A 94735-nucleotide genomic window follows, 5' to 3' on the forward strand; every position below is an offset into this window, starting at 1 on the left:
TGGATCGCGCAGAACGTACGCGCCTGCTGGATCGTGTAGCACGCGATGGCTACATCGATGACTACACGGGTGTTCGTATTGCTGCCGATGGCCGCCGGTTTCTGATACGCCATGCAACCGTCTGGAACCTGCTGGATGAGAGCGATTGCTTTTATGGGCAGGCTGCGATGATTCCAGAGTGGGAAGTATTACAAACGGTGTTTACCGCAGACTGAAATTCTGGGTGCCGGGTTCAGCACGATGAGGATATCGTCAGCGTAAGCGCCGGAATGGACGAATTGGTTCAACCCTCATGCCAGTTTATCCATTGCAAACCTGGTACACGGGAAAATTCACGCACGTCGCGTGTGATCAGTGCTGCGCCGTGACGCAAGGCAGTGGCGGCAATCAGAGTATCGTGCGGTCCAGTAAGGTTTCCTGCTGCTTCCAGCGTTGCCCGAATGCGGGCAGCATGGTCGGCACATTCGCTGTCGAAAGGCAGTTTCTGCATGGGTAGCAGCAAGGTAGTCAGGGCAGCCAGACGTGGCGCAGCCATTTCGGGCGGCAAACGCAGCAGATCGTAGCGCAGTTCATATTCCACAATGGCGGGTACAGCCACATCATGCGGGCGTTGTGCCTGCAAACGCGGCACCACTTGCGGATCACCGCGAAAGTAATAACTGATGTTATTGCTATCCAGAATCAGCATGTTCAGCATTCCAGGCGCGGCGTATCAGCAGGTGGCGGGGCAGCTTCTTCACGCAGCGGAAAATCGGCAAAACGCCCCGCCAGTTCCAGACAGTCCTGCGGCCATTCCTGTGTGGCATATTTGGTAATGAATTCGGATACCCAACGGCTTTTGGATAGCCCGCTGGCCTTGGCGCGTTGCTCGATCAACGCCTGGATGTCATCATCGAGATAAAGCGTGATTTGCGACATGATGCACCTCAAACAAATAAAATATATTAGAAAATATAAGTGTGATGTAAGAAACTATCAATGAGGGTGATTGGATACGAGCATGCAGATCACTCATCCCTTCTTCTTTCTGTCAGCCTTACCCGATTCTTGCGTCGCGTTCTTCCGGCAAAAGTATTTTGCAATCTGTACAGGTTGTATACGCCATGTAGGATGTTCACATTCTGCATAGTCTCTTATTTTATAGAAAACACCTGCCAACCATTTCCACTTTTGCCAGCTCGCGGAACCACGCTACGCTTGTTTTTCCAACAACTTCCCATACGATTCATACTTCACGATCAGGCCTTGCGTCTCAGTCGCTCAACTTCGTTGCGGAAGGCCGGCGTCAACTCTTCGATCAGGGTTTCGATGTCGCGCACTTGGTGCTGAACTGTCAGCACCGCAATACCTTGCGGCACGACGTCGTAGACCACGAAGTGCTGCTGCGCCGGAATCATCAGAAACGGAGCCGAACGGTATTGCCGGAGATGGCCCGTTTCCGGATTGATCGCAGCCACGCCCATCGCTGCGTATAGGTCGGCGACGTAACGATCAGCGACATCGTCACCCCATTCGCGGCACGACCGCGCGTGGATGCGGTGCAGGTCTAGTGCTGCGTTGCGAGTCAGCAAGAATGCGGGGGGCGGCGGATGATCATTGCCAGCCATCGGTTTCCTTGCGGTCGAGCATCGCCATGTCGGCATTGAAGTCGCCGCTGGATGCAAAGACGCGGCCTGCTGCCAGGTCGCGGTAGCCACTCAGAATGGCGTCTTGCACGATCTGGCCTTCGCGTCGCTCCATGTCGCGGCGGATCAGGTCGCGCACGTACTCGCTGGGGGTTTCGTAAAGGCCATCCTCGCCGACCATGCGCTCCACGAATTCGGCCAGAGGCCGGGACAGGCGGGCATTGATGCGTTCGGACATGGAAATCTCCTGAATTGACTTGATGGGCACATTGTCGCATAAGGAAGCTCGTTTGTCGTAACCATTGCCCAATATTGCGCCATAGTGCTATGAGAAGTTGTGATTTCACCCACTCCGCGAAGTTCAGCCTTCACCTCGATTCGACACTCCATCGCCCGGCAGCTGCGACTTCTGTTCTGTCTTGATTATTGGTGAAATGTCGAAAAATATCCTGAGCCTGCTTCAATTATGAGACGATCGCTTGCGTTCAAGGTCCCGATTCTGATGTGGCAAAAGCGCACTTCTGAAAGCATTCGGCGGCCTGTGCCACCTATTCTCTGTATACCTTGCGACAACAGGGAAATATTGGATGATTCATAATTTGAAAACAGTTTGATCCGGAAATGTCTTGTTATAATCGTCAGATTGTGTAATTCAGATGATGAAAGCACAGTTTTGCAAATATCCTCTCCCGAAACAAACAGGCGGGTGTAGTTCAATGGTAGAACGGTAGCTTCCCAAGCTGCATACGAGGGTTCGATTCCCTTCACCCGCTCCATGCGACTTTTCCAGGGGCATTTCAACGACACAGCCCATCTGCAGAACCAGGCGAGTTGTCGGGAATGACCATGTTGCCCACCCCTTTTACCGCTTGAGCAATGCAGCAGTCGTGCCTATCTGCTCATGCTCGAACGCGACCGCAAAATCGTCCAGTTCGTGCGCGCGCAGTCCAACTCCTGCACCAAGAGCGATTTGTCGCCAATTCGTTACTGCTGCATGGACTTCTGCCAATATATTCAGAGCTTGCTCCTTATCCAGAGCGAAGTAGGGCGCACGAGCCAGCAGCATATGCACATCGGTGATCGGCCCGTCTTCCTCGGATAGCCAGATCTTGGACTCCCGCTCCTTGTCCGGAAACGGGTTGATGTCGAATGCAGGCGCAAGGCGCCACAAGCCATGTTCCACATGCAGGAAACCATGATTCTGCAGGTGATCATCCACATTGGTAATCAGCAGGTTGAACACAAGGCGGCGCCAGAGTTGGTACAAATCTCGAGTAGGCGAGTGGCCGTGGGAACGGATAGCGTCCGCGATTTCCGTGTAGCTGCGCTCCTCCTCACGCGAGACCTGCAATAGCGATGCCGCCGACTGATAAGGAATGCGGCCATCATTACCATCACGATCAAACCGTCGGATGACGGCTATGGGTACATCTTCCAGGGAGGCGATGCGAGCAGGCGCGGCATCGATGCCAGCCAATTGCGCCAGCTTCAACGCCAGCACCTCGCCGCGGGTGACACTACGCGTGTCGTTCACGCTGGGGAACTTGCCGATGGCAAGCCAGCCGTCTTCATCCACGATCGTGCATTTGGGACGCATGCCACCCAGCGAAGTGCCTTTACCTTGCAGGTAGCGTAAGTCTTCCGCCGTCTCCTGCCCGCGCTCGATGGCGCGACTGGCCCGATAGATATGTTCCAGCTCGATCATCGGCGGGGTAGCGCGTCGACCTTCTGGCACCGTTCTATGCCAGATTCCTTTAGGATCACGTAGACGTAGTGCGCCAACGCGGCTGAAGTCATCGACCGCCAGCAGATAGTCCAACTCGGTCAGGAGCGGCAGTTTCGGGTCGCTGCGGCGGCGCCTGGCATGGTCGCGGGCGATGACGCGGCGGCCCCAGGCGTCGGGGGCGGTATCGGCAATTGCGCCGTGGAATACGGAGCCATGTGGCGAGGCTGCCTTGTGTGGCTGGTAGCCTGGCATCAGTTGCAGGTCAGCAGATACGCTGAACCGTTCAGGGTTGGCCAGCCAGGTCTCGTCATAGGTGAAGGTGCAATGCTGGCGCTGGCCTTGCTGCACGTACACGAGTGAGCCGAGCGGCAGGCCAGCTTTGCCGATGTATACCTGGACTTGTTGGCGGGTGGGCGTGGCGACTGCCATCACAGCGCTCCAGAAGAAGAGCTGCCGGACTTGCTGCGCACGCGCTTGGGCAAGTGCTCATCCATCAGCATCAGTCCGATTTCGTCGTTCGGCGTGTCCAGCAGGCGCCCAAGTGCCTGGATTTCGCCAAAGACGTGCAGAGCTCGGGCGAAGAAGTGGATGGGCACCTTGACGTCGCCTTTCTCCATCCGGCGCACGGTAGACAGGGACGCACCCATGCGCTTGGCAAGCGAGGACTGGGAGATGCGGCGTCGCCTGCGAGCCAGGGAGATATCGTTGCCGAGCTTCCGGATCGCACGCTCCACGGGCAAAGGAATAGGGTTTTCCATAGTTAAAGTTCTCATAAGACTATTAATTATATATTTATGTTCCAATTGGAGCAATTATGGTTTATGAGCTGCGGCGGCTCCACAGTGTAGACAGCAGTCATAAAACGGGTGCAAAATACGGTACATCTTCGCTTCTCGAACTGAGATTGCTCTCTATTAATCAGAGGGTTGAATGCCAGATTCGATTCCCTTCACCCGCTCCACTGCAAATTTCTGATTTGTTGACTTCCAGCGAAAGTTGCTGACAATCGATCGCGAGGTTCCTCGGGTGCGTTCGGCTGCGGTTTCTATGTTGGAATGAGAATTATTGCTATCATATGCGGTTTGCTACGTCTGTTTACTTTTCCATTCGCTATGTCTCGTCCACCTGCGCCCAAGAAAGGCTGGCTCGCTTACTACAGCGGGCTGATCGGGACATGGGCGAAGAGAAGTTCCTTGCCGCACGATGCGGAAGATGCAGCCCAGGATTCCATCGAAGGATTGCTGCGTGGTGAACACGCGGCTGCAATCGATCAGAAAGCGTACTTGTACCGGGCGGCTCAGAATCGTCTGATCAGTGAAATTCGCCGGCAGTCACGCCATGAAGTACTGCCCCTGCATGAGCTGAGCGACGATGAACATCCCCTGCAGCATGATCCGGACGTGGCACTTCGAACTGCGGAACTGACGCAAGCGCTTCGAGCGGCCTTACTGGAGCTTCCATTGAAGTGCCAACAGGTCTTTTTGTGGAATAAGATCGAAGGCTATACCCAGGAAGAAATCGCGCACAAATTACAATTGACGCCCAGTTCGGTCGAAAAGTATATGAAGCGGGCACTGCGGCATCTTCAGGAAAGGTTACAAAACCATGCGCCGCACTGATTCCGGATTTTCGTATGCCCAGACGTCTTATCATTGAAGGGTTATTTTTCATGCCCTGTGTCCTTCGCGACGCGCGCAATGACTCCAACTGACCATTCGACCGACCGAACTACGCCGCGCGAACAGGCCCTGCACTGGTTCTCGAAGGTTCAGCTCGGTACCCTGACGCCTGATGAGCGACGAGAGCTCGACGACTGGCTTGCACGTGACCCCGCGCATGAGCGGGAATACCGATCTTTGCAGGATGTCTGGAAGGTCGCTGATTACCTGCCAATGGACGAGATGCGTGCCATCATGGACAAAACCGATGACGATCAGCCACACCCCGGGCGTCGACGAATGCTGATCGGTGCCGGCGTGACATGCGTGGCCGTGGTTACCGCAAGCTGGTTGACGCGCGATATCTGGGCGCCGTCTCCCACATTCACCCAGCGGCTGGCTACGTCGAAAGGAGAGCGTCGGCAAATCGGGCTGCCGGATGGTTCACATATCGATCTGAATACCGACACAGATATCTCCATTGCCTTTTATGATGCTCGCCGCACTGTCGAACTGCATCGTGGCGAGGCTTTGTTTTCCATCAACCACGATACCGCCAGGCCGTTTCTGGTCGAAGCGGGCGATGCACGCGTGCTGGTCACCGGCACGCAATTCGACGTGCGGCGTGACCAAGGTCGTGTCATGGTCGCAGTGCAGGAAGGATCGGTCGAGTTTTCCGCCGGCCCCTGGTGGCGACGCAAACATGCACTTCTGACGGCGGGCCAGGTTTCTGTGGCATCGCCGCAAGACGGTCTGATATCTCCGTACCCTGATCATATCGAGACTATCACGGCATGGCAGCGGGGACGTCTGGTCTTTCGCGATGTTCCACTATCTGATGTGGTGGCCGAGCTGAGCCGCTACCTGACCCACCCGCTGCGTATCGCCGATGCCCGATTGGGCCAGCTGCGTATCTCCGGCACGCTGAGCATCGAGACACCGGAAGCGGCTCTGGACATCCTGCCCGACATCGCGCCAGTGGCCGTCATACGCCACGCCGACGGCGACGTTATACTTGTGATGAGCCGCTGAGCTTTCCCCGGGTAATCTGCTGATTTCCCTGCTTTACCGCCGACGCTGGCGGTGTCCTCGTTCCATCTCTTAAAAGATACATTCAGTATCAATTTCGTGTTGAGAATCATTCCGGAAAATTCTTCGCTACGGCGTCTTACCTGTAAGGGGTGTGTTTTTCAATATCAGGCTCCCCTCCAAAACCCTGGCCAAATCAGGGGTATCTGCGCCGTGTGCGCGTATTTATTTTCTGGAATTCATTCATGGACAAGCAAGCTACACCAACAGCCTTGCAGCGCCGGGGTACGACGCTGATTGGTATTAACGCCCTGGTACTTTCGATCGTTCTTGCCTTAAGTATGGCCCCGCAGGGTGTTCAGGCGCAAGAAATACCTGTCTCGATCAGCATCCCGGCGCAATCGCTGGATGCGGCTCTGGAACAATTGGGCGAACAGACAGGGCTTCAGATTTTCTATTTGCCGGAAATGGTACGGGGGCTGAATGTGCCGAACGTTTCCGGCAGCCTGACGGCAGATCAGGCGTTGCGGCGTGTGTTGGCCGGTACCGGCATCGAGTTTCGTCGAACGGGAAAGAATGTATCGCTTTCGCGGCCAACATCAGGAGAGATGACGCAACTGACGCCGGTAACCGTTACAGGGACGAGTCTTACTGATGGCGTTACCGAAGGCACAGGCTCCTACACGACCAGCCAATCCTCCTACGGCAAAGGGCAGATGCTCAAGGAATTGCCACAGACAGTTACAGTGATGACGCGCCAGCGTATTGATGATCAGGAGCTAAAGACACTGGACGATCTGATGATTCGCACACCTGGCGTCACGGTCCAGCAGGATAATACTACTAATTCATCCTTTTATTCTCGAGGTTTTAAGATCACAAATTTCCAGATCGACGGCAATAGCCCGATGTATGGAGAAGGTGGTCTAAGTGGTGGCCTCAATACGGCTCAACTGGATCTTGCCATGTTCGATAGTGTTGAGGTTTTGCGTGGCTCCGATGCGCTCTATGGCACTTCAGGCGAACCGGGTGGTGCGATCAATCTTGTGCGCAAGAAACCAACGAAGCAGTTTCAGGTGAAGGCACTCGCCCATGCGGGTAGCTGGAATAACTACCGAGGTGAACTCGATGTCGGCGGCTCAATTATAGGTGGACGTATCCGTGGGCGCCTCGTCGGTGTCTATGAAGACCGGAAATATTTCTACGATTTCGGCAAAAGCGATAAACAATTATTCTATGGTATCGTCGAAGTGGATATCACCGACAGCACAATGTTCACTGTTGGCGGTTATATTATGCGTCAGGATTTCGGTGCGTTTAGTGCCTTTGGCCTGCCTCGATATTCAAACGGAGAAGATATCGGCCTGCGGCGGAGTTTATATCTGGGAGGACCTGATGATCGCTGGCTTAGAAAAAATAATAAGCAATTCATCCGCATTGATCAGGAAATTGGAACAGATTGGGCCTTGGGTATCGAAGCATCACGAGCCGAAAGCAGAAATTATCGCCGAGATATAGCGTGGGATGGAGCGATCGACCCGATTACCTTTACAGGTCTAAACGGTATAGGTAGGGATCGTCAATTCTATTATGACGAAACACAAAGAACACTCGATGCTGTGTTGAAGGGTGCATTCCATCTGCTTGGTAGAAAACATAAGGTAATTTTGGGTGCAAATATCAACGAACGTGAGCTTTCTGCAGAACTTGACATTCGTAGGAATACTTACTGGAGCTCTCCAAATATTTTTGAGTTTGACCCAAACAATTATATTTCAAATGAACCTTATTTTATTTTCAACAAGGGGAAGTATAAAACCATACAAAAGGGCGTGTATGGATCACTCGTAGCCCAAATCACAGAGCCTCTGAAATTGATTGTTGGCGGACGATTGAGCTGGTATAAATACGACAATACTTGGGATTACTTTGACGAGAATACTAGCATCGTTAATCGTACCACTTTAACAAGATACGAAGATAGCACGGTTTTTACGCCTTATTTAGGCCTAGTTTACGATTTAACAAAACAGTGGTCGACCTATGCGAGCATCTCTGAAACCTATAAATCTCAAGCTAGCAATCACAAGGGACCTTTGCCTGGCACGCCTCTTAACCCTATCACTGGGCGTAGCTATGAGGTTGGTATGAAGGGCAGTCTGTTCAATGAACGAATGAATACAGCACTTGCTTTTTTTTCTATCAAGCGTAATGGTCAGGCAGTACGGGACCCAGCCTATCCCCCTTTTTCTGGCGATCTAGGCAATAACTGCTGTTATCTTGATGATGGCCGCGTCACCAGCAGAGGTGTAGACATTGAAGTTAGCGGTGAAATTATTTCAGGTTGGCAGATTCAGGCTGGCTATACGTTTAACAACAATGAGGACAAAGCGGGCAATGGCCGATACAGTACTGTCACCCCAAAACACCTATTCAAATTATGGTCGAGTTATGAGTTGAGAAATATATTGAGTGGCCTAAAACTAGGCGGTGGTGTCACCGCACAAAGTTCGACCTATCAAAAAGGATCGGCGAGAACGTTCAATCTGGCTACTGGCCTATATGATGGTCCCTCGGTCGATTATGAATTTACCGCACCAGGACGCATAGTAGTTGATTTGTTTGCCCAATACTACATCAACAAACATTGGTCTACGACTCTCAATGTTAACAATGTCTTCGACAAGAAATACTACCAAACCGTGGGATATTCAGACTATGGTAATTTTTATGCTGAACCTCGTAATTTCCTGGTGAGTATGCGATATAGTTATTGAAATACGCCAGTAATTCTATTTCTAATTCATTAATGTAATTAATAGTGCGGTAATGATCCACGGCCAGGGCACAATCGATGCAATTATTGTGTAGTCTTGCTCGCAGGCTCTGAGTGCTTTGCTCAAAGGGTCTTCAAGAGCGTTCAGGCTCTTGAAGATCCGTTTTGCCGCCCGTCCACCCGCTTTGGGTGCATCGGCAGCACCCTGCCTGTGCCTGGCGCAACTGCTCTACCGTCGTTGCTGAGGCAATGCTTTGTCTGGCCTTGAACAATACATCTGTGTCTTCCACTGGCTGGGCGTGACATAGCTTATCTCCATCAGTATAGATAGCGATAATTATTCTACTAATGAATTGTAAATAGAATTATTCGTCGTCGAGGCGCAACGTAGCCAGGTAACGCGCCAGGTGCACACTTGGGCACGTCCAGCTGCGGTTTCTATGTTGGAATGAGAATTATTGCTATCATATGCGGTTTGCTACGTCTGTTTACTTTTCCATTCGCTATGTCTCGTCCACCTGCGCCCAAGAAAGGCTGGCTCGCTTACTACAGCGGGCTGATCGGGACATGGGCGAAGAGAAGTTCCTTGCCGCACGATGCGGAAGATGCAGCCCAGGATTCCATCGAAGGATTGCTGCGTGGTGAACACGCGGCCGCGATTGATCAGAAAGCGTACTTGTACCGAGCGGCTCAGAATCGTCTGATCAGTGAAATTCGTCGGCAGTCACGCCCTGAGGTACTGCCTCCTGCATGAGCTGACCGACGATGAACATCCTTTGCGGCATGATCCGGGTATGGTGCTTCAAACTGTGGAACTGCCGCCAAGCGCTTCGCGCCACCTTGCTGGAGCTTCTGTTGAAGTGCAAACAGGTCTTTCTATGGAACAAGACCGAATGGCTATACCTCGGAAGAAATCGTGCACAGTATGAGGTGCTCTGGTGGGTTTTATCACCGGAACAGGGTGGCTAACAATGATGGATTGATCAAATTCGAGCATCTGGAGATGAAATAATGAACAAACTCAAGCTTTTTTTTCTGTCGAATCTGCTGGTTCAGTGGCTGGTAATGCTCATATTTATGGCCAGCTTGCATGGCACAGCCATCGCCGCGCCAGCTGATGACGAGAAGGCGCAGACCATCGTGCACATGCTCGATTATGTGGGGGTGGATTATCCGGAGTTCGTGCAGGACGGCAAGGTGCTCAATGCTGAGGAGTACGAGGAGCAGCGTGAATTTGCCACGCAGGCCATCACACTGTTGGAGCAGTTGCCAGCGGTGCCGGAGCAGCCGGCGCTACTGGAGCGGGCTCGTACGCTGCTGGCGAACATTGATGCCAAGGCGCCGGGCAGCGAGGTTTCCTCGCTGGCCGGCCAACTGCGCTCGGGCGTAATTCAGGCGTGGAAGCTCAACGTAGCACCGCGTCTGGCGCCAGATCTGGCACTGGGCGCCAGATTATTTGCTCAGCACTGCGCCACCTGCCATGGTGCGCAGGGTCGCGGTGATGGGCCGTTATCCAAAGACATGGAGCCGGCCCCCAGCGATTTCCACGATGAGGAGCGCATGCGCCAGCGTAGTCTTTATGGCCTTTATAACACCATTTCCCTTGGAGTGGGCGGCACGCCGATGCGTGCATTTACCGAATTCTCTGAAGCTGACCGCTGGGCACTCGCTTTCTTTACAGGTAATCTGCGCGCCGACCCGGAGGCCATTGCGCATGGCGAGGCCGCATGGCGCGAAGGGCAGGGAAAGCCTGTGTTCGACAGTTTACGCTCCCTGGTTGCCAAGGCACCGGGCGAGCAGGCTGAGGCTGGCACGGCGCTGGATGCAGTGCGTGCTTATCTGACGCAGCAGCCGCAGGCACTGCAGGCGTCCGCACCGGCGCCACTGGCATTCTCGCGCACCAAGCTCGATGAGGCAGTGCAGTCCTATGCTCGTGGCGATCGTGAGGGCGCACGTCGGTTGGCGATTGCGGCCTACCTGGAAGGCTTCGAGCTGGTTGAATCTGCTCTGGATAACGTGGATGCGCCATTGCGTACTGAGATCGAGCGCGAAATGATGGCGTTGCGTGCGACTATTGGTGACGGCCAGCCTGCCGAAGCTGTGTCAGCCCAGGTCACTAAGGTCAAGGCACTGCTTGATCGCGCCGACGATGCGCTGTCGAGCGGGAGTTTGTCGCCGATGGCGGCTTTCGTGAGTTCGCTGCTGATCTTGCTGCGCGAAGGGTTGGAGGCGATCCTGGTCCTGTCGGCCATCATTGCCTTTGTCATCAAGACTGGGCGGCGCGATGCCTTGCCCTACATCCATGCTGGCTGGATAGGTGCGATGGTGTTGGGGATTATCACCTGGGTGGTGGCAAGCTATGTGATCAATATCTCAGGTGCAAACCGTGAACTCACCGAGGGTATCACAGCGCTGCTGGCAGCGGCGATGCTGCTGTACGTGGGCTGGTGGCTGCACAGTCGCGCGAATGCGCAGGCCTGGAGCCGCTTTATCCGCGAGCAGGTAAATGTAGCACTTGGCAAGCGTACGCTGTGGGCGATGGCTGGTATCTCGTTCCTCGCAGTGTACCGTGAACTGTTCGAAGTAATCCTGTTCTACGAGGCACTGTGGGTGCAGGCGGGCGTGGAAGGTCATACTGCCATACTGTGGGGCATTGCAGCTGCAGCAGTGCTGCTGGTGCTGATCGGTGGCGCCATCCTGCGCTATAGCGTGCGGTTGCCGATCGGACCGTTTTTCGCGGTTATGTCGGCACTGCTGGCGTTCATGGCCGTCGTGTTCGTCGGTAACGGTGTCGCAGCCCTGCAGGAGGCAGGCGTGCTCGACGCGACGGCGGTGCGCTTCGTTTCGCTGCCGCTGCTGGGCATCTATCCGACCACGCAAGGCCTTGTGCTGCAGGCGTTGACGCTGTTACTGATCGTAGGTGGATTCTGGTTCAACCGCAGAAAGGTGGCGTAAGCACGTGATGATATTGTTGCCCGCACCAGGGAATTTCTAATCAAGTCCTTCATGGCCGCCCGAGCGGGAGGCGGCCATGGAATTCGGATTGTTGCGTTACTTCATTACTGTAGTTGAAAAACTGTACGGTACTCGCGCAAAAGAGCGCCTGAGGATAAAGTAATCACCGATTTGCAGGTATGCCGATGCTGGCCACTTATCTGCTTCTGTTGCACCGGAACTGTCGTATACAGTACCTTCTATTTTAGAAAGGTACGATTTCTGCTGGTATCCCCATGTATAATTGGACCGTTTGCGGGTTGTAAGTGATCTCTTTATCTGGTCTGTGAGAGAAGATCCAGCTTCTTGGGCCCGTTTATCATGTGGCTGTTAAACCAGTCTTATCTTTGTCCGATGACTGCTCGTACTGAGAGTGGTTCTTTAACTACTACAAAAAATTTCCGAAAGAAACTGATGACTATTCGTTCAATCAGATCGCTGTTGCACAGCCTGTTCGCCGTTTTATTGTTATTGACATCTTTTGGCGTGATTGCAGCGGAAAAAACCACAACGACCCCGGAATCTCTGAAAATCCTTGGCTGGGTAGAATTTATCCGTCTGGAGCCCTGGGGGATCAAGACACCTGCCCGAATCGATACTGGCGCTAATACTGCTTCCATGAGTGCTCGGGATATTAATGTGTTCAAGAGAAATGGCAAGACCTGGGTCAGGTTTACTTTTGACTTCAAGAAAGGTACGGGGGAGCGTACCGTCGAGATCGAGCGTCCACTAGTGCGCATGGTTAAAATCAAGCAGCATGATGGCCCTCCGCAGGAACGTCCGGTAATCTCCATGGAAATTTGTTTGGCTGATGAAATCCGGGAAGCCGAGTTCGATCTGATCGATCGTCGTGCTTTGAATTACCCGGTGTTGCTCGGGCGCAAGGCGCTGGCCGGATATGTGGTAGTCGATCCTGCACGTGCCTATCTCACCAAGGCAGTGTGTGGCCATATCAAAAAGAAAAAGAAGGACGATGAATCAGGGCAACCAGAATGAGGAAACTGCATCTGTATCTGCTGGTGTTCATACTGTGTCTCACGGGATTGGCGCTGGCTTATTACAAGGCTGCCGTAATCGGTCTGCCTTTGACTGCGTCAGAACAGGCACAGGTATGGAATATCGAAGCTCGTATCAGTTTTCGTGCCAAGCCGGACAGTGCAATTAAGGTAACCCTGCCGCTGCCTTTCAATCCTGCCGGTTATTCCATTCTCGATGAAGATTTTGTCAGCGCTGATTATGGGCTGGCAATCGAACAGGATAACACCAGCCGTGTTGCGCGATGGGCCAAGCGAAGAGCGCAAGGTAAGCAGTTGCTGTTTTACCGGGCCATATTGTTCGAAAACGAAGAAATTATTCCTAGAACGGATGAAGTACCGGTTTATCCAAAGCCGCCCGAGTATCCCGAGAATCTGGTACCTGTGATTCAGGGAGTATTGGACAAGGCGCGTCAGCAGTCAGCTGATACCGTTTCCTTTGCACAGCGGGTGATTGAACAATTGAATGCAGCTGCATCAATACCGGAGCTGAAATTGCTGGTGAAGCATGTCAGCCGTACACGTAATTTGGCAAAAACCCTAAGTTGGGTTTTGGCCGGTGCCCGTATTCCTTCTCGTGTCATTCGCGGATTACGCTTGCAGGATGATAAGGAATATGCGGATCTGGAACATTTTCTGCAGGTTTATGATGGTGAGCAGTGGCGTACCCTGAATATTAAGAATGGCCAGGAGGGCCTGCCGTCGAGTTTCATTATCTGGCAGATCGATGATGATCGTTCTTTCTCGATTGAAGGCGCTTCCGAATCCGGGATCCAGTATTCAGTTGCCAGAACATTGCAGGAAACCGTCAACATTGCCGGCTTCCGTTCGGCGGAAAAAGGCTCTCACATGATGGATTTTTCGTTGTATTCCTTACCGGTACATACTCAGAATGTGTACAAGGTGCTGCTGATGGTGCCGCTGGGAGCACTGGTCGTCGTATTTATGCGCAACATCATCGGGATTCGCACGTTTGGTACATTCATGCCTATCCTGATCGCTCTGGCTTTCCGTGAAACAGAATTGTTCTGGGGGCTGATCCTGTTCAGCCTGATCGTGGGACTCGGGTTGCTGTTGCGCGCCTATGTCGAGCAGTTGAAGCTGCTACTGGTTCCCCGTCTGGCAGCGGTGCTGACCATGGTTGTCCTGCTGATGGCAGGTCTCAGCGTCATCATGCACAAGCTCGGATTTGAAATGGGATTGTCCGTGGCCTTGTTCCCGATGGTAATCATGACGATGACGATTGAACGTATGTCGCTGACCTGGGAAGAGGCCGGGCCGGCTGAAGCATTCAAGCAGGTGTCAGGCAGTATGCTGGTGGCGGTAATAGGGTACTTGGCTATGAATATCGGCGAATTTCAATACATGTTCTTCGTATTTCCGGAGTTGCTGCTGGTAGTACTGGCTGTGATCTTGCTGCTGGGTCGCTACTCCGGTTACCGGCTGATGGAGCTTTGGCGTTTCCGTGCGTTCGCACGGAACAAGCCGTAACGCCATGCTCCAGTTCCTGAAGAAACTCAGGCAGAGCGGGGTTGTCGGCATGAATCAGCGTAATGCTGATTTCATTCTGCGTTATAACGAGCGCTCGCTTTATCCGCTGGTGGACGACAAATTGCGGACCAAATATCTGGCGATTACATCCGGTATTGCGGTACCCGAATTGTATGGTGTCATTGAAATTCAGCATGATGTTGCCAGTTTTCCTGATATCGTCAAGGATCACGAGGATTTCGTGATAAAGCCGGCACATGGTTCGGGAGGAAACGGTATCTGTGTCGTTACCGGCCGTCTCAACGGCCGTTATCGGCAGAATAATGGCGATCTGTTGACTGAAGAAGATATCGAATATCACGTCTCGAATGTACTTAGCGGCCTCTACAGTCTGGGTGGACAGCCAGACCAGGCGCTGATCGAATACCGGGTCAAATTCGATCCCCTGTTCGAAACAGTTTCTTACCGCGGTGTACCGGATATTCGGACCATCGTGTTCAGAGGAATTCCGGTGGCCTGTATGGTGCGCTTGCCAACCCGCATGTCGGATGGTAAAGCCAATCTTCATCAGGGTGCCGTAGGAGCGGGGATCGATCTGATGACCGGTCGCACTACCCACGCTATCTGGCAGAATTATCCGATCGAGCAGCATCCAGATACCGGTGCTACCATCAATGGGCTTGCAATTCCTCACTGGCATAAACTGCTGACGCTGGCGGCACAATGCCACGGTCTGGTCGGATTGGGATATCTGGGAGTGGATGTCGTGCTCGACCGGGAGCTGGGTCCGCTGGTGCTGGAGCTCAACGCACGCCCCGGTCTTTCCATTCAGATAGCCAACCGCAGGGGTATGAGCCGTTTGCTGGAGAAAATAGCCAAGCTGGAAGAAATCCCTGCTTCGGCAGCAGATCGTGCCACATTGGGACAGGAATTATTTCTGGAAAATCAGACCTGATTTTCTGTATTTACGGCTATGGTCGCAGGTAATGTTCTTATCCTTACCCTTCGCGCAAGATCAGAGGTTCTTATTCCATTCCCAAATCAAAAATGACACGAAGGTGAGCCGCAGACAGTATAAATAATACGGCCAGGCGAAGCCGACAAAGTTAGTTTTGATTTAGAAATGGAATTAGCGTTGACTGGCCGCCTGTACAGCAGTCAAGGCAATGGTATAAACAATATCTTCCACCGATGCACCGCGTGACAGATCATTCACGGGCTTACGCAAGCCTTGCAACATAGGGCCGATACTGACTACGTTGGCGCTGCGCTGCACGGCTTTGTAAGTGGTATTGCCGGTGTTGAGATCCGGAAAGATAAACACGGTAGCGCGCCCGGCTACCGGGCTGCCAGGTGCTTTTTGCTGCCCCACGCTGGCAATCGCAGCGGCATCGTATTGCAGAGGGCCGTCGATCAGCAGATCGGGGCGTGCCAAACGGGCCAGTCGGGTGGCTTCGCGTACTTTTTCCACTTCTTGCCCACTACCGGAATCACCGGTGGAATAACTCAGCATGGCTACACGTGGCTCAATATCCAGTGCCTGCGCTGACGCGGCACTTTGCAGCGCGATATCAGCCAGTTCTTCAGCCGTAGGGTTAGGATTGACCGCACAATCTCCATACACTACGACTTGTTCTGGCAACAGCATAAAGAAAACAGAGGAGACAAGTTTAAAACCCGGTGCTGTTTTGATCAGTTGCAAAGCGGGGCGAATGGTATTGGCGGTGGTATTGATTGCGCCGGAGACGAGGCCATCGACTTCACCGGTTGCCAGCATCATGGTGCCCAACACGACGTTGTCCTCCAATTGTGCTAGCGCCATGGGTTCATTTAGTCCTTTATGCTTGCGTAACTCCACCATAGCCATCACATAATTTCGGCGCACTTTTTCCGGATCAATCATTTCAAGCCTTTCGGGCAGGGTAATGCCATGTGCACTGGCTACCGCTTTTACTGCATCGGGTTTTGCCAGCAACACGCAACGGGCAATGCCACGTTCCTGGCAAATGGTGGCTGCTTGTATAGTGCGTGGTTCACACCCTTCTGGTAACACAATACGGCAGTTAGCATCTTGTGCCCGCTTGACCAGGCGATAGCGGAAGGCGGGAGGAGAAAGGCGTTTCTCCTGTGGTTCACCACAGCGCTTAACCAATAATTCCTGGCGAATATGATTCGCCACAAAGTTGGCGACACGCTCAGCACGCTCGTGGTCATCCAGCGGAATCTCCCGATTCATGCGATGGAGGTTAGCGGCGGTATCGTATGAATTGGTCGTGACGGTATAAATCGGTAATCCTTTAGCCAGTGCGCCTTTGCACAACTTCAGCACGCGTGGATCCGGCGGAAAATCACTGCACAGTAGCAGCCCTGCCAGCGGTACACCATTCAGTACGGCAAGGCTGGTGGCCATGATAATATCATCCCGATCGCCTGGCGTAACCACTAGCACCCCTGGACGTAACGATGCCACTGAATTGGGGACGGCACTGGCAAACAGCACGATATCTTGTACACGACGTTTTTCACTATCACCCGCGTTCACGGTCTGAGCTTGTAGCTGTGTAACAACATCTGTCATGCGAGGAGCATTCAAGGAATCTTCCCATGGAATACAACCCAAAATCTGAAAGCTGGATTGACGGAATAGGGTGGAATGGCTTTTTAGCTGTTCAAAAAAATTATCAGAATGATCGGTACGAATTTTATTGAGGATCACGCCTAATAGACGGGGATTCTGAGTACCACCAAAAAATTGAGCCTGAATTTCAATACGATCTGTAATCGCTTGCAGTGCATCATCTTTGGCAGATGAAACCAGAATGATATCGGCATCAAGGCTGCTGGCCAGTTTGGTATTCACGCGTGAGGCATAGCTGACATAGCGTGTAGGAACCATGCCTTCTACCACCATCACATCATAACCTTCAGCGGCTTGCTGAAATCGTCGGACGATATCTTCCATCAGATCGTCAATCTGGCCTTCACCCAGCAAATGCTCAACTGTCGCTAATGGAAGCGGAGGGAGTGGCGCCAGGCCCAATGTTCGCGAGAGTAATTCAGTGGAATATTCAAGTTTGGAATTACCGGGATGTTGCTGAGCGACAGGTTTATAAAAACCCGCTTTAAGGCCACCATATTCGAGCGCCCGCACTAAACCTAAACTGGTTGAAGTGAGTCCGACACCAAAGCTGGTAGAGGTAACAAAGAAAGTATGCATGTTTTTTATTCTTTTCGCGTAAAGTAAAGGTTGATGAAAAACGCTAAGTGTTATGGAGCCATTGTTGTCGGCGTTTTAATACAATCCCTGTATCTCGTGCAATTTGTCGTTCTTTATCGGCAGGCACAACTAATGTGTGTTGCCTTTGGCCTGAACGGCGCCCGTCGGCTTTGTTCTCCCTGCATCATGGATGAGTGTAATATCTTCTGCCAGCCATAGGCGCTGGTATTTCACCAATCGTAGAGGCATGAATTGCTTACTGGAAAAAATCGCCAAACTGAAAGACATTCCTGCTGCAGAAATTCATCTGTCTGAAATATAACCTTCATAACTACTTAACTTTTATTGTCTACGGTGGCAGCTCCTTGATCAATAATCAGAGAGAAGGCCATGAATAATAAAAAAGCATGTCAGGTTGAAACGAATAACGGCGACGGGCCGATGAGCAATCATTCGGATAATGCTCATTTTTCCTCCATTCTGGAAAGAAGGTTATCCCGTCGTGAAGTCCTGGCCGGCGGTCTCGGACTGGCAGTTACCGGTATGTTTGGTTTACCTGGACTGGTGGAAAGAGCGGAAGCCAGGAAATATCCTTCCACTACAGGATTGACAGTACCTCCTAAATCTTCTATCCCCCTGAATCCGGAATTCAATTTCAGCGCGGTTCCGGTTACCCGTTCAGATACCGTTACCATTCCGCATGGCTATAAAGCTCAGGTTCTGATCCCCTGGGGTACGCCGATCACTGGCAATTATCCTGAGTTCAATCCGGATGGTAATACCGGAGAAGACCAGGAACAGCAGATTGGTTCGAATCACGACGGCATGCATTACTTCCCGTTCCGTGATGATCCGAACGGCCATGGTTTGTTATGCGTCAACCATGAATACATAGATGAAAATATATTCCATCCTGAGGGATTGACTTCGATAAACGATCAGCGGCCAGATGATGAAGTCAGAAAGGAAATTGCCGCACACGGTGTCAGTATTACTGAAATCAGGAAAGAGCCGGTCAGTGGTCAATGGGAGGTAGTAAGAGGACCCTATAACCGTCGCGTCACAGCCGGCACACCGGTAGAAATTCGCGGACCTGTCCGGGGAAGCAACCTGGTCAAAACCAAATACAGCCCGGCTGGTACCGCGACACGCGGCACTCTCAACAATTGTGCGCATGGTTACACGCCGTGGGGAACCTATTTGACCTGTGAAGAAAACTGGGCAGGCTATTTTGTCAACCGTACCGGTCTTCCGAGAGAACACAACCGTTATGGCGTGAGCCAGAGTGGTGGGCGCTATCGCTGGGAAGCTGCGCAAGGGGAAGCGGATGAATATATTCGTTTCGATGCATCAGCAACAGGCAGGAGTGCAGTCGAAGATTATCGTAATGAGCCCAACACATATGGCTGGATCGTGGAAATCGATCCGTTCGATCCGAACAGCAAACCGGTCAAGCGTACCGCTATGGGACGATTTGCCCATGAGGGCTGCTGGCTGGCTCCCCCGCAATATGGCAAACCTCTTGTTTTCTACTCCGGTGATGATTCACAGAATGAATACATTTATAAATTTGTCACCAAAGCGCGCTACAACAATCATGTCAGCGGCGATATTCTGGATGAAGGTACGCTATATGTAGCCTGTTTCAATGACGATGGCACGGGAGAATGGCTAGCACTGGATATTAATGATCGTTTTTTCCGTGTCATGGCAATCAGTAAAGGCATCTTTTTTGTTGATCAGGCTGATGTGCTGGTTAATACGCGTCTGGCGGCGGATGTGGTCGGTGCGACCAAAATGGATCGGCCGGAATGGGGTGCTGTCCATCCGCAGACCCGGGAAGTGTATATGACATTGACCAATAACAGCAGCCGTACGACAACCGATGCGCCTAATCCACGCGGCCCCAATCCGTATGGCCACATTATCCGTTGGAGAGAGCAGGGTAATCGGCCATGGGCAACCAGATTCAAATGGGATATTTTCGTTCTGGCGGGTCCCGAGGGGGATGGTCAAGTCTTACCGGAGCAGAGTGGTCCTGCTCTGACCCAGGATAATATCTTTGCCAGTCCTGATGGATTGTGGATCGATCAGAATGGCATTCTCTGGATCCGGACTGATATGAGTGGTTCGCAGCAGGGCAACGGTCCTTTTGGTGCCAATGCCATGCTGGCTGCCAATCCGGTTACTGGTGAAATCAAGCGTTTTCTGGTGGGACCGAATAATCAGGAAACGACGGGTGTCATTTCGACGCCGGATGGTAAAAATATGTTCGTCAATTTCCAGCATCCAGGTGATCGTTCGCAACCAAACCAGTTCACCAGCAACTGGCCGGACAGTGGTGCGGTGTTCAGACATCCGGGTGAGTCACAAGCTGTCGCCAATCCCACCGGGCCACGTCCGCGTTCGGCAACGGTTGTCATTACGCGTGAAGATGGTGGTGTCGTGGGGGTGTGAAACGATCCTGCCGTGAAAACGGTAGCAGGGTCGGGCAGGTCCTGCCTGGCCTGCTCTTCGCCATTACAGTGCATCCGGTAAGGTGCTGATAAGCAGGAGAAGGCTCATTGAATCTGATTCAATCGATCCAGAATGCACCGCGTTGACGCTGTAGATACCAGGGCGAGTTTCCCTTTTCACGACATACACCATAGCGGAAGGAAGGCGGTAAACCGGGAAACTGGAAACGCAGATCAATGAACCAAACGCAGATATTTTGTGCAGGATGATTGATGCTATCCAGAACCGGGAATCGTGCGAACTGACGGAACGGCCCCAGAACCGACTGCTGCCAGGCTTCGTGCGACAGAGCTGCGTACTCAGGAGAGCGGCTGTCATGTAAGCTGTATGATTGCCAGCTTGCCATTGCCAGCGGGCGATAGGCTGCGGCCATATGACACAACAGGCTACCTGAATCAGTACACTTAAGCAGGGTGTTCCGTCTCAGATTGATTCGTGCAACATGCAGCTCGGTGCCATCACGAATAATCACCATCTGATTGAAAGGTGACAAAGGTTGTGGCAATACACTGACTGCCTGCTGATCGAGCATTTTTTCAGCGGCATGCGCTTTCCCCACCTGCATGGCCTCCTCATGCAGCATCCATAAAAATGATACATACGCCACGATACCGATCAGTATAGCTACTGCATAGACCCGTTTTGCCGGGAAAATAGCACTCAGGACAAGGCCGGCAAGAATGATCGCAGTTAACCACGGATCGATGACGAATACGAGTGGCAGAGAAAACCGTTGGGTAGAAAATGGTGCAAACAGCATCAGGCCGTATGCTGTTACTAGATCGCCCAGAATATGGATCATGATGCCCAGGCACGCCGGTACGAAGAATGATCGCCAGGGATAACGTCGCCCGGTTAACCCGGAAAACAGATGCGCCAGCAGGAATGCCCAGAAAGGCAGCATCACGAGCGAATGTGCCGGCCCCTGATGCCAGTTGAGATAAATCAGTGTATCGATCAGCCGCAAGATGACATCACTATCCGGAAAAGCGGCTGCCATACTTCCGGCAATGATGCGTTCCCGCAGCGGCAACTGCTGAGCATGCTGAGTATGCGAAGAAGTAACCGCTCTCATCAGCAGCATGCCGCTCAGCGTATGTGTCACAGGGTCCATTTTTCGCTCCTGTACCAGACGCATACTCGAGTGTGTCCGGGGCTGCAGTTTCCGGGTTTAATCGAACTGCAGCGGAATTTGTCGCCTGTGTGGTACTGCACCCTTTTCGGGATCTCTGCCATACATCTTCTGATCCAGCCAGGCAGCCATGGTCAAATGGCTCTTGAGAAACTGGCGAGTATGACGCGAGTTTTCTGATGCATCCCGCATCCAGAAAAAGAAAGTCATCAGATAAATGGTCGTCAGCGTGCTTTCCTCCAATGCCCGTCGCATGAATGTGGCATCACGCTGTGCCGCCTCACGTACCCATTGCACGGTGCGGCTGACACGCATGACAGCAGGTATCTGAATATGGATATGCCCGAATTCCAGCTTGGACATGATCATCTGCCGCGTTACTTTGCGCTGTACCGCCAGCGCATCCAGCCAGGTCATGATGAGATGATGGATACGCTCAGACGCAGTCAGATCGAGAAAACCGGTAGATTCAGCTTCCTTCAGCATCCGACTGTCAGCGCGATCGAACCAGGCATCGATCAGCTCATCTTTCTCCCGGAAATACAATCGGATTTCATCCAGAGAAATCGCTGACTCGGCCGCTATATCATACAACCGTACTGCTTCCCAGGATGTGCGGGCAGCCAGCTCCACTGCCGTATCGACGATTGCATCACGCATCGGATCATTATTTATCGTCATATCGAGCCTCCTTATTTCTCAAAACAGGAAATGCAATGTTTTTCATTGTACCTGTCTTGCCTGATGGATCGGTTATACCATTCATGATCGAGCTGACTGTCTTCCCTGGATATCTTTCGCACAAATAACGAAAAAGGACGATTACTGCTTTATCTCCACCACCCCTCCCGCTCGTGCTGTCCCGCTGATGATACGTCCGGTGTGGTTGCGCACCTGGACGACTTCTCCTGCGGCCGCAGCAGCAAGCGCCTCACCTTCCATGCTAACGGTAAATCCTGCTCCAGTCGCAGTGAGCTGTACTTTCTGTCCGCGTGAGATGACATGTGGCGCACGTAACTGGTGCGTGCGGATGGGTTGTCCGGAAGCGAGGAATGTCGTTGCCACTTTGCCGATAACCTGATCGGGATCCGTGGCTACCCCTCCGGGAATACGTACGAGATCAACCTCTTTGCTCACGATATCCTGAGCCTCCAGCTGTTTTCCCATACTGACCGGCTGCGCAGCGTGCACGACACGGCTGATTACTTCGATTTCAACCGGAATATAGAGCGTCCAGGTGGCTTCATCCTGGCAGCGTACTCCCACCGAGAATTTTCCCCATACTCGCCCTCCCGCCGGCAAAAATGGCTGGGGCTGGCGGCACGAACGCGGTGTCTGGCGTGTATCCAGTCCGCTCGATTTGATGATGACCCTGCCGAGCAGATGTCGGGTTTCATTGCGCACAAAGCTATTTACGACCTCGAGTATCACCGATGTGGATGAATCTTCGCTGGCGATTGCCGCCATTGGATTCAGGGCGTACGCAAGAACGATCAGTAAAAATTTTATTTTCATGATGGGCAAATTGATACCAGAGGATCAGTGATGGGCAATTTTTGCCGGCAGCGGCAATTTTTGCCGCCACGTTCCGCATGGTATCGCCGCGATGCCCCGGCTAACCTGGAAATTGAAGGGTGATCATATGTCAGTTTGGTTTATTGATCGGCAAGAGATAATTGGTCAAGCCTGGCACGATTCCTGCTTAATGTATTAGTGACTACTTTGCAGGAGAAAACATGATTAATAAACTGGAAAATCTGCTCAATTTTAACCAGAAAGCATTGGGACTGCGGGCAGCCAGACAGGAATTGCTGTCTGGGAATATTGCCAATGCCGATACGCCGGGTTTCAAGGCGAGAGATTTTGATTTTTCCAAGGCAATGCAAAACGCTTCGCCGCAGCAAATACAAAATTTCTCATTGGCGACAACTGTGCCAAGACATATCAGTTCAACCGATTTCAGATCGATTACATCCGTACCTAAGCAATACCGTGTCCCGCAACAGCCCAGCATAGACGGTAATACTGTCGATATGGATACCGAGCGCATGCAGTTTATGGATAACGCTATACGGTATGACGCCGGGTTGACATTCATTAGTGGTCAGTTTCGAACCCTGTTATCAGCTATCAGAGAAGGAAATTAACAGCCATGTCCCTGTTCAGTGTATTCAATGTCGCCGGTTCCGCCATGGCAGCCCAGTCGCAACGGCTGAATGTAGTGGCCAGTAACCTCGCCAATGCAGACAGTGCTACCAGTTCGACTGGAGAGGCCTATCGCTCCCGCCAGGTCGTGTTCCGCACGATCGATGTCTCGGCAGACAAGGCAAAAGGGGTCAAGGTGGCGGGCGTTGTGCATGACCAATCTCCCATGCGGGTGGTTCATGACCCGAAACATCCGATGGCGGATGAAAAAGGTTATGTCACTCTGCCCAATGTCAACGTAGTGGATGAAATGGTCAACATGATGTCGGCATCACGTTCTTATCAGAACAGCGTTGACATGATGAACGTGACCAAGACACTGCTGCAGAAAACGTTATCGATCGGCCAATAAGGAGGAATGAATATGAGTCAGGTGCAGAGTAATTCCAGCATATCCGAACTGCTGGCTTCGAACGGCAGCAGTATCAAGACCGCCCGCAAGGGTGATGAAGATATGCAGGAGCGATTCCTCAAGCTGCTGGTAACACAAATGCAGAATCAGGATCCGCTCAGTCCGATGGATAACGCGGAAGTGACCAGTCAGATGGCACAGATCAGCACTGTGAGCGGTATCGACAAACTCAATACCACACTGGAAAAACTGGTGGCGGATTCCGATGCACGGCGTTCGTTTGAGGCAGCCGCCATGATCGGTCGCAGTGTGCTGGTTCCGGGAACCGACATGCAACTGGAAAACCATGCAGGGATAGGTGGATTTGAACTGGTTGAGCCGGTAGACAAGCTGGTCGTCACCATCAAGGATAGTGCGGGCATTACCGTACGTGAAATTGATCTTGGGGCGCAGGATGAGGGGGTAGGTACCTTCGTCTGGGATGGTGTGGCGAACAGTGGTAATGAGGCGGCCGGCGGGCAATACAGCTTTGCTCTGAAAGCGGTACGTAATAACCAGGAAGTAGCCGCCTCCACTCTGGCATTTGGTTCAGTCAGCAGTGCTCAAGCGGGTAAGGATGGCGCTTTGCTGGAAGTAGGTAGGCTGGGGTATGTAGGCATGGACGATGTTAAAAAAATATTTTGAGTCAGGAGAGTAAATCATGGGTTTTCAACATGGATTGAGTGGATTAAAGGCAGCTTCAGCCAAGCTGGATGTGACCGGTAACAATATCGCCAATGCCAACACGGTTGGCTTCAAACAGTCGCAGGCTCAGTTTGCTGATGTTTACGCCAATGCACTGGGAGGCGGCAGGAATCAGATCGGGATTGGTACTCAATTAGCAGCTGTCGCGCAGGAGTTTACCCAGGGAAATGTGACGCCTACCAATAACCCGCTGGATGTCGCAATAACCGGGAATGGTTTTTTCCGGACGAGTAACAACGGCACCATCAGCTATACCCGTAACGGCCAGTTTCATCTGGATAAGGATGGATTTCTGGTCAATGCGAGTAATTACAACGTTACTGGTTTTGCAGCGGATGCTTCTGGCCAGATCATTCCCAACATACCGGTCAATCTGCGGTTACCTACATCAGATCTGACGCCCAAGCCAACCGCCAATTTTGCGGCAGGCGTTAACCTGGATTCGCGAGAACAATCTATAGATACTGCAGTATCCCCTTTTGATGCAGCTGATTCGGATACCTATACCCATTCCACTTCAGGCGAAATATTCGACAGTCTCGGTAATTCTCATATATTGAATCTGTATTTTCAGAAAATAGATCCGGTGGCCCCGGCTGCTGCATCGTGGAATGTATTTGCCACTGCGGATGGAGTTGCTGATTCTAATGGTGTACCAATTGGAGTGGAGTTAAATGGTGGTGTTGGTCCACTGGCATTGAACTTTGATTCCAGCGGAATATTGACCAGCCCCGTTGGAGCAATTTCTGCAGAAGTGGATTTTGTTGCATTAGATTCTGTTAAATGGGCAGGCATTCCGCCCCTTCCGTTTTCACTGGATCTGACTCGCTCTACCCAGTTTGGTAACAAGTTCGGCGTCAACATGTTGAGTCAGGATGGTTTTACTTCCGGGCGTCTGGCCGGATACAGCATTTCTGATGATGGCCAGATCAGAGCCAGTTACACCAATAATGTTACGCGCACAGTCGGACAGCTTGCACTGGCAGGCTTTTCCAACCCGAATGGTCTCAAGCCGATGGGAAATAACCAGTGGGGTGAGACCGCCGAATCCGGCCTGCCACTGATAGGTGCTCCGGAGACGGGTATTCTGGGTTCATTGCAATCTTCAGCAGTGGAAGAGTCGAATGTCGATCTGACGACCGAACTGGTCAGCCTGATCATGACGCAGCGGGTCTATCAGGCCAATGCTAAGACCATCCAGACGCAGGATGCAGTGATGCAGTCCATCATGAATATCTGATTAACCCTGATCTGGTGAGTACCTGAAATGGACAGACTGATTTACACCGCGATGACCGGTGCATTGCACACCATGACGCAGCAGGCAACGGTTTCTCATAATCTGGCCAATGCTTCGACTACGGGTTTCCGGGCTCAGACTGATGCTTTTCGGGCAGTGCCCGTTTACGGGGAATCATTGCCGACCCGCGCATTCGTGCTGGATGCGACGACCGGTGCGGATTTCACACCGGGTGTGATCCAGCAGACTAATCGTCCGCTGGATGTGGCGATACAAGGTTCCGGCTGGATTACGGTACAACTCGAAAATGGGGAAGAAGCGTATACCCGGCACGGCAATCTCAAGTTGGATGCTAATGGCATTCTCCAGACGCAACAGGGTTTCAATATAAAAGGAGAATCCGGCCCCATTACCATTCCACCAGACAGCCGTATCGCGATTGGCAAGGATGGTAGCGTTTCGGTACTGCCGTCAGATTCGAGGATGACCGTTGTCTCGATCGTCGGACGGATCAAGCTGGTTGATCCACCGGCAGAGCAGCTCGTCCGGGGAGAAGATGGCCTGTTCCGGTTGAAACAGGGAAAGGAAGCACCGGCCAGTAATAAAGTAGCTTTAATCGATGGTGCGCTTGAGAGTAGCAATGTCAATGTAATCAGCGAAATGGTGAAAATGATCACACTTGCGCGGCAGTTCAATATGCAAATGAAGATGCTCGAAAACGCCCAGCAGAATGCCCAGCAGGCGGGTGAAATCATGACGCTGAGAGGCTGATACGGGTAGATCGCCGGAATGGCGGCATTGCCGGTGAATTTTTAATTACGCTGAAAGGATAACGATATGGTTCGCTCATTGTGGATATCGAAAACAGGTCTGGATGCCCAGCAGACCAAAATGGATGTAATCGCCAACAACCTGGCCAATATCAGTACCAATGGCTTCAAACGGATGCGCCCGGTATTCGAGGATCTGCTGTACCAGACCATCCGCCAGCCGGGTGCGCAGTCATCCGAACGGACTCGCTTGCCTTCCGGTTTGCAGTTGGGAACCGGGGTGCGGCCGGTGGCAACCGAGAATATCTTCTTGCAGGGGAATCTGCAGCAGACTGGCAATACGCGCGATGTGGCGATCCAGGGAGAAGGATTTTTCCAGATCCTGCTACCCGATGGCACGCTGGCTTATACCCGTGATGGTGCATTCCAGTCCGATCAGGATGGTCAACTGGTGACTGCCAGTGGTTTTCCGCTCCAGCCGTCCATTACCATTCCGCCGAATACACTGAATATCACGATCGGGCGGGATGGCACGGTATCCGTCCTGACACCGGGTTCGGCCTCACCAGTACCGGTGGGTAACATTCAACTGACCACCTTCATCAATCCTGCCGGGTTGCAGCGCTTTGGCGAGAATCTCTACCTTGAAACCATGAGCAGTGGCGTACCCAATCCCGGTATTCCAGGGACTAACGGCATCGGGCTTTTGAATCAGGGCTTCGTGGAAACTTCTAATGTGAATGTGGTGGAAGAACTGGTCGAGATGATTCAGACGCAGCGTGCGTATGAAATCAACTCCAAATCGATCCAGACTTCTGATCAGATGCTGCAGAGGTTGGCACAGCTCTGATGAGTTCAGGTTTCTTGGTATTTTCATCGGATTATGCAACTCCCGATTTTATGGATGGACAGTGCTCAGGTGTCATGGAATCGTTTATGAGAAACCGTAGTCGTCTGGGGTTATCCATGCTTATTGTCATGGTCTGTATGGTTTCAGGTTGTGCGATAACGCCCACTCCGAAAGTACAGCAGCCGATGTCAGTGCGTCCGCCTGATCTGCCGGTTATTCCTCCGAGCCAGACCAGCGGAGGGATTTATCAGGCAGTGTTCGACTACCAGGGAAGAGGACGTTATATCCCTTTGTTCGAGGATCGGCGCGCCCGCAGTATCGGCGATACCATCATCATTGCGCTCAACGAGAAGACCAATGCAAGCAAAAAAACCGGCAGCAACGCCCAGCGTGCAGGTGAGATCGGGCTTTCGGTACCATCATTTCTTGGCTTGCCGTTCAAGTCGATTTTTCAGGATCTCGATCTGGAGGCCACATCAAGCAATAAGTTTGATGGCAAGGGGGAGAGCTCCAGTAATAACAACTTCACCGGCACGATCGCCGTTACTGTGTTAGACATTCTGCCTAACGGCAATCTGCTGGTCAGTGGAGAAAAGCAGATCGGCATCAATCAGGGGCATGAGTTCATCCGGCTTTCCGGCGTGATCAACCCGATCAACATCATCAATAACACCGTGTCATCGATACAGGTGGCCGATGCGCGTATCGAATATCGGGGCAACGGTTATCTGGATGAAGCGCAAACCATGGGCTGGCTGTCACGTTTCTTTTTGTCGATTTCGCCCTTCTGAGCATAACGGGAACATATCATCATGACATTATCCAAATGGATCCTGGGTTTCGGGTTATCAGTCTGCCTGATCGTTTCTCACCCGGTTTCTGCTGAACGTATCAAGGATCTGGCCAATATCCAGGGGGTACGTGCCAACCAGTTGATCGGTTACGGTCTGGTGGTGGGCCTGGATGGCACGGGTGACCAGACCCAGCAAACACCGTTTACTGTACAGAGTATTCTCAGCATGCTTGGCCAATTGGGTGTGAACTTGCCGCCTGGTACTAATTTGCAGTTGCGTAACGTGGCATCGGTGATGGTAACGGCAACGCTGCCGGCTTTTGCCAAACCAGGACAGCAGATCGACGTGACCGTTTCATCCATGGGAAATGCCAAGAGTTTGCGTGGCGGAACCCTGTTGATGACGCCCTTGAAAGGAATTGACAACCAGGTGTATGCCGTGGCCCAGGGCAGTCTGGTGATTGGCGGAGCAGGCGCCAGTTCAGCGGGCAGCAGTGTGCAGATCAATCATCTGGGAGCAGGGCGGATCAGTGCCGGTGCTATTGTGGAACGTGCTGTACCGACTGTGCTGGGCCAGGGGGAGTACATCAACCTGGAGTTGCGCGACACTGACTTCACGACCGCACGGCGTATCGTCGATACAATCAACAGCCGCTTTTCGTATGGTACTGCTATGGCGCTGGATGGGCGTGTCATTCAGCTGCGGGCACCCGTAAACAACAATCAGCGCGTGACGTTTATTTCACAGATTGAAGATCTTGATGTCATCCCGGCGCAGGGTATAGCCAAAGTCATCATTAATGCCCGTACGGGTTCGGTTGTCATGAATCAGATGGTGGCCCTTGAATCCAGTGCAGTGGCACACGGCAATCTTTCAGTAATCATCAATACCCAGCCGATCGTCAGCCAGCCGGGGCCGTTTGCACAACGTGGAGAAACGGTGGTCGTGCCGCAGTCGCAAATAGAAGTGCGTTCGGAAGAAGGAAATCTGATGCTGCTGCCGGGATCAGCCAGTCTGGCTGATGTGGTGAAAGCACTCAATGCCATTGGCGCCACGCCACAGGATCTGCTGGCGATTCTGCAGGCGCTCAAGGCGTCCGGATCGTTGCGGGCGGAATTGGAAATCATCTAATTACCTGATTCTGACGACGACATGATCAATTCGCCCGATCTTTCCGGTCAACTGGCCATCGATGCACAAGCGGTCGATCAATTGCGTACTCGGGTTAGGCGCGATCCGCAAGAGGGATTGAAGCAGACAGCCAGGCAGTTCGAAGCATTGTTCCTCAACATGATGATGAAAAGCATGCGGGATGCCACCCCCAAGGAAGGGCTCTTCGACAGTGATCAGTCGCGTTTTTATACGCAGATGCTCGACCAGCAACTGGTACAGAATCTTTCCGAAAAAGGAATCGGTCTGGCGGATATGATCGTGCAGCAACTGTCAAAAACGATTGATGAGGAACAATTGCCGGATAACGCTATCGATCAGGCGGAATCATTATTGACGACCATTACCGGAAAGAGCGGGGAGCCGCTGGTTTCACTGTCGCCGGGGCAAATAAAGGATCTGCCTTCTCAGATCTGGTCGAATCTCAACCGAGCTTCTGTCAAACCCAGCTTTTCTACTGTTTCGCCGACAGGGCTGGCAGGCAGAGTAGGAATTGCTTCCAGCTCGGGAGGGGTCGGCTCTGCTGAACTAGTTGCTGATCATCCCAGGGAATTTGTCCGGGATGTGTTACCGCATGCACGTAAGGTAGCGCGTGAGACCGGGATTCCTGAACATTTCATGATTGCGCAGGCTGCATTGGAAACCGGTTGGGGCAGACATCAGATTCGCCGGGCGGATAATCAGCCGAGTTTCAATCTGTTTGGTATCAAGGCGAGCGGGAACTGGCGCGGAGGAGTGGTGGAAACGGTAACCACCGAATACGTGGACGGTAAACCACAAAAGCTCAGGGAAAAATTCAGGATTTACGATTCGTATGAAGACGCTTTTCGGGATTACGCAAAATTACTGCAGAACAATCCTCGTTACGCAGCCGTGCTGAGAAGCCGCAGTGCCACTGCTTTTGCCTGGGGATTGCAGCAGGCCGGTTATGCAACTGATCCTTCTTATGCGGAAAAGCTGCTGAAGATCATCAACAGTGATGCGTTAAGCATATAGCGGAACTGAAGGCGGGAGAGACTAAATATTTTCTGCAGGCCGTGTCGGTATGCGGCATTCCGTGGTGCTGTAATGACGATGGATTAAGCGGAATTGCCCGGGTGGTGGTGATAATTACCTCAATTCCCTCAGAATTTTGCCGTAAACAAATAAAAATGATTCACGAAAATCGAGGATAAACGATGGCAAACAGTATTATGAGTGTGGGTGTTTCAGGGCTGCAGGCTGCTCAGGTTGCCTTGCTGACCACCAGCCACAATATCAGCAATGCAACCACCCCCGGTTATAACCGTCAGCAGGCCATTCAGAGTACCAATACACCCTTGGCACACGGTAATGGATTTATTGGCCGTGGTGTGCAGGTTTCCACTGTGCAGCGTATCTACAGCCAGTATCTGGTCAATCAGTCTTTGCAGGCCCAGACGCAGAGCAGTCAGTTGGACAGCCACTACAACGAGATCAAACAAATCGACAACCTGCTGGCCGATACGACTTCGGGGCTGACGCCGGCGCTGCATAACTTTTTCAATGCAGTACAGGATATGGCCTCCAACCCGACTTCAATCCCTTCCCGCCAGGCAGTGTTGAGCAATGCTGAGGCGCTGGTTTCCCGGTTTCAGCAGATGGATCAGCGTTTATCGGAAATGCGGGAGGGCGTGAACAGCCAGATTACCAGCAGTGTGGCCGAAATCAACTCGCTGGCGCAGCAGATTGCCGGACTGAATACCAATATTCAGGCAGTAGAAGCTTCGGCCAACGGGCAACCGGCCAATGATTTGCGCGACCAGCGTGATACGCTGATCCGTGATCTCAGCAAACTGGCCAATGTCGATGTCGTGCGTCAGAATAACGGCCATTACAATGTATTCATCGGCAATGGCCAGTCACTGGTGGTGGGTTCAAGCGCCATGACACTCAAGGCAGTAGCTTCGCCAAATGATCCACAGCGTCTGGTAATGGCGATGGACCTGAACAATACGGAGGTATTGCTGCCTGAGCACCAGTTGCAGGGCGGCAGCCTGGGCGGGTTGCTGGCGTTTCGCAGTGAAACACTGGATTCCGTGCAAAACAGTTTTGACCAGCTTGCACAGGGAATTGCCCAAACCTTTAATACGCAACATCAAGCAGGACTTGATCTACAAGGTGCGGCGGGTGAAAATTTTTTTGCGGTGACCGACCCGAACCATGCTGCTGGGAGCATTCGAGTGGCCATCAATGATCCTGCCGAAATTGCCGCTGCAGATGATGATGGGGGTGTGATGAATAACGTTAACGCATTGAAGCTGGCTGGGCTGCAGACAGAAAATATTTTGCCGGGCGGAACGTCCTATCAATCTGCTTATGCGAGTCTGGTCAGCCAGGTGGGCAATAAAACCCGTGAGCTGGAAGTCACCAGCAAGGCACAGGAGAGTATGCTCAATCAGACAGATCAGGCATTACAGTCATTGTCCGGTGTCAATCTGGAGGAAGAGGCGGCCAATCTGTTGCGCTATCAGCAGATGTTCCAGGCTTCCAGCAAAGTGATCGAAATTGGTAATTCACTGTTCGATTCACTGCTCAGAATCTGATCTTTTTTGACAAAAAAAGGAATTTATCATGCGCGTAAGTACCAGCACATTGTATGACCAGGGCGTCAGATCCATGCTGCAGCAGCAGGATGGAATGTTCAGATTGCAGCAGCAGCTTTCATCCGGTAAACGTATTATGACGCCTTCGGATGATCCGATCGGCGCGGCACGTGCTCATGAACTGGCGCAGTCGATTTCGTTGAACACGCAATATACTGACAATCGTTACCGGGCGGCTGACAGTCTCCAGCAAGTCGACAGCACGCTCGGCGGTGTTTCCAATCTGATCCAGAGTGTGCGCACCATGGCGGTGGCTGCCGGTAATCCGGCATTTTCCGACAGTGAACGGCAGATGATGGCGATCGAACTGCGTGGTCATTTCGATGAATTACTGGGACTAGCGAACACCAGGGATGAGCAGGGCAATTATCTGTTCTCCGGTTTTCAGGGAAACACCCGGCCGTTCGAACAAACGGCTAATGGCGTGGAATACAAGGGGGATCAGGGCCAGCGGCTGATACAGGTTTCCAGCTCCCGTCAGTTGCCGGTGAGTGAAACAGGGGAAGCCGTTTTTGGGCCAGATGGTTCAAATATGTTTCAAACCATTGATGGTTTTATTGGTGCACTGGAAACATCCGGTGGTATGCCAGATGGTGCAGTGAGTGCGGCTCTGCAAGAGCTTGATTCCGCGCTGGATAATGTGCTGACTAAACGCGCTGCGGTTGGATCACGGCTGCAGGAGATCGATGCGCTGCAGCAGATCGGTGAGGATACGGCGATTCAGTACCAGCAATCACTTTCACGTCTGCAGGATCTGGATTTTGCACAAGCCATATCCGATATGGTACGCCAGCAGGCACTGCTCGAAGCTGCACAGAAAACCTTTACCCGTGTATCCGGTTTGTCGTTGTTCAATCTTATTTGATTTTTGTCAATCACCCTGTTTCAGTAGGTTTCCGGCATATCAGGTAAACTGGCAGCAATTGATGCATCGCGGGAGATAATGTGAATCGGGAAGATCTATATTTGAGACTGGCGGAGCTTCACCTTAAACGTGTAGAGGTGTTGCAGACAGTCGAATGGCGGATTACGTTGAGTATCTGGACATTTGCCGCCAGTGTTGTCATAGCGAGTCTGGCTAACGCGGATAAATTGAAGCAAATTGTCACAGTTGTGATGCCCGCTGACATACTCGTTATGATAGGGTTTTTCTACCTGCTGCTCTGGGTGCTGTATGCTTTTGTCTTTAGTAAAGAGAACTATAATAGCCTCGTGACGGAACGTAATCGTTATCAACGTATGCAAAACGAGGCCATAAAGCTGGTCGCCGGAAATAGTACAACCGATTTTCTGATTCAGTCTAAATTGGCGAGTGGGGAACCTGCCTTTGATCGCCTTTCCGGTTATGATTGTCTCAAATCCGGCATATGGTGGTTCAAAATAATAACCACGGCAGTCATCATGTTCTTTTCATGGCTACTGGTCGCGATGGTGATTTTGCCAGCTTAGATATTTCTATGGATTGCCAGTAAAAACCTGAATGATTCCATGACGACCACTGGTAAGCCAGTCGGGCTGCAGGTGGAGAGTTCTGGTGGCGACGTCAGCCGGCAAGCCGACCAGCACTTCTGATTTCAGTGTGCGCAGGCATATGGCTGGCCGGCTGAATCGTTCGAAAAAATATCGTTTTTCCATGGTATGCGGCCAGCGACGGTCACCGGCGAAATAGCGATAATTCAGATCTCCCTTGAAGATTACCAGTTCTGTATTTTCAAAAGTTTCGCGAGTAAGTGTTTTATCTTCACAAAAGCAGACAGGCAGCCCAAGGGCTGGGCTGGTACGCAAAATCAGCCGATTCTGATGTAACAATTGCGTGATATCTTTTCCCAGTCGGCGTGACATTGGAATCGATGAAGTCGTCAATTCCGCGATTAAATATTCCAGATCAGTCATAGTGACATCCGAAACAAATATCGGGTAAGGCCTGACGTGCGCAATGATGTGGGAACAATATTTGCTAATCCTGCGAATCAGCAGCAGATCTGCCAGTACATCTATTCCGGCATTATCAAATACAAAATCAATCCGGTGCATTCCGGAAGTAAGCAACCTCTGTGCTGCATTGCTTTCATCTACAAGTAGTGAAATCTGACTGGCATCAGTGATTACCTGCTGACTGAGATCGGCGGTATTCCCTGTCATCGACCAGCGAAGCAATCCGGTAATATCGCGATCGGGATCACAGTAATCGGTTATGGGAGTGAGAGATTCGATGGCCTGCAGGCTGACAGTGTCTTTGAGCGGTCGGAAAGGATCGACTGATGTAGTGGCCGTATATCCGAAGGCCAACAGGATACGGGCATAAAAATAAAGCTCGACTGTCAGAAATGGCATATCTGCCCAGTGCCGCCCGGTATATGGTTTGATTACCTGATCAAGCGGGCCAAAAATTACCGGAGGGAGCGGTGTGATTTCTCCTTCCCGTATTTCTGCTGCCAGTTGTTGCAGAGCCTGGTCTGTACGAGCGTCAGCGTAGTTTGCCAGATTATCCAGAATGGCTGGCAACCGTTCTTCCAGTGTGAATGCTGCGAAAGAATCGGGTTCTCCGGTTGTCAGATGGACGGGAATCCAGGGAGGTTGATGGTATTGCATGGTTACATGATTGTGTTTATGGATAGGCGTCAGAATTGCACAAAATAGAGTGGCGAGGCGAAAGTTGGCCCGATCAGGATGTCGGCTGTTATGAGGAGCTGATATTTCATGACTGAATACTGATTTCTGTAATCGGGTTACAAATTTAAATTGATATCCGGATATGGATTTTCAGGCAAAGACATCCACTCAGGTTATGCTTCTGCCTGCAATTGTCTGGCAAGCAGGTGGATTTCACCGGAAAGCGGGATATTGAATCCTTCGCACAGGATTCGTTGACATTGACGGTAAATATGCAGCGCTTGGTCTGGCCAGCCAAGTTTGATGTAATGTTGCATCATTCGGCGGTAACTGGCTTCCGACAGCGGCTTCAGTTCCAGTACTTTGCTGAGTAACTGGCTGGTACGCTCGTTGTCACCGTGCTGTTCATAAAAATCTGCTGAAAGATTGAACAGGCGGATCAGCCTGTCGAGTAACTGCTCCTGTTTTAAGAGGATCCAGCCGGAGTCGTAATTTTTCAGAAAAGTGCCGCGATAGAGCATCATCAGTTGATCGGTCAGTTCTGTCACGACAGGCTGGTCGCCACATTTCAGTACATGTTCCAGTTTGCAGGAAATTGTTTCGAATATCCATAAATCCAGCCAGCAACAGCCATCGTTCAATGAAACCATACCAGTGTTCAATAGCACGGCCTCTTTGCCAATGAGTTTGCGCAGCCGGTGTAAAGATGTTCCCAGAGAAAGGTCAGCCAAATCACCTTCCGCATCGGGCCATAAAATCTCTTTGAGCAGATTGCCATTAACATTGCGGCCGCCCAGTGCGATGATTGTTGCCAGTAATTCCAGTATTTTTCTCTGGTTTTTGCCGGATTGCATGACTGATTTTCCCGCTATTTCTACCGTCAGCGGACCAAAACTGTGGATTTGCACGCCCATGGACACTTTTCAGTGGCCAAAGAGGTAATTACCAGGAAACATGGAAGACCTCCCATCTTCACCTTATTTTTAAAATAGAAGTTGAACCGCCAATATTTATGGAGGTTGCAACTTTATTTTATGGTTATTATTTATGATTCATTATCTTGCAGCTGGCTGGTATAAATACCCACCAAGCTTATTGCGGCAAACAAGCAGCATCAATAGTTAATTCCACACATATGAGTAAAATAACTTTTGTTATATCCCAGGCTATTTGCCGGGTTTCTGCAGCTTTACTACAAGCTCACCACGTGAGCGGACGCACAATTTTCTGAAAATAGATTGCACCTGATTAGCAATGGTGTATTCACTCACACCGCGTTTTTCAGCAATATCTGCATTAGTCGATCCGGCAATCATGAGGACTGTGATTTCACGTTCAGCCTCTGACAGATTCTCAAAATCCTTCGTATTGATAAGAGAGGAGGAAGCGATAAGGAATCTTTCATCGGAGATGGATTTCTCGGCAAGTTTGCGTCTGAATCCATTAGGGGCAAAGAAGGAGACCAGTTCAGTTCTGGAAGCCATTCCCAGTTTATCCTGCACACGAGCAGTGCAATTAGTGATGGCGCTTTCGGAAAGCCCTAACGTATAGGCGATTTCTTTTGAAGAACGTCCCAGGCCAACGTACTCTGCAACCTGTCGCTCGCGTGGGGTCAGCCCTCGAGGATCAGGATAGGCGGGGTCATTCTTGATTGCGACGATAAAACGACGCTGATCACTGTCGAAGTAGTCGACCAGGGACCACCTGCCGCTGACCAGGCCTTCCCAGTTGGCAAGCGCCTCGTCTACGTTTTCACGCCCCTCTCTGGTCCGGGAATGCTCGATACGTCGCACGATTGCACGCAATGTTGCTCTCGCATCTCTATCTTTTGCAGGGCCCCGGGCATCGTAAACATCCCCATCAGATTCCAGGACAGCTTCGATTGTGGAATTTTCCAGTGATAACGCCGCAGCGATGCTACGCAGGCGCATGGCTGCCCCGAGGTGTGCTGCAATTTGCGGCCAGCGTCGCTTTTCCTGATCGGTTGCTTTCGAAGTTTCTTTGAGCAAAACGCCTATTGATGCGCCACTGCCTACCCCGGATTGGCAATTAATCACCAACAGGTCTCGCATGCGGCTCTTCAAGAGATTCTTGAACATCTTGTGCATGTCAGGGAGCCGGGGAAATACGAGTTCGCTCGCCGTTGCAATGACGGTACCAGTCCGATAGGTGAGATCAAGTGATTTTTCCGTTGCCAGGGTATGAGACATACGGGCGAGATAGGTCAATGCTTTAGGGGTGCCCTCCGAAAAGCTACCGAGGTTAAAAGTAGTGGGGGTACAGTGAAAGGTCCAGCCAAGGGGATTAGTGCCACGACCAAGAAGTGGAGCCGCCTGATCCAGTACCCGCCTCAACCATTGAGAATCATTCCCTTCCAGGTTATAACCTGCTTCAATTATTGATATCCAGTCGGCTTGATTAGGGCTGGTTCGAATAACTCTCATGGGATAGTCGCCTTTTTCTGCTACCAAAGTATGGCAACACTATAAAATGCTCTGGCGATCAAAGCGGAGTAAATATGATGAATATTCCATCTCATGCTCATAACGAACCATATTCATAGTTAAATCAGGAGGATTCCTTTGCTATCTCGAGTAATTGTTAAGTCGGGTTCTCTATTCGATGAGTGATCAAATGGTAGTCGATCAGGTGTCAGTGTTTCCTTTGGATACCTTGATGGCTACTACACCAGACTATAAGCGATCATCCTTTCTGTCAGTATTTGTGGAAGCCGTAGCTTTATGGTTATTATTGTATGAGTCTGGCCTGGCAAGGGATCGATAGCACAATCATATATTTGCCTGGTTATGACAGGCCTCCCTGATCACGTGGCGTATGAGAGTCTATTTTTAGATAGGGTGTAAATAAATATAAGGTCAATTTTTAAACTGAAGCAGTCAGCTTGGTAAGCTGTAACTGCTGTTCGCTCTTGCTCTATTACATGAGCAGAGCGGCTGTTGCTGCTGTAGATCCGAGAAACTGGAAAATATTGCAACCGGGCATTGGCTATGGATATTCATATATAGATATTGTGCTGCCTCTTAAAATATACCGGGCTTTCTGCTGAGTCGGTCGCCAGCCGCGTTATCGATCCGGTCACAATTACTTATATATGCAAATAAAAACCATGCCATAGGTACTTGAAACGTTGCCGGATATTGGTCGTGACGACAGTAATCCAAGCTTCTAAAGGATGATTTCTTTTACATATTTATAAATTTGATAACGCCACACCTTTTTGTATGCCGCAATGTTCGGATATTTATCTCTACTTGTCAAGAGGTTCTTTGGGAAATCTCATTATTTTTCAAGTTTATTGTGTATGTATATGATTATAAATGATAAAAATTGATATGTTCCGAGGATTTGTGAGTTGATTATTTTGGTCCGTTTCTCGTGAATCCGAACATCAGGTTGTGGTTTTCGGCCGACGAGCTGGCAAAGTTGTCCCGGCATCTCGTTACACGGATTCCCGTTTCATCACGTCAGTGCAGGGAACGGGCAAAACGTGAAAAATGGTTATCCAGGGAAGTTCCTGGTAAAGGGGGACCACGTGGCAAGAAAACAGAATTTCTTCCACCCGAGAATATTCTGTCTGAAATTCACCGGTTTCTGAGCAGAAATCCGGATTTCTTCGCTGAGGCAGGAATTTCACCTGAGAGCACTGCTCAGCCCGGAGGGTATCAGGCAAGGCAACCGGTTGGCAGAAGCGGGAAATATGAGGAATCCATCGCTAGAAATCATATTGGTTTGGAGAGTCCGGAGGTTATTTATGTAGCTCACACAGAGCTACGTGATGCGCCAGGTGAGGTTGCCGAGGTGATTCCTGATGACCAAATGATCATCAGCATTGCTGTCAATCCGGCTGATTGGAGACGATATGCCGGATTGAATCCGCAGCGTATCAAAATCATCGATGTGCAGGGAGATGGAATGAAACCCACTTTGCAGCATGGTGATCAGGTGCTGGTGGATACTGCCTGCAATCGATTTGTGGATGATGCAATTTATGCGATCCGGCAGGATGAAGTGTTACGGATAAAACGTATCCGGCTCAAACTGGATGGCTCGATAGAGATCAGGAGCGATAACAGCCACAATTTTGGTATAGAAACGTATAGTAAGGAAGAAGCCGCGGCATTCAACGTATTCGGAAAGATCCTACCGTTCAAGTTTGGAAAATTTGATTTGTAGCAATTTTTAAACCGATCACCTCCCAGACAGCCATTTCATGATTTTATAGTACATTCTAATACATATGGGTTCGAGCATGGATTCTTACTGTAATCCCATATATTTATCAGTGATCCATGCCCGGCGGGTTCCAGTATCGATCTGACGTATAGAATAGACCTTCATGTTCAGGAAATCGTATACTGCCGGATAATATTTCAGTTCCGGCCGGTATGAATGGGGATTCAGATCAGTTGTTGAGGAGGATATGTCGTGAATGGACGGTTTTGCATGTGGCGGCTGCCGGAATTCAGATACGGGCTGGTGTCAGTACTCGTTCCGGGGATGATTCTTTCCGGCTCATGCTTCGGTGAATCGGAAATCAGCCGGATATCGCAATTCCAGCCCTCGGAGTTTCGTATCAGTAGTGGTTTGCGGTATTTTCCTCATTCTTATTTTTCTGTTCAACCGATTCTGGTCTATCCGGATATGCAGTGGACATATCCCTGTTTTCCTTTTGTCAGTTGCGTGGAACTGTACCAATACCGGAGGTATAAACAGCGCGGGAGAAGGCAACCGCCCAGACCGGTGTTCGGGCAAAGAGCATCTGTGGTGGATGATTCTATGGAAGCCTGGCAGGCAGGGTTGCGGCCTGTAGTGGAGCCATTCCGTACCGATGAACACCAGATTGTCCCGGCATTGCGGGATCACAGTCTGATACGGCCGGAATACCGGAAAGCGGGCAGTATTCTTCCCCGCTTTTCCACCGATACCGAATAATTTTTATAGAAAAGTGCTGATGATGGATTCTGAAATCCGAGTACGGGTTTGTTTATCAGGCGATGAAGAAGCACTTGCGCTTATCGGTCAGGCAACGTTTCTAGAATCCTTCGCAGGTGTTCTCGCGGGATCAAACATTCTGGTCCATTGTGCCGGCGCCCATTCTGTTGAATGTTACCGAAGCTGGCTGGTCGACAGCCGTTATAAGCTCTGGCTCGCTGAAGTCAGCCCGGATAATGCCCCTATTGGTTACATGGTCGTATCGCAGGCTGAATTGCCAGTAGTGGATATTTCACTTCGGGATATCGAGTTGAAACGTATTTACGTTTTCAGCAGATTTCAGGGAGAGGGTCTGGGCAGAAGGCTGCTGAAGGAAGCCATTGCTGAGGCACGTGCCTGCAAAGCAGAACGTTTGTTACTCGGGGTGTATGTTCGTAACGATGCCGCAATCGGTTTTTATACCCGGATGGGTTTCCAGAAGTTGGGATATCGCAAATTCAACATGGGTGGGCAGGAATGCGATGACTATATCATGGGATTAACATTGTGACATTCTGGAGCGAGTCCAAATTGCTGCCAGCTTTCCTAATTTTCCTGTCTGAAGAAATGTTATAAACTCTTTATCCCTGCCGACACGGTATCCGCATTTCATAAAAGCGGGTGTGTAATAAATCTTAAATAAATTAATAATATGGTTAGAAGTGTGAAATGCATCAGGCTTGGGCATGAAGCAGAAGGGCTGGATTTCCCCCCCTACCCGGGAGAGCTGGGGAAACGGATTTTTGATAATGTTTCCAAGGAAGCCTGGGGCCAGTGGATCAAACACCAAACTATGCTGGTCAACGAGATGCGGTTGAATCTGGCGGATATCAAAGCACGCAAGTATCTTGCCAGCCAGATGGAAGCCTATTTCTTTGGGGAAGGTGCTGATCAGCCGGCAGGCTACATTCCTCCCGATAAGTAAATCAAGTCGGATAATCCGGGCGATAGCGGCCTGATTTTTGTATTCCAGAAATTTTGAGCAGTGACCTTGTGATAAATAATGAACCAGGTATGGCACCGGTAATCAAGCTGGATATGCCCGCTGCCAAACAATTTCTGAACCGTGAACTCAGCCAGATTGAATTTAACCGCCGGGTATTGGCGCAGGCGGAGAATGAGGAAACGCCTCTGCTGGAGCGCCTGCGTTTTATCTGTATCGTCAGCAGTAACCTCGATGAATTTTTTGAAGTGCGTGTTGCCGGGCTGAAAGAACAAATCAAGCTGGATGCTCCCAGTTCCGGTGCGGATGGCCTAGCGCCGGGCCAGGCATTCGAACGGGTATCCGAGCAGGTGCGTGAGCTGGTTTCCCGGCAATATCAACTGCTCAATGACAATATTCTTCCTGCGCTTATGGAACAGGGCATCTGTTTCCTGCGGCGCGATTCCTGGAATGATAGTCAGCGCGAATGGATCAGGGATTTTTTCTTTCGCGAGCTGATGCCGATGCTTACACCCATTGGTTTGGATCCTTTCCATCCTTTCCCGCGTATATTGAATAAAAGCCTGAATTTTGCGGTCGCGTTGGAAGGAAAAGATGCTTTTGGCCGTAATTCGGGTGTTGCAATCGTTCAGGCGCCGCGTATTTTACCGCGTGTCATACGGCTGCCGAAAGAAATCAGTGGCAGTCCCTATAGTTTCATATTTCTGTCGTCCATTATCCATGCTCATGTGGGTGAACTTTTTACAGGTATGCAGGTGGTGGGTTGTTACCAGTTCCGTGTCACCCGTAACAGTGATTTATTCGTTGACGAAGAAGAAATAAAGAATCTCCGTATCGCATTGCAGGGCGAATTATCGCAGCGTCATTTGGGGAATGCGGTCAGGCTCGAGGTGGCAGATAGTTGCTCGCAACAGATGGTGGAATTTTTACTGGGGCAGTTTTCTCTTGGAAATGAAGATTTGTTCCAGGTAAACGGTCCAGTCAATCTGGTACGGCTGATACAGGTTTTTGACCTGATCGATCGGCCTGATCTTAAATTTCCGCGATTCATTCCCGGCTTGCCTTTTTTTTCAGAGAAAAAGAAAGCACATAACATTTTCGAGCTGATCAGTAAGGGCGACATATTCCTGCACCATCCTTATCAGTCGTTTCAACCGGTCGTTGAATTCATTCAGCAAGCTTATTTGGATTCGGATGTGATTGCTGTCAAGCAGACTGTTTATCGTACCGGTTCGGACTCAACGCTGATGGAGTCGCTCGTGGCAGCGGCCAGGCTGGGTAAGGAAGTTACGGTAGTAGTAGAGTTGCTGGCTCGGTTCGATGAAGAAGCTAATATCAACTGGGCAAAACAACTGGAAGAGGTGGGCGCTCACGTCATTTACGGGGTATTTGGCCATAAAACACATTGCAAAATGGCGATGATAGTACGGCGTGAAGCGGGACAGTTGAAGCGCTATGTTCATCTGGGTACAGGCAATTATCACCCTGGTACAGCCCGTGTTTATACTGATTTCGGCTTGTTGACCTGCCATGAGGAAATCTGTACTGATGTCAGTGAGGTATTTTTACAGCTTACTGGATTGGGCAAAGCAAGCAAGCTGAAGCACCTCTGGCAATCACCATTCAGTTTGCATGGGCAGATACTGAACAGCATTCAACAGGAAATAAAGCATGCTAACGCAGGAGAGCCTGCTGCCATCATCGCCAAAATGAATGCGTTACTGGAACCGTCTGTCATTCAGGCACTTTATGCAGCTTCCAGTGCAGGTGTGAAAATTGATTTAATTGTGCGGGGTGCTTGTGCACTGCGTCCTGGTGTGCCGGGGTTATCGGAGAATATCCATGTGCGTTCCATTGTCGGGCGATTTCTGGAGCATACCCGCATTTTCTATTTTCTCAATGCAAAGCAGCATAACGTCTATCTCGCAAGTGCTGACTGGATGTACCGGAATTTTTTTCGTCGCGTTGAGATTTGTTTTCCGGTACTCGATCCGAGGTTGAAGAAACGGGTAATCCTGGAGGGATTGAAGCCTTATCTGCGTGATAACGTACAGGCTTGGGAGATGAATGGCGATGGCCACTACAAACGAAAATCTGCCAGGAAGAACAACAGATTCAGTGCCCAGGAAGTTTTACTCGAGAAGCTTGCAGCGGTAAAACAAGACACTGTCGAATGATTGCATGGAATCAGATAAAAAAATACCCCGCAGTTCCGGTTGATTGCTTTCCCGGAAGTCTGCGGGGGTGTGGAAAGGTTTCTTTGGATTACTTGATGATGGCTTTCAGTTCACCACTCAGGTAACGGTTTGCCATGGTTTCCAGTGAGATCGGTTTGATCTTGCCAGCCTGGCCAGCGGATCCGAAAGCTTCGAAACGGGCTTTACAGATATCCTTGGCAGCTGCGGTAGCGTCTTTCAGAAATTTGCGCGGATCGAACTCGCTTTTGTTTTTTACCAGATGGCGTCGGATCGCTCCTGTCATTGCCAGACGGATATCCGTATCGATGTTGACCTTGCGCACGCCATATTTGATGCCCTGCTGGATTTCTTCTACCGGCACTCCATAGGTTTCTTTCATATCTCCGCCATATTCACGGATGATTTCCAGCCATTCCTGGGGAACGGAGCTGGATCCGTGCATAACCAGATGAGTATTGGGGATACGCTCATGAATTTCCTTGACTCGCTGGATAGCGAGAATATCGCCTGTGGGTTTACGAGTGAACTTATACGCACCATGAGAGGTTCCGATTGCAATTGCCAAGGCATCCACACCCGTTTTCTTGACGAAATCGGCTGCCTGCTCGGGGTCGGTCAGCAATTGATCATGTGACAACTGCCCCTCGGCACCATGGCCATCTTCAGCTTCGCCCTGGCCTGATTCCAGCGATCCCAGGCAGCCCAGTTCACCTTCCACGGAAACCCCTACGGCATGTGCCATTGCAACTACTTTGGAAGTGACATCGACATTATATTCGTATGATGAAGGGGTTTTTCCATCTTCTTCGAGCGATCCATCCATCATTACGCTGGAAAAGCCGCTGCGAATGGCATTGATACATACAGCAGGTGAAGCACCGTGATCCTGATGCATGACCACGGGAATATGCGGGTAAGCTTCGACGGCAGCAGCAATCAGATGACGCAGGAATGCTTCTCCGGCGTACTTGCGCGCACCAGCTGAACCTTGCATGATCACCGGGCTGTCGCATTCATCAGCGGCTTGCATAATTGCATGAATTTGCTCCAGATTATTGACGTTGAAAGCCGGAAGTCCATACTCGTTTTCAGCTGCATGATCCAGTAACTGACGTAAAGATACGAGTGCCATTGAAGTCTCCTTTAAATAAAATGAATGTATTGATTTCCTGACGAAACTAAAGCTTTATATTTTCTGAAATAAAATCATTCAGCAGCAGGTAACAGTAAAATGACGATACGCCTGAATCAAAATTATAAACCTGCTGAGTATAAATTATTTTCATTACCAGTCTGGCACTGCCTGGCAGTGATACTGTTTATTTTTACAGATTCTGCGGATCAGAGAAAGATTGTTGAACCTCTTCTCTTACTGCTTGTGCAGCTTTTTTAGAACTGCCTACTCTGATGATCTTCATGGTGTTTGTCCCGCCAGCTTTACCAACCGGTTCACCAATCGTCATGATTATCAAATCTTCGTCTCGTACCGCACCGCGTTTGAGCAATTCATCTTCAGCCATGCTGAGGATAATTTCTGGGTCACACAGCCCTTGTCCGAATTCTATGGGGTAAACACCCCGGAAAAGGGTGACTTTACCCAAGGTATCCTCTTGCGGGCTGAGTGCAAAGATCGGTGCTTTCGAACTTCTGCGAGACATGAATAACGCTGTTACACCACTTTGTGTCAATGCTGCAATTGCCTGGATATTGAGTGAACCGGCGGCGTACATGGTAGCGCGTGCGATGGCATCTTCGATACTGACAGATTGTGTATCCGGGGAACGACGGGCTCTCAAACTAGGTATATATTCCTTTTCTGCTTCGAGGCAAACTCTGGCCATGGCTTCGACGGCTTCAACCGGGTACTGCCCCGCGGCCGATTCGGCGGACAGCATCACTGCATCAGTACCGTCCAGTACGGCATTGGCAACATCTGATACTTCTGCACGTGTTGGAATAGGGTTGGAAATCATGGATTCCATCATCTGCGTAGCGGTAATCACCAGCTTATTTGCTTCACGGGCAGATCGTATCATGCGTTTTTGCAAGGCGGGAACGGCGGCATCTCCTACTTCGACTGCCAGATCTCCACGGGCTACCATGATGGCATCAGAGGCTTCCAGAATATCATCCAGTGCCAGAATGGCTTCCGAGCGCTCGATTTTCGCCATGAGCAAACTATGCCCCTGAGCTTCCTGCATCAACGCGCGTGCACGTCTGATATCGTCACCGGAGCGAGGGAAGGATACTGCGAGATAATCTGCTCGAAGGACCGCGGAAGTCTTGATATCCAGTAAATCTTTCGCAGTGAGTGCAGGTGCACTCAGCCCGCCACCTTTCCGGTTAATACCCTTATTATTGGAAAGAATTCCACCCTGCACAACTTCACAAAAGATTTCACTCTCTCTGACTTTGGCCACAGTCAGAACGATACGCCCATCATCTAATAAGAGCGTGGCGCCTGCTTCGACATCATTGGGTAGCTCCCGATAGTCCAGTCCGACCCGTTCCTGGTTTCCCAGCTGACATTCTGCATCGAGTATGAACTCATCCCCGGTTCTGAGTCGAATTTTCCCCTGCTCAAATTTACCGATACGAATTTTTGGCCCTTGCAAATCAGCCAGTACACCGACTGTACGACCGAGCGAACGGGCGAGCGAACGGACCAGTTCCACGGAAGTAATATGCTCATCTTTTGTTCCGTGTGAGAAATTAATACGGATGACATCGACACCTGCCTCAAGCATCCGTCTCAGCACTTCAGAATCACTGGAAGCCGGTCCTAGCGTTGCTACAATTTTTGTTCTTCTCATCATTTCTGGAATTTCCGGAAGAAAATCTTCTCAGACCTCACTTCGCACGTAATTCCAGAATCTCGACAGCAGGTAATTTCTTTCCTTCCAGGAACTCCAGGAATGCTCCGCCGGCAGTGGATATATAGGAAACCTTATCGTAAATATCGTACTTTTGAATGGCAGCGATTGTGTCACCCCCTCCCGCCAGAGTAAAGGCATCTGTTTCAGCAATTGCCTTGGCTATGGCACGTGTTCCTTCTCCAAATTGGTCGAATTCGAATACACCGACCGGGCCATTCCACACTACTGTGCCGGCTTTCATGATGATATCGACCAATTCCTGGGCACTTTTAGGCCCGATATCAAAGATCATGTCGTCATCAGAAACAGTGTTGGCCGATTTTAGAACTGCAGGTTCATCTGCAGCGAATTTTTTCCCGACGACGACATCTACCGCGATGGGAATCGTTGCATTACGCTTATTCATTTTGTCCATCAGGGATTTTGCAACAGGTACCAGTTCGTCTTCGCACAGAGATTTTCCAATATTGTTTCCTGCAGCCTTGAGGAAAGTATTGGCGATTCCTCCGCCGACTACGAGCTGATCAACTTTTTCAGCAAGCGATTCCAGCACGGTCAGTTTGGTGGAAACTTTTGATCCGCCTACGATTGCCACTAGCGGATGTGCAGGTTTATGCAGGGCTTTTGTCAGCGCATCGAGTTCTTCGGTAAGCAAAATACCTGCACAGGCAACTGGTGCATATTTGGCGATACCGTGTGTCGAAGCCTCTGCGCGATGTGCTGTGCCAAAAGCATCCATGACGAATACATCACACAAATCGGCATATTTTTTTGCGGTTTCTTCGAGGTTCTTTTTTTCGCCCTTATTGATCCGGCAATTTTCCAGAACTACCAACTCTCCAGGCGCAACTTCGAATCCACCGTCTACCCAGTCTCTGATCAACCGGACAGGCTTTCCCAGTCTCCGGGCAATATCATCTGCAACCGGCTGGAGAGAGTTTTCTTCTGTCCACACACCTTCTTCCGGACGTCCGAGATGAGAGGTCACCATGACTTTTGCGCTTTGTTTCAGGCAGTGGTTGATCGTTGCCATCGAGGCAGTAATGCGCGCATCTGATGTCACCTTTCCATCTTTTACAGGGACATTCAGATCAGCGCGGATGAAGACGCGTTTGTTCTTCAGATCGAGATCGACAAGTTTAATAACGGACACGTTGACTCCAAATTAGCTGGTTACAGGCTTTAAACTATGGGAGAAAGGGGCGCTCTGATGCTCAGCCAAAAATTGCGGGAACAATCTTTACGCTAAGACGGGCGCATCATCACAAATATTTTTACAGATCTGTGAATATTCACATCTCAGGTTCCCTGCGCAGCACAAAAGCATTTCTCTGATACAGAAGCAAAATGCTGTAACTGGCACGAGGACAATTACAGCATGACCATCAAACAACCATGAAAATAGGGTTGTCCGGTTTATAAGAAGAAAATTTCCTCGGTTATTTACCGGCGATTACACGTACCATTTCCAGCAGCTTGCAGGAATATCCCCACTCGTTGTCATACCAGGAAACTACTTTTACAAAATTCTTATCAAGCTGAATTCCTGCTTCTGCATCGAATACCGATGTACAGGTTTCTCCGCGAAAATCTGTGGAAACTACTTTCTGATCGGTATACCCCAGTATGCCTTTCATTGAACCGGCTGAGGCTTCTTTCATTGCATTACAAATATCTTCATAAGACGCATCTTTTTCAAGCTCGACTGTCAAATCTACAACTGAAACATCGGAAGTAGGAACGCGGAATGCCATACCCGTCAGTTTTTTGTTTAATTCGGGGATAACTACACCAACTGCTTTGGCTGCACCTGTAGAGGAAGGGATGATATTCTCAAGAATTCCACGTCCGCCGCGCCAGTCCTTATTAGAAGGACCGTCAACAGTTTTTTGTGTAGCAGTTGCGGCATGGACAGTCGTCATCAGGCCACGCTTGATACCCCAGGTATCATTCAGGATTTTGGCAATCGGAGCCAGGCAGTTGGTAGTACATGACGCATTGGAAATAATTGTCTCTCCGCCGTATGCTTTATCGTTTACTCCGTAAACATACATTGGCGTATCGTCCTTGGAAGGGGCGCTCATAACAACTTTCTTGGCACCGGCCTGGATATGTTTTTGAGCGAGTTCTTTGGTCAGGAACAGTCCGGTGGATTCCACCACGATGTCCGCACCGACTTCACCCCACTTTAATTCGGTCGGATCTTTAATAGCGGTCAGACGAATCTGCTTGCCGTTTACAATCAGGTTGTTTCCGCTGACGGATACATCTCCCTTGAAGCGCCCGTGGACAGAATCATGTGTCAGCATATAAGCCAGATAATCCGGTTCCAGTAGATCATTGATTGCGACAACTTCGATGTCGTCGAATTCTTCTATGGAACACCGGAAAACCATCCGGCCAATACGACCAAATCCATTGATACCTACTCTGATTGTCATTCCTCTATCTCCACATTTTTAATAAAAAATCTGTTTTACGAGTAAAAACGAATTTTGTTTACCTTATATAACTCTCTTTACCGCGTTTACGACATTCTCAACGGTAAATCCAAAATATTCGAATAATTTTTCTGCAGGAGCTGATTCGCCGAACCTGTCGATTCCGATTACATCTCCTTCAAGGCCGACGTATTTACGCCAGTAATCGGTAACTCCCGCTTCTACGGCTACACGTACAATCCCTTTGGGCAGGACACTGTCCCGATATGCCTGATCTTGCCTGTCAAAAATGTTTGTACAAGGCATGGATACGACACGCACTGCAATATCGTTTTCTGCCAGTGTTTTCTGTGCAGCCATAGCCAACCCGACTTCCGAGCCGGTTGCAATGATGATCGCCTGTGGTTTTCTGTTTGCTGCTTCAGAGAGGATATATCCCCCTTTTCTTATCAGGCTGATCGTTACTGCGTCCCGTTTCTGGAAAGGTAGGTTCTGGCGGCTGAATATGAGGGATGACGGGCCTTCTCTGCGCTCAATGGCGGATACCCATGAAACGATCGATTCAACGGTATCACACGGACGCCATACATCCATATTCGGAATCATGCGCAGGGTAGCAGTTTGTTCAACCGGCTGATGGGTCGGACCATCTTCACCCAATCCGATCGAATCATGGGTGAACACGAAAATATTACGAATTTTCATCAATGCTGCCATACGCAGAGCATTGCGGGCATATTCGGAAAACATCAGGAAAGTACCGCCGTAGGGGATGATTCCACCATGCAACGACAGGCCGTTCATGATTGCGCACATGCCAAATTCCCGGACACCGTAAAAGACATAGTTACCGGTGGGTTCTGTGCTAATTCCCTTGGAGCCTGACCACATGGTGAGGTTGGAGCCGGCCAGGTCTGCTGATCCGCCAATCAGTTCGGGTAATACGGGTGCCAGGGCATCGATTGAATTTTGTGATGCTTTCCGGGTCGCGATGGTTTCTTCCCTGGCATTGATCTGGCTGATAGTTCCCTCAACGTGATCAGCCCATTCGACGGGTAGCTCGTCAGCCATGCGGCGGGTAAATTCAGCGGCTTCTGCCGGATATTTTTTACTGTATTCCTCAAATAGGCTGTTCCACGCAGATTCCAGCGCCTGGCCTTTGGCACGAGCATCCCATGCATCGTAAACTTCCTGCGGAATTTCAAATGGTAGGTAATTCCAACCGATATGAGGGCGGGCTGCAGCAATTTCTTCATTTCCGAGCGCAGCGCCATGAACATGGCTGGTATTGGCTTTGTTGGGTGAACCCATTCCAATGACTGTTTTGCAGCATATCAGTGTGGGTTTGTCCTGTACTTTCTTCGCGGCCTCGATAGCAGCTTGTATTGCTACCGGATCATGTCCATTTACATGTGGAACGACGTGCCAGTCATACGCTTCGAAGCGTTTGGGGGTGTCGTCCGTAAACCATCCTTCGACATGCCCGTCAATGGAAATGCCATTATCATCATAAAAGCAAATCAGTTTACCCAGCTTCAATGTTCCTGCCAGCGAACAGGCTTCATGGGAAATGCCTTCCATCATGCAGCCATCGCCCAGAAATACGTAGGTGTAATGGTCGACGATCGGGAAATAAGGCCGATTGAATTCTTCTGCCAGAATTTTTTCTGCCAGCGCCATCCCTACGGCATTCGTGATACCCTGCCCCAGCGGCCCTGTTGTGGTTTCCACTCCCGGGGTATAACCGTATTCAGGGTGTCCTGGGGTTCTGGAATGAAGCTGACGGAAATTTTTTATGTCTTCGATAGACAGATCGTAGCCGGTCAGGTGGAGCAGAGCGTAGATCAGCATAGAGCCATGGCCATTTGACAATACAAACCGATCACGGTCTACCCAGTGAGGATTTGTCGGATTGTGGCGCATGTGGTGATTCCACAGTACTTCTGCAATTTCCGCCATACCCATTGGCATACCTGGATGGCCGGAATTTGCTTTCTGGACAGCATCCATGGCCAGTGCACGAATCGCACTGGTCAAATTCTTGAACACTGGTGCGCTGAAATCTTTAAATGCTTCCTTCATTTATTTTCATCCTCGATTGTTCAAAAACCATAGCTCAATGTTATGCACCACATGACAACAAAAGCCGACAAAAGTCACCATTATCTCTTAAGTCGGAATAGTTCACAATACAGGTTGTAATTTCTTCATCCCTTCCGGATCTTTGGCCGGATTTAAAGGAAATGGCTTGGTAAAATGGGTGATTGAAAGGTATCATTCCGCTATTGGTTGGCCGGATAGAGGGAAGCGTGGCCGAGCGGTTTAAGGCACTGGTCTTGAAAACCAGCGATGGGCAACCATCCGTGAGTTCGAATCTCACCGCTTCCGCCATTCGCAGTTCCGGTAATTTCCTGATTTTCATATCTGCTCTCACTCTGAAGAAGGTGGCTTTGCAGGTTTCGTGTCAGGGGAAAGATCAGCACATTGGCTGATGTGAAAAAATGGAGAGAATTTAACGATGAGCGTCCCTTTTTTGCAGCAATACCGGGTGGGCAGTTACATCCTGAAACAAAAACTTGCGGGCAACAAACGTTATCCGCTGGTGTTGATGCTTGAGCCCCTGTTCCAGTGCAATCTGGCCTGTGCGGGTTGTGGCAAGATAGACTATCCGGACGAGACGTTACGTCGTCGCCTGAGTGTGGATGAATGTTTACATGCTGTGGATGAATGCGGGGCGCCGGTCGTTTCCATTGCGGGGGGAGAGCCGCTCATCCACAAGGAAATGCCACAGATCGTGCAAGGCATCATTCAGCGCAAGAAGTTTGTATATCTGTGCACCAATGCACTGCTGCTGGATACTCGCATGGACGACTATCGACCTTCGCCCTATCTTACATTTTCCATTCACCTCGATGGCAACCGTGAACGTCACGATGCGTCGGTATGCAGAGAAGGTGTGTATGACAAGGTTATTCCGGTAATTGAACAGGCGCTTCAGCGTGGTTTCCGCGTAACGGTCAATTGCACTTTGTTCCAGAATGAAACAGCAGAAGAAGTAGCGGAATTTTTTGATACTGCCACTGAACTTGGCGTTGAAGGTATCAACGTCTCCCCGGGATTCAGTTATGAGCATGCGCCGCGGCAGGATGTGTTCTTGCAGCGGTCGGTAAGTAAACGGTTGTTCCGTTCGATTTTCGAGATCGGCAAAAAGCGCAAACTTCCCTGGAGATTCAATCATTCCAGCCTGTATCTGGATTTTCTCGCAGGCAATCAGAGCTATAAATGTACGCCGTGGGGGAACCCTACACGTAATCTGTTTGGCTGGCAGCGGCCTTGCTATCTGCTGGTGGATGAAGGCTATGCAACAAGCTTCCGTGAGCTGATGGAAGAAACCGACTGGGATCGCTATGGTGTCGGCAACAATCCCAAATGTGCAAACTGTATGGCACACTGCGGGTTTGAGCCCACTGCCATTAATGATACCTTTGCTCATCCGCTTAAAGCATTACGGGTCAGCATGCATGGTCCGCGGGTAGAAGGGCCTATGGCACTCGATCCGCTACAAACGAGCAGCGGATCGCAACACAATACCGATAAACGGAGGCCTTTTCCCATACCGGTGTCTGTTGAACACAAAACGGCTGCACCGTCATCGGATCATTCGCCTGGTTCGGATAACTGATATTTCTTTGTTTGCCTGAAGGTATTCATATTCCTGCGTATCCAAGATCATGGCTGTATTGGTGATGTATCTGGCTTTGTCAGGTATATTTTGCTGGTGGGCTATTCTGCTGGCGCCATGGCGAGCGTGGAGTATACGAGAGCAGCTTGAACCCTCTGCATATCCGGAAGAAGAACAGTCTTTTGATGACGTTACCGTTCTGATTCCCGCTCGTAATGAAGCACAGTTCATCGATCAGACCTTGAACACGCTGCAGGTACAAGGTGAGGGTTTTAAAATCATCGTGATCGATGATCAATCCGAGGACGATACCGCATCCCTGGCGGACAGAGAAGGGAGTGAAGTTATTTCTGGAACGACTCCATCCAAAAACTGGAGTGGGAAGCTGTGGGCACTGAATCAGGGATTGCAACGAGTACATACTCGGTACACTTTGCTGCTGGATGCAGATATCAGCCTGTCGCCCGGTATCTTGGGAGCGTTGCTGAATAAGGCTCGCCAGGAAAATTTGTCGCTGGTGTCGCTCATGGCAGAATTGCCCGTCCGGCACTTCTCCGAACGTTTACTGGTACCTGCTTTTATATTTTTTTTCAAGCTGTTATATCCGTTCAAATTGTCCAATGAGCCAAGATCTTGCATGGCTGCAGCAGCAGGTGGATGCATTCTGGTTGAAACAGGCGTACTGCGATCCATTAATGCTTTTACCAGTATTCACCAGGCATTGATCGATGACTGTGCGCTGGCCTCGCGAGTCAAACAGGCCGGTTTTAAAACCTGGATCGGGCTCAGTCATGCTGTACAAAGTCATCGAGGTTATGACAGCCTTGCCGCTATCTGGAACACCGTCGCTCGTACTGCATTTACGCAATTGCACTATTCGTTGTTATTCCTGCTTTTGTGTACATTGATCATGTCGAGCATGTTCTGGTGTGCGCCATTGTCCGTGATTATTTATACGGATACGATTTTTGTGGCCAGCAGCGTTCTTGCCTGGCTGGCTATGTTCATTGTTTATACACCCGTGCTCAGGTTTTATCGGAGTTCCCCGCTTTGGGTGATTGCATTACCCGTAATTGGCACACTCTATCTCATGATGACCTGGACTTCCGCCTTCAGATACTGGCGGGGAGTACGAGCACACTGGAAAAATCGACGTTATGAAGCTTCTGAATACAACTAGCAGAATAGTGACGCTATGGGTAATTGCCATGCTGGTGATGATCTCCGGATTGCGGGCAGAATCACCCGAAAATGAGGGTGCTGAACGGGTGGTGATCACTTTGCAGGATACCTTGATCCAGGCCATGCAACAGGGCCAGGAAATTGGTTACAGCGGTCGCCTCAAACTTCTGACCCCGGTTATTGAGCAGACGCATGATCTTGCGGCAATCATCCGCTCTGTATTGGGTGCGCACTGGGCCAAGCTCGATTCCGATCAGCAACAGGCGATTACCCGGGTATTCCAGGCCAACAGTATTGCAACTTATTCGGATCGGTTTAACCAGTACGATGGAGAACAATTCAAAATCATTGAACAGACACAGCTTCCGCGAGGGCGGATGCTGGTTCGCAGTCAGCTTGTCCGATCTGATGGTGGCCCGGTAAATTTTGATTATGTAATGCATGAGACCGGTGGAAGCTGGCGCATCATCAATATCGTGGTCGATGGGGTCAGCGATCTGGCCCTGAAGCGAGCTGAATATAGTGCTGTATTGCAGAAAGACGGCATTACCGCGCTGATCGACATGCTGGAACAGAAAACTTCCCATATAGAGCAGAATCAGCAGTAATTCTAATGTGGCAGCTCCTGTCGCTATCCTGAAATAACCCGAACATTTCACCACACCACTAAAGCGATTCATACATGGAACAATTCGCCAAGGAAACCTTGCCCGTCAGTCTCGAAGATGAAATGCGGCGTTCTTACCTTGATTACGCAATGAGCGTTATTGTAGGCCGGGCTTTGCCTGATGTGCGCGATGGATTGAAGCCGGTACACCGCCGTGTACTTTATGCCATGCATGAGCTGTCCAACGACTGGAATCGCCCGTATAAGAAGTCTGCACGTATCGTCGGGGATGTCATCGGTAAATATCATCCGCATGGTGATACTGCTGTCTATGACACGATCGTGCGCATGGCCCAGCCTTTTTCTCTGCGTTATATGCTGATCGACGGGCAGGGTAATTTTGGTTCGATCGATGGTGATAATGCCGCGGCAATGCGTTATACCGAAATCAGAATGTCGCGCATCGCCCATGAATTACTGGCTGATCTCGACAAGAACACAGTCGACTTCGGGCCCAATTATGATGGTTCCGAGCAGGAACCACTGATTCTGCCGGCCAAAATACCCAATCTGCTGATCAACGGATCATCCGGTATCGCGGTAGGTATGGCAACTAATATCCCGCCCCACAATCTGGGTGAGGTCATTGATGCCTGCCTGTTGCTGCTGCATGATCCTGACATGGATATCGCCGAATTGATGACTTGTATTCCAGCACCGGATTTTCCAACTGCAGGCATCATTTATGGTATATCCGGTATCAAAGATGGGTATCAGACCGGAAGAGGGCGTGTCATCATGCGCGCCAGAACGCATTTTGAAGAACTCGATAAGGGTAATCGCCACAGTATCATCATCGATGAACTGCCTTATCAGGTGAATAAAGCCAATTTACTGGTGCGTATCGGTGAGCTGGTAAGAGATAAAAGGATAGAAGGCATTTCCGATCTGCGCGATGAATCGGATAAATCCGGTATGCGCGTAGTCATTGAACTCAAGCGTGGCGAGGTGCCCGAAGTCATCCTGAACAATCTGTACAAAGAGACACAGATGCAGGATACCTTCGGCATCAACATGGTTGCGCTGGTTGATGGGCAGCCGCGTTTGCTCAATCTGAAGCAGATGCTGGGTTATTTTCTGCGCCATCGCCGTGAAGTTGTAACACGGCGTATCGTATTCGAACTCAGAAAGGCGCGGGAACGCGGCCATTTGCTGGAAGGATTGGCAGTTGCTTTATCCAATGTCGATGAGATCATTGCGCTGATCAAGGCTGCTCCGACCCCGGCAGAGGCGAAAAAAGGCCTGATGGCCAGAACATGGCGATCATCGCTGGTTGAAGAGATGCTCCGTCGTGCAATGATCGATGCAACAGTATTTCGTCCGGAAACGCTGGCAGCCGGTTTTGGGATGTCAGACCAGGGCTACCGTTTATCCGATGCACAGGCACAGGCGATTCTTGATCTCAGATTGCAGCGACTCACCGGGCTTGAACAGGAAAAAATCGTTTCGGAATACAGAGAAATCCTCGACAAGATCCGGGATTTCCTCGATATGTTGGCAAACCCGGGACGGATTACCACTATCATTACTGAAGAGCTGGCGGCCATCAAAGGGCAGTTTGGAGATTCCCGACGCAGTGAAGTGGTGATAGATACGCAGGATTTGAATACTGAAGATTTGATTACACCTGCCGATATGGTGGTGACCCTGTCACATGCGGGTTACATCAAATCCCAGTTGCTGGATGATTATCATGCACAGAAACGCGGAGGACGCGGCAAACAGGCGATCACTACCCGAGAAGATGATTTCATCGATAACCTGTTTATTGCCAATACACATGATTTCATTCTATGTTTCTCCAGTCTCGGGCGCGTCTACTGGATCAAGGTTTACAATGTTCCGCAAGGTAGCCGTACTTCGCGTGGCAGGCCGGTAAATAATCTCGTTCCACTGGAACAGGATGAAAAGATCAATGCTGTGCTGCAGGTCAAGTCATTTGATGATACCCGGTACGTGTTCATGGCAACTGCGGGGGGTACGGTCAAGAAAACCCCGTTGTCAGAATTTTCACGGCCGCGTACCAATGGAATCATTGCGATTCATCTCGATGAGGGGGACTATCTGATTGGCGTTGCGCTGACCGAAGGCAAGCATGATGTCATGCTTTTCTCTGATGCTGGCAAGGCGATGCGTTTCGACGAGAACGATGTGCGTCCTACCGGACGTAATGCGCGCGGGGTAAGGGGTATGAAGCTTGGAGCAGGGCAAAAGGTTATTTCGCTGCTGGTTGCAGATAATGAAAATATGGCGGTATTGACCGCGACTGAGAATGGCTACGGTAAACGTACACCTATTACCGAATATACCCGGCATAACCGGGGTACTCAGGGTATGATCGCGATTAATACCAACATCCGTAACGGTAAAGTCGTCACTGCACAGCTGGTTGAATCCAGCGATGAAATTATGCTGATTACTACAGGTGGCGTCATGATTCGCACCCGTGTCAGTGAGATTCGTGAAATGGGCAGGGCAACCCAGGGAGTGACACTGATCAATCTGGATGCAGGGGAGAAACTGGCCGGACTGGAAAGAATCGTCGAAACGGATGAGGATTAACTCGACTTGGTGAGCCAATGAGAAAAATATACAATTTTAGTGCAGGTCCGGCAGTACTGCCGGAAGAAGTGTTGGAGCAGGCGCGCGAAGAGATGCTGGACTGGCACGGCAGTGGCATGTCAGTCATGGAAATGAGCCATCGCGGGAAAGAATTTATGTCCATCGCGGACAAAACTGAATCTGCCCTGCGCGAGCTGGCGGGCATTCCCGATCACTATAAAGTACTCTTTCTTCAGGGAGGTGCATCCAGCCAGTTTGCCATGGTGCCGATGAATCTGCTCGGCGAGAAGGGCAAAGCGGATTATGTCAATACCGGTCAATGGTCGGCAAAGGCCATCAGTGAAGCCAAACATTACGGTTCTGTCCAGATCGCAGCTTCGTCGGAAAATGATGGTTTCAACTCGGTTCCACCGCTGGCGCAGTGGCATATCTCGCCTGGCACGGCTTATGTACATTACGCATCCAACGAGACCATCGGCGGAGTCGAGTTTCAGTGGATACCCGATTTATCTGCAGCAGCCGGCGACAACAAAAATATTCCACTGGTTGCCGATATGTCCTCCAATTTCCTGTCGCGTTCTTTTGATGTTAGCAAGTTCGGGCTGATTTACGCCGGAGCACAGAAAAATGTTGGCCCTGCCGGGCTGGTGGTAGTAATCGTTCGTGAGGATTTGCTGGATATTCCGCCGCTTGCCGGAACACCCGCCATGTTCCGCTACAAAACACATGCGGATAATGCTTCAATGTATAATACGCCGCCCACTTATGCCATTTACATCATGGGACTTGTCATGGAATGGCTGAAAAAACAGGGTGGATTGGCAGCGATTGAACAGCGTAACATTACCAAGGCCAGGCTGATCTACGATCTGATCGACACCAGCAGTTTTTACCATTGCCCGGTCAATCGGGCAGATCGGTCCAGGATGAATGTTCCGTTCACGCTGAGTGATCCCGGTCTCGATGAAGCGTTCCTGAAACAGGCTCAGGCGCATGGCCTGATTCAGTTGAAAGGGCACCGGTCGGTCGGCGGTATGCGAGCCTCGATCTATAATGCCATGCCGCTGGAAGGTGTACAGACATTGGTGACCTTCATGCGGGAATTCGAGAAAAACCATGCCTGATGATGCCCAAAGAATCACCCGAATCCTTACACTGAACTCGATTGCTCAGGTCGGGCTCAAGCGTTTTCCTCCACATCTTTTTCAGATCGGCAGCGACATTACCGATCCCGACGTGATACTGGTACGTTCCCATAACATGCATGATATGGAAATATCCGAAAGCGTCATTGCGATCGGGCGTGCCGGTGCCGGAACCAATAACATCCCTGTCAACCAGATGAGCGCACGCGGCATCCCGGTTTTCAATACACCAGGCGCCAATGCCAATGCAGTTAGGGAACTGGTGCTGGCAGGCATGTTGATGGCATCACGTAATCTGATACCGGCTTTGCGTTTCGTCGAAACACTGGAAGGGGATGATCAGTCTCTCAACCTTCAGGTCGAAGCGGGTAAGAAACAGTTTTCCGGTCTGGAACTGCCCGGGCGGACACTGGGCGTCATCGGTCTGGGCAAGATCGGGCGGCAGGTGGCTGATGTCGCAATCAAACTCGGAATGAAGGTGTTCGGATATGACCCGAAAATTACCATCGATTCCGCATGGAGTCTGCCCGCCGAAGTACAGAAAGCAACTCAGATCGAGGATCTGGTACGCCGCAGTCAGTTTATTTCGCTACATGTGCCACTCAATGATTCCACTCGTCATTTAATCAACGATGCATTGATCTCCTGCATGCAGAAGAATACCATTCTGCTCAATTTTTCGCGTGACGCGATCGTTGATGAAGACGCCGTGCTGACTGGTATCAAAAGCGGGGTCATCCGGTACTATGTTTGTGATTTTCCCGGCCGGAAACTGCAGCAACAGCAGGCAGTCGTTACCTTGCCTCATCTCGGCGCTTCCACGCGCGAGGCCGAAGAAAATTGTGCCATGATGATTGCTGACCAGATCATGGATTATGTCACTAACGGTAATATCTCTTATACCGTCAATTTCCCGGACGTCGTCATGGAACGCGGAACGCCATACCGGCTTGCCGTTGCCAACGCTAACGTTCCCAATCTGCTGGGACAGATATCGACTTGTATGGCGGATGTCGGTTTGAACATCCATAACATGGTGAATAAATCCCGGGGGGAAATGGCCTATACACTGGTCGATACTGACAGAGCAATTCCACAGGAAACTATTGATGCAATTGTCCGGATTACGGGTGTACTGATGGTGCGCTATTTGCCGGTACCCGAATTTCCTGAACGGGCATGAAACAAAAGAATCCAGGCACAATAAGCTCATATTGATGACAGAACAGCTTAAACAACTGCGCAATGAAATCGATGCGATCGATGATGAGTTGCTCCGATTGATCAACACGCGCGCACGGCTTGCACAACAAGTCGGCCGGCAGAAATCAGGTACTGCCTATCGCCCGGAGCGTGAATCACAGATTTTTTCCCGTTTGCAGCAATCCAATCCCGGGCCGCTGCGAGATGAGCACATTGTGCACCTCTTTACTGAAATCATATCGGTTTGCCGTGCGCTGGAAGAGCTTTTGACTGTCGCTTACCTGGGGCCGCGGGGCACCTTCTCGGAAGAAGCAGTCACCAAACGTTTTGGCAATGCCGTTACCTCCCTGCCTTGCAGTTCGATCGATGATATTTTTCGTAAGGTTGAATCCGGCACTGCAAGCTATGGTGTTGTTCCGGTTGAAAATTCAACTGAGGGAGCAGTCGGCAGAACCATGGATTTGCTGCTGCAGACACCGTTGAAGATATGTGGCGAACTCGAGTTGCCCGTACACCAGTGCCTGATGGCACAACAGACTGATCTGGCTGCTATTCGAAAGATCTATTCTCATCCGCAGTCATTTGCGCAATGTCAGGCATGGCTCAACGAGAACCTGCAGAATGCTGATCGGATCAACGCTGCCAGTAATGCGGATGCTGCTCGTCAGGCTGCTGTCGATAGCAGTGCTGCAGCAATTGCCGGAAAGAGGGCTGCCGAAGTATTCGGATTGAAAGTGTGTGCAGCTAACATCGAGGATAATCCAAATAACACAACGCGATTCCTGGTCATTGGCAGTCAGGATGTTGCACGCTCCGGGAAGGATAAAACTTCACTCGCCATGGCTACTCATAACCAGCCTGGTGCGGTTTATGAGCTCCTCGCACCGTTTGCCCAACACCAGGTCAGTATGACTCGTCTGGAATCACGTCCTTCGCATGCCAGTCTGTGGGAATATGTTTTCTTTACCGATATTGCAGGACATCAGGAAGATGAAAATGTAGCCAGGGCACTGCAGGTGCTGCGTGATAATACAACCTTTTTAAAAATTTTCGGTTCTTACCCTGCTGCATGAATCGATAAATTCCTGAACAAGATACTATTTACCTTTAAACATGATGAATCTCAGTGAACTGGCTCCGGACTATATCCGGGCAATTCAGCCCTATCAGCCAGGTAAACCAATATCAGAATTGGTTAGAGACCTCGGGCTGAATAAAGATGAAGTAATCAAACTGGCTTCCAACGAAAATCCATTGGGCACCAGCCCCCTGGCAAAGGAAGCCATAATCCAGGCGCTCAACGAATCGGCCAGGTATCCGGATGGCAGTGGTTTCGAACTCAAGGCGGCGCTGTCTGAACGGCTGGGCATGCCGGCCGACCAGATCGTGCTGGGCAACGGTTCCAATGATGTGCTTGAGCTTGCTGTTCGTATTTTTCTGCACCCTGATTCAACCGCCATCTATTCCCAGTATGCCTTCGCCATCTATCCGTTGCTGGCCCAGGCTGTCGGTGCCAGAGGAATTGCCGTTCCCGCCCGTAATTATGGCCATGATCTCGAAGCCATGCTGGCTGCTGTTACGTCGGAAACTCGTATCATATTCATTGCCAATCCCAACAACCCAACCGGGACGTTGTGTGACGCCAGGGATCTGCTGCGTTTTATGGAACGTGTTCCGCAGGATGTACTCGTGATACTGGATGAAGCCTATGACGAATATCTGCCGGAAGCAAACAAGGCAAACAGTATTGCGTGGTTGAAGAATTTCCAGAATCTGGTCATCACTCGTACTTTTTCCAAAGCTTATGGTCTTGCCAGTGTACGTGTTGGTTTTGCGCTGGCACATGCTGATATCGCCAATCTGATGAATCGTATCCGCCAGCCGTTCAATGTAAACAGTATTGGTCTGGCGGCCGCCCAGGCAGCGCTCAAGGATGTTGAATTTGTCAAGCTTGCCTATACGACGAATCGTACGGGTATGCAGCAGATGACCCATGGCCTGGACCAGCTCGGTATCGAATATATTCCTTCCTTCGGTAATTTCGTCTGTTGCTATATCGACGGTCATCCCGCCAATACGCTGAAGATCTACAGAAATCTGCTGCAGCAGGGTGTCATCGTGCGTCCGCTCGGTAATTACGACATGCTCAACCATTTGCGGGTAACCATTGGAATCGAAGAAGAAAACAAGCGGTTCCTGCAAGCGCTGGAACAGGCATTGAAAGAGCTGGATTGATCGCTAACACGAATACCTGATCATGGCTTTTCCCGCCATTTCAAAACTAGTCGTTGTCGGTGTAGGGTTGATCGGTGGTTCATTTGCGCTGGCACTGCGCCGGGCTGGTCTGGCGGGGCGTATCGTTGGAATGGGCCGCAGTCCTGAAAACATGCAGCGTGCTCTCGAACTGGGCATCATCGATGAACAAACGAGCGACTTTGCCTCAGCATTGTCCGGTGCAGATTTCGTATTGCTCGCGATTCCCGTAAAACAGACGGCCCGTGTCATGCAGCAGATGACACCTCATCTGGAAGCCCACACCATCATTTCCGATGTTGGCAGCACCAAACAGAACGTAGTCCAAGCTGCCCGTGCCAATCTGGGTAAGCGGATTGAACGTTTCATTCCTGCACATCCAATTGCGGGTACCGAATTCAACGGTGCAGAAGCCGCCTTTCCTGATCTGTTTCAGGATAAACCCGTGATTCTGACGCCGTTGCAGGAGAACGATCAACAGATCGTCGATCGTGTTGCTGATCTCTGGCAACATTGCGGTGCCAGTGTTTCATCCATGCTGCCGGAGCAGCATGACCAGCTACTTGCTGCAATCAGCCATCTGCCGCACATGTTGGCATTTTCGCTGATGCAGCATATCCGTACCCTGAGCCAGACCTTGGGTGAGGGGAATCCACTGGCGCTTTTGCGCCTTGCCGGCAGCAGCCTGAATGATATGACTCGTATTACTGCCAGCTCCCCGGAAATGTGGCGTGATATCTGCCTTGAAAATCGTGCTGCATTGCTTGCACAGATTGAAGCCTATCAGCAGGAACTCTCCGGATTGCAGCAGATGCTGGCCGATCATGATGGTGAATCACTGGAAAAACTGTTTGCAGAAGCACGTGCCATCCGGCAGGAGTGGTCAGCCTTCAGAAACCAATCCTGATTATCCGGTTGAATTCATATCGGTTCCCGACAAAAATCTAACCGGCTTTAGGCCTCTTTTTGGCACGAGGATGTGCCTGATCGTAAATTTTTGCCAGATGCTGAAAATCCAGGTGGGTATATACCTGTGTACTGCGAATGCTGCTGTGGCCGAGCATTTCCTGAACTGCGCGCAAATCCCCGCTTGATTGCAGCAGATGAGAAGCGAATGAATGGCGCAGAGCATGCGGATGTACCCGATCATCGAGATTCTGTAACCGGGCACGCTGATGCAGGCGGAAAGCGATGGTGCGCGGATGGATACGCTGGCCGCGTCGTGACAGAAACAAGGCAGTTTCGCCGGGTGCCAGCCATGCACTGCGCAGTGGCAACCAGGCTTGCAGTGCACGAAGCGCAAGTTCCCCCACCGGTACAATGCGGGTTTTGTCGCCCTTACCCGTAACACGTACGATACCTTCGCTGAAATCGATATCGGTTGGCTGCAATCGGGTCAGCTCGGCTAGCCGCAATCCGGAGGAGTAAAACAGCTCGAACATGGCTAGATCGCGTGTTGCCAGTGCATCAGCAGGATCAAAAGCCAGCAGTTGCGCGGCTTCATCCGGTGAAAGTGCGTGCGGCAATTTTTGTGGTGACTTGGGGACACGTATGTCCTGGCAAGGATTTTCAGTATGGTGATGATGGCGGATCAGGTAACGATAAAACCCGCGCCAGGCGGATAGCATGCGCGCCAGGCTTCTGCCGGAAAGGCCGCTGTTATGCAGGTATGCGATGAAATGGCGAATGTCGTGCGAATGCAAGCGGGCCAGTGAAGCATCAGTAACTTCATGCCCGTTTGCATGTTCACTTTTATGCTGAGCTGCAATGCAGCGTACCAGTGCAACCAGATCACGCCGGTAACTGTGTTGGGTCAGCAGGGAAAGGCTGCGTGTGCTGGCCAGATAAATCAGATATTCGCTCAGCAGCGGCGGCAGGGGCGTATCACGCTCATCATGGGGCTGATTCACGATTGTCTGCTCCGGGAGTCTGCTGTATCAGGCGCATGATTGAACTGCTCACCATATTCCCCAAGCGTTCCAGATAAAGTGTTCCCATGTCTGGATAAAAGCGTTCCGCCTCGGGGCTGGCCATCACCAGCAAACCGAAATTACTCTGCTTCTTCAATGGGATAACAGCAAAGGATTGCAGATATTCCGCATCCTGAGCAAACCATTGCCTGATTTCATCATCCACCTCCGGCCCGCAATAGGGGCGCAACATTCCCTGTGCGAGGATACGTACATTGTTACTGATCGTATCGAATTCAGGGGAGGACAGATCTGCCTCGGTACCAAATTCATCAACCTGCCACAAACGCAGTATTACATGCGGGATGGAAAAATCTTCGCACAGATGGTATTGCAGCTCGTGCAGCAGTTCAGGCAGTGAACTGAAACCCAGCAGTGCAACCGTCAGGCGATGCATTTTTTCACTGATGGCATCGTTATTTTCGCCGACATCAATCAACTCCTGCAGCCTGTCCTGCAACAGTTTGTTTTTCTCGCGCAACATCGCTACTTGCCGCTCATTGAGCGAAATGGCACGGCCTTCGTAAGGGTGCGGAAAACGGAGTGATTCCAGCAGATCGGGGTGTTCCTCAAAAAATTCCGGGTGGTCCTGCAGATATTGAGTGATTTCCTCAGGTGTGATCATGGGTACATTCGTTTCATTGTTACAGGACAAACATCTTATCACGGCGGGATGTTGATATGTATCAGGCATCTGGTTACCTTCAAGGAGAAAGGTGCGGGTGTATTGACTACCCTGATTACTGTGATGTCGTTTTAATTCGGAGGTTTCTATAAAACCCTGTCTGGCTCAATCCGAATGACAATGAAATTTCTTGTCACTGTATCTCGTGTCAGATAAAGATCAGGTTGTAAGGGAATTGTGTGCTATTTGTAACCGATATGTAACAGGCAATATTATTTAATAGGGTTAATTCTTATGATAGGCGAATGATATCGAGTGCGATTGGTTCGCAATATGGAAGAAGAGGTGACAGAAAAGACAGGTCGGGATGATGCCTTGGCGTAACAGATAAATATCTGGGGGAATACAGTGAGCGAACAATCCAATATTGAGATAAATGAGGTTCTGATATGGGCAGATTGAAACCTCCCTCCTGCGATTTCCCTGAAAATGAGCGTGTACCTGCATTCCAGAATATTCATGCTGCTATGATCAGCGCGGATATCCCATCTTATCTGGACCAGTCCTCTTTCATGGAGATGTCCGGGCAGCTACTGCCTAATCTGAGAGTGTATGCGGTCACTGCAGCATCCCATTTATCCTCACATACTCATGACCCCGCTCCCGCCGAGAGCAGCAATAACGTGGTACTGCTGGTGCCACTCGATGGAATGGCAATCATCAATGGTGAAAGTAGTGATTCTGTCTGTTGTCAGCCTGGAGAAGCCTTACTGATAACGATTGACTCGATCCATCAGGTACATATTGCCGATACAGTATCTCTTGCAATTATCGATATCCCGGCCACGCTGATTGCCCCCCGGGTTTCCAAGCCGGATGACTGCCTGATCAAGAAAATCAGCAGTGCATCCATACCAGCATTACGCTTGCTGGCTGGTTATACAAAAATACTGATACAAATAGGAGACAGTTTGTCTCCTGATCTTACTTTACTGGTTTCCACACAGATACACGATCTGGTTATGCTGCTGTTTAGTGCAAAACGGGAAGAGGCACAAGTTGCGGGCAAATGCCGTTTACGTGCAGTACGACTCGAGGCGATCAAGCGTGACATCCTGGAACATATCACCGAAAGTGAATTGTCCATCAACCAGGTCGCCCGGCGTCAGGACATATCACCTCAGTATATACGTGCCTTGTTTCACAATGAAGAAACCACCTTTGCTGATTACGTGACTGAATTACGCCTCAAGCAAGCCTATCAATATTTATGTAATCCTGTGTACATTGGTCACTGTATCAGCACGTTAGCGTTTGATATGGGTTTTAATAACCTTTCCTGGTTCAACCGTGCGTTCAAACAACAGTTCGGCCTGACCCCTTCGGAAGTGCGAAATTTATCCAGACGATCTGAAGATCAGTCATAAAACGTTTCTTCCCGAATCCTCTCTTCTACCCCTTGCCGTACCGGATAGTTCAGCTTCCTGCCGATCAGTAAACGGAAAACGGATTCTTCAGTAAAAAACTCTCCATCTTAGAGAAAGCAATCCGGGTAATTGCAGTAGCGCTCAGTATTACTTTGTGTAGCGCTCAGTAGTAGATCGATCCTTTGATTCAATTAAAAATATATTAAATGTAGTAAACACCAGATTTTCTTAATAGATGGACTGAGCTAATAAGAAAAATTTACATGTGGTACCTGTTTGTTCATTGATAAGGGTTAGTAAGCATGCACCTAATTATTTCAGGAAAGTTAAGTAAAAGGAAAGCTGGATAATGTCCCCGGAGAAACAACTGTGAGTACTTTTACCATCATCAACGATGTGTCGTTGGAGATTCGCAGACGTATATTTGCATCACTGAACTCCGCTCCCGGGGTCACGCTGAACTTCAGCAATGAAGCCAGCAACATCGTATTTTCTGCGCCACAGGAAACGCCTGAAAACGGTGCCCGTCTTTCCCTGTATCTCTACCACATCAGCGTCAACGGGCCGATGCGGAACCAGCGCTTGCTGCCACATCCCGGCCACACGGACGAGCTAACCCTTCCTCCACTGCCACTGGAACTGCGCTACATTGCGACGCCAATGGACGAGGAGGAGAACAACCAGCTCATCATCGGCCGTCTTCTTCAATTCATTTATGACCAGTCGGTCATAGACACGATCGACGATCAACCTCTCGGCAACGGTCTTGGCGGCGGTAGCTCTACTCTGAGAGTTACGCCCGACCTCATGAATGTCGAGCAGTTGTCGCAATTGTGGAATGCCTTCAATCAGTCTTTCCGTCTGTCTGTTGCTTTCCAAGTTGACGTGGTGGCGGTGGATTCCGCTCGTGCGCCGGTGGTGGTCCCCCGGGTGGTCGATGCTCTCGTCGTCTCCGGCGTCAGGGAGCGGATATGAGAGTGCTGCGCAATATCGGCCTGGGAGCTGCTCAGCAGGCTCTTTTCACCGGCCAGGTGATCAATGCGCTTACCGGTGCCGCAGTGGTGCCGGCAGCGATGACGCTGGAGATGCGGCTGCCGGGGCAGGTGGAGTTCCGTCCGTTGCGCGTGGGGCTGCGCTTCATCAGCGCCGGCTACTTCTGCGCCAGCGGGGTGGCTGAACAGGTACTGCCGCAAAGGCTCGAGGGCGACGCGGAAGTGGAATTGCGGTTTCGTGTGTCCGCTCCTGCCTATAATGACCTAGAGGTCGTCATGGCAGCGTCGGCTGCCGACATCACCGTGGAAACCGTCATGGAAGATCTCGGAGGTCACACATTGCCGTTGCGGCTCGTCGCTGCTCCGATCGTGCGCCGGGTCTTGGCCATGCAACCGGTGCCAGTGGGGCTCCGCGGCAGGGTCATCAGCGATCACGATTTCGATGCGCCGCTGGCCGGCGCGAGCATACAGGTGACGGAGCCCGAGCTACAGGCTGCCGTCGTCAGTAACACACGGGGACGCTTTCGGATCGACGCGCTTCCTGTATCCCAGTCCGTCACGCTGAAGGTGGAGCAGGGTGGAAACAGCGCCACGATCCATCATGTCATCGACTACACGACGCCCTTCAATACGCGAATCATCAGCTTAAACGGATAGGAGACCTGCTATGGAATACCTTGCTCCAGGTGTATATGTCGAAGAAGTTTCCTCAGGGAACAAACCGATAGAGGGCGCCAGCACAAGCACCGCCGGCATGGTCGGAGTGACCCGGCGTGGCCCGGTGGATGTGCCAAGGCTGGTGACCAGCTTTGGGGAGTTCAACCGGGTTTTCGGTGGACTGCTGGATCACCGCGTATTCACCGATGGTCGCGACGCACTGCCTTATGCGGCTCAGGGCTTCTTCACCAATGGTGGGCAGCGCCTGTATGTATCGCGGATCATCGGGCCCAATGCCACCTTCGCGCAGACCGACATCTATGCGGAATCCGTTGCTGCTGCTGCGGCGTCCACCACCCTGGCTGGACGTGCCGTGACCGGAGCGGCGTCCCTGCAACTGCACGACGATGGCGGTCTTGCCGGCATCGCCCAGGACGATGAGCTGCTGCTGGTGGATGACGTGCGTTCCGAGTATGTGTCTGCCGCCGCTGCCGTGGCCAGTTCCGGCATACAGCTCAGCAGCGGGTTGCGCAGTGCCGCGGCATCCGGCGATGCCATCGCCACCCAGACTGTGACACCGGGTGTGGCACTGGTCATCACGGATGACATGCTAGCCGGTGGCGGGCTGGCGCTGGAGGCAGCAAGCATCAGCGGCCTGAATGCCGGCGACGTCATCGAGATCGCTGACACCCGCGATCCTTCCCTGCGCGAGTTTGTCACCATCACCGCGGATGATGACGCGGGCTTCGATGAGGCGGGCTTGCTGTTCAAGCATCCTCAGGTTTCGACCACAGTGACCGTCGTCGGGTTGGCCAACGATGCCAGCACCACCTTGAGCGCGGATTCTGTCATCGGTGACGGGATTGTCGCGCTTGCCTCCAGCGCGGGGTTCGGGGTTGGTGATGTGGTTCGCCTGGGTGCGCAAATTTATGTGGTGCGTCATATGGTCAGTACGCTGACGCTGAATGATGCCCTGGGGGCGAGTCATGGGGCAGGTGTGGCTGTTGTCAAGCAAACGCCGATGCTGCGTGTGCATGCCCGCTACCAGGGGCAGTGGGGTAATCGTCTGCGCGCCCGTGTGCGCAATGCCAGCACGCTGGAGACCACCGTCACCAGCCAGGCGGAGGTCAACGAGACGGTTATCGTGCTGGATGCTGTGTTCGGCCTGTCAGCGGGCAGCTATCTGCGGTTTTCCTCCGGCGGCTCCGTGCTGCAGACCGTGGCGGTCAGCTCAGTGCAGCGTGCCACCAATGTGACCCTGAGCACAGCGCTGACGGTGCAGATTCCTGAGGGCGCGGAGGCTGTTTCCGTGGAATACGACCTGATCATCGAACGTATTGAAAACGACAAGGTGGTGGAATCGGAAGCCTTCGAAAGGCTCGGCATGCATCCCGACCATACCCGTTATGGACCGAAGATCGTGGGGTCCTTCAACCGGGCGCAGGGGACCACCTCCGCGTCCGGCGAATCAGAGCTGGTGCGGCTCTCGGACCTGACTTTCGACGACGATGGCGTCGTCGTTGCCGCGGTTGCAGCCAATCGCGCCTCGGTGCTGTCACCTGCGGTTTCGCGTGTTCTTGCTGACGGTGACGATGATCTGGACAACATTGATGACATGACCTATATCGGCTCCGACGACTCCGACGCGCGCACGGGCATCCAGAGTCTCGAGAACGAGGAAAGCCTGAGCATGGTGGCCGTACCGGGTCGCACATCCGTGGCGCTGCAGAAGGCGCTGGTGGAGCATTGTGAAAAGATGCGCTATCGCTTCGGCGTGCTGGAGATCCCCCGCGACAGCAGCATCAGGGAGGCGACCACTCACCGGCAGAACTTCGATACCACCCGGGGCGCCATCTACTATCCGTGGCTGGTCGGGCCCGATCAGTTTGGCGAGAAAGGGGATCTTCTCCGCATTGCTCCTGCCGGGCACGTCATGGGCGTCTACGCGCGCACGGATGTCACCCGCGGAGTGTGGAAAGCGCCCGCCAACGAAGTGGTGCATGGCATCCTGCAGTTTGAAACGGCCATCACCAAAGGCGAACAGGACATCCTCAATCCTCTCGGGGTCAACGCCTTCCGTGACTTCCGCACAGCCAATCGAGGACTGAGGGTATGGGGTGCGCGCACCCTGAGCAGTGATCCGGAATGGAAATATATCAACGTAAGGCGATTGTTCATTTTCCTGGAACAGTCCATCGAGCGCGGTGTGCAGTTTGCGGTTTTTGAGCCCAACACAGAAAGTCTGTGGGCGACGGTGAAGCAGTCCATCAGCAACTTCCTCATCACTGTCTGGCGCAATGGCGGTCTGGAGGGAGTAAAGGAGGAAGAGGCTTTCTTCGTCAACGTGGGCTACAACGTCACCATGACCCAGACCGACATCGACAATGGCCGCATGATCGTCGAAGTGGGCGTTGCGCCTGTCAAACCGGCGGAATTCGTGATCATCCGGATCTCGCAAAAAACTCGTGAAGCAACGGCATAAGGAAACAGACGATGGCTAATCCACTACTGCAATACAACTTCCTGTTGGAAATCGATGGTACTTCGGATGCGGTCGCAGGCTTCACCGAGGTGAGTGGTATCACCATGGAGACCGATATCGTCGAGTACCGTGAAGGGGCGGATACCGCCACCGTACGCAAGCTGCCTGGACTGCGCAAGTACGGCAATATCACTCTCAAGCGTGGTTACACCACCAATACCGAGCTATGGGATTGGCGCAAGTCGGTGATCGACGGAGCGACCGAGCGCAAGTCGGGCGTCATCATTCTGCTCAACGAGGCGCGTGAACCTGCGCTGCGCTGGGAGTTCTCCGAGGCATGGGTTTCCAAGTATGAAGGCCCGGCTCTCAATGCGACCGCCAATGAAGCCGCGATCGAGTCCATAGAGATTGCCGTGGAAGATGTACGGCTGGTGGTCGCCTGACGACTGTGAGCGGGAGTGATCGCCGTGGATACCCTGACGACACCTGGCATCTATCTGGAGCCCCTGCAACCGATTCGGGTGACGGGAGAGCTGCTGCGCAGCGATATTGCGGGCTTCATTGGTTATGCCACGCGGGGTCCGGTTGGCTTGCCCGTACGGGTGGAATCGTGGCAGCAGTTCCTGGCGATCTTCGGCCAGCCACTTGATAACGGTCATCTTGCGCTCTCGATCAAGGCCTTCTTCGAAAACGGTGGTGCCACCTGTTACATCTATCGACTGGTGGATGGGAAAGTCGCTACCTCCAGCCGGCAGTTGCTGAACAGGCAGGGCGACCCGGCATGGACGGTGTATGCCGCGTTCCGACTCAGCGACATCGTCGCTAGGGAGTCGGAGGACAACCGTCCGGATCCGGCCATCGTCCAGAATCTCGAACCGGGAGAGGTGGCCAGGCCCTGGCCTAACCCAGGAGCCTGGGGAAACAGCCTGTCGCTGACGCTGACGCGCAGCTCCCGGCTCAGCACAACGCTCAGCCATGACGATATGTTCAATGATGGCTTCTCTGTCTATCTGCACAACCTCGTCGGTCTGGAAGAGCATTCGGTCGTCGAGCTCACCCAGGAGGGAGCGGGTGTCACTCATATCGTGGCGATCGAGGCCATTGATCGCTTTCGGCAGAGTGTCACCTGGAGACATACCCTCTCGGGTTTGTTCGATCCCGCGCTGCCGGTACGACTGGATACCGTGGAGTTCGATGTCATGGTGGAGCATGAGGGGCGGCAGGTGGAAAAATTCTCCTGGCTCGGCGTTCACCCGCAACATTCGCGCAGCCTGTATCGCGCGCTGGCCGAACAGAGTCAATACCTGAACATCGAACCCCTGCCAGAGACTGAGATCGACTGGTATGACAGCCAGCAGTGGCCTGCCAGTGTCATGCAGATGCCACTGGCCGGAGGGCTCGACGGCGTGTCGGCAATCGCGTCGAGGCACTACCTGCGGGCTTTGCAGGATCTCGCGCGGATCGAGGACATTGGCATCGTGGCGGCTCCCGACCTGGTGTTGGGCAGCAGGCAGAACCAGGTCCCGGTCAGCCAGGTCATTCCGAAGCCCCATGACTGTCGCTCCCTGCAGGCGCCAGGCAAGCGCCTCATTTTCGGACAGGTCAGTGATGGGGGGAAGCCTGTCGCCGGGGTGGCCATCACCGATATCGGCAGCGGACAGCGTGTCATCAGTGACAGCGATGGCCTGTTCCGGATCGACAATCTGGACATTGGTCTGTGCACATTGCGCTTCGAGAAAGGTGGCTACAGCAAGGAAGAGCGCCAGGTCTTCAGCAGTCGCGCACTCCCGTCGGAGCCCGTGCAGTTCGACATCAAGCCGCTGGCGCTGCCGCGCACACTGGGGGAGGACGAAATTCTCTCTGTGCAGCAGGCCATGGCCAATCCGTTCGTGCTCGGACCCTATCGGATCGCTTTGCTGGATCCACCCGCCGCCAGCCTGCGGGTGGACCAGATCCGCAGTTGGAGATCCCAGGTCGGCGATTCCGCGATTTGCGCCCTGTTCTATCCGTGGCTGGAAGCTCCGGCACTGTCCTCGACCGACAGTCGACTTTTTCCGCTGCCACCATGCGGTCATGTGGCGGGGCTGCTGGCGCATATGGATCGGCAGCAGGGGCCTCACTGCGCACCGGCCAACATTCGCCTGCGCTTCGCCAAGCGTGTGCTTGATGGCATGAACAATGTCGAGCACGGCATCCTCAATGCCGAGGGCATCAATGCCATCCGCAGTCTGCCTGGACAGGGCATCCGCATCATGGGAGCCAGGACCCTGGGTTCTGATGCCGACTGGCGCTACCTGAGTGTACGCAGGCTGGTGTTCGCACTGGAAAGAACGCTGGAGAGATCGCTGCAATGGGCAGTGTTCGAGAACAACGATACCGTGTTGAGGCAGGCATTGATGATGTCTGTCGCCACCCTGCTCAACTCCCTGTGGCGTCGGGGGGCGCTGTCCGGCAGAAATCCCGAGGCTGCCTATCGCGTCAAGTGCGACAGCGACAACAATCCCTCGGCGCAACGCGACCAGGGGCGGTTACTGGTGGAGATTGCCATTGCGCCCTCGGTGCCATTCGAATTCATCCGCATCCGTTTCGGCAAGACCCTGGATGCCATTGAGGTGACGGAGTCATGAGTCTTGAGCTGCCCCGATTCGACCCGCTGCCCGCGTTCAATTTCTACATCACGCTGTTGGACGTCAGCAGCGTCACCAGCGCGCTGGTGAGCGGCGTTTCCGGTTTTGTGATGGGAGGTTTCTCCGAGTGCAGTGGCCTGGATGCCAGTCTGGAGATCGAAGAGTACAAGGCAGGAGGTGTCAACGATCGCGTGTACCGCTTTCCCTCCCGCAGCGTGTTCTCGAACATCACGCTCAAGCGCGGAGTCGGCTTCGGCGAGGACCTGTGGTTGTGGCACGAGGAATTCCTCCGCGGCGAAGGAACCCGTCGCAACGGCCTGATCGTGCTGGCCAACGAGCTGCGGGTTCCGATCAAGATCTGGAGCTTTGAACGGGGCATCCCCGTGAAGTGGTCCGGGCCCTCGTTCAACGCTGCCAGCAGTGAACTGGCGGTGGAGAGCATCGAGATTGCCCACGAGAAGCTGGAGTTGATGATGTCGCCCGGCAAGGCGCTGGACGCGGTGATGGATGTGGCGTTCTGAGCGAGCAATATTTCTTTATGGTCGTCGCGAATGGGACGGCAAGTGGAGCAGGACAATGGCAGATGTACGAATCAATTCCGTGGATACCCAGATAACCGTGGCTGATGCCGAAGCATTGCTGACGCCCGAAGTCGTGGACCGCCTGGTCAGGATCATCCGGCAACGGCTGCAGGTGGAGGGCCAGCGGGAGCGTGATGCGGACAGCGATCGCAAACTGGCCAGAGAGGGTGGGCGCTAATCATGGCCATGCTGACATTCCAGAAGCTCGATCACAGCAAGAATACCGTGGGAGACCCCATTGAGGTGAGCTACAACCCGCCTGAGCTGAGCTTCAGCAAGGCGGCGAACTATGCCGATATCAATATTCCGGGGCTCGATGCGCCGCTGTTGCAGTTTGTCCGCGGCAGCACCGAGACCCTGAGTCTGGAGCTGTTCTTCGACAGCACGGAAAACGGCACCGGTAGCAATGCCGAGCCGGTGACGCCGCGTGTCGATGAATTCTACCAACTGGTGAAGATTTCCGGTGATCTGCACACGCCCCCGATTGTGCGAATCCTGTGGGGGGAGCATTTCCCGGGCCTGCGCAACGACCAGAGTTCGCGACCGGTGCCCGCATTCGACTGCATCGTTACCTCCTGTACCCGCAAATTTACGCTCTTCAATCCGGATGGCGTGCCCCTTAGGGCTGTCGTCACCCTTGCACTGCGCGAATACCGGACACTGGAAGAACAACTGCAGTCATTGAATCTGCAGTCCTCCGATCATACCCGTCTGCATGTGGTGCAGGAGGGAGAGGATCTGCCGCTGATTGCCTATGAGGCGTATGGCAGTGCGGCTCAATGGCGGGTCATCGCCGACGCCAATGACCTGCAGGACGTCCGCATGCCCGCGCCCGGGACGGTCCTGTCTCTGCCGCCAACGGTGTAATGCCCATGGCTATGCCCATCTATCAAGGACAGAATTTTTTTGCGCCGCAGTTCCTCATCAAACTGAAGGGGCAGCGTCTGGGCAACGAAGTGATCCGGGACGTGCTGCAGGTGTCCTACAAGGATGACCTGGAGAACCTCGACTCCTTCGATTTCACGCTGCATGACTGGGACAGCGTGACGCTGACTACCAAGTACAGCAGCCCCTATGACGAGAGCGGCCAGCTGCGCAAGATTCCGGGAACAGACTTTGATGTGCCGAATTTCGAGCCTGGGGCGCAGGTGGAACTCTATATGGGCTACTACGGAGCGGAAGACCCGGTGTTGATGATGTCTGGCAAGGTGGCTTCGGCATCGGTGAGTTTTCCTGCTACCGGCAATCCGACGCTTACCGTGCGTGTTCTCAACCTGCTGTTCGATCTGCAGCGTTCGCAGGAGACGCTGACGTTCGAGAACAGGACGCCAACGCAGATTGCGCAGGAGATTGCTTCGACCCTGGAAATAGAGTTCGAAGGGGCACCGGGGGAGGAGCAGGAGATCGAGTTCATTGGCATGAACAACGAGTACCCGATCGTGTTCCTGGCGCGACTGGCGCGCAGCTACGGCTACGACCTGTTCGTCAATATCGAGAATGACCAGGAACCGAAACTGTTCTTCGGACTGCGGCAGACTGCCGGCACGGAATATGAACTGGAATGGGGCAGGTCGCTGATGGACTTCACTCCTGCTCTCAAACTCAAGGACCAGGTCGAGAAGGTGGTGGTACGTGGCTGGAATCCCGCCGAGTCGGGTGCCAAGCGGGCCATCGAGGCCGAGGCCACCTGGAGTGACCTCGACATCACCATGCCAGATGCAAAACTGCTGGAGCAGATTGGCTACGCCACCACCAACGCGATTGAGGAGATCACGGATCAACCGGTTTCCAACGAGAGTGTGGCGCGCGGACTGGCGCTGGCCGCGATGCGGCGCATCATCCAGGGCGTGATAACCGGCGCGGGCACGACCGTCGGTGTTCCCGGTCTGCGGGCCGGCAGCCGGCTGGAACTCAAAGGGTTGGGGCTGCGCTATTCCGGCCCCTATCTGGTGACCTCCAGCACTCACAAGATTGACGATAGCGGTTATACCACGGTGTTCACTGCGCGCATGGAGGTGGTGAATGGCTGATGGCAAGCGCATCGGGGGTGTGGTGGTGGCTCTGGTGACCGATGTTGAAGATCCCGAGAGCCTGGGGCGGGTGAAGGTGCGCTTTCCGTGGCTTGCCGATGAGCCAGAGAGCAACTGGTGTCGGGTGGCGACACCGCTGGCGGGCCCTGATCACGGTTTTTACCTTGCACCGGAGATCGACTCGGAGGCGCTGGTGGCTTTCGAGCAGGGGGATTTCAGCAACCCCTACATCGTCGGGTATCTGTGGAATGGCGATACGGCCCTGCCGGAGGCGGAACTGCAGCAGCGCACACTGAGGAGCGTGAGCGGCAACATCATCGTTCTCGATGACCGTGACGGTGAAGAAGGCATCACCATCACCGACAAGCATGGCAACAGCATCGTGATGAACAAGGACGGCATTGAGATCAAGGGCAAGAAGATCACCATCACCTCCGATTCGGAGCTGAAGGCGGTCGGCGATCCGATCAACCTGAATCCCTAGCGGATTCCCTGCTGCCGAGGACAGCGCGCAGATGAAAACAGTTTTCCCGACAGCCATCGGATGCAACGGCATGTTCCTGGTTGCTCCCCGTCGCCACCCGACCAGCGGGACCTCGCAGGAGGTGGGGGTGGTGCTGCTCAAGCGCCACTACCAGATCCAGGGGCAGGATCTGGTGCCTGCGCACGACCCTGTGGGCATCCGTGTGACAGACGCGCAGGTTACCGTCAGTCATGATGGTGATTCCTACCGCATCACCGATTTCGAGTCAGACATGGCACCTTACAAGCCATGCGTGGACATGGTCGTGCGGCGTCACTACAGCAACGGTGACAGCTGTCAGCTGCACGTGATGCCTCCTGGAGGAGCGGCCCAGCTGTGGTTCTCCCGCACGGGAGACGTGCCGGAGTATGAGGAACTGGAGATACCGGACCTGGACGCCCGGCGCCACATGTTCGGCTGGGAACAACGGGCACTGAAGCCGCGGCGCCTTCAGTCCATCGACAACGATGAGAATCCACCGGCGAACGCCCCTGTGTTCGACAACCGTTTCTTCAATGGCTATCGCCGCAATTTCGCCCAGGGCGGCTATCCGGCCTCCAACCTCGCGGCCGGTTCCACGATTCGGATTACCCGCAGTGGCAGCAGCACCGTGGAGCTGCGTCTGGGGCGTGAGAAGCTCCACGCCCATGTGTTCGTGGCAGAGGGGAGCAATCCCGACAGGAAGCGCTTCTGGTGTCGGCGGGCAATTCCCGACATGCGTGTGGACACGGTGGTGCTGTCGCCACAGAGCAACGAGGCCTATCTGGTCTGGCGCGGCGTGTGGGACTACGGGCTCTTTCCCCGGGATCGCTATCGCGAACTGGAAGTGAGCATGACGGAGACAGATGAATGAGGGGTCGCAGTGATGGGAAACCAGTGGCTGTCGCGAAGGATATCGCCTTCGCCTTTCCCAATATATGCAATACCACCATTCCCCCTGCGGGCCCGGTTCCGATTCCCTATCCCAACATCGCGCAGTTGGACAACGCGTCACCACTGTCGGACACCAATGGAGATCTGCTGGTGAAAGGGACCAAAGTGCTGGTGAGCGATTCGGAAACCACGGATTCTTCCGGGGATGAACCCGCGGATCCCAGCTCCGGCGTCTCGTCCGGAACCCGGTCCGGTGCCTGCAGCATGACGCAGTACAGCCAGTCCGTGCTCTACAACGGCAAGGGCATCGTCCGCTTCGGCGACCAGACTTCGCAGAACGGCGGCAATGCGGTCGGCATGGTGCTGTCCGCTGAACCTTCGGTATTGATAGGAGACTGAGATGGCAGAGTTTCTTGGTCAGGGCTTCAAGTTCCCGATCCGCCTCAACGGTCGCGGCGGGCTGTCCTGGGTGGCGGCGGAGCAGAGCATCATCGAGGCGATCTGGATCATCATCAGCACGCCGCTGCGCAGCCGCATCATGGAGCCGGAGTTCGGCTGCAGCATTCATGATTATCTTTTTTCTCCTAACACGCCAAATACGGTTGCAGCCATCGTACACGGTGTGCAGAAGGCACTGGTGCGCTACGAACCCCGCATCGATGTGCTCGATGTGCATGCTCATGCGCATCCGGAGACGCCCAATGTGTTGCTGATCAATATCGACTACCGGGTGCGTGCCAACAACGCCATGCACAATCTGGTGTACCCGTTCTACATCAATGAAGGAATCGCCTAGATGCCACTGGAAGCCCCCAAGCTCGACACGCGCACCTTTGCCGACCTGGTAAAGGAAGCCAGGGACAGGATTCCGCGTTTTACCCCGGACTGGACCAACTTCAACGATGCAGATCCCGGCATGACGCTGGTCAAACTGCAGGCATGGCTGACAGAGACGCTGCTGTACGAGGTCAACCGTCTGCCGGAACTCAATTACATCAAGTTCCTGCAGCTGCTGAACGTCACGCCGGAGCCGGCCAAGGCCGCCACCACGGAGCTGCACTTCACGCTGAAGAAGCTGGATCGGGCAGAGGATCCCCTGAGGGTTTTCATTCCCCGCAACACCCAGGTGGAGGCTGATGATCCGGACCTGACCGAACCGCTGATCTTTGAGACCGACCGCACCCTGACCGCGATCAATGCTGCAGTCGCCACCATCATCGTCAGCAGCAACGACAATGCGCAGCCGCTGTCACTGGTGACCAGCTACGATGCGAAGAAGGCTGTTGCCAGCGTCAACCAGAGTTTTTATCCCTTTGGTGCGAACCCGCTGGGTGGCGAGTACTGCCTGGTTGGCCTGCTGCTGAGACCACATCGCAAGGAGGGCGTGGTCATCCAGGACATCTTCCCCTCAGGTGAGCTGGATCTGATGGTGAGTGCGGTAGAGGTGTTCGAGAAGGATGATCAGGGGCGCGAGATCAGCGGCCCGCTTGGCAAGCAGGCGCTGTTGTCTCACGAGATCGGCGAGCAGCAACAGACGCTGTCGTGGCAGGTGTATGTCGGCAGCAGTCCCAGCGATGAATTCAACGGTGAAGTCACTGACGATGGCTGGGCGTCGATCCTGCCGCCACTTGATGAAACGGCGGCACTGTCGCGCAGCGGTCATCTGCGACCGTCGCTGCCGGAAGACATTTCCCAGATCAGTCTGCATCAGTTGCCGCGTGATCTGTGGATTGCCATGGGTCTGAAGAAGCCGCCGACGACGCTGGCCGAACTCCTTGCCGATCTCTCCGACGCCGAGCTCGAATATGACGTGCCGAGTGCCAGATCCATTCCCTGGGAAGACATGTTCCCCGCCGAGGATCTCGCGGATGTGATTGGCAACTGCGAAAGCGTGGCGGAGCTGATCGAGGTGGTGGGGGCCCTGCCCACATCGGCGAACCAGAATCCTGTCGCGGTAGTGGACAGGAGCACCTGGATTGATCTCGATGTCGGCTACAGCGACCCGGAGGTCCCCGAGCATGCCATGGCCTGGCTGCGTGTCAGGCTGAACAGTTCAGAGTACGATCCTGCGCTCCTCAACGGGTTCTACCTCAATACCGTACCTGCCACGGCGGCGGTCACCCGCATTGAGGAGACACTTGGCACTTCTGACGGGAGACCCGCCCAGCGCTACACGCTGGTCAAGGCACCTGTCTACTTTGCCCCCGAGCAGGGAGCTCCCGACATCCTGCTGGAGATCGTGGAGGCGGGCAGATCGACGGCATGGACCAGAGTATCCGACTTCTACGCAGCGGACAGTCATTCCGAGGTGTTCCAGTTGGATGAGGCCAGTGGCACCGTTACCTTCGGCGACGGCGTATACGGGCGTATTCCCGTGGCTGGCGCCAGCATCGTCGCGCGGCGCTATCGCTACGGCGGCGGCGCGCAGGGAAATGTCGGCGTCAATACCGTTACCCGGCTCAGGACCAGCCTCAGTGCAGTGGACTCCGTCACCAATCTGCGGGCAGCAGTGGGCGGCAGTGCGGTAGAGACCCTGGAACACGCGAAACTGCGTGCCCCTCATGAAATGAAGACTCGTGATCGCGCGGTGACTGCCGAGGATTTCGCCATTCTCGCCCGGCAGACGCCCAGTGTTCCGGTGCACACCGCCTATGCATTGGCGCAGCGCGCATTGGGCGCGGATCGTGTGACCATGGAAGCGCGTGATGGTGCGGTCACGGTCGTGATACTGCCTGCCAACAGTCGTCAGGGAGCGCCCCAGCCCAGTGAAGCGCAACTGGACGCCGTGTGCGCCTATCTGAACCAGCGGCGGTTGATCACCACCGAGCTGTACGTGACGGGGCCGCGCTACCTGGCCGTGGAGAGCCTGGCATTGACGGTACGGGCGCGCCAGAACGCGGATCTGCAGCAGGTCAGCGACGATATATACGCGCAGTTGCTGACCTACTTCCACCCCCTCCATGGAGGAGAGGAAGGGAGCGGCTGGCCGTTCGGCGAGGACGTCTATCTTGGCAATATCTACGAATGCCTGCTGCAGGTCGATGGTGTGAAGCGGGTGGTGAAACTGAAGGTCAAGCTGGCGGGGCAGGATGTGGATTGCGAGGATGTGCTGGAGGTGCCGGAAGGCCATCTGCTGCATCTGACCCGGGACGCCATCCAGTTGCAGGTGTCCTATGACTGAATCCCGGAAATCCACAACTCCCTTCTATCGTCTCGACGCGCTGGCCGGGTGGCGGCAGTCGCCGGTGTCGGAGTCGATTCTCCAGGACCCGGTGCTGAATCATCTGCGTCTTGGCAGGCCGGGGGACTTTCCCGTCCCGCCCAACGAACCATTCGGTTCCTTTGGCGGCATGACGCTGCCGCGTGGTATTACCATCAATGCGGACGGGCAGGTGCTGCTGGTGGATCCTTCCAACGATCGCATCCTCTACTTCGACAACGGGGAGTGCGCACAGTCGACGTGTGATACACGTGATGATGACGTGCCCTTTCCGTTCCGGGTCCTGTGGCGTGATAACAGACCGAACCCGACAGGGGATCCCGCGTTGCAGCACGAGATCTTCGGCTCCTCAACCGGGCCCAACGGGTTCTATGACCTGAGCAGTCCCCGTGATGTCCTCTTCCTTCGCAACGGTACGCTGGCAGTCGCCGACAGCGGGCACCACCGGGTGCTCGTCTATTCCTGGCCTGATCTGCGCCTCCTGCGTGAGGTTCTCCTTGGCACTGGAGAGCCCTGGGCGCTGGCGGAGGATCGCCATCAGCGTCTCTATGTGGCCGATCCTGTGCGCAGTCGGGTTGTGCGCCTGGGCAGACAGGGGAACGTTGAGGGGGATTTTCCCGGTGGCAGGCCACTCCTGCAGTCTCCGGTTGCCATCACCTGTGATGGTGATGACAACGTGCTGGTGCTGGATTCCGTCAACGCACAACTCTATCTGATGAATGAGAGGGGTGAGGTGGAAGCGCTGGATGCAACGCAGGCCCGGGTGTTTTCCCGCAGTTTCACCGTGCCTCCGCTGCAGTGGCGCGATGAGCAACTGGAGTACCCGCAGACTCTCAAGCCCCACTGTGAGACGCTGAAACTGAATGGGGTCCGGGTGGACCGGCAGGGCCATCTGCAGGGCACACTGTTGCCGCTGCTGTCCCGTGCCCGCAGTATTCGTCTTCCACGCAGCGGTGTGTACATCTCTGCCCAACTGGACAGCGGCATTCTTTCTGGCCAATGGCACCGCGTGGTGCTGGAGACAGAGCTGCCGCGCAGCGGACGAATACTCGTGTCCACCTATACCAGCGACCGCAATCTGGACGATGATGAGGTGGCGCATGTGGAATGGTCGGCGCCTGCGGTGATCTCGACCGATGCTCCCAACGACCTGCCGGAGCTGCTGATCCAGAGCGGCCCGGGACGTTATCTGCGTCTGCGTCTGGAACTTCTCGGCGATGGCTACAGCACTCCGCTCATCAGCAACGTCCTGATCCATGGCCCGCGCAGCAGTTCCCTGCGCTATCTGCCACCGCCGTTTCACCAGGATCCGGAAAGTGCACATTTTCTCGATCGCTTTCTCAGTTACTTCGACACTGTCCAGGAAGAGATTCGCTTCGTGATCCAGGACTTCACCCGCTATCTGGATCCCGGAAGTGTACCGGCAGGTCCCTTTCTGGAGTGGCTCGGAAGCTGGTTCGACTGGCAGTTCCTGGCGCAGTGGCCGACGGATCTGCGCCGGGAAATGCTCAGCCGCTCCATCGAATTCTTCCGTCAGCGCGGCACGCTGGAGGGGTTGCGGCAGATGCTGCAGTGGCACACTGGGCTGACTGACGGCCAGCCGCGGATCATCGAGCACTTTCGTCTGCGCGACTATGCCTTGCTGCAGCAGCGACGCGACGCCGACATTCATCCGCTGTATGTCGGCCAGTATCCTCTGGAGCCAGCAGCCGACCGTATCACTCATTGGTTTACGGTGGTGGTGCCGGCCAGTGCAGTACCGGATCAGGAGTCGCGGGATCTGCTGCAGCGTCTGATCGAGGCGCAGAAACCAGCTCACACCGCATTTCAGCTGCGCGTGTTTTCCCCAGGCGTGCGTATCGGCAGGCAGTCGTCGATAGGGCTGGATACCTGGCTCGGCAACTATCCTGAGGCTCCGCTCGGCGCGCTCTCGCTCGGGCAGTCATCGACATTGCTGCCGCCATCGACAGCTTCACCTCCGACCAGGGCTGAACCCCAAGGGTTGCGCATCGGACAACAACTACTGAATTGAATCGGCACAAGGAAAATGGACATGGCTAACGACACTCCCTGTATCCCCTGCGGCTTGAGCAAGTTTTCACGCAATCACTACTTCAATGGCAAGCTGCTGGTCGAGCGCGATTTTGTCGACGAGCAGGTCTATCACATCGCCAAGCGGCGGCTGCTCAACAATGTCCTTCACGGACATGGTACGGTATGCGGACTGATGCTGCGCCAGCACCCCTCACCGGATTGCCAGCCTCACTACATTTATGTGGAACCCGGTGTGGCGCTGGATTGCTGCGGTCGCGAGATCGTGGTGACGCGCAATGAGCCGATCCACATCAGTGCGCTGGTCGAGGAAGCCGGGCTGGAACTGGATGGAAGCCAGGACCTGTTCGTTGCCATCCGCTATCGGGAACACCTGGCCGAACAGGTTCCGGTGATTCTTGGGGATTGCGATTGTGCAGACAGTCAGCAGGCTGCGAACCGCATCGACGAGTGCTTCGAGTTCGTGGTGTTTGCGCGCGATCCGGGTGAGGTGCCCCTGGTCAGGCCGCCCTCCGATGCACGACTGGACTGGCTGCACACCATTACCCTGGCTGAGCAGACGCCCGCAGCAGTTGCGGTGGACAATCAGCTGCAGCAGATCTATGTCGCGGCACTTGGGGAGTCTGAGGGAGCCAGCGCCAGGATCTATGTCTATCGTGCCGACAACCACGATCTCATCACCGCGTTGAACGCAGGCAGCGCCCCCGCTGATCTGATCGTGTCCGCGCTTGGAGAGTACGTTTTTCTTGCCGACAGCAATCTGGGGCCTGACGGTGCCGAGCCGATGACGGGCATCGCCATCTACAGGGAAAGTGACATCCGCTCCAATCCTGATCCTGCTGCCTACCTCGACATTGGTGAGCCGGTCCGGCTGGCCGTTTCGCCGACGACGGGTGCACTGTTCGCGTTGAAACTGGAGTCCGGCGAACTGCAGGCGTGGTCGGAAACCGATCTGCTGACCTGGCTTGGTACCGATGCAGGCGATGGCTTTCCTGATCCGGCCGGGCCGAGTGTTTCCCACAGCACTTCCTTGTCAGGATTCAGTCCCGGTGCCGGGGCTGACAGTGTTGGCGCCAGCATTCTCCGGATCAGCGCCAATGGCCTGTATGCCTTTATTGTCGATCCTGGCGCAGCGGGTGATGCCTGCGTTCATGCGGTCAGCATTGCGCGACTCTTTGCCAACGAGGATGCGGCCGCGATGATTCCGGCGCTTCCCGGAGTCGGCGCCAGCGAGCGCGGCGTGGCACTCAGTACCAGTCTCGCTGATGCTGATTTTGTGTTCCTGCTGACTGCCGAAGAGGACACGGGAATCGCGCGCCTGCGCCGCTTCCAGTGGCTGCGCGACAGTCATGAACTGGTGCCCAGCGGGCGCGGCGGGTTCTGGCAGGGGCAGCCGAAGGACCTGGCCATGTCTGCCACCGAGAAATGGGGATACGTGGCACAGACTGTCGATTCATCGGGCGAAGCGCAAAGCCGGGTCGCTGTCATCTCTGTTGACGAGGTGATCAGCGTGCAGGGAGGCGAGGAGGTACCGGCATTGAGCAAGGACGTGCACCTCAATGGCAGCGTCCTGTTTTCGCGTCTGAACGTCGTGGGGCGCAGGCTCTACGTTGCCTCCGCGGACAGTAACGAAGAAACGGAGCCGCAACGTGGCCTGATCGCGGTTCTGGATATCGAGGAAGCCGATTGTGCGCAGATGTTCCTGGAGGCGGTCGAGGGCTGCCCGGGTTGTGCAGAAGAGAGTAACCATGGCGCGGTCATCCTGGGCCATCTCATCGCCTATGAGCCAGGCCAGGCCATGCTGGAGCCGGCGAACGCCCAGGAAGATGACGCCGAAATCGACAACTTCACCTATCGCAGACTGGTGGTCAGTAACCAGAAGTTGATGGAAGTCATCCACTGTATGCTCGATGAAGGCTTTGCCTCCGGCCTGCCCGGCCCGCGAGGGGCACCTGGCCCTGAGGGGCCGCAAGGGCCACAGGGCGAAGCGGGTGCCGACGGCGCTGATGGTGCCGCGGGGCCACAGGGCGAACAGGGTCCGCAGGGACCTGCAGGTACTCCCGGAACAGGCTACGAACCCCCCAAGGTCGCGCATATCACTGCTCTGAACTGGCTGCATGATGTCTTCAACGGCGAAGGACTGCATGGCCCTGATGGATTCGATTTCAAGGGAGCCAGGGTACTGGCGCTGTCCTTTGACCGGGATGTCTTCCATCGCAACGTGATCAGCCTGCCCAGAGAGATCGAGGATGCCGCGGGCAACAAGATCATGGCGGGCATCTCCCGGGCCTTCGAGGCCTATGTACTGGAAGAGCGTTTTTTACCAGGTACGGAAACCAGGGTGCAGGACTGGCGGCTGCTGTCCACATACTGCATCCCCATCGTCGATGTGGCCGAGGAACCGGTAGTGCTGGATTTCGAACGCAGCTCCGCCTTCATCAAGAACTACAAGGCAATCAACAGCAAACTGGAGGACGGGATCTGCAGAGGGTTCGCACTGATCATAAACGAAAATCTGGGGGACAACGGCATCCATCTCCGGGTGGTCTTCCGGGGTGATTTCGCGATGGATCAGGAGCAGAAACTGGCGGTGGACGCCAATCATGTAAACGGCAGCCTGCCCTCTGGCAATGGTACCCCTGGCGGGGTTTTTGAAAGCTGGTTGTGGATTGGCGAAGACGCCTGATTGCGGCAGGAGAAACCGGTATGGCCAATAACAGCTCCAAGAATCTCAGAACCTACAGTTCCGGTCTCAAGCGTCCGCGCTACTTCGATCGTCAGCAGTTGCGCGCTGCTGATCTGACGCTGGAACAACAGTATCTCTCCACCCGCAGCAGGGAACTGACCCGCCATCTGCATGGCTGGGGGGTGGTGGGCGGAGCATTTGTCAGGCAATCGGAAGCAGCCGTCGGTCTCAGTGAGGGATTCGCTATCACTCCTCTGGGTGATGCACTGCATATTCCTCGCATCGACGACATCGATCTGACTGCGCTGGTCGAGAACAGCTGCTGCGGTGCGCCAGGCAGTGACTGTGAGGATGTCCGGCCGCCTGGAGAGAGGGAGGAGGATACCCTTGCCGGACGTCGCGTCTATCTGGTGGCTCGGCCCACGCTCCTGCCATCGGATCCGCGCACCGGAATTCCGGAGGACTGCGGGCATCCGGGCAATCAGCTGGAGTATTCGCGGGAGTGCGATGCCATCACCCTGGCTATCGTGTGTGAGCTGACGCCTCCTCACGATGCAGAACCGCTGCAGTGTGAGAGTTGGCGCGAACTGTTCTGTCCGGAGTCGCGTTCCAGCGAATATGGGGAACTGCTCGAGAGGCTGCTTCCTCTGCCTGAAGCAGTGAGCGAGGAGTCGAACTACGTTGTCCTGGCAACACTGGATGTCGTGTTCAACCGCGAAGAAGGCAAGACTGTGCCGCAGATCGAAGCCGTGAGCTACGAGGATCGGCGACTGCTATTGCCGGTACAGCTGCTGCAGCGCTATCTGAGCTGTTTCTGCTCCACGCCTGCTCCTACGCCCACACCCACACCGACCCGCACACCCACGCCAACACCGACATTCACGTCAACGGCCCCGCCTGTCACTCGCACGCCGACTCCTACGGCCACCTTTACGCTGGTACCCACCCTTACGGCTACCCTCGTAACCATGACGCCAAGCGTCAGTGCCACTTTCACGCTGGTCCCCACGCAGACAGCGACCTTCTTCACCCTTGCACCAACACCGACGCTCTTTACCCTGGCGCCGACAGATTTCACCAGGGGTCCTTTTACTCTGGCTCCTTTCGACCTGGGCCTCGATATCCGCGAGTACGACACTTTACGGGGGCTGGAAGCACCCATCACCACCCTGGATGGATTGGACGCTGCCAATATCAGGGAACTGGGCGGGATGGGCATAAGCTCCGTGGCTGAACTCTATGCCGCGGATACCACGGCAGTGGCGGAGCGGCTGCAGATCTCGGAGGTGCAGGTAGTCGAAATCAAGGATAACGCCCGCGACAGCATGAGGCGGGCCGAGCCGATCGGCCTTGACGCGAGCCGCTTCGACATCGACAAGGGGGTGGCTCTGAAGCCAGAGGAGGTGCGCAATATCGGCGTTGCCCGGGCCGGGCTGCTGCGCGAGAGTGGCTACACTTCAGTGGCCGATGTTGCCAACGCCACTCCTGGCAGATTGGCCGGTGTGCTGTCGGTCACCGAGAACCAGGCGCTGGCCATCATCAATGATGCTCAGGTGAGAATCACACGATGAACATCGGTCAGCCTGTCGTCAGTCTGGTAATCCCCACGCACAATGAAGGGGATGATGTGCTTGCCACTGTGGATTGCATCCTGCGCAACTCGCCGCGGGAGATCCAGCTCATCGTCGTGGATGACGGCTCTACCGACCATAGCGCGGCACGTCTGCAGTCGCTGGCGGAGCAGGGGCACATTGAGTTGCACAGAGGAAAGCGACTTGGCGCGATCGGGGCCCGCAACACCGGTGCGGCAATGGCGAGGGCCGGCATCGTCGGGTTCATCGATGCTCACTGCTACACACCGAAAGGGTGGCTGGAGCCTTTGCTGGAGGCCTTCGATCGTCACGCCGATGTGGCGGCGCTCAGCCCGGTGATTTCCTGCACCAGGAACCTGGATGCGCGCGGCTATGGTGCGACCTGGATCGACGACGAACTGGCCATGCACTGGCTTCCCTTCACGGCGCAAATGAGCGACGTGCCATTCATTGGCGGTGCCGGCACCTTCGTGCGCAAGAAAATCTTTGATTCCCTCGACGGTTTCGATGCCGGCATAGTGCAATGGGGCTACGAGGATGTGGAGCTCAGCATACGGCTGTGGCTGTTCGGCCACCGTGTCGTGGTGGTGCCACAGAGTGTCATTTACCACAAGTTCCGCACCCACTTCCGCTACGATCTGGATTTCTCCGAAGTGCTCTACAACAAGCTGAGGCTGATTTTCATGCACTTCGATGGCCACAGGCTGCGCAGGCTGCTGCGACATCACCTGCAATATCCGTCGGCCGAAAAAGGGCTGGCACGCCTGTACCATGACGGCAGTGAGGCGCGGCGCGATGCGTTGCTGGCTGCCAGGGTGCAGAGCATGGACAGCTTCTGTGACCGCTTCCAGTTGGTGACCTGAATGATGAACAGGATACGCATCGGCGAGCTGAAGAATCAGTGCCGCTTCCTCGGCAGTCAGGAGGACGTCGCGTTCCTGGCCAGTGAGCTGCGGCAGCTGTCCACGGCGGACCTGCCTGCTGCCATCGGTGACGCAGTGAGTCGGCGGCTCGATGCCACGCTGAACAGGGAAGGAGTCTATCGCATCCGGCGTTTGCGTCTGAATCTGGCACTGACGCGCAGGGAGTTTTCCACACGCAACCTCGGCGGGCTGCTGGCGGAACAACTGGTGGAGGCGCTGCGCAGCCAGCTGGAACAGCCGGGAGAAGATTTCGCCTACTTCCCATCGCAGGCGGAGTTCATCGCCCAACTTATGGGAGACCTGCTGCTGCGTGAAAGCAGGAACCTGTGGATGTATGAGAACTATCTGGCATTGCGACACCTGATACCGGAAGAAGCGGTGGTCCAGCTGCTGTTGCCACGCAAGGATGAGTTGGGCGCTTTGCTGGCATCCCTGCAGCGACGGGGTGTGCTGGCAGTATTGTTGCGGGAACTGAGTCTGAGTCAGGCCGGCCAGCTATGGCGGCAATGGCTCGGGGCGGATATTACAGGCATGTTCCAGGTCGGCGTTGTGCCGGAACCGGATGATTTGGTTGCGGCACAGTCATGGCTGCTGCAGGTCGGCGATGCTGCAACAGAAGCGAGTACACCTTTGCTGCTGGTGACTCTGCGGCATTCCCTGCACTGCCTGGCCGGCTCACAGTGCCAGGTCTCTCTCGAAGCGGTGCTGTGGGCAGCCGCACAGCGGCTCTTCCTGTACCGCTACCCTGAACAGGTTGCTGCAGTGCTGGCAGATACCGGGGAGCTGCATGGCGACGGCGGGCCTGCGGCAGCGCAGGCGTCGGTGAGCAACGCGGGCTATGTGGACTCCATTCTGCAGGATCTGCGGCGCTGGGTGTCCGGGTCGAAACAGCGCCGTGCCTATGTCCTGGGCATTGTGCGACAACTGTGGCCGGACAATGTGACTGGGGTGGCGCAGATCGTCGCGCAGACGCCAGGTCTCCGTGTCGATGGCTCCAGGGAGCGACTCCTTTACAGTCGCAGGGCAGGGCTGGTGCTGCTGCTGCCGATGATCATCAGTCTGCGACTGCATGTGTGCTATACGATGGCGCAGTTGCGTGGCGCCCTGTGGGCGGCAGGGGCAGCGGAGGGCGAGGAACACTCGCCGGAGGAAGACTGGGTAGGGCAGTTGCTGCCGGATGCTCCCCAGGCGGTGCCAAGCATGGTGTTGCCAGCCGGGTGGCGCCTGGGTCTGAGCGCGGAGAGGCAGAGCCGGATTGAGCATTGGCAGGCAGCGGGAAATGTCCGGCAAACGCTGGCCCAACTGCTGCTGGCACAGTTCGCGGCGCGGCTGAGCGGGCTGCAGCACAGCAGCGATGCCTATCTGCGCAGCCAGTTTCTGCACTGCGGTGGTTATTTCATCTTCGACGGAGCGCAGATCGTCGCCCGGCTCGACAGTATTCCCCTGTTCATCGTCCTGCGCATGGCGGGGCTGGCGGGATGGCACGAGGAGCTGCCGTGGTCAAAACGATCTTTTACCATAGATATCCCGTCGTGACAGACAGAATGATGACAGATCGGGCAGCGGAGGTACGTCCATGAATACACAGGCAAGGGGCATCGACAGTTCCTTCGACAGCGGACACCCTGACAGGCCCTATGCAGGCGCCAGCGAGTACCTGCGGGACCGTATGGCACTGCTGTCGCTGAAACTTCACCGCGAAGTGCTGCTGATGCGGGCTGTCCGCGGGAATGAGCGCCAGGAGTCCTTTCTTGGTCTGTTTATCTCGGACCAGGACATCGATGCCTTGCTGGCGGAGCTCCATGGCAGCGTTGTACACGACTTCCCGGACGGCGACAGCCTGTCTGCGCGGATGGACAAGCTGCACAGGGCCATGCTGGTCCGGCTGTCGCTGGGAGGCCCGGCGCTGCCGCATCAGCGTCTGGCCGAAGCCTTTGCCCTGCAGGGTCACGAACTGGATCTGCTGCTGATGGCGGTGGCACCCGAGCTGGACAATCGCTTCGCCCGGGTATTCGGTTTTCTGCACGATGACGTGTCACGCAAACGACTCTCTGCCGGCCTGGCCCTGCAGTTGCTGGGAAGTGGAGATGAACTGGCGCTGGCGCTGCGCCAGAGCCTGCATCCGGACTCACCGCTGTTGCGCTTCCGCCTGCTGCAGGTGCTTGATGACGACAGTCACACACTGTTCAGCCGCGGGCTGAAGCCGGATAACCGCATCGCGAGCTTCCTGCTGGGGCTTGAGCAGAGGGACGAGGAGCTGGCGGAGGTCATGATCCGCTCCTGGTCGTCTGTGCGGCTGACCCTGAGGGATGATGCCTGCACCCGCTCTGCTGTGGATCTTCAGGCGCAGTGGCAGGCACGGCCTTCGCCTCTGGTGCTGGAGCTGGCGACAGGGGCCGATGTCGATGTCTGGTTGATGTTGTTCTGTGGCCAGGCCGGCCTTGGTGTGATGACCATCGACTGGCCCCGACTGGTGGCCATCGAGCCATCGCAGGCGGCCAGGGTGTTGCGCAAGGCTGTCAGGGAAGCTCATCTGAGCGGGATCCTTCTGCACCTGCGCGACGTGGATGATCGGCAACCGCGGCTGTATGCGCTGCTGATGTCACTGGCCACCCCCTTGCTGTGTCTCTCCTCTGCGCGGGCCCTGCCCTTGCAGGAAATGGCTTTGCCTCCCCTCGGGACGAAGGTGGTGTCGCTGTCCGCAGCCAACAGGCTGGCATGCTGGCAAGCCTCTGTCCCGGAGGGTGTCGCTCTTGATGAAGGGCTTTTGCAGACCTGTGCCAATCGCTACCCCATCGGTGTCCGCGCCATCGAACATGTGTGTCGTCATCTCCCTGCCGCTCCGGCCGACCAGTCCGGGACAGGTGACGCCCGCGAGTCAGTGATGTCTGCAGACCCGTTTCCCCTGGCGTTGCGCCGCGCCTGTCGTCAGCAGGTGGGAGAGCGTATGCGCGATGTGGCGCAGCGCATCGAGACCGGCTTTGATTTCAGTGACCTGGTGCTGCCTCCGCTGACCATGATCGCGCTCAGGGAAATCGTCGAACGCCAGGCCAACACGACAACCGTCTTTCAGGACTGGGGCCTGGGGAGTGTCTTTCGCCAGTCGGAGGGGTGCGCGGTGCTCTTTGTCGGGCCCTCCGGTACTGGTAAAACCATGGCGGCAAGCGTGGTGGCGAATGAGCTGGGGCTGGACATGTACCGGGTGGATCTTTCCGGCGTGGTGAGCAAGTACATCGGCGAAACCGAAAAAAATCTGGAACGTATATTCACCGCTGCGGCCCAGTCAGAAGTGGTCCTGTTCATCGATGAGGCGGACGCCCTGTTCGGCAAGCGCTCGGAGGTCAAGGACGCCCACGACCGCTATGCCAATATCGAGGTCAGCTACCTGCTGCAGAAAATGGAAGAACACAAGGGCGTGGTGGTGCTGGCAAGTAACTTCTGCCAGAACATCGACGATGCTTTCTTCCGGCGCTTCAGCGCGGTGGTCGAATTCAACTCACCCGGGGTGGGTGAGCGGCTGCGTCTGTGGGAGAAGCTGCAGCAGAGCCGCACTCCGCTCGCGGAGAATATCGATCTGCTGTTTCTGGCTGAACGCTTTGAACTCTCCGGCGGGCATATCCGCAACTGCATCATGACAGCTGCCTTCCAGGCGGCCGCTCAGGCAGAGGCACTGAACATGCAGATGCTGATTCGGGCGGTGAGTCGCGAATACGCGAAGCTCGGCAAGCCGATCAGCAAGAACAGCTTCGGCGATTACTATGCTGCGGTCCGGCGTGAGTCGGCAGGAGGGTGACCGGTGATCATCCATTGGCACCTGCTTGCCGAACAATTGCAGCAACATGGGGAATCGCTCGAAGAAGAACTGCGCAACGACGTGACAGTCTTGGCGGGACAGGCGGAACAGGGCATGGGGCCAGCTGAACGGACGGCTTACCCGCAGGAACAGGACGTCCTGCACCGCCTGCGCTCGCGCCTGGGGAACTTCGCCCTGCAGCAACTGCTGGCAGGGCAGCCTGCGGAGGCGGCAGAGCCGAAGGAGCAGATGGTGCAAGCCCGGCCGGTCGAACCGAAAGAAGTAGAAGAGCCGACGACAGCCACACCTCGAGCACCCGCAGAAGAGCCGGATGTCGCGGCGGTCCCGGGTCGTCGTGCGTCGCTGCTGCTGCGGCAGATACTGATTGGCTTGCCGGACCTGCCCGTCCCCATGCTCGTCGAGTTGGCGGCCCTGGTGGAGCAGGCGCCGGCGCTGACGACTGACATCGTGGAGGCGCTGCAGAGGCGCATCAATGACCTGACCCCCGCTGCCCGCGATGAGTTGATGAAACTGATCGATCACCTGCCGCGATCCGTGCTTTCCGGCTCCCTGATGGCGGCACTGCTCGCCCGACTGCGGGCGACCGCACCGCCGCCTGTTGCACCGGCAGCACCGGCAGCACCGGAGGAGTAGGAGCATGACCACGCCTGCCACGACCTCTGCTCCCCGCGAGAGCACGACAGCTTCTCCTGGACCCTCTGCCACCCCTGCAGCGACAGGCGCCGGCGCTGCGCCTGCGGGTCTGAGCAATGCGGCCTTCGCCAGGGCGGTAGAGGGAGGGGGTTACTTCCTCGATTTTGGCCCCGGCATCACCATCAATCCCGAAGAAATGAGCGCCAGTGTCAACCTGCAGGACAAACCGCAGCTGTTGCCCGGCGTCCTCCTGCGTGAGCTGCGCTACGACCAGCGGCGCCGGACCGCCACAGTCATCGGTGATGTCACGGTGCCGCATCTGAGTTCACCGCGCAATGGCCTCAGGATCGGCATCGATCTCGAAGGCAGGCCCACCCTCGACACCACACTTACCAGCGATCTGCCGATGTTCCGCGACAAGACTCTGCGGATAGTGCTGGATGAGCAGCGCAATCTGACCGCGACGCTGGAGATTGCCCCTGCCGATCTGATGCCGGCCAGAGGCATCCGCAACCTGACGGTCACGGGTGGCGGCACCTTCCAGTTGCGGAATGGGAAACTGGGCGGCAACCTCGAGGCTGACCTGGCTTACGACAGGCTTGGCAGTGGCCACCTGACCTTCAATTTCACCGGCGAAGGCCGCGCCTCCGGCAGCGGAGACTTCCACTTTACCCAGGACTATCTGGCCGGCGTCACCGCCACGATGGAAGTCGACGAGAATGCCAACCTGAAGGCGGATGTCACGATTCCGGTTGCCGATATCCAGACGCCGATTCCGGGGCTTGCCGTGACCGAGGGCAGCATCCGCTTCAGTATGGACAACAGCACGCCGGGTGGTGCCCTGGAAGGACTGCGCATGACCTACAACGGACTGGGTGACGCCACGCTCAGCGCCACCATCCGCAGCGGCCAGTTCAGTGGTAACGGGCGCTTTGCGGTGACCCTGCCGGAGCTGGCCGAGGTCAACGGTCGCCTCAACTACGTCAACGGGGTACTGACCGGGGGGGTGACCATCCAGTCGCGCAACTTTCCTTCGGCGCTGCAGGTGCGCGAGGGCAGCATTACCGCCACCCTGACAGAAAGCGGCGACATCGATCTGGCTGGCGAGGCCACCATCCAGTTGGGGCCGGCCGGCACGGGGCAGCTGCGCGCCTCCCGTGAGAACGGGCTGATCACCATCGGTACCACCATCATGCTGGAGAACATTCCCGGGTTGCAGAGCGGCAGCTTTACCCTCGTGTTCACCAGCGAGGGCAAGGTCGAGGGCGAGGCCGACATCGCCGTGGACGAATCCCTGGTGCCGGGGCTGTCAGGAACGGTGCACGTGGAATATCGGGACAATCTCTGGTCCGGGGAAACCGAGATTGGCTACAGCCGCGATGACCTCACCCTGGAGGGAAGCATTACCGTGGGCGTGCGTCAGACCGAAGAGGGCACCCTGGTGTTCCACGGAGCAGGCGACCTCACGGTGCAGATCATTCCCGGCATCGAAGGGTCAGCCGGCGTTGTGATCGACGAGGAAGGCAGCGTGGTGCTGACATTCGCCATCACCCAGACCAAACCCTACGAACTGTTTCCGGAAGAGCGAAGGGAGCGGGAGATCGTCAATATCAGCCGCAATATCCCGCTGTGGGCAGGCATCGTGGTGGCGGTCATCCGCATCCGGGCAGGGGTCAGGGCTGGCGTGGGGCCGGGACAGATCCGCAACTCGCGCATCGAAGGCACCTGGGAGATCACTGACGAGGCGCCGCCGGATTTTTCCATCAGTTCAGAATTCTACATGCCTGCCTTCGTGGAGGGATATGTGGGCTTCGGGGCGGGTCTCGGGCTGGATGTGTTGCTGGGCTCCCTCACCGGCGGCATCGAAGCCATGGCGACGGCGGGCATCTATGGTGCCATCTCGGTAGTGCCTCAGCTCAGCTATGAAAACGGCGACTGGATGTTCGATGGGACCGCGACGCTGGCCGCCGGGGCCCGGCTCAAGTTGAGTCTCAATGCCTGGGCAGAGATCGAGGCATTGTGGGTGACGGTGTGGGAACGCAGCTGGGAGCTGGCTTCCCATACCATGCCGATCGGTCCTGATCTGGTATTGCGCGCCAATGTCTCCATGAACCTGAGCAACCCCAGTGTGCCAGAGCTGACTTTCGAGACCTCGGATGTGGACAGCGAGGGGCTGATCGACAGTGCCATGCCGGAAGACGGTCCTCCGTCTGCCGGTACACGCGAGGCGCTGGAGAATCGCGCCGAATGGTCCGGCCGCTCGCGGACGCCGGGGCCGGAGGCGGATACCGTCCCGCCGGATCTGGCCAACCAGGCCAACGAGACGGAAGCCGCGCCCGAGGTTCCACCACGGCCACCGGAACGCACCAGCCCGCCTCCTGGAGAGAGTATGGAAGGCGTCCCCGCTACGGATGCGGCGGCGCGGACGGACGCGCCTGCGCAGGACGAAAGCGTCGGCCTCGACGGCCCGCGGGAGGTGGCCGTGCCCGACTCCGAAGTGCTCGGCGCCGACGAGCCCAGGTTCCCCGGTCCCATCACACTCGCCATTCTGGATGAGCCGCCCATGCTCATGCCCCGTACCGTCGCCCAGGAGAACGAGGACCTGAACGCGGCCAAACAGGTGCTCGCACTGGCGTCGAGGCAGTCGGAGGATTCCGAACAACTGGCGGCCTGGTTCGAGCCGATCCAGCGCCGTTTCCAGTTGACCAGCATCGGCTATATCGAGCGGGGAGAAGACATACTGGTGCGGCTCGCCATCAATCCGGTGGAGGAGATCCACGAGAGCGGCGTGCTGGCCAAGGACGTGCGGCTCTGGGAAACTACCATCACCCATTCCGGCGGTGCGCTGTCAGGGAGCTCCGACAGGGTGGGCATGGTGATGGAGGCCACGGTACTGGGGCCCGATCACCCCGCCGGCGACGCTCCGCTGGGACAGGCGGATCTCATGGGACAGCTGCGCACGGCGACAGGCCCCTCCAACCAGAAATACGTGCGCGGCCATTTGCTCAACGATCATCTCGGTGGCCCCGGCAGTGACGAGAACCTCTTCCCCATCACCGACTCGGCCAATCAGGCCCACGAACGCCAGGTCGAAAGCCGGGTCAAGGAATGGGTGAACGGTTACCGCTACTGGGTGTACTACAAGGTGGCGGTGTCGGTGACGGAAACCGAACTGGCGGGCGTGGACAAGCGGGACAGCAACAAGGTGACGGCGAGCTTCGTCTGCGAAGCGGCGGTGCTGGATCTAGAGGGCAACAAGCGCAACGCCTTCACCCGCACCATCGTGTCGGTGTGCAATGCGCCCCGGCAGGTCGACGATCCCCTGGGCGGGGCGGAAGTGGAGGGCCTGGAGCCCCGTCCGGAAGATCTCGCGGCCGACATCAATCCCAGTGGTCGCGAGGAGTACAAGACCTATCATCTGAATGCGCAGATCTACAGCGACGTTGCCGGTGCCCTGGGGCGTGGCGTGGCCGCCGAGCGCATTCGCGAACGCCTCGTTTCAATCCCCAGGATGAGCGAGTCCAAGTTGAATGTCCTGTTCAAGGCATTCCGTTGTCCAGGAGCGCCGGCCAGCGATATCAGCTGGTTCCTGAGTAGAGAAGAAAAACCACAGATCTCACGCATCAATGAGATGGCGACAGCCATCCATAGTGCGTTGATGAATCTCGGTTGAAATGTGCTTCTGACATATTATCACTGTGGATAATGAGTCTTAATCTGTCTTCCTGCTCTATGAGATTTGGAAGTTTGGTTGTAAAGTCAATTGATACACACTACCTTTTATCAGCTATAGCCTACGTCACATAAAATGATTCTATTTTAAAGAGTTGCTCGACGGTTTTGTTTTGTTGTTTTCTGATTGCTTTGGTTTGAGCCCATTTGCGCTCAATAGGATTAAGATCAGGTGAATACACTGGCAGATATTCAAGCGTATGTCCGGCTTGTGTGATTGCATTTTGAATATCCAGCCTCTTGTGAAAGGTCGCGTTATCCATGACCACGACTGACGCTGGCGGGAGTTTTGGCAACAGATCGTGTATCGTCCAACCGAAAAAAGTATCTGCATCGATATTGCTTTCGAACAATCCTACCGTCAGCAGACATTTATCGATCAATGCGCCGATGACATTGACACGACCTCTGGCGTGCCAATTACACCTGCCGTGACACCGCTTGCCAATGGGCGCGTACCCGTGTGTTCGTGGCATATCGTGAGCAAAACCACTTTCGTCAATATAGACGATGACACGGTTTTGAGCTTGATACGCTTTAGAGCGTTTTTCTTCTAATTGGAATCGAAGAGATTCCCCCGTGAGTTAAAAT

80 protein-coding genes, 2 tRNA genes and 1 pseudogene are annotated in these 94735 nt (G+C 53.8%); 62 read left to right on the forward strand and 21 right to left on the reverse strand.

Going from position 1 to position 94735, the window contains the following annotated elements; genetic code table 11:
• A partial coding sequence (locus ABUL11_RS00950) for an MEKHLA domain-containing protein (protein ID WP_350281994.1) occupies window positions 1–215 on the forward strand: 215 nt, incomplete at its 5' end.
• A gap of 68 nt (window positions 216–283) precedes the next feature.
• On the opposite strand, the gene ABUL11_RS00955 is transcribed toward ABUL11_RS00950, so the two are convergent.
• The 4 genes from ABUL11_RS00955 to ABUL11_RS00970 form a co-directional block, all read right to left on the reverse strand.
• The gene (locus ABUL11_RS00955) at window positions 284–688 is read right to left on the reverse strand and encodes a PIN domain-containing protein (RefSeq protein WP_350281995.1); all 405 of its coding nucleotides are present in this window, start codon (window positions 686–688) and stop codon (window positions 284–286) included.
• Window positions 689–690: 2 nt separating this feature from the next.
• A complete protein-coding gene (locus ABUL11_RS00960; RefSeq protein WP_350281996.1) occupies window positions 691–918 on the reverse strand; it encodes a ribbon-helix-helix domain-containing protein in 228 nt (75 codons plus the stop codon).
• Between the two features lie 320 nt (window positions 919–1238).
• The gene (locus tag ABUL11_RS00965) at window positions 1239–1607 is read right to left on the reverse strand and encodes a type II toxin-antitoxin system RelE/ParE family toxin (protein ID WP_350281997.1); all 369 of its coding nucleotides are present in this window, start codon (window positions 1605–1607) and stop codon (window positions 1239–1241) included.
• Window positions 1594–1863 carry a ribbon-helix-helix domain-containing protein gene (locus ABUL11_RS00970; protein ID WP_350281998.1) on the reverse strand — a complete coding sequence of 90 codons (270 nt, stop codon included), beginning with the start codon at window positions 1861–1863 and terminating at the stop codon, window positions 1594–1596. Before ABUL11_RS00970 ends, ABUL11_RS00965 begins: the two co-directional genes overlap by 14 nt.
• Window positions 1864–2327: 464 nt before the next feature.
• Between ABUL11_RS00970 and ABUL11_RS00975 the strand changes: the two genes are divergently transcribed.
• Window positions 2328–2401 (forward strand) — tRNA-Gly (locus ABUL11_RS00975).
• An 86-nt stretch (window positions 2402–2487) separates the two neighbouring features.
• Here the strand turns inward: ABUL11_RS00975 and ABUL11_RS00980 are convergent.
• A complete protein-coding gene (locus tag ABUL11_RS00980) occupies window positions 2488–3780 on the reverse strand; it encodes a type II toxin-antitoxin system HipA family toxin (protein WP_350281999.1) in 1293 nt (430 codons plus the stop codon).
• Window positions 3780–4109: a helix-turn-helix domain-containing protein gene (locus ABUL11_RS00985; RefSeq protein WP_350282000.1), complete on the reverse strand. Its 330-nt coding sequence runs from the start codon at window positions 4107–4109 to the stop codon at window positions 3780–3782. The genes ABUL11_RS00980 and ABUL11_RS00985 overlap by 1 nt, the downstream gene beginning before the upstream one ends.
• A 354-nt stretch (window positions 4110–4463) precedes the next feature.
• On the opposite strand from ABUL11_RS00985, the gene ABUL11_RS00990 reads away from it, so the two are divergent.
• From ABUL11_RS00990 to ABUL11_RS01030, 9 genes and pseudogenes are all read left to right on the forward strand, one after another.
• Window positions 4464–4970 carry an RNA polymerase sigma factor gene (locus tag ABUL11_RS00990; RefSeq protein ID WP_350282001.1) on the forward strand — a complete coding sequence of 169 codons (507 nt, stop codon included), beginning with the start codon at window positions 4464–4466 and terminating at the stop codon, window positions 4968–4970.
• 78 nt (window positions 4971–5048) lie between these two features.
• Window positions 5049–5204 (forward strand): annotated as a pseudogene (locus ABUL11_RS00995) (FecR/PupR family sigma factor regulator); the annotation flags it as partial.
• 123 nt (window positions 5205–5327) lie between these two features.
• Window positions 5328–6041 carry a FecR family protein gene (locus ABUL11_RS01000; protein ID WP_350282070.1) on the forward strand — a complete coding sequence of 238 codons (714 nt, stop codon included), beginning with the start codon at window positions 5328–5330 and terminating at the stop codon, window positions 6039–6041.
• A gap of 242 nt (window positions 6042–6283) precedes the next feature.
• Window positions 6284–8815: a TonB-dependent siderophore receptor gene (locus ABUL11_RS01005; protein WP_350282002.1), complete on the forward strand. Its 2532-nt coding sequence runs from the start codon at window positions 6284–6286 to the stop codon at window positions 8813–8815.
• 504 nt (window positions 8816–9319) lie between these two features.
• Entirely contained in the window at window positions 9320–9568 is a 249-nt protein-coding gene (locus ABUL11_RS01010; RefSeq protein ID WP_350282003.1) for a sigma factor, read from the forward strand.
• A gap of 257 nt (window positions 9569–9825) precedes the next feature.
• Entirely contained in the window at window positions 9826–11769 is a 1944-nt protein-coding gene (locus ABUL11_RS01015; RefSeq protein WP_350282004.1) for a cytochrome c/FTR1 family iron permease, read from the forward strand.
• 453 nt (window positions 11770–12222) lie between these two features.
• Window positions 12223–12804: an ATP-dependent zinc protease family protein gene (locus tag ABUL11_RS01020; RefSeq protein WP_350282005.1), complete on the forward strand. Its 582-nt coding sequence runs from the start codon at window positions 12223–12225 to the stop codon at window positions 12802–12804.
• On the forward strand, window positions 12801–14333 hold the full coding sequence (locus ABUL11_RS01025; protein WP_350282006.1) for an inactive transglutaminase family protein: 1533 nt from the start codon (window positions 12801–12803) through the stop codon (window positions 14331–14333). Before ABUL11_RS01020 ends, ABUL11_RS01025 begins: the two co-directional genes overlap by 4 nt.
• A 4-nt stretch (window positions 14334–14337) precedes the next feature.
• Window positions 14338–15288 (forward strand): alpha-L-glutamate ligase-like protein, encoded by a 951-nt coding sequence (locus ABUL11_RS01030; RefSeq protein WP_350282007.1) that lies wholly within the window; start codon window positions 14338–14340, stop codon window positions 15286–15288.
• 174 nt (window positions 15289–15462) lie between these two features.
• Here ABUL11_RS01030 and pta read toward each other — a convergent pair whose 3' ends face one another.
• Entirely contained in the window at window positions 15463–17550 is a 2088-nt protein-coding gene (pta, locus tag ABUL11_RS01035; RefSeq protein ID WP_350282008.1) for a phosphate acetyltransferase, read from the reverse strand.
• A 390-nt stretch (window positions 17551–17940) separates the two neighbouring features.
• Between pta and ABUL11_RS01040 the strand changes: the two genes are divergently transcribed.
• Window positions 17941–20007, forward strand: a complete 2067-nt coding sequence (locus ABUL11_RS01040) for a PhoX family protein (RefSeq protein ID WP_350282009.1) — start codon at window positions 17941–17943, stop codon at window positions 20005–20007.
• A 118-nt stretch (window positions 20008–20125) separates the two neighbouring features.
• Here the strand turns inward: ABUL11_RS01040 and ABUL11_RS01045 are convergent, their stop codons facing one another.
• From ABUL11_RS01045 to flgA, 3 genes are all read right to left on the reverse strand, one after another.
• A complete protein-coding gene (locus ABUL11_RS01045; protein ID WP_350282010.1) occupies window positions 20126–21181 on the reverse strand; it encodes a metal-dependent hydrolase in 1056 nt (351 codons plus the stop codon).
• Between the two features lie 57 nt (window positions 21182–21238).
• Entirely contained in the window at window positions 21239–21880 is a 642-nt protein-coding gene (locus ABUL11_RS01050; RefSeq protein ID WP_350282011.1) for a TetR/AcrR family transcriptional regulator, read from the reverse strand.
• 141 nt (window positions 21881–22021) lie between these two features.
• The gene (gene flgA / locus ABUL11_RS01055) at window positions 22022–22714 is read right to left on the reverse strand and encodes a flagellar basal body P-ring formation chaperone FlgA (protein WP_350282012.1); all 693 of its coding nucleotides are present in this window, start codon (window positions 22712–22714) and stop codon (window positions 22022–22024) included.
• A 221-nt stretch (window positions 22715–22935) separates the two neighbouring features.
• Here flgA and flgB point away from each other — a divergent pair, with 221 nt between their 5' ends.
• From flgB to ABUL11_RS01115, 12 genes are all read left to right on the forward strand, one after another.
• Entirely contained in the window at window positions 22936–23346 is a 411-nt protein-coding gene (gene flgB, locus ABUL11_RS01060; protein ID WP_350282013.1) for a flagellar basal body rod protein FlgB, read from the forward strand.
• Between the two features lie 5 nt (window positions 23347–23351).
• Window positions 23352–23756, forward strand: a complete 405-nt coding sequence (gene flgC / locus ABUL11_RS01065; protein ID WP_350282014.1) for a flagellar basal body rod protein FlgC — start codon at window positions 23352–23354, stop codon at window positions 23754–23756.
• 12 nt (window positions 23757–23768) lie between these two features.
• Entirely contained in the window at window positions 23769–24440 is a 672-nt protein-coding gene (locus tag ABUL11_RS01070; protein ID WP_350282015.1) for a flagellar hook assembly protein FlgD, read from the forward strand.
• A 16-nt stretch (window positions 24441–24456) separates the two neighbouring features.
• Complete coding sequence (gene flgE / locus ABUL11_RS01075) at window positions 24457–25740, forward strand: flagellar hook protein FlgE (RefSeq protein WP_350282016.1); 1284 nt, start codon at window positions 24457–24459, stop codon at window positions 25738–25740.
• Window positions 25741–25767: 27 nt separating this feature from the next.
• Window positions 25768–26511, forward strand: coding sequence for a flagellar basal-body rod protein FlgF (flgF, locus tag ABUL11_RS01080; protein ID WP_350282017.1), 744 nt, complete (start codon window positions 25768–25770; stop codon window positions 26509–26511).
• Between the two features lie 66 nt (window positions 26512–26577).
• Window positions 26578–27360 carry a flagellar basal-body rod protein FlgG gene (flgG, locus tag ABUL11_RS01085; protein ID WP_350282018.1) on the forward strand — a complete coding sequence of 261 codons (783 nt, stop codon included), beginning with the start codon at window positions 26578–26580 and terminating at the stop codon, window positions 27358–27360.
• 50 nt (window positions 27361–27410) lie between these two features.
• Window positions 27411–28151, forward strand: coding sequence for a flagellar basal body L-ring protein FlgH (locus ABUL11_RS01090; RefSeq protein WP_350282071.1), 741 nt, complete (start codon window positions 27411–27413; stop codon window positions 28149–28151).
• Between the two features lie 21 nt (window positions 28152–28172).
• On the forward strand, window positions 28173–29285 hold the full coding sequence (locus ABUL11_RS01095; RefSeq protein WP_350282019.1) for a flagellar basal body P-ring protein FlgI: 1113 nt from the start codon (window positions 28173–28175) through the stop codon (window positions 29283–29285).
• 21 nt (window positions 29286–29306) lie between these two features.
• A complete protein-coding gene (gene flgJ, locus ABUL11_RS01100) occupies window positions 29307–30320 on the forward strand; it encodes a flagellar assembly peptidoglycan hydrolase FlgJ (protein WP_350282020.1) in 1014 nt (337 codons plus the stop codon).
• A gap of 182 nt (window positions 30321–30502) precedes the next feature.
• Complete coding sequence (gene flgK, locus ABUL11_RS01105; protein WP_350282021.1) at window positions 30503–31888, forward strand: flagellar hook-associated protein FlgK; 1386 nt, start codon at window positions 30503–30505, stop codon at window positions 31886–31888.
• A gap of 28 nt (window positions 31889–31916) precedes the next feature.
• The gene (gene flgL / locus ABUL11_RS01110; RefSeq protein ID WP_350282022.1) at window positions 31917–32813 is read left to right on the forward strand and encodes a flagellar hook-associated protein FlgL; all 897 of its coding nucleotides are present in this window, start codon (window positions 31917–31919) and stop codon (window positions 32811–32813) included.
• 80 nt (window positions 32814–32893) lie between these two features.
• On the forward strand, window positions 32894–33397 hold the full coding sequence (locus tag ABUL11_RS01115) for a hypothetical protein (RefSeq protein ID WP_350282023.1): 504 nt from the start codon (window positions 32894–32896) through the stop codon (window positions 33395–33397).
• A 6-nt stretch (window positions 33398–33403) separates the two neighbouring features.
• Here ABUL11_RS01115 and ABUL11_RS01120 read toward each other — a convergent pair whose 3' ends face one another.
• From ABUL11_RS01120 to ABUL11_RS01130, 3 genes are all read right to left on the reverse strand, one after another.
• Window positions 33404–34540 (reverse strand): damage-control phosphatase ARMT1 family protein, encoded by a 1137-nt coding sequence (locus ABUL11_RS01120; protein ID WP_350282024.1) that lies wholly within the window; start codon window positions 34538–34540, stop codon window positions 33404–33406.
• 194 nt (window positions 34541–34734) lie between these two features.
• Window positions 34735–35475 (reverse strand): bacterial transcriptional activator domain-containing protein, encoded by a 741-nt coding sequence (locus tag ABUL11_RS01125; protein WP_350282025.1) that lies wholly within the window; start codon window positions 35473–35475, stop codon window positions 34735–34737.
• Window positions 35476–35727: 252 nt separating this feature from the next.
• Entirely contained in the window at window positions 35728–37005 is a 1278-nt protein-coding gene (locus ABUL11_RS01130) for a helix-turn-helix transcriptional regulator (RefSeq protein ID WP_350282026.1), read from the reverse strand.
• A 952-nt stretch (window positions 37006–37957) separates the two neighbouring features.
• On the opposite strand from ABUL11_RS01130, the gene ABUL11_RS01135 reads away from it, so the two are divergent.
• The 5 genes from ABUL11_RS01135 (at window position 37958) to ppk1 (ending at window position 42673) form a co-directional block, all read left to right on the forward strand.
• Complete coding sequence (locus tag ABUL11_RS01135) at window positions 37958–38755, forward strand: S24 family peptidase (RefSeq protein WP_350282027.1); 798 nt, start codon at window positions 37958–37960, stop codon at window positions 38753–38755.
• Between the two features lie 252 nt (window positions 38756–39007).
• Window positions 39008–39514, forward strand: coding sequence for a hypothetical protein (locus ABUL11_RS01140; RefSeq protein ID WP_350282028.1), 507 nt, complete (start codon window positions 39008–39010; stop codon window positions 39512–39514).
• A gap of 19 nt (window positions 39515–39533) precedes the next feature.
• Window positions 39534–40064, forward strand: coding sequence for a GNAT family N-acetyltransferase (locus ABUL11_RS01145; RefSeq protein WP_350282029.1), 531 nt, complete (start codon window positions 39534–39536; stop codon window positions 40062–40064).
• A gap of 141 nt (window positions 40065–40205) precedes the next feature.
• Complete coding sequence (locus tag ABUL11_RS01150; RefSeq protein WP_350282030.1) at window positions 40206–40478, forward strand: oxidative damage protection protein; 273 nt, start codon at window positions 40206–40208, stop codon at window positions 40476–40478.
• Window positions 40479–40567: 89 nt separating this feature from the next.
• Window positions 40568–42673, forward strand: a complete 2106-nt coding sequence (gene ppk1, locus ABUL11_RS01155) for a polyphosphate kinase 1 (RefSeq protein WP_350282072.1) — start codon at window positions 40568–40570, stop codon at window positions 42671–42673.
• A gap of 88 nt (window positions 42674–42761) precedes the next feature.
• Here the strand turns inward: ppk1 and fba are convergent, their stop codons facing one another.
• From fba to tkt, 5 genes are all read right to left on the reverse strand, one after another.
• Window positions 42762–43826 carry a class II fructose-bisphosphate aldolase gene (fba, locus tag ABUL11_RS01160; protein ID WP_350282031.1) on the reverse strand — a complete coding sequence of 355 codons (1065 nt, stop codon included), beginning with the start codon at window positions 43824–43826 and terminating at the stop codon, window positions 42762–42764.
• Window positions 43827–44019: 193 nt separating this feature from the next.
• Entirely contained in the window at window positions 44020–45510 is a 1491-nt protein-coding gene (gene pyk / locus ABUL11_RS01165) for a pyruvate kinase (RefSeq protein WP_350282032.1), read from the reverse strand.
• A gap of 34 nt (window positions 45511–45544) precedes the next feature.
• Window positions 45545–46723: a phosphoglycerate kinase gene (locus tag ABUL11_RS01170; RefSeq protein ID WP_350282033.1), complete on the reverse strand. Its 1179-nt coding sequence runs from the start codon at window positions 46721–46723 to the stop codon at window positions 45545–45547.
• Window positions 46724–47009: 286 nt separating this feature from the next.
• Window positions 47010–48011 carry a type I glyceraldehyde-3-phosphate dehydrogenase gene (gene gap, locus ABUL11_RS01175; RefSeq protein WP_350282034.1) on the reverse strand — a complete coding sequence of 334 codons (1002 nt, stop codon included), beginning with the start codon at window positions 48009–48011 and terminating at the stop codon, window positions 47010–47012.
• A 63-nt stretch (window positions 48012–48074) separates the two neighbouring features.
• Window positions 48075–50093, reverse strand: coding sequence for a transketolase (gene tkt, locus ABUL11_RS01180; RefSeq protein WP_350282035.1), 2019 nt, complete (start codon window positions 50091–50093; stop codon window positions 48075–48077).
• Between the two features lie 221 nt (window positions 50094–50314).
• Here tkt and ABUL11_RS01185 point away from each other — a divergent pair.
• The 10 genes from ABUL11_RS01185 (at window position 50315) to ABUL11_RS01230 (ending at window position 61612) form a co-directional block, all read left to right on the forward strand.
• Window positions 50315–50402 (forward strand) — tRNA-Ser (locus tag ABUL11_RS01185).
• A gap of 127 nt (window positions 50403–50529) precedes the next feature.
• Complete coding sequence (gene hpnH / locus ABUL11_RS01190; protein WP_350282036.1) at window positions 50530–51693, forward strand: adenosyl-hopene transferase HpnH; 1164 nt, start codon at window positions 50530–50532, stop codon at window positions 51691–51693.
• A 49-nt stretch (window positions 51694–51742) separates the two neighbouring features.
• Window positions 51743–52873, forward strand: coding sequence for a glycosyltransferase (locus ABUL11_RS01195; RefSeq protein ID WP_350282037.1), 1131 nt, complete (start codon window positions 51743–51745; stop codon window positions 52871–52873).
• A complete protein-coding gene (locus tag ABUL11_RS01200) occupies window positions 52851–53483 on the forward strand; it encodes an ABC transporter substrate-binding protein (RefSeq protein ID WP_350282038.1) in 633 nt (210 codons plus the stop codon). Before ABUL11_RS01195 ends, ABUL11_RS01200 begins: the two co-directional genes overlap by 23 nt.
• 74 nt (window positions 53484–53557) lie before the next feature.
• On the forward strand, window positions 53558–56104 hold the full coding sequence (gene gyrA / locus ABUL11_RS01205; protein ID WP_350282039.1) for a DNA gyrase subunit A: 2547 nt from the start codon (window positions 53558–53560) through the stop codon (window positions 56102–56104).
• A gap of 17 nt (window positions 56105–56121) precedes the next feature.
• Window positions 56122–57228 carry a 3-phosphoserine/phosphohydroxythreonine transaminase gene (serC, locus tag ABUL11_RS01210; RefSeq protein ID WP_350282040.1) on the forward strand — a complete coding sequence of 369 codons (1107 nt, stop codon included), beginning with the start codon at window positions 56122–56124 and terminating at the stop codon, window positions 57226–57228.
• Window positions 57221–58432: a 3-phosphoglycerate dehydrogenase family protein gene (locus ABUL11_RS01215; protein ID WP_350282041.1), complete on the forward strand. Its 1212-nt coding sequence runs from the start codon at window positions 57221–57223 to the stop codon at window positions 58430–58432. The genes serC and ABUL11_RS01215 overlap by 8 nt, the downstream gene beginning before the upstream one ends.
• A 34-nt stretch (window positions 58433–58466) precedes the next feature.
• Window positions 58467–59525: a prephenate dehydratase gene (gene pheA / locus ABUL11_RS01220; RefSeq protein ID WP_350282042.1), complete on the forward strand. Its 1059-nt coding sequence runs from the start codon at window positions 58467–58469 to the stop codon at window positions 59523–59525.
• A gap of 43 nt (window positions 59526–59568) precedes the next feature.
• Complete coding sequence (gene hisC / locus ABUL11_RS01225; RefSeq protein WP_350282043.1) at window positions 59569–60687, forward strand: histidinol-phosphate transaminase; 1119 nt, start codon at window positions 59569–59571, stop codon at window positions 60685–60687.
• Between the two features lie 22 nt (window positions 60688–60709).
• Window positions 60710–61612: a prephenate dehydrogenase gene (locus ABUL11_RS01230; protein WP_350282044.1), complete on the forward strand. Its 903-nt coding sequence runs from the start codon at window positions 60710–60712 to the stop codon at window positions 61610–61612.
• A gap of 37 nt (window positions 61613–61649) precedes the next feature.
• Here ABUL11_RS01230 and xerC read toward each other — a convergent pair whose 3' ends face one another.
• Both xerC and ABUL11_RS01240 read right to left on the reverse strand, forming a co-directional pair.
• On the reverse strand, window positions 61650–62615 hold the full coding sequence (xerC, locus tag ABUL11_RS01235; RefSeq protein ID WP_350282045.1) for a tyrosine recombinase XerC: 966 nt from the start codon (window positions 62613–62615) through the stop codon (window positions 61650–61652).
• Window positions 62599–63300 (reverse strand): DUF484 family protein, encoded by a 702-nt coding sequence (locus ABUL11_RS01240; RefSeq protein WP_350282046.1) that lies wholly within the window; start codon window positions 63298–63300, stop codon window positions 62599–62601. Before ABUL11_RS01240 ends, xerC begins: the two co-directional genes overlap by 17 nt.
• 449 nt (window positions 63301–63749) lie before the next feature.
• Here ABUL11_RS01240 and ABUL11_RS01245 point away from each other — a divergent pair, with 449 nt between their 5' ends.
• From ABUL11_RS01245 to ABUL11_RS01355, 23 genes are all read left to right on the forward strand, one after another.
• Window positions 63750–64727 carry a helix-turn-helix domain-containing protein gene (locus tag ABUL11_RS01245; RefSeq protein WP_350282047.1) on the forward strand — a complete coding sequence of 326 codons (978 nt, stop codon included), beginning with the start codon at window positions 63750–63752 and terminating at the stop codon, window positions 64725–64727.
• Window positions 64728–65096: 369 nt separating this feature from the next.
• Window positions 65097–65702: a Pvc16 family protein gene (locus tag ABUL11_RS01250; RefSeq protein WP_350282048.1), complete on the forward strand. Its 606-nt coding sequence runs from the start codon at window positions 65097–65099 to the stop codon at window positions 65700–65702.
• A complete protein-coding gene (locus ABUL11_RS01255) occupies window positions 65699–66376 on the forward strand; it encodes a carboxypeptidase regulatory-like domain-containing protein (protein WP_350282049.1) in 678 nt (225 codons plus the stop codon). The genes ABUL11_RS01250 and ABUL11_RS01255 overlap by 4 nt, the downstream gene beginning before the upstream one ends.
• 10 nt (window positions 66377–66386) lie before the next feature.
• Window positions 66387–68858 carry a phage tail sheath family protein gene (locus ABUL11_RS01260; protein WP_350282050.1) on the forward strand — a complete coding sequence of 824 codons (2472 nt, stop codon included), beginning with the start codon at window positions 66387–66389 and terminating at the stop codon, window positions 68856–68858.
• A gap of 11 nt (window positions 68859–68869) precedes the next feature.
• Complete coding sequence (locus tag ABUL11_RS01265; protein ID WP_350282051.1) at window positions 68870–69301, forward strand: phage tail protein; 432 nt, start codon at window positions 68870–68872, stop codon at window positions 69299–69301.
• Window positions 69302–69325: 24 nt separating this feature from the next.
• Window positions 69326–71485 (forward strand): phage tail sheath C-terminal domain-containing protein, encoded by a 2160-nt coding sequence (locus tag ABUL11_RS01270; RefSeq protein ID WP_350282052.1) that lies wholly within the window; start codon window positions 69326–69328, stop codon window positions 71483–71485.
• Window positions 71482–72006, forward strand: a complete 525-nt coding sequence (locus tag ABUL11_RS01275; protein ID WP_350282053.1) for a phage tail protein — start codon at window positions 71482–71484, stop codon at window positions 72004–72006. The genes ABUL11_RS01270 and ABUL11_RS01275 overlap by 4 nt, the downstream gene beginning before the upstream one ends.
• On the forward strand, window positions 71993–72244 hold the full coding sequence (locus tag ABUL11_RS01280) for a hypothetical protein (RefSeq protein WP_350282054.1): 252 nt from the start codon (window positions 71993–71995) through the stop codon (window positions 72242–72244). Before ABUL11_RS01275 ends, ABUL11_RS01280 begins: the two co-directional genes overlap by 14 nt.
• Before the next feature lie 2 nt (window positions 72245–72246).
• A complete protein-coding gene (locus tag ABUL11_RS01285) occupies window positions 72247–72933 on the forward strand; it encodes a CIS tube protein (protein ID WP_350282055.1) in 687 nt (228 codons plus the stop codon).
• 5 nt (window positions 72934–72938) lie between these two features.
• Window positions 72939–74096: a phage late control D family protein gene (locus ABUL11_RS01290; protein ID WP_350282056.1), complete on the forward strand. Its 1158-nt coding sequence runs from the start codon at window positions 72939–72941 to the stop codon at window positions 74094–74096.
• Complete coding sequence (locus tag ABUL11_RS01295) at window positions 74089–74580, forward strand: phage baseplate assembly protein V (RefSeq protein ID WP_350282057.1); 492 nt, start codon at window positions 74089–74091, stop codon at window positions 74578–74580. Before ABUL11_RS01290 ends, ABUL11_RS01295 begins: the two co-directional genes overlap by 8 nt.
• 31 nt (window positions 74581–74611) lie before the next feature.
• Window positions 74612–75472 (forward strand): hypothetical protein, encoded by an 861-nt coding sequence (locus ABUL11_RS01300; protein ID WP_350282058.1) that lies wholly within the window; start codon window positions 74612–74614, stop codon window positions 75470–75472.
• Window positions 75473–75495: 23 nt separating this feature from the next.
• Window positions 75496–75891, forward strand: coding sequence for a DUF4150 domain-containing protein (locus ABUL11_RS01305; RefSeq protein ID WP_350282059.1), 396 nt, complete (start codon window positions 75496–75498; stop codon window positions 75889–75891).
• Between the two features lies 1 nt (window position 75892).
• Window positions 75893–76288, forward strand: coding sequence for a GPW/gp25 family protein (locus tag ABUL11_RS01310; protein WP_350282060.1), 396 nt, complete (start codon window positions 75893–75895; stop codon window positions 76286–76288).
• On the forward strand, window positions 76289–78673 hold the full coding sequence (locus ABUL11_RS01315; RefSeq protein ID WP_350282061.1) for a putative baseplate assembly protein: 2385 nt from the start codon (window positions 76289–76291) through the stop codon (window positions 78671–78673).
• On the forward strand, window positions 78666–80744 hold the full coding sequence (locus tag ABUL11_RS01320; protein ID WP_350282062.1) for a phage tail protein: 2079 nt from the start codon (window positions 78666–78668) through the stop codon (window positions 80742–80744). The genes ABUL11_RS01315 and ABUL11_RS01320 overlap by 8 nt, the downstream gene beginning before the upstream one ends.
• Window positions 80745–80765: 21 nt before the next feature.
• Window positions 80766–83450 carry a YncE family protein gene (locus ABUL11_RS01325; protein WP_350282063.1) on the forward strand — a complete coding sequence of 895 codons (2685 nt, stop codon included), beginning with the start codon at window positions 80766–80768 and terminating at the stop codon, window positions 83448–83450.
• A gap of 20 nt (window positions 83451–83470) precedes the next feature.
• On the forward strand, window positions 83471–85021 hold the full coding sequence (locus ABUL11_RS01330; protein WP_350282064.1) for a helix-hairpin-helix domain-containing protein: 1551 nt from the start codon (window positions 83471–83473) through the stop codon (window positions 85019–85021).
• On the forward strand, window positions 85018–85905 hold the full coding sequence (locus tag ABUL11_RS01335) for a glycosyltransferase family 2 protein (protein WP_350282065.1): 888 nt from the start codon (window positions 85018–85020) through the stop codon (window positions 85903–85905). The genes ABUL11_RS01330 and ABUL11_RS01335 overlap by 4 nt, the downstream gene beginning before the upstream one ends.
• Window positions 85906–87501: a hypothetical protein gene (locus ABUL11_RS01340; protein WP_350282066.1), complete on the forward strand. Its 1596-nt coding sequence runs from the start codon at window positions 85906–85908 to the stop codon at window positions 87499–87501.
• Between the two features lie 40 nt (window positions 87502–87541).
• Window positions 87542–89758 carry an ATP-binding protein gene (locus ABUL11_RS01345; protein WP_350282067.1) on the forward strand — a complete coding sequence of 739 codons (2217 nt, stop codon included), beginning with the start codon at window positions 87542–87544 and terminating at the stop codon, window positions 89756–89758.
• Window positions 89759–89761: 3 nt separating this feature from the next.
• On the forward strand, window positions 89762–90412 hold the full coding sequence (locus ABUL11_RS01350; RefSeq protein ID WP_350282068.1) for a hypothetical protein: 651 nt from the start codon (window positions 89762–89764) through the stop codon (window positions 90410–90412).
• A 4-nt stretch (window positions 90413–90416) separates the two neighbouring features.
• Window positions 90417–94085: a translocation/assembly module TamB domain-containing protein gene (locus ABUL11_RS01355; RefSeq protein WP_350282069.1), complete on the forward strand. Its 3669-nt coding sequence runs from the start codon at window positions 90417–90419 to the stop codon at window positions 94083–94085.
• 121 nt (window positions 94086–94206) lie between these two features.
• Here the strand turns inward: ABUL11_RS01355 and ABUL11_RS01360 are convergent, their stop codons facing one another.
• Complete coding sequence (locus ABUL11_RS01360) at window positions 94207–94656, reverse strand: transposase (RefSeq protein ID WP_350282073.1); 450 nt, start codon at window positions 94654–94656, stop codon at window positions 94207–94209.
• Window positions 94657–94735: the final 79 nt, after the last annotated feature.

It is taken from the genome of Nitrosomonas sp., from assembly GCF_040256045.1.
Taxonomy (GTDB): Bacteria; Pseudomonadota; Gammaproteobacteria; order Burkholderiales; family Nitrosomonadaceae; genus Nitrosomonas.

Excerpts from the sequence above, each read along its gene's own strand:
- flgF (WP_350282017.1), top strand. The coding sequence starts at position 25,768 with ATGGACAGACTGATTTACACCGCGATGACCGGTGCATTGCACACCATG.
- ABUL11_RS01240 (WP_350282046.1), bottom strand. The coding sequence starts at position 63,300 with ATGATCACACCTGAGGAAATCACTCAATATCTGCAGGACCACCCGGAA.
- ABUL11_RS01020 (WP_350282005.1), top strand. The coding sequence starts at position 12,223 with ATGACTATTCGTTCAATCAGATCGCTGTTGCACAGCCTGTTCGCCGTT.
- flgB (WP_350282013.1), top strand. The coding sequence starts at position 22,936 with ATGATTAATAAACTGGAAAATCTGCTCAATTTTAACCAGAAAGCATTG.
- hisC (WP_350282043.1), top strand. The coding sequence starts at position 59,569 with ATGAATCTCAGTGAACTGGCTCCGGACTATATCCGGGCAATTCAGCCC.
- flgL (WP_350282022.1), top strand. The coding sequence starts at position 31,917 with ATGCGCGTAAGTACCAGCACATTGTATGACCAGGGCGTCAGATCCATG.
- fba (WP_350282031.1), bottom strand. The coding sequence starts at position 43,826 with ATGGCACTCGTATCTTTACGTCAGTTACTGGATCATGCAGCTGAAAAC.
- ABUL11_RS01320 (WP_350282062.1), top strand. The coding sequence starts at position 78,666 with ATGACTGAATCCCGGAAATCCACAACTCCCTTCTATCGTCTCGACGCG.
- pyk (WP_350282032.1), bottom strand. The coding sequence starts at position 45,510 with ATGATGAGAAGAACAAAAATTGTAGCAACGCTAGGACCGGCTTCCAGT.
- ABUL11_RS01015 (WP_350282004.1), top strand. The coding sequence starts at position 9,826 with ATGAACAAACTCAAGCTTTTTTTTCTGTCGAATCTGCTGGTTCAGTGG.
- ABUL11_RS01005 (WP_350282002.1), top strand. The coding sequence starts at position 6,284 with ATGGACAAGCAAGCTACACCAACAGCCTTGCAGCGCCGGGGTACGACG.
- flgG (WP_350282018.1), top strand. The coding sequence starts at position 26,578 with ATGGTTCGCTCATTGTGGATATCGAAAACAGGTCTGGATGCCCAGCAG.
- ABUL11_RS01275 (WP_350282053.1), top strand. The coding sequence starts at position 71,482 with ATGAGTCTTGAGCTGCCCCGATTCGACCCGCTGCCCGCGTTCAATTTC.
- ABUL11_RS01070 (WP_350282015.1), top strand. The coding sequence starts at position 23,769 with ATGAGTCAGGTGCAGAGTAATTCCAGCATATCCGAACTGCTGGCTTCG.
- ABUL11_RS01325 (WP_350282063.1), top strand. The coding sequence starts at position 80,766 with ATGGCTAACGACACTCCCTGTATCCCCTGCGGCTTGAGCAAGTTTTCA.
- ABUL11_RS01335 (WP_350282065.1), top strand. The coding sequence starts at position 85,018 with ATGAACATCGGTCAGCCTGTCGTCAGTCTGGTAATCCCCACGCACAAT.
- ABUL11_RS01340 (WP_350282066.1), top strand. The coding sequence starts at position 85,906 with ATGATGAACAGGATACGCATCGGCGAGCTGAAGAATCAGTGCCGCTTC.
- ABUL11_RS01355 (WP_350282069.1), top strand. The coding sequence starts at position 90,417 with ATGACCACGCCTGCCACGACCTCTGCTCCCCGCGAGAGCACGACAGCT.
- ABUL11_RS01040 (WP_350282009.1), top strand. The coding sequence starts at position 17,941 with ATGAATAATAAAAAAGCATGTCAGGTTGAAACGAATAACGGCGACGGG.
- pheA (WP_350282042.1), top strand. The coding sequence starts at position 58,467 with ATGACAGAACAGCTTAAACAACTGCGCAATGAAATCGATGCGATCGAT.
- ABUL11_RS01265 (WP_350282051.1), top strand. The coding sequence starts at position 68,870 with ATGGCTAATCCACTACTGCAATACAACTTCCTGTTGGAAATCGATGGT.
- tkt (WP_350282035.1), bottom strand. The coding sequence starts at position 50,093 with ATGAAGGAAGCATTTAAAGATTTCAGCGCACCAGTGTTCAAGAATTTG.
- ABUL11_RS01215 (WP_350282041.1), top strand. The coding sequence starts at position 57,221 with ATGCCTGATGATGCCCAAAGAATCACCCGAATCCTTACACTGAACTCG.
- ABUL11_RS01010 (WP_350282003.1), top strand. The coding sequence starts at position 9,320 with ATGTCTCGTCCACCTGCGCCCAAGAAAGGCTGGCTCGCTTACTACAGC.
- ABUL11_RS01050 (WP_350282011.1), bottom strand. The coding sequence starts at position 21,880 with ATGACGATAAATAATGATCCGATGCGTGATGCAATCGTCGATACGGCA.
- ABUL11_RS00990 (WP_350282001.1), top strand. The coding sequence starts at position 4,464 with ATGTCTCGTCCACCTGCGCCCAAGAAAGGCTGGCTCGCTTACTACAGC.
- flgC (WP_350282014.1), top strand. The coding sequence starts at position 23,352 with ATGTCCCTGTTCAGTGTATTCAATGTCGCCGGTTCCGCCATGGCAGCC.
- ABUL11_RS00985 (WP_350282000.1), bottom strand. The coding sequence starts at position 4,109 with ATGGAAAACCCTATTCCTTTGCCCGTGGAGCGTGCGATCCGGAAGCTC.
- pta (WP_350282008.1), bottom strand. The coding sequence starts at position 17,550 with ATGCATACTTTCTTTGTTACCTCTACCAGCTTTGGTGTCGGACTCACT.
- ABUL11_RS01150 (WP_350282030.1), top strand. The coding sequence starts at position 40,206 with ATGGTTAGAAGTGTGAAATGCATCAGGCTTGGGCATGAAGCAGAAGGG.
- ppk1 (WP_350282072.1), top strand. The coding sequence starts at position 40,568 with ATGGCACCGGTAATCAAGCTGGATATGCCCGCTGCCAAACAATTTCTG.
- flgK (WP_350282021.1), top strand. The coding sequence starts at position 30,503 with ATGGCAAACAGTATTATGAGTGTGGGTGTTTCAGGGCTGCAGGCTGCT.
- ABUL11_RS01315 (WP_350282061.1), top strand. The coding sequence starts at position 76,289 with ATGCCACTGGAAGCCCCCAAGCTCGACACGCGCACCTTTGCCGACCTG.
- ABUL11_RS00965 (WP_350281997.1), bottom strand. The coding sequence starts at position 1,607 with ATGGCTGGCAATGATCATCCGCCGCCCCCCGCATTCTTGCTGACTCGC.
- ABUL11_RS01290 (WP_350282056.1), top strand. The coding sequence starts at position 72,939 with ATGGCTATGCCCATCTATCAAGGACAGAATTTTTTTGCGCCGCAGTTC.
- ABUL11_RS01025 (WP_350282006.1), top strand. The coding sequence starts at position 12,801 with ATGAGGAAACTGCATCTGTATCTGCTGGTGTTCATACTGTGTCTCACG.
- flgJ (WP_350282020.1), top strand. The coding sequence starts at position 29,307 with ATGATCAATTCGCCCGATCTTTCCGGTCAACTGGCCATCGATGCACAA.
- ABUL11_RS01200 (WP_350282038.1), top strand. The coding sequence starts at position 52,851 with ATGAAGCTTCTGAATACAACTAGCAGAATAGTGACGCTATGGGTAATT.
- ABUL11_RS00955 (WP_350281995.1), bottom strand. The coding sequence starts at position 688 with ATGCTGATTCTGGATAGCAATAACATCAGTTATTACTTTCGCGGTGAT.
- ABUL11_RS01230 (WP_350282044.1), top strand. The coding sequence starts at position 60,710 with ATGGCTTTTCCCGCCATTTCAAAACTAGTCGTTGTCGGTGTAGGGTTG.
- ABUL11_RS01030 (WP_350282007.1), top strand. The coding sequence starts at position 14,338 with ATGCTCCAGTTCCTGAAGAAACTCAGGCAGAGCGGGGTTGTCGGCATG.
- ABUL11_RS01285 (WP_350282055.1), top strand. The coding sequence starts at position 72,247 with ATGGCCATGCTGACATTCCAGAAGCTCGATCACAGCAAGAATACCGTG.
- ABUL11_RS01260 (WP_350282050.1), top strand. The coding sequence starts at position 66,387 with ATGGAATACCTTGCTCCAGGTGTATATGTCGAAGAAGTTTCCTCAGGG.
- ABUL11_RS01280 (WP_350282054.1), top strand. The coding sequence starts at position 71,993 with ATGTGGCGTTCTGAGCGAGCAATATTTCTTTATGGTCGTCGCGAATGG.
- ABUL11_RS01090 (WP_350282071.1), top strand. The coding sequence starts at position 27,411 with ATGGATGGACAGTGCTCAGGTGTCATGGAATCGTTTATGAGAAACCGT.
- hpnH (WP_350282036.1), top strand. The coding sequence starts at position 50,530 with ATGAGCGTCCCTTTTTTGCAGCAATACCGGGTGGGCAGTTACATCCTG.
- ABUL11_RS01125 (WP_350282025.1), bottom strand. The coding sequence starts at position 35,475 with ATGGGCGTGCAAATCCACAGTTTTGGTCCGCTGACGGTAGAAATAGCG.
- ABUL11_RS00970 (WP_350281998.1), bottom strand. The coding sequence starts at position 1,863 with ATGTCCGAACGCATCAATGCCCGCCTGTCCCGGCCTCTGGCCGAATTC.
- ABUL11_RS01120 (WP_350282024.1), bottom strand. The coding sequence starts at position 34,540 with ATGCAATACCATCAACCTCCCTGGATTCCCGTCCATCTGACAACCGGA.
- ABUL11_RS01310 (WP_350282060.1), top strand. The coding sequence starts at position 75,893 with ATGGCAGAGTTTCTTGGTCAGGGCTTCAAGTTCCCGATCCGCCTCAAC.
- ABUL11_RS01130 (WP_350282026.1), bottom strand. The coding sequence starts at position 37,005 with ATGAGAGTTATTCGAACCAGCCCTAATCAAGCCGACTGGATATCAATA.
- ABUL11_RS01195 (WP_350282037.1), top strand. The coding sequence starts at position 51,743 with ATGGCTGTATTGGTGATGTATCTGGCTTTGTCAGGTATATTTTGCTGG.
- ABUL11_RS01245 (WP_350282047.1), top strand. The coding sequence starts at position 63,750 with ATGGGCAGATTGAAACCTCCCTCCTGCGATTTCCCTGAAAATGAGCGT.
- ABUL11_RS01300 (WP_350282058.1), top strand. The coding sequence starts at position 74,612 with ATGAAAACAGTTTTCCCGACAGCCATCGGATGCAACGGCATGTTCCTG.
- ABUL11_RS01045 (WP_350282010.1), bottom strand. The coding sequence starts at position 21,181 with ATGGACCCTGTGACACATACGCTGAGCGGCATGCTGCTGATGAGAGCG.
- ABUL11_RS01295 (WP_350282057.1), top strand. The coding sequence starts at position 74,089 with ATGGCTGATGGCAAGCGCATCGGGGGTGTGGTGGTGGCTCTGGTGACC.
- ABUL11_RS01095 (WP_350282019.1), top strand. The coding sequence starts at position 28,173 with ATGACATTATCCAAATGGATCCTGGGTTTCGGGTTATCAGTCTGCCTG.
- ABUL11_RS00960 (WP_350281996.1), bottom strand. The coding sequence starts at position 918 with ATGTCGCAAATCACGCTTTATCTCGATGATGACATCCAGGCGTTGATC.
- ABUL11_RS01255 (WP_350282049.1), top strand. The coding sequence starts at position 65,699 with ATGAGAGTGCTGCGCAATATCGGCCTGGGAGCTGCTCAGCAGGCTCTT.
- ABUL11_RS01330 (WP_350282064.1), top strand. The coding sequence starts at position 83,471 with ATGGCCAATAACAGCTCCAAGAATCTCAGAACCTACAGTTCCGGTCTC.
- flgA (WP_350282012.1), bottom strand. The coding sequence starts at position 22,714 with ATGAAAATAAAATTTTTACTGATCGTTCTTGCGTACGCCCTGAATCCA.
- flgE (WP_350282016.1), top strand. The coding sequence starts at position 24,457 with ATGGGTTTTCAACATGGATTGAGTGGATTAAAGGCAGCTTCAGCCAAG.
- serC (WP_350282040.1), top strand. The coding sequence starts at position 56,122 with ATGAGAAAAATATACAATTTTAGTGCAGGTCCGGCAGTACTGCCGGAA.
- ABUL11_RS00980 (WP_350281999.1), bottom strand. The coding sequence starts at position 3,780 with ATGGCAGTCGCCACGCCCACCCGCCAACAAGTCCAGGTATACATCGGC.
- gyrA (WP_350282039.1), top strand. The coding sequence starts at position 53,558 with ATGGAACAATTCGCCAAGGAAACCTTGCCCGTCAGTCTCGAAGATGAA.
- gap (WP_350282034.1), bottom strand. The coding sequence starts at position 48,011 with ATGACAATCAGAGTAGGTATCAATGGATTTGGTCGTATTGGCCGGATG.
- ABUL11_RS01145 (WP_350282029.1), top strand. The coding sequence starts at position 39,534 with ATGATGGATTCTGAAATCCGAGTACGGGTTTGTTTATCAGGCGATGAA.
- ABUL11_RS01345 (WP_350282067.1), top strand. The coding sequence starts at position 87,542 with ATGAATACACAGGCAAGGGGCATCGACAGTTCCTTCGACAGCGGACAC.